General features: G+C 70.9%; 104 protein-coding genes and 2 riboswitches. Of the genes, 38 read left to right on the top strand and 66 right to left on the bottom strand.

All coding sequences use genetic code 11. The features are described from left to right. Window positions 1–237 precede the first annotated feature (237 nt). The 5 genes from ABZ444_RS29920 to ABZ444_RS29900 form a co-directional block, all read right to left on the bottom strand. Window positions 238–636, bottom strand: a complete 399-nt coding sequence (locus ABZ444_RS29920; protein ID WP_358003810.1) for a DUF1992 domain-containing protein — start codon at window positions 634–636, stop codon at window positions 238–240. A 16-nt stretch (window positions 637–652) separates the two neighbouring features. Continuing rightward, entirely contained in the window at window positions 653–1552 is a 900-nt protein-coding gene (folP, locus tag ABZ444_RS29915; protein ID WP_358003807.1) for a dihydropteroate synthase, read from the bottom strand. A gap of 69 nt (window positions 1553–1621) precedes the next feature. After that, entirely contained in the window at window positions 1622–2086 is a 465-nt protein-coding gene (locus ABZ444_RS29910) for an ATP-binding protein (protein ID WP_358003804.1), read from the bottom strand. Between the two features lie 97 nt (window positions 2087–2183). After that, a complete protein-coding gene (locus ABZ444_RS29905) occupies window positions 2184–3233 on the bottom strand; it encodes an NAD-dependent epimerase/dehydratase family protein (protein ID WP_358003801.1) in 1050 nt (349 codons plus the stop codon). Between the two features lie 41 nt (window positions 3234–3274). Beyond that, a complete protein-coding gene (locus ABZ444_RS29900; protein ID WP_358003798.1) occupies window positions 3275–4456 on the bottom strand; it encodes a zinc-dependent alcohol dehydrogenase in 1182 nt (393 codons plus the stop codon). A 165-nt stretch (window positions 4457–4621) separates the two neighbouring features. Between ABZ444_RS29900 and ABZ444_RS29895 the strand changes: the two genes are divergently transcribed. Further along, window positions 4622–6001, top strand: coding sequence for a carbohydrate-binding protein (locus ABZ444_RS29895; protein ID WP_358003795.1), 1380 nt, complete (start codon window positions 4622–4624; stop codon window positions 5999–6001). Between the two features lie 111 nt (window positions 6002–6112). Here the strand turns inward: ABZ444_RS29895 and ispG are convergent, their stop codons facing one another. Next, the gene (ispG, locus tag ABZ444_RS29890) at window positions 6113–7216 is read right to left on the bottom strand and encodes a flavodoxin-dependent (E)-4-hydroxy-3-methylbut-2-enyl-diphosphate synthase (RefSeq protein WP_358003792.1); all 1104 of its coding nucleotides are present in this window, start codon (window positions 7214–7216) and stop codon (window positions 6113–6115) included. Beyond that, a complete protein-coding gene (locus ABZ444_RS29885; RefSeq protein WP_358003789.1) occupies window positions 7204–8952 on the bottom strand; it encodes a 1-deoxy-D-xylulose-5-phosphate synthase in 1749 nt (582 codons plus the stop codon). The genes ispG and ABZ444_RS29885 overlap by 13 nt, the downstream gene beginning before the upstream one ends. A gap of 128 nt (window positions 8953–9080) precedes the next feature. Between ABZ444_RS29885 and ABZ444_RS29880 the strand changes: the two genes are divergently transcribed. The 5 genes from ABZ444_RS29880 to ABZ444_RS29860 are packed head-to-tail and all read left to right on the top strand — an operon-like array spanning window position 9081 to window position 16123. Then, window positions 9081–10124, top strand: a complete 1044-nt coding sequence (locus ABZ444_RS29880; protein ID WP_357975182.1) for a polyprenyl synthetase family protein — start codon at window positions 9081–9083, stop codon at window positions 10122–10124. 11 nt (window positions 10125–10135) lie between these two features. Further along, window positions 10136–11077, top strand: a complete 942-nt coding sequence (locus ABZ444_RS29875; RefSeq protein ID WP_358003786.1) for a 4-hydroxy-3-methylbut-2-enyl diphosphate reductase — start codon at window positions 10136–10138, stop codon at window positions 11075–11077. A gap of 27 nt (window positions 11078–11104) precedes the next feature. After that, complete coding sequence (locus ABZ444_RS29870; RefSeq protein ID WP_358003783.1) at window positions 11105–12514, top strand: family 2B encapsulin nanocompartment shell protein; 1410 nt, start codon at window positions 11105–11107, stop codon at window positions 12512–12514. A gap of 43 nt (window positions 12515–12557) precedes the next feature. Further along, the gene (locus tag ABZ444_RS29865; protein WP_358003780.1) at window positions 12558–13928 is read left to right on the top strand and encodes a family 2B encapsulin nanocompartment shell protein; all 1371 of its coding nucleotides are present in this window, start codon (window positions 12558–12560) and stop codon (window positions 13926–13928) included. Next, the gene (locus tag ABZ444_RS29860) at window positions 13928–16123 is read left to right on the top strand and encodes a terpene synthase family protein (protein WP_358003777.1); all 2196 of its coding nucleotides are present in this window, start codon (window positions 13928–13930) and stop codon (window positions 16121–16123) included. Before ABZ444_RS29865 ends, ABZ444_RS29860 begins: the two co-directional genes overlap by 1 nt. On the opposite strand, the gene ABZ444_RS29855 is transcribed toward ABZ444_RS29860, so the two are convergent. Together ABZ444_RS29855 and ABZ444_RS29850 are read right to left on the bottom strand one after the other, a co-directional pair. Beyond that, complete coding sequence (locus tag ABZ444_RS29855; RefSeq protein ID WP_358003774.1) at window positions 16090–16437, bottom strand: STAS domain-containing protein; 348 nt, start codon at window positions 16435–16437, stop codon at window positions 16090–16092. The two genes, ABZ444_RS29860 and ABZ444_RS29855, sit on opposite strands and share 34 nt — an antisense overlap. A 411-nt stretch (window positions 16438–16848) precedes the next feature. Further along, window positions 16849–17115, bottom strand: a complete 267-nt coding sequence (locus tag ABZ444_RS29850; RefSeq protein ID WP_352322994.1) for a hypothetical protein — start codon at window positions 17113–17115, stop codon at window positions 16849–16851. Between the two features lie 379 nt (window positions 17116–17494). On the opposite strand from ABZ444_RS29850, the gene ABZ444_RS29845 reads away from it, so the two are divergent. Next, window positions 17495–18001, top strand: a complete 507-nt coding sequence (locus tag ABZ444_RS29845) for a C40 family peptidase (protein WP_358003771.1) — start codon at window positions 17495–17497, stop codon at window positions 17999–18001. Window positions 18002–18309: 308 nt separating this feature from the next. Here ABZ444_RS29845 and ABZ444_RS29840 read toward each other — a convergent pair whose 3' ends face one another. From ABZ444_RS29840 to ABZ444_RS29830, 3 genes are all read right to left on the bottom strand, one after another. After that, window positions 18310–18576 (bottom strand): hypothetical protein, encoded by a 267-nt coding sequence (locus ABZ444_RS29840; RefSeq protein WP_352322992.1) that lies wholly within the window; start codon window positions 18574–18576, stop codon window positions 18310–18312. A gap of 754 nt (window positions 18577–19330) precedes the next feature. Then, entirely contained in the window at window positions 19331–19771 is a 441-nt protein-coding gene (locus tag ABZ444_RS29835) for a MarR family winged helix-turn-helix transcriptional regulator (RefSeq protein WP_358003769.1), read from the bottom strand. A gap of 107 nt (window positions 19772–19878) precedes the next feature. Beyond that, complete coding sequence (locus ABZ444_RS29830) at window positions 19879–20496, bottom strand: DJ-1/PfpI family protein (RefSeq protein WP_358003766.1); 618 nt, start codon at window positions 20494–20496, stop codon at window positions 19879–19881. 61 nt (window positions 20497–20557) lie between these two features. Here ABZ444_RS29830 and ABZ444_RS29825 point away from each other — a divergent pair, with 61 nt between their 5' ends. After that, on the top strand, window positions 20558–21904 hold the full coding sequence (locus ABZ444_RS29825) for an NERD domain-containing protein kinase family protein (protein WP_358003763.1): 1347 nt from the start codon (window positions 20558–20560) through the stop codon (window positions 21902–21904). An 8-nt stretch (window positions 21905–21912) separates the two neighbouring features. On the opposite strand, the gene ABZ444_RS29820 is transcribed toward ABZ444_RS29825, so the two are convergent. Beyond that, entirely contained in the window at window positions 21913–24594 is a 2682-nt protein-coding gene (locus tag ABZ444_RS29820; RefSeq protein WP_358003760.1) for a BTAD domain-containing putative transcriptional regulator, read from the bottom strand. Between the two features lie 115 nt (window positions 24595–24709). On the opposite strand from ABZ444_RS29820, the gene ABZ444_RS29815 reads away from it, so the two are divergent. Next, complete coding sequence (locus ABZ444_RS29815) at window positions 24710–25618, top strand: M23 family metallopeptidase (protein WP_358003758.1); 909 nt, start codon at window positions 24710–24712, stop codon at window positions 25616–25618. Window positions 25619–25624: 6 nt separating this feature from the next. Here ABZ444_RS29815 and ABZ444_RS29810 read toward each other — a convergent pair whose 3' ends face one another. Next, window positions 25625–26428 carry an FKBP-type peptidyl-prolyl cis-trans isomerase gene (locus ABZ444_RS29810; protein ID WP_358003755.1) on the bottom strand — a complete coding sequence of 268 codons (804 nt, stop codon included), beginning with the start codon at window positions 26426–26428 and terminating at the stop codon, window positions 25625–25627. A 107-nt stretch (window positions 26429–26535) separates the two neighbouring features. On the opposite strand from ABZ444_RS29810, the gene ABZ444_RS29805 reads away from it, so the two are divergent. After that, window positions 26536–27582 (top strand): DUF2293 domain-containing protein, encoded by a 1047-nt coding sequence (locus ABZ444_RS29805; RefSeq protein ID WP_358003752.1) that lies wholly within the window; start codon window positions 26536–26538, stop codon window positions 27580–27582. Between the two features lie 32 nt (window positions 27583–27614). After that, window positions 27615–27989 (top strand): MmcQ/YjbR family DNA-binding protein, encoded by a 375-nt coding sequence (locus ABZ444_RS29800; protein WP_358003749.1) that lies wholly within the window; start codon window positions 27615–27617, stop codon window positions 27987–27989. Here the strand turns inward: ABZ444_RS29800 and ABZ444_RS29795 are convergent. The 8 genes from ABZ444_RS29795 to ABZ444_RS29760 form a co-directional block, all read right to left on the bottom strand. Continuing rightward, window positions 27969–28577 carry a LysE family translocator gene (locus ABZ444_RS29795; RefSeq protein ID WP_358003746.1) on the bottom strand — a complete coding sequence of 203 codons (609 nt, stop codon included), beginning with the start codon at window positions 28575–28577 and terminating at the stop codon, window positions 27969–27971. The genes ABZ444_RS29800 and ABZ444_RS29795 overlap by 21 nt on opposite strands. Before the next feature lie 217 nt (window positions 28578–28794). Continuing rightward, window positions 28795–29991: a serine hydrolase domain-containing protein gene (locus ABZ444_RS29790; RefSeq protein WP_358003743.1), complete on the bottom strand. Its 1197-nt coding sequence runs from the start codon at window positions 29989–29991 to the stop codon at window positions 28795–28797. A gap of 122 nt (window positions 29992–30113) precedes the next feature. Further along, on the bottom strand, window positions 30114–31310 hold the full coding sequence (gene kynU, locus ABZ444_RS29785; RefSeq protein WP_358003740.1) for a kynureninase: 1197 nt from the start codon (window positions 31308–31310) through the stop codon (window positions 30114–30116). A gap of 12 nt (window positions 31311–31322) precedes the next feature. Further along, complete coding sequence (locus tag ABZ444_RS29780) at window positions 31323–32417, bottom strand: ABC transporter substrate-binding protein (RefSeq protein ID WP_358003737.1); 1095 nt, start codon at window positions 32415–32417, stop codon at window positions 31323–31325. A gap of 65 nt (window positions 32418–32482) precedes the next feature. After that, the gene (locus ABZ444_RS29775; protein ID WP_358003734.1) at window positions 32483–33007 is read right to left on the bottom strand and encodes a 3-hydroxyanthranilate 3,4-dioxygenase; all 525 of its coding nucleotides are present in this window, start codon (window positions 33005–33007) and stop codon (window positions 32483–32485) included. Continuing rightward, window positions 33004–33429, bottom strand: a complete 426-nt coding sequence (locus tag ABZ444_RS29770) for a RidA family protein (protein WP_358003731.1) — start codon at window positions 33427–33429, stop codon at window positions 33004–33006. Before ABZ444_RS29770 ends, ABZ444_RS29775 begins: the two co-directional genes overlap by 4 nt. After that, complete coding sequence (locus tag ABZ444_RS29765; RefSeq protein WP_358003728.1) at window positions 33426–34223, bottom strand: fumarylacetoacetate hydrolase family protein; 798 nt, start codon at window positions 34221–34223, stop codon at window positions 33426–33428. Before ABZ444_RS29765 ends, ABZ444_RS29770 begins: the two co-directional genes overlap by 4 nt. Further along, window positions 34216–35625 (bottom strand): aldehyde dehydrogenase family protein, encoded by a 1410-nt coding sequence (locus ABZ444_RS29760; protein ID WP_358003725.1) that lies wholly within the window; start codon window positions 35623–35625, stop codon window positions 34216–34218. The genes ABZ444_RS29765 and ABZ444_RS29760 overlap by 8 nt, the downstream gene beginning before the upstream one ends. A gap of 259 nt (window positions 35626–35884) precedes the next feature. Between ABZ444_RS29760 and ABZ444_RS29755 the strand changes: the two genes are divergently transcribed. The 3 genes from ABZ444_RS29755 to ABZ444_RS29745 all read left to right on the top strand — a co-directional run bounded on the left by ABZ444_RS29755 (window position 35885) and on the right by ABZ444_RS29745 (window position 37653). Beyond that, window positions 35885–36367 (top strand): VanZ family protein, encoded by a 483-nt coding sequence (locus ABZ444_RS29755; RefSeq protein ID WP_358003722.1) that lies wholly within the window; start codon window positions 35885–35887, stop codon window positions 36365–36367. 152 nt (window positions 36368–36519) lie between these two features. Beyond that, complete coding sequence (locus ABZ444_RS29750; protein ID WP_357975250.1) at window positions 36520–37272, top strand: GntR family transcriptional regulator; 753 nt, start codon at window positions 36520–36522, stop codon at window positions 37270–37272. Window positions 37273–37410: 138 nt separating this feature from the next. Next, on the top strand, window positions 37411–37653 hold the full coding sequence (locus tag ABZ444_RS29745) for a hypothetical protein (RefSeq protein WP_358003719.1): 243 nt from the start codon (window positions 37411–37413) through the stop codon (window positions 37651–37653). A gap of 157 nt (window positions 37654–37810) precedes the next feature. Here ABZ444_RS29745 and ABZ444_RS29740 read toward each other — a convergent pair whose 3' ends face one another. Continuing rightward, a complete protein-coding gene (locus ABZ444_RS29740) occupies window positions 37811–38854 on the bottom strand; it encodes a hypothetical protein (RefSeq protein ID WP_358003716.1) in 1044 nt (347 codons plus the stop codon). Between the two features lie 147 nt (window positions 38855–39001). On the opposite strand from ABZ444_RS29740, the gene ABZ444_RS29735 reads away from it, so the two are divergent. Then, window positions 39002–39523, top strand: a complete 522-nt coding sequence (locus tag ABZ444_RS29735; RefSeq protein ID WP_358003713.1) for a gamma carbonic anhydrase family protein — start codon at window positions 39002–39004, stop codon at window positions 39521–39523. Here the strand turns inward: ABZ444_RS29735 and ABZ444_RS29730 are convergent. Beyond that, on the bottom strand, window positions 39495–40373 hold the full coding sequence (locus ABZ444_RS29730) for a hypothetical protein (protein WP_358003710.1): 879 nt from the start codon (window positions 40371–40373) through the stop codon (window positions 39495–39497). The genes ABZ444_RS29735 and ABZ444_RS29730 overlap by 29 nt on opposite strands. A gap of 74 nt (window positions 40374–40447) precedes the next feature. Between ABZ444_RS29730 and ABZ444_RS29725 the strand changes: the two genes are divergently transcribed. Beyond that, entirely contained in the window at window positions 40448–41776 is a 1329-nt protein-coding gene (locus tag ABZ444_RS29725) for a hypothetical protein (protein ID WP_358003816.1), read from the top strand. A 214-nt stretch (window positions 41777–41990) separates the two neighbouring features. Next, window positions 41991–42152, top strand: a complete 162-nt coding sequence (locus ABZ444_RS29720) for a hypothetical protein (protein ID WP_020540796.1) — start codon at window positions 41991–41993, stop codon at window positions 42150–42152. A gap of 119 nt (window positions 42153–42271) precedes the next feature. Here the strand turns inward: ABZ444_RS29720 and ABZ444_RS29715 are convergent, their stop codons facing one another. From ABZ444_RS29715 to ABZ444_RS29685, 7 genes are all read right to left on the bottom strand, one after another. Then, window positions 42272–42553 (bottom strand): metal-sensitive transcriptional regulator, encoded by a 282-nt coding sequence (locus tag ABZ444_RS29715; RefSeq protein WP_352327377.1) that lies wholly within the window; start codon window positions 42551–42553, stop codon window positions 42272–42274. 29 nt (window positions 42554–42582) lie between these two features. Continuing rightward, complete coding sequence (locus ABZ444_RS29710) at window positions 42583–43650, bottom strand: glycosyltransferase (protein WP_358003707.1); 1068 nt, start codon at window positions 43648–43650, stop codon at window positions 42583–42585. Continuing rightward, the gene (locus ABZ444_RS29705) at window positions 43647–44441 is read right to left on the bottom strand and encodes a hypothetical protein (RefSeq protein ID WP_358003704.1); all 795 of its coding nucleotides are present in this window, start codon (window positions 44439–44441) and stop codon (window positions 43647–43649) included. The genes ABZ444_RS29710 and ABZ444_RS29705 overlap by 4 nt, the downstream gene beginning before the upstream one ends. 147 nt (window positions 44442–44588) lie before the next feature. After that, on the bottom strand, window positions 44589–46688 hold the full coding sequence (locus ABZ444_RS29700) for a (Fe-S)-binding protein (protein WP_358003701.1): 2100 nt from the start codon (window positions 46686–46688) through the stop codon (window positions 44589–44591). Between the two features lie 126 nt (window positions 46689–46814). After that, window positions 46815–47399, bottom strand: a complete 585-nt coding sequence (locus ABZ444_RS29695; protein ID WP_358003698.1) for a TetR family transcriptional regulator — start codon at window positions 47397–47399, stop codon at window positions 46815–46817. Window positions 47400–47415: 16 nt separating this feature from the next. Then, window positions 47416–48186 (bottom strand): class I SAM-dependent methyltransferase, encoded by a 771-nt coding sequence (locus ABZ444_RS29690; RefSeq protein WP_358003695.1) that lies wholly within the window; start codon window positions 48184–48186, stop codon window positions 47416–47418. Beyond that, entirely contained in the window at window positions 48183–48992 is an 810-nt protein-coding gene (locus tag ABZ444_RS29685) for a sugar phosphate isomerase/epimerase (protein ID WP_357975281.1), read from the bottom strand. Before ABZ444_RS29685 ends, ABZ444_RS29690 begins: the two co-directional genes overlap by 4 nt. Window positions 48993–49106: 114 nt before the next feature. On the opposite strand from ABZ444_RS29685, the gene ABZ444_RS29680 reads away from it, so the two are divergent. The 5 genes from ABZ444_RS29680 to disA all read left to right on the top strand — a co-directional run bounded on the left by ABZ444_RS29680 (window position 49107) and on the right by disA (window position 53413). Beyond that, window positions 49107–49805 (top strand): class I SAM-dependent methyltransferase, encoded by a 699-nt coding sequence (locus ABZ444_RS29680; protein WP_357975284.1) that lies wholly within the window; start codon window positions 49107–49109, stop codon window positions 49803–49805. Window positions 49806–50172: 367 nt separating this feature from the next. Next, window positions 50173–50547, top strand: a complete 375-nt coding sequence (locus ABZ444_RS29675; protein WP_358003693.1) for a MerR family transcriptional regulator — start codon at window positions 50173–50175, stop codon at window positions 50545–50547. Beyond that, on the top strand, window positions 50544–50852 hold the full coding sequence (gene trxA / locus ABZ444_RS29670) for a thioredoxin (RefSeq protein ID WP_352325882.1): 309 nt from the start codon (window positions 50544–50546) through the stop codon (window positions 50850–50852). The genes ABZ444_RS29675 and trxA overlap by 4 nt, the downstream gene beginning before the upstream one ends. Before the next feature lie 37 nt (window positions 50853–50889). After that, window positions 50890–52296, top strand: coding sequence for a DNA repair protein RadA (gene radA / locus ABZ444_RS29665; RefSeq protein ID WP_358003689.1), 1407 nt, complete (start codon window positions 50890–50892; stop codon window positions 52294–52296). A gap of 40 nt (window positions 52297–52336) precedes the next feature. Beyond that, entirely contained in the window at window positions 52337–53413 is a 1077-nt protein-coding gene (gene disA, locus ABZ444_RS29660; protein ID WP_357975295.1) for a DNA integrity scanning diadenylate cyclase DisA, read from the top strand. Window positions 53414–53427: 14 nt separating this feature from the next. On the opposite strand, the gene ABZ444_RS29655 is transcribed toward disA, so the two are convergent. Then, complete coding sequence (locus ABZ444_RS29655; RefSeq protein WP_358003686.1) at window positions 53428–54099, bottom strand: hypothetical protein; 672 nt, start codon at window positions 54097–54099, stop codon at window positions 53428–53430. Between the two features lie 78 nt (window positions 54100–54177). Between ABZ444_RS29655 and ABZ444_RS29650 the strand changes: the two genes are divergently transcribed. Continuing rightward, the gene (locus tag ABZ444_RS29650) at window positions 54178–55053 is read left to right on the top strand and encodes an A/G-specific adenine glycosylase (protein ID WP_358003683.1); all 876 of its coding nucleotides are present in this window, start codon (window positions 54178–54180) and stop codon (window positions 55051–55053) included. Window positions 55054–55069: 16 nt separating this feature from the next. Here ABZ444_RS29650 and ABZ444_RS29645 read toward each other — a convergent pair whose 3' ends face one another. Further along, the gene (locus ABZ444_RS29645) at window positions 55070–55486 is read right to left on the bottom strand and encodes a cupin (protein ID WP_358003680.1); all 417 of its coding nucleotides are present in this window, start codon (window positions 55484–55486) and stop codon (window positions 55070–55072) included. Between the two features lie 59 nt (window positions 55487–55545). Further along, the gene (locus ABZ444_RS29640; protein ID WP_358003677.1) at window positions 55546–55923 is read right to left on the bottom strand and encodes a cupin; all 378 of its coding nucleotides are present in this window, start codon (window positions 55921–55923) and stop codon (window positions 55546–55548) included. 59 nt (window positions 55924–55982) lie between these two features. On the opposite strand from ABZ444_RS29640, the gene ABZ444_RS29635 reads away from it, so the two are divergent. Continuing rightward, window positions 55983–56453, top strand: a complete 471-nt coding sequence (locus ABZ444_RS29635) for a MarR family winged helix-turn-helix transcriptional regulator (RefSeq protein ID WP_358003674.1) — start codon at window positions 55983–55985, stop codon at window positions 56451–56453. A 13-nt stretch (window positions 56454–56466) separates the two neighbouring features. Here ABZ444_RS29635 and ABZ444_RS29630 read toward each other — a convergent pair whose 3' ends face one another. From ABZ444_RS29630 to ABZ444_RS29605, 6 genes are all read right to left on the bottom strand, one after another. Then, window positions 56467–57405 (bottom strand): TIM barrel protein, encoded by a 939-nt coding sequence (locus ABZ444_RS29630; protein ID WP_352358596.1) that lies wholly within the window; start codon window positions 57403–57405, stop codon window positions 56467–56469. A 593-nt stretch (window positions 57406–57998) separates the two neighbouring features. After that, entirely contained in the window at window positions 57999–60500 is a 2502-nt protein-coding gene (locus tag ABZ444_RS29625) for an ATP-dependent Clp protease ATP-binding subunit (RefSeq protein ID WP_358003670.1), read from the bottom strand. 1083 nt (window positions 60501–61583) lie between these two features. After that, window positions 61584–61916, bottom strand: a complete 333-nt coding sequence (locus tag ABZ444_RS29620; RefSeq protein ID WP_125641669.1) for an Lsr2 family protein — start codon at window positions 61914–61916, stop codon at window positions 61584–61586. A gap of 525 nt (window positions 61917–62441) precedes the next feature. Next, window positions 62442–62930, bottom strand: a complete 489-nt coding sequence (locus ABZ444_RS29615; protein ID WP_358003667.1) for an RDD family protein — start codon at window positions 62928–62930, stop codon at window positions 62442–62444. Between the two features lie 109 nt (window positions 62931–63039). Beyond that, a complete protein-coding gene (locus ABZ444_RS29610; RefSeq protein WP_358003664.1) occupies window positions 63040–64629 on the bottom strand; it encodes an RDD family protein in 1590 nt (529 codons plus the stop codon). A gap of 85 nt (window positions 64630–64714) precedes the next feature. Beyond that, window positions 64715–65284, bottom strand: coding sequence for an amino-acid N-acetyltransferase (locus ABZ444_RS29605; protein ID WP_358003662.1), 570 nt, complete (start codon window positions 65282–65284; stop codon window positions 64715–64717). Between the two features lie 287 nt (window positions 65285–65571). Beyond that, a riboswitch (cyclic di-AMP (ydaO/yuaA leader) is annotated at window positions 65572–65723 on the top strand. A gap of 6 nt (window positions 65724–65729) precedes the next feature. Here ABZ444_RS29605 and ABZ444_RS29600 point away from each other — a divergent pair. Further along, window positions 65730–66773, top strand: a complete 1044-nt coding sequence (locus ABZ444_RS29600) for an NlpC/P60 family protein (protein ID WP_358003659.1) — start codon at window positions 65730–65732, stop codon at window positions 66771–66773. 26 nt (window positions 66774–66799) lie between these two features. On the opposite strand, the gene ABZ444_RS29595 is transcribed toward ABZ444_RS29600, so the two are convergent. Further along, window positions 66800–67012, bottom strand: a complete 213-nt coding sequence (locus ABZ444_RS29595) for a LuxR C-terminal-related transcriptional regulator (RefSeq protein ID WP_132597751.1) — start codon at window positions 67010–67012, stop codon at window positions 66800–66802. A 230-nt stretch (window positions 67013–67242) separates the two neighbouring features. Between ABZ444_RS29595 and ABZ444_RS29590 the strand changes: the two genes are divergently transcribed. Beyond that, a complete protein-coding gene (locus ABZ444_RS29590) occupies window positions 67243–68394 on the top strand; it encodes a cytochrome P450 (RefSeq protein WP_358003656.1) in 1152 nt (383 codons plus the stop codon). On the opposite strand, the gene ABZ444_RS29585 is transcribed toward ABZ444_RS29590, so the two are convergent. Next, window positions 68384–68782 (bottom strand): helix-turn-helix domain-containing protein, encoded by a 399-nt coding sequence (locus tag ABZ444_RS29585; RefSeq protein ID WP_358003653.1) that lies wholly within the window; start codon window positions 68780–68782, stop codon window positions 68384–68386. The genes ABZ444_RS29590 and ABZ444_RS29585 overlap by 11 nt on opposite strands. An 80-nt stretch (window positions 68783–68862) precedes the next feature. Between ABZ444_RS29585 and ABZ444_RS29580 the strand changes: the two genes are divergently transcribed. Beyond that, a complete protein-coding gene (locus tag ABZ444_RS29580) occupies window positions 68863–69792 on the top strand; it encodes an NADP-dependent oxidoreductase (protein WP_358003650.1) in 930 nt (309 codons plus the stop codon). A gap of 47 nt (window positions 69793–69839) precedes the next feature. On the opposite strand, the gene lysX is transcribed toward ABZ444_RS29580, so the two are convergent. Continuing rightward, window positions 69840–71321: a bifunctional lysylphosphatidylglycerol synthetase/lysine--tRNA ligase LysX gene (gene lysX / locus ABZ444_RS29575; RefSeq protein ID WP_358003647.1), complete on the bottom strand. Its 1482-nt coding sequence runs from the start codon at window positions 71319–71321 to the stop codon at window positions 69840–69842. 148 nt (window positions 71322–71469) lie between these two features. Here lysX and ABZ444_RS29570 point away from each other — a divergent pair, with 148 nt between their 5' ends. Next, window positions 71470–71946, top strand: a complete 477-nt coding sequence (locus tag ABZ444_RS29570) for a hypothetical protein (protein ID WP_358003644.1) — start codon at window positions 71470–71472, stop codon at window positions 71944–71946. Window positions 71947–72011: 65 nt separating this feature from the next. Here the strand turns inward: ABZ444_RS29570 and ABZ444_RS29565 are convergent, their stop codons facing one another. The 5 genes from ABZ444_RS29565 to ABZ444_RS29545 form a co-directional block, all read right to left on the bottom strand. Further along, the gene (locus ABZ444_RS29565) at window positions 72012–72794 is read right to left on the bottom strand and encodes a type III pantothenate kinase (RefSeq protein ID WP_352318636.1); all 783 of its coding nucleotides are present in this window, start codon (window positions 72792–72794) and stop codon (window positions 72012–72014) included. 3 nt (window positions 72795–72797) lie between these two features. Continuing rightward, entirely contained in the window at window positions 72798–75323 is a 2526-nt protein-coding gene (locus ABZ444_RS29560) for an L-aspartate oxidase (RefSeq protein ID WP_358003641.1), read from the bottom strand. Between the two features lie 84 nt (window positions 75324–75407). Then, window positions 75408–76241, bottom strand: a complete 834-nt coding sequence (panC, locus tag ABZ444_RS29555; protein WP_358003639.1) for a pantoate--beta-alanine ligase — start codon at window positions 76239–76241, stop codon at window positions 75408–75410. Window positions 76242–76263: 22 nt separating this feature from the next. Continuing rightward, the gene (locus ABZ444_RS29550) at window positions 76264–77154 is read right to left on the bottom strand and encodes a DUF2520 domain-containing protein (RefSeq protein ID WP_358003636.1); all 891 of its coding nucleotides are present in this window, start codon (window positions 77152–77154) and stop codon (window positions 76264–76266) included. 334 nt (window positions 77155–77488) lie between these two features. After that, window positions 77489–77713: a chaplin family protein gene (locus ABZ444_RS29545; protein WP_352358570.1), complete on the bottom strand. Its 225-nt coding sequence runs from the start codon at window positions 77711–77713 to the stop codon at window positions 77489–77491. Between the two features lie 194 nt (window positions 77714–77907). Here ABZ444_RS29545 and ABZ444_RS29540 point away from each other — a divergent pair, with 194 nt between their 5' ends. Next, complete coding sequence (locus tag ABZ444_RS29540) at window positions 77908–78870, top strand: SAM-dependent methyltransferase (RefSeq protein WP_358003632.1); 963 nt, start codon at window positions 77908–77910, stop codon at window positions 78868–78870. Here ABZ444_RS29540 and ABZ444_RS29535 read toward each other — a convergent pair. Further along, window positions 78854–80053, bottom strand: a complete 1200-nt coding sequence (locus ABZ444_RS29535; protein WP_358003629.1) for a cytochrome P450 — start codon at window positions 80051–80053, stop codon at window positions 78854–78856. The genes ABZ444_RS29540 and ABZ444_RS29535 overlap by 17 nt on opposite strands. 75 nt (window positions 80054–80128) lie before the next feature. After that, a riboswitch (SAM riboswitch) is annotated at window positions 80129–80244 on the top strand. Between the two features lie 46 nt (window positions 80245–80290). Between ABZ444_RS29535 and ABZ444_RS29530 the strand changes: the two genes are divergently transcribed. After that, window positions 80291–81586, top strand: coding sequence for an aminotransferase class V-fold PLP-dependent enzyme (locus ABZ444_RS29530; protein ID WP_358003626.1), 1296 nt, complete (start codon window positions 80291–80293; stop codon window positions 81584–81586). A 2-nt stretch (window positions 81587–81588) separates the two neighbouring features. Here the strand turns inward: ABZ444_RS29530 and ABZ444_RS29525 are convergent, their stop codons facing one another. Beyond that, the gene (locus tag ABZ444_RS29525; RefSeq protein ID WP_358003623.1) at window positions 81589–82272 is read right to left on the bottom strand and encodes a DoxX family protein; all 684 of its coding nucleotides are present in this window, start codon (window positions 82270–82272) and stop codon (window positions 81589–81591) included. A gap of 123 nt (window positions 82273–82395) precedes the next feature. Between ABZ444_RS29525 and ABZ444_RS29520 the strand changes: the two genes are divergently transcribed. Next, window positions 82396–83541: an NADH-quinone oxidoreductase subunit D gene (locus ABZ444_RS29520; RefSeq protein ID WP_358003620.1), complete on the top strand. Its 1146-nt coding sequence runs from the start codon at window positions 82396–82398 to the stop codon at window positions 83539–83541. After that, on the top strand, window positions 83538–84605 hold the full coding sequence (locus ABZ444_RS29515; RefSeq protein WP_358003617.1) for an acyltransferase: 1068 nt from the start codon (window positions 83538–83540) through the stop codon (window positions 84603–84605). The genes ABZ444_RS29520 and ABZ444_RS29515 overlap by 4 nt, the downstream gene beginning before the upstream one ends. Here the strand turns inward: ABZ444_RS29515 and ABZ444_RS29510 are convergent. The 11 genes from ABZ444_RS29510 to dacB form a co-directional block, all read right to left on the bottom strand. Beyond that, on the bottom strand, window positions 84602–85057 hold the full coding sequence (locus ABZ444_RS29510) for a DUF3180 domain-containing protein (RefSeq protein ID WP_358003614.1): 456 nt from the start codon (window positions 85055–85057) through the stop codon (window positions 84602–84604). The genes ABZ444_RS29515 and ABZ444_RS29510 overlap by 4 nt on opposite strands. Further along, complete coding sequence (gene folK / locus ABZ444_RS29505) at window positions 85054–85557, bottom strand: 2-amino-4-hydroxy-6-hydroxymethyldihydropteridine diphosphokinase (protein ID WP_358003611.1); 504 nt, start codon at window positions 85555–85557, stop codon at window positions 85054–85056. The genes ABZ444_RS29510 and folK overlap by 4 nt, the downstream gene beginning before the upstream one ends. Continuing rightward, complete coding sequence (gene folB / locus ABZ444_RS29500) at window positions 85554–85919, bottom strand: dihydroneopterin aldolase (RefSeq protein WP_352358554.1); 366 nt, start codon at window positions 85917–85919, stop codon at window positions 85554–85556. The genes folK and folB overlap by 4 nt, the downstream gene beginning before the upstream one ends. Continuing rightward, window positions 85909–86355, bottom strand: coding sequence for a nuclear transport factor 2 family protein (locus ABZ444_RS29495; RefSeq protein ID WP_358003608.1), 447 nt, complete (start codon window positions 86353–86355; stop codon window positions 85909–85911). The genes folB and ABZ444_RS29495 overlap by 11 nt, the downstream gene beginning before the upstream one ends. Continuing rightward, the gene (gene folP / locus ABZ444_RS29490; RefSeq protein WP_358003813.1) at window positions 86352–87158 is read right to left on the bottom strand and encodes a dihydropteroate synthase; all 807 of its coding nucleotides are present in this window, start codon (window positions 87156–87158) and stop codon (window positions 86352–86354) included. The genes ABZ444_RS29495 and folP (ABZ444_RS29490) overlap by 4 nt, the downstream gene beginning before the upstream one ends. 117 nt (window positions 87159–87275) lie before the next feature. Then, window positions 87276–87854 (bottom strand): GTP cyclohydrolase I FolE, encoded by a 579-nt coding sequence (folE, locus tag ABZ444_RS29485; RefSeq protein WP_352318609.1) that lies wholly within the window; start codon window positions 87852–87854, stop codon window positions 87276–87278. Next, the gene (gene ftsH / locus ABZ444_RS29480; RefSeq protein ID WP_358003605.1) at window positions 87851–89845 is read right to left on the bottom strand and encodes an ATP-dependent zinc metalloprotease FtsH; all 1995 of its coding nucleotides are present in this window, start codon (window positions 89843–89845) and stop codon (window positions 87851–87853) included. Before ftsH ends, folE begins: the two co-directional genes overlap by 4 nt. 238 nt (window positions 89846–90083) lie before the next feature. Next, on the bottom strand, window positions 90084–90635 hold the full coding sequence (gene hpt / locus ABZ444_RS29475; protein WP_357702217.1) for a hypoxanthine phosphoribosyltransferase: 552 nt from the start codon (window positions 90633–90635) through the stop codon (window positions 90084–90086). A 10-nt stretch (window positions 90636–90645) separates the two neighbouring features. Next, window positions 90646–91650: a tRNA lysidine(34) synthetase TilS gene (tilS, locus tag ABZ444_RS29470; protein WP_358003602.1), complete on the bottom strand. Its 1005-nt coding sequence runs from the start codon at window positions 91648–91650 to the stop codon at window positions 90646–90648. Window positions 91651–91709: 59 nt separating this feature from the next. Next, window positions 91710–92786, bottom strand: a complete 1077-nt coding sequence (locus ABZ444_RS29465) for a zinc-dependent metalloprotease (protein ID WP_352358545.1) — start codon at window positions 92784–92786, stop codon at window positions 91710–91712. A gap of 47 nt (window positions 92787–92833) precedes the next feature. Next, window positions 92834–94249: a D-alanyl-D-alanine carboxypeptidase/D-alanyl-D-alanine-endopeptidase gene (gene dacB, locus ABZ444_RS29460; protein WP_358003598.1), complete on the bottom strand. Its 1416-nt coding sequence runs from the start codon at window positions 94247–94249 to the stop codon at window positions 92834–92836. Between the two features lie 86 nt (window positions 94250–94335). On the opposite strand from dacB, the gene ABZ444_RS29455 reads away from it, so the two are divergent. Continuing rightward, window positions 94336–94827: an inorganic diphosphatase gene (locus tag ABZ444_RS29455; RefSeq protein ID WP_352318598.1), complete on the top strand. Its 492-nt coding sequence runs from the start codon at window positions 94336–94338 to the stop codon at window positions 94825–94827. Window positions 94828–94830: 3 nt separating this feature from the next. Here ABZ444_RS29455 and ABZ444_RS29450 read toward each other — a convergent pair whose 3' ends face one another. From ABZ444_RS29450 to ABZ444_RS29430, 5 genes are all read right to left on the bottom strand, one after another. Continuing rightward, window positions 94831–95952 carry a C40 family peptidase gene (locus ABZ444_RS29450; RefSeq protein ID WP_358003596.1) on the bottom strand — a complete coding sequence of 374 codons (1122 nt, stop codon included), beginning with the start codon at window positions 95950–95952 and terminating at the stop codon, window positions 94831–94833. A 68-nt stretch (window positions 95953–96020) separates the two neighbouring features. After that, the gene (locus tag ABZ444_RS29445) at window positions 96021–96803 is read right to left on the bottom strand and encodes a hypothetical protein (protein ID WP_358003593.1); all 783 of its coding nucleotides are present in this window, start codon (window positions 96801–96803) and stop codon (window positions 96021–96023) included. 7 nt (window positions 96804–96810) lie between these two features. Further along, on the bottom strand, window positions 96811–98280 hold the full coding sequence (locus ABZ444_RS29440) for a hypothetical protein (protein ID WP_358003590.1): 1470 nt from the start codon (window positions 98278–98280) through the stop codon (window positions 96811–96813). 104 nt (window positions 98281–98384) lie between these two features. Further along, a complete protein-coding gene (locus ABZ444_RS29435) occupies window positions 98385–99185 on the bottom strand; it encodes a hypothetical protein (protein ID WP_358003587.1) in 801 nt (266 codons plus the stop codon). Window positions 99186–99249: 64 nt separating this feature from the next. Further along, window positions 99250–100860 carry an ATP-binding cassette domain-containing protein gene (locus ABZ444_RS29430; protein ID WP_357975405.1) on the bottom strand — a complete coding sequence of 537 codons (1611 nt, stop codon included), beginning with the start codon at window positions 100858–100860 and terminating at the stop codon, window positions 99250–99252. 128 nt (window positions 100861–100988) lie between these two features. On the opposite strand from ABZ444_RS29430, the gene ABZ444_RS29425 reads away from it, so the two are divergent. The 5 genes from ABZ444_RS29425 to ABZ444_RS29405 all read left to right on the top strand — a co-directional run bounded on the left by ABZ444_RS29425 (window position 100989) and on the right by ABZ444_RS29405 (window position 105229). Beyond that, window positions 100989–102158 carry a DUF4185 domain-containing protein gene (locus tag ABZ444_RS29425; protein ID WP_358003584.1) on the top strand — a complete coding sequence of 390 codons (1170 nt, stop codon included), beginning with the start codon at window positions 100989–100991 and terminating at the stop codon, window positions 102156–102158. After that, entirely contained in the window at window positions 102155–103165 is a 1011-nt protein-coding gene (locus ABZ444_RS29420; RefSeq protein WP_358003581.1) for a DUF4432 family protein, read from the top strand. Before ABZ444_RS29425 ends, ABZ444_RS29420 begins: the two co-directional genes overlap by 4 nt. Then, complete coding sequence (locus ABZ444_RS29415; RefSeq protein ID WP_358003578.1) at window positions 103162–103932, top strand: glucose 1-dehydrogenase; 771 nt, start codon at window positions 103162–103164, stop codon at window positions 103930–103932. Before ABZ444_RS29420 ends, ABZ444_RS29415 begins: the two co-directional genes overlap by 4 nt. 179 nt (window positions 103933–104111) lie before the next feature. Then, entirely contained in the window at window positions 104112–104531 is a 420-nt protein-coding gene (locus tag ABZ444_RS29410) for a peptidase inhibitor family I36 protein (RefSeq protein WP_358003575.1), read from the top strand. Further along, on the top strand, window positions 104522–105229 hold the full coding sequence (locus ABZ444_RS29405; protein WP_358003572.1) for a hypothetical protein: 708 nt from the start codon (window positions 104522–104524) through the stop codon (window positions 105227–105229). Before ABZ444_RS29410 ends, ABZ444_RS29405 begins: the two co-directional genes overlap by 10 nt. The last annotated feature ends 28 nt before the right edge of the window (window positions 105230–105257 follow it).

Here is a 105257-nt window from a genome sequence, read left to right as displayed (position 1 = left end):
CCACGGCTACCTCCCAGGTTCCAGAGGCAGCCAGCTTTCCGGGTTCACCAGCCGAGATCAATTACCGGGTCAACGTTCAGAGACGGGCCACTAGCTCACCGAGCCGGCTAGGGGCTCCGGGGCCCCCGGCCTCCAGCCGAGGGGCCCGCCTGACCCGGGCCCCTCGTCCGGCGAAGGGGCCCGGGCCGGAACCCGGGCCCCTTCCGCATCGGCCCGCGCCGCTCGTCCGGGCGCCGCTCAGCGGCTCTCGCGCCACTCCGACACGACGTGATCGACGTCGAAGGGCATCAGGTTGAGCGGCGGCCCCGGCAGGCCCTTCCTGATCGCCTCGCGGATCTTGTCGTTGACCTCTTCGAGGATCTGCCGCACCTCGGTCTCGGACCGGGCCCCGCGGGCCTGCCGCAGCGCCTCCTCGGCCTCCTTGCGCAGCGCCAGCGTCGGGGGCAGCGGCATGGACAGCCCCTCGCTCTCCAGCTTCTGCTTGATCCACCACATCTCGTCGTGCGGCCGGTCGAGGCCGGGCAGCGGCTTGCCCGCGCCCGGCAGGTCGTCGAACTCCCCACGCTCGGCCGCCTCGCGGATCTGCCGGTCGATCCAGCTCTCGAACGGCATGCCCGCCGGCTTGCGGTCGGTCACGGACGCGGCTCCTCTCTCACGCCAGGTTGTGGCTCGGCGCGACCGGCCCACGCCAGCCGAGCACGGCCTCGGTCATGCGCACGGACGCGACCGTCGCGGCCACGTCGTGCACCCGCAGGATCCGGGCGCCCTTGAGGATGGAGACGACGTTCGCGGCGATCGTCCCCTCCTTGCGCTCCCCCTGCGGGCGGTCGATGGTCTCGCCGATGAAGTCCTTGTTCGACAGCGCGACCAGGGTGGGATAGCCGATCGCGGTGATCTCCTCCAGCCTCCGGGTCAGCTCCAGGGAGTGGAAGGTGTTCTTGTTCAGGTCGTGGCCCGGGTCGATGATGATCCGGTCTGGGGCGATGCCGGCCTTGAGCGCGAAGGAGACCCGCTCGCGCAGGAAACCGGCGACCTCGGCGACGACGTCGTCGTAGCTCGGGCGGAAGACCCGCCGGCCGGGGCCGCCGAGGCTGTGGGTGACGACCACGCTGGCGCCGGTCTCGGCCGCGACCTCGGCCAGGCCGGGCTCGCGCAGGCCGTTGGTGTCGTTGATGACGTCGGCGCCGGCCTCTACGGCCGCCCTGGCGACCTCGGGGCGGTGGGTGTCGACCGAGATGACGGCGTCGGTCGCGGCCCTGACCTCGGCGATCACCGGGACCACCCGCTCGATCTCCTCCTCGACGCCGATCGCGGCCTGGGCGGCGCTGAAGGCGAACCCGCCGATGTCCACCCAGTCGGCGCCCTCCTCGACGGCCCGCACGCAGGCCGCGACCGCGTGGTCGAGCTCGTACGTGCGCCCCTGGTCGTGGAAGGAGTTGGGAGTCCTGTTGACGATGGCCATGATGGCGATCTGGCGTTCGAAATCGAACTCCCGCCGCCCGATGCGGCGGACCGGAGAGATGATCTCGGGGGGATTGTTTCCGCCGCTCACGTAGTGGCCCCTTCCGTCTCCTGCCGAGCCTACCCGGGGCCGTGGCAGGGCGGTCGGGCGCCCGCGCGCTCACACCTGGAAGTGCCCGGACGGCCCGCCGCCGCCGGTGACCCGGATCCGCTTCATGGAGCTCGGGGAGACGGACGGGTGCGGCAGGCGCATGGTGAGCCGGACCGTGGTGCCCTCGGGACCGGTGCGGAAGTCCACGACGTCGCACAACCGCTGGATCAGGTAGATGCCGCGACCGGTGTAGGAGAGGCTGGCCGGCCGGACGGCGCCGTCGAGGTACGCCTGCGGGATGCCCGTCCCCTGGTCGGTCGTCTCCGAGCGGATGACGCCGTCGACCGTCCACAACGTCAGATGCCCGCGCCCGCCCGCGTGCTCCACGGCGTTGACCACGCTCTCGTGCACGGCGAGCACGAAGTCGTCGAGCCGGCCGTCGCGCAGCCCGCAGCTCTCCGCCTGCTCGGCGACCGCGCGGCGCAGCTTGGTGACGTCGTGGAGGGTGAACACCTGGGTCAGCAGAAGGGCCATGGCGCTCCTTCGTGTCGTCACGACACGCAGGCCACGCCTCTGGACCTTGCGTAGAGAACCGTCCCCTTCCCCGGCCGGGCGGCCTTACACCTCCGGATCAGGGGTGGGCGCCGACCCCTGTGGCCAGCTCCTTGACCCGGCCCAGCGGGCCGCCGTCGGGGGCGAGCGGCGGGGTCTCCATGCCGGCGCCGTCGTGCAGGCCGTCCAGCAGCTCGCGCATGGCGTCCCACGAGGAGTACCGCGGCCGCCAGCCCAGGACGTCCCTGGCCTTGTCGGTCTTCATGACGGGGATGCGCAGGGCCAGTTCGAGCAGTCCGGGCGAGGCCGGCACCAGCCGCAGGTGCCAGCCGGCCGACATCAGCGTCCTGGCCAGCCAGGGCGTGACCGGCATCGTCCGCGTGCCGAGGAGTTTGGCCAGGTCGGCGGGGTCGAGCACGGGTTCGGCGGCCAGGTTGAAGGCTCCCGACACCGTCCTGGTCACCGCCAGCCGGTACGCCTCGGCCGCGTCGTCGGCGTGCAGCACCTGAAGCCGCAGTCCGGGCACGTCGGGCACGAACGGGATGCGGCCGGGCCGGATCAGCCGGCGCGGCAGGAACGGCCCGGCGAACAGGCGGCGCTGCTCGGTGGCCGCCGCCCGCTGGAAGATGAACCCCGGCCGCATCCGCACCACGCGGATCGCCGGGTGGTCGTGCTCGAAGACGTCGAGCACCCGCTCGACGTAAGCCTTCTCCCGGCCGTACGCGGCGCCCGGCCAGCCGTGCGTGGGCCAGCTCTCGTCCACCGGCCGGTCCTTGGGTCCCGGCGAGTACGCGCCGACCGAGGACGCGTGGACCAGCGCGGGCACCCCGGCCTCGGCCACCGCGCGGAACACCCGCATGCTGCCCAGCACGTTCGCCCGCCAGGTCACGGCCGGGTCCCTGGTGGGCTGGAACAGCCACGCGAGGTGCACGACGGCGTCGGCGCCCTCGAAGATGCGGGACAGGTCGCCGGTGGCGACGTCGGCCTGCCGCCACTCGGTGCGGTCGATGCGCCACCCCGGCAGCCGGCGGGCCACGCCCACGATCGACGTCACGCTGTCATCCGCGGCGAGCGCGCGTACGACGCTCGTGCCGACATTGCCGGTAGCCCCGACCACCACGACTCTCATGCCCGCACCGCTGCCCGCGCTCCGGAGGGTGAAACCCCTGGTCAGGGCTGTAGCACGATCTTGATCGCGCCGTTCGCCTTCTTCTGGAACATCTCGTACGCCTGCGGCGCCTCCTCCAGCCGCATGCGGTGGGTGGTGAGGTCCATGACGCCGAGCGGGTCGGAGTCGTCGGTGACCAGCGGCATGAGCCGGTTGATCCACCGCCGCACGTGGGCCTGGCCCATCCGCAGCGTGATGCCCTTGTCGAACATGCGCAGCATCGGCATCGGGTCGGTCATGCCGCCGTAGACGCCGATGACGGAGATCACGCCGCCCCGGCGGACGGTGTCGATGGCCTGGTTGAGCGCGGCGAGCCGGTCGACGCCCGCGTGGGACATCAGCGGCGCGGCCACCGCGTCGGGCAGCAGCCCGGTGAGCGTCTGGGCGATCTTGGCGGCCGGCGAGCCGTGCGCCTCCATGCCGACGGCGTCGATCACCGAGTCGGTGCCGCGGCCCGAGGTGAGCTCGCGGATCGCCCCGGGCACGTCGGAGGTCTCGCTGCCGTCCACGACCTCGATGCCGTGGCGGCGGGCCATCTCCAGGCGTTCGGTGACGCCGTCCACGCCGATCACGCGGTGGCCGAGGTGGCGGGCGATGCGGGCGCACATCTGGCCGATGGGGCCGAGGCCGAAGACGGTGACGCTGCCGCCGTCCGGGATCTCGGCATGGTCGACGGCCTGCCAGGCGGTCGGCAGCACGTCGGACAGGAACAGGAAACGCTCGTCCGGCGGGCCCTCGGGCACCTTGATCGGGCCGAACTGGGCCTCGGGCACGCGCAGGTACTCGGCCTGGCCGCCGGGCACCTGGCCGTACAGCCTGGTGTAGCCGAACAGCGCGGCGCCCATGCCCTGCTCCTTCACCTGCGTGGTCTCGCACTGCGCGTACAGCTCCAGGCCGCACATGTGGCAGTGTCCGCAGGAGATGTTGAACGGGATGACGACGCGGTCGCCGGGCCTGATGTCGGTGACGGCGGCCCCGACGGCCTCGACGACGCCCATGGGCTCGTGGCCCAGGATGTCGCCCTCGGCCATGAAGGGCCCGAGCACCTCGTACAGGTGCAGGTCCGAGCCGCAGATGCCGGAGCTGGTCACCCTGATCACCGCGTCGTTGGGCTCCTTGATGGCCGGGTCGGGGACCTCCTCGACCCGTACGTCGCGCTTGCCGTGCCAGGTGACGGCCTTCATGACGCCTCCAGATGGGATTCGGACGGCACAAATCCCGCATACCCCCACATAGAACTCCAAACGGTTTGCCCCATAACACCGTGATAGGGGTGTTTTGAGACGACCACTCCTCGTATTCGGGCTCGTACCGTGCAGACACCCCCCTGTACGCGAGGAGACGTGCACATGCTCCCCAGGAAGACCGTGACGGCGGGCATCGCGATCGCCGTCACCATGATCAGCGTCCCGGCCCTGGCCTTCGCGGCGAAGGGCGCCACGGCCCAGGACGAGACCCCCTACTCCATCGCCCGCACCAATGCCGAAGCCGTCGCCGACCCCCCTCAGGGCCTGGTCGACGCCATGAGCCGGGACCTCGGCATCACCGGCCAGCAGGCCGAGGCCCGCCTGGTCAACGAGGCCGCCGCGGCCGGCCTCGAACCCACCCTGCGCGCCCAGTTAGGCGCCTCCTACGCCGGCTCCTGGGTGACCGGCCCCACCTCCACGCCGATCACCGCCACCACCGACCCGGCGCAGGTGGCCGCCATCGCCAAGGCCGGTGTGCAGGCCCGCGTGGTCGCCCGCTCGCTGAGCAGCCTCGACCAGGTCAAGGCCAGGCTCGACGCCGCGTCGGCCAAGGCCCCGAAGACCGCCCCCGTCTGGTACGTGGACGTCGTCAGCAACGCCGTCGTCGTCCTCAGCTCCAGCCCCGCCAAGGCCGCCGCCTGGGTGAAGGCCAGCGGCGCGGACACCTCCGCCGTCCAGGTCGTGCGCTCGGCCGAGAAGCCCACGCTGTTCTACGACGTCCGCGGCGGCGACGCCTACTACATCGGCTCCGGCACCCGCTGCTCCGTCGGCTTCTCGGTGACCAAGGCCGGCTCGCAGGGCGGCTTCGTCAGCGCCGGCCACTGCGGCAACGCCGGGTCCAGCACGTCCGGCTCCAACCGGGTCGCCATGGGCACGTTCCGCGGCTCGTCCTTCCCGGGCAACGACTACTCCTGGGTCGAGGTCAACGGCCAGTGGACCCCGACCGGCGTGGTGTACGGCTACAGCGCCGGCATCCTGCCCGTACGCGGCTCGACCGTGGCCCAGGTGGGCTCGGCCGTCTGCCGCGCCGGATCGACCACCGGTTACCACTGCGGCTCGGTCCAGCAGCTCAACGCCAGCGTCACCTACCAGGAGGGCACCGTCTCCGGCGTGACGCGGACCAACGTCTGCGCCGAGCCCGGCGACTCCGGCGGCTCGTTCATCTCCGGCGACCAGGCCCAGGGCGTGACGTCGGGCGGCTCGGGCAACTGCAGCTCCGGCGGCACGACGTACTTCCAGCCGGTCAACGAGATCCTGTCCACCTACGGCCTGACCCTCGCCACTCAGGGCGGCGGCCCCGGCCCGACCAGCACGCCGACGGTCACCACGACCGTCCCGGGCGGCACGTGGGCCGCGGGCACGACGTACACGGCCGGCTCCACGGTGACGTACGGCGGCTCGACCTACCGCTGCCTCCAGGGGCACACCGCCCAGTCCGGCTGGGAGCCGCCGAACGTGCCGGCTCTCTGGCAGCGCGTCTGACCCCCTAGACGTCCAGGGCGGAGATACCCCCTCACGACCTGGACCGCGCGGCCGGGCGATGTCCCGCTCCTCCGTCAGGGACATCGTCCGGCCAATGCGTTCCCGTGCCCGTCAGGACGTGTCCCCGGCCAGCCGCAGGGCCTCCTCGACCAGCGTCTCCACGATCCGCGACTCGGGGACGGTGCGGACCACCTCGCCCCTGACGAAGATCTGCCCCTTGCCGTTGCCCGAGGCCACCCCCAGGTCCGCCTCCCTGGCCTCGCCCGGCCCGTTGACCACGCAGCCCATCACCGCCACCCGCAGCGGGTGGGGGAACCCGTCGAGCGCCGCGGTCACCCGTTCGGCCAGCCCGTACACATCCACCTGGGCCCGCCCGCACGACGGGCAGGAGACGATCTCCAGCCTCCGCCGCCGCAGCCCCAGCGACTCCAGGATCCCGATCCCGACCTTGACCTCCTCCACCGGAGGCGCCGACAGCGAGACGCGGATCGTGTCGCCGATGCCCTCGTCGAGCAGGATCCCGAACGCGACCGCCGACTTGATCGTGCCCTGCATGAGCGGCCCGGCCTCGGTGACGCCGAGGTGCAGCGGGTAGTCGCAACTACGGGCCAGCATCCGGTAGGCCGCCGTCATCACCTGCGGGTCGTGGTGCTTGACGGAGAGCTTGATGTCGCGGAAGCCGTGCTCCTCGAACAACGAGCACTCCCACAGCGCCGACTCCACCAGCGCGCCCGGCGTGGCCCTGCCGTGCTTGGCCAGCAGCCGGGGGTCGAGCGAGCCGGCGTTGACCCCGATGCGGATGGACACGCCCGCACCGGACGCGGCCCGCGCGATCTCACCCACCTTGTCGTCGAACTTCTTGATGTTCCCGGGATTGACCCGGACCGCCGCGCACCCCGCCTCGATGGCGGCGAAGACGTAGCGCGGCTGGAAGTGGATGTCGGCGACGACCGGGATCTGCGACTTCCGCGCGATCTCCGGCAGCGCGTCGGCGTCGTCCTGGGTCGGCACCGCGACGCGGACGATCTGGCAGCCCGCCGCCGTCAGCTCGGCGATCTGCTGCAACGTGGCGTCGACGTCGGCCGTCACCGTCGTCGTCATCGACTGCACCGAGACGGGCGCGTCGCCCCCCACCGGCACGGACCCCACCATGACCTGCCTGGACGCCCTGCGCGCCCGATGTCGCACCGGCAGTCCGAGATCTACAGCGGCCACCTGTCCAGCTCCCTTCGAACGGTGTGCGCGATGCCCTGGCCGGTGAGCCCGGCCTCGGCGAGCAACCCGGCCCGGCTCCCGTGCGCGACGAACTCGCGCGGCAGGCCGAGGTTGACGATGTGCTGCCGCGGCCCGCACTCCTGCCGGAGCAGGGCGCCGGCCCCGCAGGCGGCCAGGCCGTCCTCGACGGTCACCACCAGCCGGGCGGCACCGGCCGGCCCGCGCAGACCGGCCGGGACCGGGATCACCCAGCGGGGATCGACCACCGTCACGCCGACCCCGGCGGCCGACAACATGGCCGCCGCGCCCAGGCACGGCCCGGCCATCGGCCCGACCGCCACCAGCAGCACGTCGGGGCCGCCCGCGAAGAGCACGTCGGCGTCGCCGACCCGCCCCACGCGCGGGAGCTCGGGACCGGCGACCGCCTTGGGGAAGCGCAGCGCGGTCGGCCCGGGGTGCTCGACCGCCTCCTCCAGCAGCTCGCACAGCCGGCGGGCGTCGCGCGGCGCGGCCACCCGCATGCCGGGCACCATGGCCAGCGCCGCCAGGTCCCACATGCCGTGGTGGCTGGGCCCGTCGGGGCCGGTGAGGCCGGCCCGGTCGAGCACGAGCGTCACCGGCAGCCGGTGCAGGGCGACGTCCATCAGCACCTGGTCGAGGGCGCGCCCCAGGAACGTCGCGTAGACCGCGACCACGGGGTGCAGGCCCGCCATGGCCAGGCCCGCCGCCGAGGCCAGGGCCTGCTGCTCGGCGATGCCGACGTCGAACATGCGGCCCGGGAAACGCCGCCCGAAGCGGGCCAGCCCCGTCGGCCCCGGCATCGCGGCGGTGACGGCCACCAGGTCGTCGCGGCGCTCGCCGAGCACGCACAGGTGGCGGGCGAACGCGTCGGTCCAGGTGGCGGGCCCGGCGGCGAGGGGGCGGCCGGTGGCCGGGTCGGTGGCCGGGATCGCGTGCAGGTGCTCGTCGTGGTCGCGCTCGGCCGGGTCGTAGCCGCGGCCCTTGCGGGTGACGCAGTGGACCACGACGGGGACGCGCAGCTCGCGGGCGGCGCGCAGGGCCGCTTCGAGCGCGGCGATGTCGTGGCCGTCGACCGGGCCCAGGTAGCGCAGGCCGAGCTGCTCGAAGACGGTCACGTCGGCGGCCGTGCGCAGCCGGGCGAGGTGGTCGGCGATGCCGCCGTGGGTGGGGGCGTAGGAGCGGCCGTTGTCGTTGAGCACGACGACGACGGGCCGGTGGCGGGCGGCGCCCAGGTTGTTGAGCGCCTCCCAGGCCATCCCGCCGGTGAGCGCGCCGTCGCCGACCACGGCGACCACCGCCCGGTCCGCGTCGCCGGTCAGCAGGCGCGCCTTGGCCAGGCCGTCGGCGTAGGCGAGCGCGGTGGAGGCGTGGGAGTTGTCGACGTGGTCGTGCACGGACTCCTCCCGGCTCGGGTAGCCGCTGAGGCCGCCGCGGCAGCGCAGGGCGTCGAAGGAGTCGCGCCGCCCGGTGAGGATCTTGTGGACGTACGTCTGGTGCCCGGTGTCGAAGACGATGGCGTCGCCGGGCGAGTCGAACACGCGGTGGAGGGCGATCGTGAGCTCGACGACGCCGAGGTTGGAGCCGAGGTGCCCGCCGCGGGCGCTCACCTTCTCGACCAGGAAGTCGCGGATCTCGCGGGCGAGGCCGGGCAGCAGCTCGGCGGGCAGGGCGCGCAGGTCCTGGGGAGTGGAAACGGACGGCAACAGGGTCGTCATGACATCCCCTGACGGTGTTGCGGTGAGCCAAAAGAATAGTTGAAAGGCCCAAGACACTTTACACGCTCTGTATTCAAGTAGTAACTATTGGTAGTGCGTCCCGACCAGAAGGAGCCGAGCGGATGCCGGTGAGCTTCACTCAGCACTACCTCGGATCGCGGATCGAGCGACGCCTCGCCGACTTCCTCGAGACGTGGCAGGCGCCCGTCTCCGATCCCGACGTGCAGACGGCCTACCGGTTGCTGACCGAGTTCATCCTCGGCGGCGGCAAACGCATCCGCCCGCTGCTGTGCTACTGGGGCTGGCGGGGCGCGGGCGGCGCCGACTGCGACGAGATCGTCAGCGCCGCGGCGGCCCTGGAGCTGTGCCACGCCGGGCTGCTCATCCACGACGACATCATGGACGGCAGCGAGCTGCGCCGGGGCCGGGCGACCATCCACCGCAACCTCGCCGACCTCCACGACGGCCCCTCCGCGGAGGCGTTCGGACACGCGGGCGGCATCCTGCTCGGCACGCTCAGCCTGGCCTGGTCCGACACCCTGCTGTCGTCGTGCGGCGTCGAGCCCGTCCGCCTGCGCGCCGCCCACCACCTCTTCGACGCCATGCGCACCGAGGTCATCAGCGGCCAGTACCTCGACATCCTCGCCCAGCTCCGCGCCGGCGCGAGCGTGACGGAGGCGCTCACGGTGATCCGCTACAAGACGGCCAAGTACACCGTCGAGCGGCCGTTGCAGATCGGCGGCGCCCTGGCCGGCGCCTCACCCGAGCTGCTCGACGCCTTCTCCCGGTTCGGCGTGCCGCTCGGCGAGGCGTTCCAGCTGCGCGACGACGTGCTGGGCACGTTCGGCTCGGCGGCCGAGACCGGCAAGTCGGCGCTCGACGACCTGCGCGAGGGCAAGCACACGGTGATGATCGCGCACGCCATGGCGCACGCCTCGCCCGCGCAGCTGGGCCATCTGCGCGCCTGGCACGGCAACCCGGCTCTCACCGAGGAGCAGGCCGCCGGGCTGCGCACCATCCTCATCGACACCGGCGCGCTCGACCAGGTCGAGTCGATGATCGACGAACGCGTGGGCGAGGCCACGGCCGCCCTGGCACGGGCGCCGATCGGGCCCGAGGCCGGCAGTGCGCTGTCCGTCCTGGCCGACCAGCTCGCGCACCGTACCAAGTAGGGGGCTCTCCGATGGGACGCGTACTGCTCGCGGCCCCGCGCGGTTACTGCGCGGGCGTCGAACGGGCCATCTTCTCCGTGGAGGAGGCGCTGCGGCGCTTCGGGCCACCGGTCTACGTGCGCAAGCAGATCGTGCACAACACGTTCGTGGTGGCCGACCTCACCGAGCGCGGGGCGGTCTTCGTCGACGAGCTCGACGAGGTGCCGGACGGCGCGCTGGTGATCTTCTCCGCCCACGGCGTCTCCCCCGCCGTCCGGCAGGAGGCCGGGGGCCGCGGCCTGCGCACGATCGACGCCACCTGCCCCCTGGTCACCAAGGTGCACAAGGAGGCGGTGCGGCTGGCCGAGGCCGGCCACGAGATCGTGCTCATCGGCCACGCCGAGCACGAGGAGGTCGAGGGCACCCTCGGCGAGGCGCCCGGCCGCATCCACGTCGTCGATCCGGCCAGGCCCCACGAGGTCACCGCGAGCGGCGCGGCGCACATGACCTGGCTGTCGCAGACCACCCTCTCGGTCGACGAGACCATGGGCGCCGTCGCGGAGCTGCGCGACCGTTTCCCCCAGCTGGCCGACCCGCCGAGCGACGACATCTGTTACGCCAGCCAGAACCGCCAGGAGGCGATCACCCGCATCGCCCCCCGCTGCGACCTGGTCATCGTCGTCGGCTCGGCCAACTCCTCCAACTCCCGGCGGCTGGTCGAGGTCGCGCTGCACGCCGGCGCCCCCGCCGCCCACCTGGTCGACCGCGCCGCCGACGCCGACCCGCGATGGCTCGGCGGCGTGGGGACGGTCGGGGTCAGCTCCGGCGCGTCCGTTCCCGACGTGCTGGTCGACGACCTGCTCGGCTGGCTCGCCGGCCACGGCTACACCGACGTGGAGCCCGTGACCGTGACCGAGGAGACGCTCACCTTCTCCCTCCCCCTGGAACTCCGTTCCTCCCGCAACCCCGGCTAGACCCCACACCGAGATTGGCGGTGCACCATGACAGAAACCACCGACTCCAGCGCGCCCTTGAACGGCAACGGGCAGCTCAGCCTCAGTACCGAGGCCGCCAAACAGCTCGCGACCACCACCAAGACGCCTCCGCAGATGCAGGAGATCACCTCCAGGTGGCTGCTGCGGCTGCTGCCGTGGGTGCAGTGCTCGGGTGGCGTGTTCCGGGTCAACAGGCGCCTGACGTACACGCTCGGCGACGGGCGCATCACCTTCTCCACGACCGGCTCCGACGTGCGGGTCATCCCGGCCGAACTGACCGAGCTGCCCATGCTGCGCGGCTTCGACGACATGGACGTGCTCGAAGCGCTGGCCGACCGCTTCCAGCAGCGCGAGGTCGAGCCGGGCGAGGCCATCGTCAGGGAGGACGACCCGGCCGACCAGCTCGTGCTGATCGCCCACGGCCGGGTCGGCAAGGTCGGGCAGGGCGCCTACGGCGACGAGCAGAACCTCGGCGTCCTGGCCGACGGCGACCACCTCGGCGAGCAGGCGCTGACCGGCGGCGGCACGTACGACTTCACCGCCACGGCCAAGACCCACACCACCGTGCTCACCCTGTCCAGGCAGACCTTCGAGCAGCTCGCCGAGCAGTCCCCGGCGCTGCGCGAGCACCTCCAGAACTGGCGCGCCTCCGGCGACCACGCCCAGAACGCCTACGGCGAGGCCGCGATCGACATGTCCTCCGGCCACTCCGGCGAGGTCGCGCTGCCCGGCACGTTCGTGGACTACGAGCAGTCCCCCCGCGAGTACGAGCTGAGCGTCGCCCAGACGGTCCTGCGGGTGCACAGCCGGGTCTCCGACCTGTACAACCAGCCGATGAGCCAGCTCGACCAGCAGCTCCGCCTCACGATCGAGGCCCTGCGCGAGCGCCAGGAGCACGAGCTGATCAACAACCGGGAGTTCGGCCTGCTGCACAACGCCGACTTCAGCCAGCGCATCCGCACCCGTTCCGGCCCGCCCACGCCCGACGACCTCGACGACCTGCTGGCCGTGGTCTGGAAGGAGCCGGCCTTCTTCCTCGCGCACCCGCAGGCCATCGCCGCGTTCGGCAGGGAGTGCAGCAAGCGCGGCCTCTACCCGCAGGCCAGCGAGGTCAACGGCCACCGCATCCCGGCCTGGCGGGGCGTGCCGATCTTCCCGTGCAGCAAGATCCCGGTCACCGGCAAGCGCACCACGTCGCTCCTGCTGATGCGGACGGGCCAGGAGAACCAGGGCGTCGTCGGCCTGCACCAGACCGGCATCCCCGACGAGTACCAGCCGAGCCTGTCGGTGCGCTTCATGAACATCAACGAGAAGGCGATCATCTCCTACCTGGTCAGCGCCTACTACTCGGCCGCCGTCCTGGTGCCCGACGCGCTCGGCGTCCTGGAGGACGTCGAGCTCGGCAGGAACGGCTAGCAGCCCCTTCGTCCGTCCGGTCCAAGAATTGGTGGTGTTTGTGTTGACGGAGTCGGATCAGCGGCTGAGCCTGGATACCGCCGCGGCGCGGAAGCTCGCCACGACGACCAAGACGCCTCCGCAGATGCAGGAGATCTCCTCCCGCTGGTTGCTGCGGATGCTTCCGTGGGTGGACACCGCCGGCACCTATCGGGTGAACCGGCGGCTCACCTACATGGTCGGCGGTGGCCGGGTGAGCTTCTCGCGTACCGGCGCCCGGGTGCGGGTGGTGCCGCCGAGCCTGACCGAGCTGCCGCCGCTCCACGGGCTCGACGACGACCGCCTGCTCGACACCCTCGCGGGGCTGTTCGAGCAGCGGGAGTACGCCCGCGGCGACACGATCGCGCGGGCCGGACGGCCGGCTGACGAGATCATCCTGGTCGCCGACGGCCGGGTCACCCGGTTCCAGCCGGGCGACTACGGCAACCGCCTGGTGCTCGGCACCCTCGGCGAGGGCGACCACGCCGGGACCGAACCGCCGGGTGAGCGGGCCGTACGGCACGACACGCTGGAGGCCGACACCAGGTGCACGGTGCTGGCCCTGCCGTGGGAGGAGCTGCACGCGCTGGCCGAGAGCACGCCCGCCCTGCGCGACCGGCTCGAACGCCACCGCGCCCGGCGGGCGGCCCCCCAGACCAAGCACGGCGAGGCGGCCATCGAGCTGTCGGCCGGCCACCGGGGCGAGCACACGCTGCCGGGCACGTTCGTCGACTACGACCCGGGCCCGCGCGAGTACGAGCTGAGCGTGTCCCAGACCGTGCTTCGCGTGCACACCCGGGTCGCGGACCTGTTCGGCGACCCGATGGACCAGACCGAGCAGCAGCTCAGCCTCACCGTCCAGGCGGTGCGCGAGTCGCAGGAGCGCGAGCTGGTCAACAACCGCGACTTCGGCCTGCTGCACAACGTCGACCCGAGCCAGCGCATCCGCACGCTGACCGGGCCGCCCACCCCCGACGACCTGGACGACCTGGTCAGCCGGCGCAAGAAGTCGCGGTTCTTCCTGGCCCACCCGCGGGCCATCGCGGCCTTCGGCCGGCAGTGCAGCGCGAAGGGCGTCTATCCCGACACCGTCGAGATCGAGGGCGTGCCCGTGCAGTCGTGGCGGGGGGTGCCCATCCTGCCGTGCGACAAGATCCCGGTCAGCCGGGCGGGCACCACCTCGATCCTGTGCATGCGCACCGGCGAGAAGGACCAGGGCGTCGTGGGCCTGTTCCAGACCGGCGTGCCCGACGAGCGGGAGCCGGGGCTCAGCGTGAAGCTCACCGGCATCGACCGGAGGGCTGTCATGTCGTACCTGGTCAGCGCCTACTACTCGTGCGCGGTCCTGGTGCCTGACGCGCTCGGGGCGCTGGAGGACGTGGAGGTCGCGAGCTGATGGCGCAGCCGTTCGAACTGCCCGACTTCTACATGCCGTACCCGGCGCGGCTCAACCCGCATCTGGAGGAGGCCCGTACGCACGCCAAGCAGTGGGCGCGCGACATGGGCATGCTGGAGGGATCGGGCGTCTGGGAGGAGGCCGACCTCGACGGCCACGACTACTCCCTGATGTGCGCCTACACCCATCCCGACTGCGACGGCGCCGAGCTGTGCCTGATCACCGACTGGTACGTCTGGGTGTTCTTCTTCGACGACCACTTCCTTGAGGTCTTCAAGCGCTCCGGCGACATCCAGGGCGGCAAGCGGCACCTCGACCGGCTGCCCCGGTTCATGCCGATGGGCGCCGATCTGTCCATGCCCGAGCCGGCCAACCCGGTCGAGGCGGGCCTGGCCGACCTGTGGTCGCGTACGGTGCCGGGCATGTCGGCCGACTGGCGGCGGCGGTTCGCCGAGAGCACCCGCCACCTGCTCAACGAGTCGATCTGGGAGCTGTCCAACATCAACGAGGGCCGGATCGCCAACCCGGTCGAGTACATCGAGATGCGCCGCAAGGTGGGCGGCGCGCCCTGGTCGGCGGGGCTGGTCGAGCACGCGGTGGGGGCCGAGATCCCCGCGCGGCTGGCCGGCACCAGGCCGCTGCGGGTGCTGAAGGACAGCTTCTCCGACGCCGTGCACCTGCGCAACGACCTGTTCTCCTACGAGCGCGAGGTCAGGGACGAGGGCGAGCTGAGCAACGGCGTGCTGGTGCTGGAGACGTTCCTCGGGTGCACGACCCAGGAGGCCGCCGACGCCGTCAACGACCTGCTCACCTCGCGCATGCAGCAGTTCGAGCACACCGCGCTGGCCGAGCTGGGCCCGCTCTTCGCCGAGCACGCCGTCGATCCGCTGTCGGCGATGGACGTGCTGGCCTACGTCAAGGGGCTGCAGGACTGGCAGTCCGGCGGGCACGAGTGGCACCTGCGGTCGAGCCGCTACATGAACAAGGGCGCGAAGACGGCCCGGCCGCTCGGCGCGAAGTCGCTGATCGACGGCACGGGGGCCAAGCGCCTGCGCAACTTCGCCCACACCCGGCGGCAGCGCGTCGGCCCCTCGCAGATCCCCGAGCTGTACGTGCCCTTCGAGCTGCGCCTCTCCCCCCACCTCGACCGGGCCCGGCGCAACGCGGTGACCTGGTGCGCGTCCATGGGCCTGCTGGAGGCCCAGCCGGGCGTCGTGGGCTCGGCGGTCTGGGACGCCGACAAGCTGGCCGACTACGACCTGCCGTTGTGCGCGGCGGGCCTGCATCCCGACGCCACCCCCGAGGAACTGGACCTGGCCTCGTACTGGCTGTGCTGGGGCACCTACGGCGACGACTACTTCCCCGTCGTCTTCGGCCGGTCGGGCAACCTGGCGGCGGCCAAGGTCACGGTGTCCAGGCTCTCGGCGTTCATGCCGGTGGACGGCACGCCGGCGCCGCCGCCGGTGAGCGCGCTGGAACGCGGCCTGGCCGACCTGTGGGCGCGTACGGCGGGGCCGATGCCGGCCGGGGCCCGCGCGCAGCTGCGGCGGTCGGTCGTGACGATGTGCGAGGGCTGGCTCTGGGAGCTGGGCAACGAGGCGGCCGGGCACATCCCCGACCCGGTGGACTACCTGGAGATGCGCCGGCTCACCTTCGGCTCGGAGCTGACGATGAGCCTGTGCCGGCTGCGGCACGCGTACGCGCTGCCCGAGGCGCTGTACGAGAGCGGCCCGATGCGGGCCCTGGAGAACGCGGTCATGGACTGCGGGATGTTGATGAACGACATCTTCTCGTACCAGAAGGAGATCGAGTTCGAGGGCGAGCTGCACAACTGCCTTCTGGTGGTCCAGAACTTCTTCGACTGCGACTACCCGGCCGCGCTGGGCATCGTCAACGACCTGCTGACCTCGCGGATGAGGCAGTTCCAGCACATCGCCGCGCACGAGCTGCCGGTCCTGTGCGACGACCTCGGGCTCGACTGCGCGGCGAGGCAGGCGCTCGACGCGTTCCTGGCCGACTGCCGCCACTGGCTGACCGGCATTCTCAACTGGCACCGCGGCTGTCTCCGCTACGACGAGCCGTCCCTGCGCCGGCACCACCGGCCGCCGGCCTTCCGGCTGTCCGGCCCCCACGGGCTCGGCACGTCGGCGGCGACCCTGGTCTACAGCGGCACGTCGTACGGGCGCGGGGCGTAGAACCAGCCCATCATGCGCAGCAGACGTCGCAGGTGCGGCGTGACGTTGCGCAGCCGGATCCACCGTTCGTCCGGGGGCAGCGCGGGCATCGCCAGCACCCGCAGCCCGGACAGGTCGACGAAGGTCAGCTCGCCGGTGTCGACCACGATGTACGTGCTGCCCCCGCGTGAGTCGGACAGCGTGCTGGCGAGCGCGGGGCTGTTGGTGACGTCGACCTCGCCGGACAGGGCGACGGCCGGGGCTCCGGGAGCGACCCGCAGCGTGATGCTCAGCTGCCCGTCCTGATAGAGCAGCCGCTCTTCGAGACCGTTCACGACGTGCGCACCCCCCAACAGCTATGGACAGGGGGTTGCCGGTGGGATGACCGTCAAGTTCCCCCCGGCCGTGGTGGCCGCCCTGAGGAGGTCGCGGTTCCTTCGCCGCGCTGACGATTAACCCGAAACCAGGCTACACGAAGTATGTTTCGCTATGTGATGTTCAGGAGAAAATGACCGATTTGCAGCCCAATAATGAAGAGTTGCACCGGTCCTCGCAGACGCACGAAGCCGGCCCAGCACGCAGGGCTGGGCCGGCTTCGGACCGTCCTCGCGGCGGGGCCCGCACGCGTCCCGCCGCGGCCGATCCGGGGGCGTTCGGCAAGGTGCCGCCACGAGAGGTCGTGGCTGCCGGAACGCCTTCAGGTCAGCCTGACGGGCGCGCGGACGGGCCGCCGCCGATCAGCGGTCTCAGTTGTTGTCGCCGTAGTTGCTCTGGGCGTCCAGGACGTTGAGCTCGATGTCCTGGAGGTGCAGGGCGGTGAGGACGTCGATGTACTTGACGGAGTCGTTGAGGACGTCGTTGGCCAGCGTCAGGTCGTCCAGGATGGACAGCTGGCTCAGGATGGCCTTGCCCCCGTTGTAGGCGTTGGGACCGACGTCGGCCGAGGCGCTCGTGGCCGTGAACCCGAACAGCGCGCCGGCGATGGCTGCACCGGTGAGAATGCGACGCATCATTTTTACTTCCCTTTCATCGGAATCGGCGCAGCGGTGCGCGTCATCATTTATTTCCCGCCTCCCGAGTGGCAGGATTTTCGCGAATAACGATCTCGTGGGACTGCGGTGGGCCGCAAGGAAAATATGCTAAGGCAAAGTCAAGTACCCGCACTTATTCCTTGGCCGTCGATCGGGCGAAAGTCATCCCGAAATGCCCCGAAATAATGTGACTCGTCGGGCAGGGCAGGTTGTTTTATCCCCATACTCCCGGAGCAGGTAATCGGGAGAAGTCGCTTGAAACGCCGTGCCATAACGACGGCCCGGCCGGTCACGCGGGGGTGCCGAATATGCCATGAACGGACTACTGCGATTGTTGGCAACAGCATTGGCGCACACCATTGTGTGCGTTTCCCATTCGATTCCCGCGCAGGGCGCCGTAGGCTGCCATCCGCACGGGTGCCGGGCGCAGGCTCCGGCCGTCCGGTCGGCGGCGGGCTCGATCGCGCTGCGGGCGGCGATAGAGATGATCGGCGTCCCGTACTCGTGGGGCGGTGGCGGTCCGGGCGGCCCCGGCTTCGGTATCGGCAAAGGGGCCAGGACCTGGGGATTCGACTGCTCGGGCCTCACCGAGTACGCGTGGGCGCGGGCCGGCGTGGCCATCGGGACGACGACGTACGAGCAGTGGCGGTCCGGGATCCGGATACCGCGGGAGGAGATCCAGCCCGGGGACCTGGTGTTCTACGACAGCGACGTCGACACCCCCGGTCCCGAGCACGTGGCGCTCGCGGTGGACGGCACGCAGATCGTGCACGCGCCCTTCAGCGGCGAGTCCGTACGGCTCGACGCGCTGGAAAGGCCGCGTTTCCTGGGCGTCGTACGCCCGAGCCCGGGCCGTTCCGACGCCTAGGCCGGGCCCGCCGGGCCGAATTCGCCAGGTCGGGCCCGCCGGGCCGAGTTCGCCGGCTCGGTCCGGGCGCGAAGCCGGGTGCGCTTACGCGTGAGCCCCGCGGCCCAGGTCGTCCTGCAGTGATCGACCTGGGCCGCGAGGCGTTCAGAGCTCGGTGCGCACCAAGCCCGTGCCGTGGCCTCGCGAAATGCCACGGCCCGTACTTTCGGTCCACCTCAAGGCACCAGGAAGGCGACCTTGGCCGGGCGGCTCCGCGATATTTCCCACGGGTCGCCGATCGTCTTCCTGCCTACGCCACGCGAGGAGGCTCAGTTGTTGTCGCCGTACTTGTCCTGGTTGTTGAGGACGTTGGCCTCGATGTCGTTCAGGTGCAGCAGGGTGAGGATGTCGATGTACTTGATGGAGTCGTTGGCGACATCGTTCAGCGCCGTCAGGTCGTCGAGGATGCTCAGCTGGCTCAGGATGCTCTGCCCGTTGTTGTACGGGTTGGGGCCGACGTCCGCGGACGCGGCGGAGGCGGAGAAGCCGAGAGCGGTGACCGCGATAGCTGCACCGGCCAGAATGCGACGGATCATGTTTGCTTTCCTCCATGGATCGGCGCTGAATTTGTGCGCCATGGTCGTTTGTGCAGGGCTGTGAGGTGCCGCAAATAACCATCGCGGCAGGCAGCGAAAATCGCAACTCGGAATGCCCTAACGAAGGTCAAGGGGACGCCTCGATTTCTTGGCACTCGGTTTCCGCGCTCATCGACGGGGCACTGCATATATCCCGGTCGGGCTGCCCGGCGAACGGGATTCTTTTGGCCTTCCGGCGGCGATGTTGGGGCGTTCGTGCACTGCCGTTCAGGCAACGATCACCCGAAACTTGAGGAACGACCTACGCCGCCGGGCCCGAATTCGGCGAATTTGGAGACCAGGTGAGTGGTTATCCAGGTGATCGCCTCGGGGGCCTGTTCCGCTATTACCGGACGGCGGTCGAGCCGGATGTCCCGTCCCTGGCCGGACGGCAATGGAGGCGGAGGCGCAGGTCGTCATGTCGGCGCTGCCCGCGTTCAATCCCGCTGACCTGCAAGAACGCCCCCGAACCAAAACCGCCCCCTCCCGCCGAAGGACCGGGAGGGGGCGGGACGCGACGGGGCGGATGGAGGGCCGGACAGCGCCGAGCAGCGGGGGCGGGGTCAAGGGGATCGGGCGATCCAGTGCGGGGTCAGGCGGTAGGCGGTCCAGGGCGGGGGCAGGGGTCCAGGGCCGGGTGATCAGGCGGTCCGAGGCGGGGGCAGAGGTCCAGGGCCGGGCGATCAGGTGGTTCAGGGCGGGGTGGTCAGGTGGTTCAGGGCGGGGTGGTCAGGTGGTCGAGGGTGGTGGTCAGGCGGTGGAGGGCGGTCAGGGATTCGCGGGCGGCGTCGAGGCCGAGCGCGTCCACCAGGCGGTCGGCGAAGTCGCGGTGGCCCGGGACGATCCTGGCGATCGCCGCGCGGCCCGCCTCCGTCGGCTGGAGGAGCTTGGCGCGGCGGTGGGCCGGGTTGGGCCGGTATTCGGCCAGGCCCCTCTCCACCAGCAGGTCCGCGATCCGCTGCACCCCCTGACGGGTCATGCCCATCACCCGGGCGATCCCCGCCACGGGCAGCGGCTCCTCCAGGACGGCGCCCAGCACCTGCCACCAGGCCGCCGTCATGCCCGCCGGCTTGGCCAGCTCCTCCGCCACGTGCAGGAACTGGCCGTTGAGCCGGAACGACGCCAGAGCCAGACCGGACAGCAGCTCGGCCGCCACGCTCCCACCGCCGCCACCACTCCCGCCAGTGCTCCCACCACCGCTCCCGGCGACGCTCGCGTCGCGCCGGGAAGGGCGGTCTTCCGGGTCGGGGCTGCCGCCGGGGGTCATGCGGCCATCAGCACCTCGAACGCCGAGGCGTCGCTCTTGCCGAACAGGCGGTACCAGGCGTCGAGGACGTCGGGCCGGCAGACGTCGAGCCGGCGGAAGATCTCCCGGGCGAAGGCGACGGGCTCGGTGGGGCCGGCGGTGACGAGGTCGCCGTCGAGCACGGCGTCCGTCTCCTGGTAGCGCCCGGCTCCGGCGTAGCCCTGCTGTGCCCCCAGATACGGCAGCGCCGCGCTGGTGTGGCCGCGGTCGTCGAGCAGGCCCTCGCGGGCGAGGCCGGCCGTGGCGCCGCAGATGGCCGCCACCGGCACCCCCGCCGCCAGGAACTCACGCGCCTTGCGGGCGAACGGCGCCAGCTCGTCACCGGCGTCCCACAGGTCGGCCCCCGGCAGGATGAGCAGCGAGCTGCCCTCGGGCGTGAGCCGGTCGAGCGCCAGACCGGGGGTGACCCGCAGGCCGCCCATGCTGACGACGGGCTCGCCGGTCAGGCCGACGTTGACGACCTCGTACGCCCCCGGCTCGCGCTGGAAGCGCTCGCTGCGCAGATGGGCGGTCGCGTGCCCGGTCTCCCAGTCGGCGAAGGTGTCGTAGACGGCGTGGTGAATGATTCCCTTCATGACAATATACTGTCATTTCGACAGCATGTTGTCAATAGAGAACCGTGGGAGGATAGGCGCCATGGCACAGATCGTCGGCGGAGGACGGCCGGTCAACGACGCCGAACGGCGCGTGATCTCCTACTTGCGCGACCACGCCCCCGCCGACTGGCTGCTGCTGCACAACGTCGAGGTCCCACGCGGCGACGACGTCTTCGAGGTCGACCTGCTCGTGCTGACCGCCCACTCGCTCGTGGTCGTCGACGTCAAGGGCACCCGCGGCCGCATCGAGGTGTCCGGCACCCGCTGGTACCCGCCGCGCAGGGAGGCGTTCGGCTCTCCGGTGACCAAGCTGCGGGGCACGGCCAAGGCGCTCAAGGGCCTGCTGGTGTCCAGGGCCACCCAGCTCGAACGCGTCTACGTCGACAGCCTGGTCGTGCTCACCTCGCCCGACGCCGAGCTGGTCGACCAGGCCGGCCGCGACGCCCCCCACGTCACCGACCTGCCCGGTCTGGTGGCCACGCTGGGCGACGTCTCGCGGGTCAGGCGGGGGTGCAGCCCCGACGTGCGGCCCTATCTGACGGCGGTGCTCGACGCGCTCAACCACACCGTGCGCCGCAGCACCGCGCCGCCCAGGTTCGGCAACTGGGAGGTCGAGGAGCAGCTCGGCGGCGACGCCAAGGTCACCGAATACCGCGCGTTCAACGCCACGCTGCCGGGCAGCGAGACCGTGCTGCTGCGGGTCTACCAGGCCGACCCGCTGGCCGACCACGAGGCGCGGGCCGCCGAGCGCCAGCGCATCGCCAACGCCTACCAGTCGCTCGCCCGCATCCCGCCTCATCCGTGCGTCGTGCGCTCGCGCGACTTCTTCGCCATCGACGACGAGAGCCGGTTCGTGCTGGTGCTCGACGACGTCCACGGGGAGGCGCTGCACCTGTCGCTGGGCAAGGGCGCCAGGCTGGGCGTGATCCAGGACCTGCTGCGCGGGCTCGCGCACGCGCACGCCAACGGCGTCGTCCACCGGGCGCTCACCCCCGGGTGCGTGCTGGTCACCGACGACGGGCACGCGGTGCTGACCGGTTTCGACTACGCCAAGCCGGGGCCGCGCAACTACACGGTCGCCCACGAGCTGGGCAACGTGCTCGACGCCCATTACGTGGCGCCCGAGTGCCAGGAGCGTCCCGACCGGATGACCACCGCGTCCGACGTCTACGCGGCGGGGGCCATCGCCTACCAGCTGCTCACCGGGCAGCTCCCGACCAGCGCCGACGCCCACGGTCCCGACGTCCCCGACGTGGTGCGCCGGATGCTCGACCACGCCCCGGCCAAGCGGCCGAGCGCCGCCGAGGCGCTCGACGAGCTGCAGGGCGTGCCGTTGCAGCAGTCGCGGCTGCGGCGCCTGGTCCGCCGCCTGGTCTCCGGCCCGTGACGTCTCCCTCAGGCCGGCAGGCTGCGGCGCAGGGCGCTGGCGTGCCTGAGGTAGTCGAGGGCCAGGCCGGTGCGCCCGGCCGAGCGGTGCAGCTCGCCGAGTAGCTGGGTGGCCGACGCCTCGCCGCTGCGGTCGCCGAGCTCCTGGAAGACCTCCAGCGAGCGTTCGAGGCCGGTCGAGGCGCGGGTCAGGTCGCCGCGCGCCGCCTGGAGGCCCGCGAGGCTCTGCAGCGCGTACGCCCCGCAGTGGCGGTCGCCGAGCGACTCGAAGATCTCCAGGGCATGCCGGTGGAACGACATCGCCTGGTGCAGCCGGCCCATCTGGAGGCACACGCAGCCCTCGCGGTGGGCGTCCCCGAGCTCCTGGGCCAGCCGCATGGCCTCGGCGAGCGACTCCGCCGCCCGGACGAGGTCGCCCGAGGTCAGGCAGGCCCGGCCGATGGCCTGCCGGGCGAACGCCTCGCCGTGCCTGTCCTCCGAGGCCACGAACATGGCCAGCGCCCGGCGCAGGTGCCCGAGCGACTGGAGGTGCCGGCCGCGGAACTGGCTCACGGCGCCGAGCCCGCAGACCGAGGTCGCTTCGGCCCTGACGTCTCCTATTTCGTGAAATATCTGGCGGGAGAGGGTGAAGCCCTCGGCGGACTCCTCGTACCGGTCCTGGTAGAGGCTGACCTGGGCCAGGCCCCTGAGCATGGCGGCCTCGCCGTACCGGTCGCCGGCGGCGCGGGCGGCGGCCAGGGCGGCGGTGTGCGTACGGCGCCAGGTGCCGAGGTGGCAGTGCAGGTCGAGGTAGGGCACCATGGCGGCGGCCAGGCCCCAGGCCGACTCGGCCAGCCCCAGTTCGGCCGCCAGGTCCACGGCTCCGGCCAGCGCCTCGTGCTCCGACTCGAACCAGGTGATCGGGTCGGCGGTGAGCCGGTCGAGCGTGCGCGCGGGCAGCCGCCACCTGGCCGCCCTGGCCGCGGTGAGGCTGAAGACGGTGGTGGGCAGGCCGGCCATGGCGTGCTCGGTGGTGGCCGTCCAGGCCGCCAGCACCCGGGCCAGCGCGCCGCGGTCGGGGCCGCGTTCGCGGGCGTGCCTGCCGACGAGGTCGGGCACGCGGTAGCGCGGCTGGCCCACGTCGTCGGTGCCGACCGGGTCCAGCAGGTGGGCGTCCACGAGCAGGTCGGTGACGTCGTGCGCGCCGTGCCGGCCGAGGACCGCGTCCACCACCCAGCCCGGCTGCGCCCCGGCGGCGGGCCCGAGGACGCCGAGCGTGCTCAGGGTACGGGCGGCCTCCGCCGGCAGCCTGCGGTACCCGGCGTCGAGACAGGCCCGCACCTCCTTCAGCTCGGCCAGCCAGTCCTCCGCAAGCCGCTCGCGCAGCACCGACAGCGACCAGCCGGGCCGGCCGGCCAACCGGGCTCCGGCGGCCCTGACCGCCAGGGGCGACCCGCCGCAGAGCGTGACGACGGCCAGGGCGTCGACCGGTTCGCGGGCCACCCGCCCGGCTCCGGCGATACCGCCGAGCAGCGCCAGCGACTCCTCCGGCGACAGCTCGCCGAGCTCGACGCGCAGCGCGCCGGGCAGCTCGGTGATCCGCCGTCTGCTGGTCACGATCACGGCGCTGTCGTTGCCGGGGAGCAGCGGGCGTACCTGGGCGGCGTCGCGGGCGTCGTCCAGCAGGACCAGCATCGGGCGTTCGGCCAGCAGCGACCGCAGCAGCGCCGACCGCTCGCCGGGCGTCGGCGGCGCGCCGGTCACGCCGAGCGCCCGCAGCGCCTCGGCCAGCAGCTCGCCCGGCGCCCGGCCGCCCAGCTCCAGGTAGAGCTGCCCGGCGGGGAAGGCCGGGCGCAGGCGGTGGGCGGCGTGCACGGCCAGGGCCGACTTCCCCACGCCGGGCGGGCCCGAGATCACCGCGACCGAGAACGTCCCGCCCAGCGCGGCCAGGGGGGCGGCCCGGCCGATGAAGTCCGGCAGATCGGGCGGTAGCTGCCGGGGCACGGCCGGCGCCGCCCGGCCCTCGTCGGCCAGGATCAGCTCGTACGCCCCGCGCAGCTCGGCCCCCGGCTCGACGCCGAGCTCGTCCACGAGCTGGTCGCGGACCGCCGCGTACGTGCGCAGCGCCTCTGCCTTGCGGCCCCCGCGGTGCAGGGCGAGCAGCAGCCGGCCCCAGAGGTCCTCCCGGTAGGGATGCTCGACCAGCAGGCCGCGCAGCTCGTCGGCGGCGCCGTCGTGGTCGCCGGCCTTCAGGCGCCGCTCGATCAGCGACTCGGCGGCCCGCAGCCGCAGCCGGTGGAGGTGCTCGATCCGGCGGTCCCAGACCGGGCTGCCCGGCAGGTCGCTCAGCGGCGCGCCGCGCCAGAGCGCGAGGGCCTCACTGTACTCGCCGCGGCGCGCCAGCTCCTCGAACAGGCGCAGGTCGAGCGCGCCGTCGGCGACGTCGATCGTGTAGCCGGCCCCGGCGGCGCGCAGGCCGACCGGGCCGAGCTGGGACCGCAGCGAGCTGACGTAGGTGCGCACGTTGGCCAGCGCCGAACGCGGCGGGCGCCCCGGCCAGAGCACCTCGGCGAGCCGGTCGGCGCCGACCACCTGCCCCGCCTCCAGCAGCAACGTGGCCAGCAGCATGCGGGGTTTGCCGCCGGAGATCCGTAGGGGGCGGCCGGCGGAGCGGATCTCCAGCGGGCCGAGGACGTGGAAGGTGACCGTCATGACAGCATCAGCCCCTTTACGGGAGACCTGACAGCTCTTTGTATCGGTTCTGGATGATTCTTGTGCGGCCAATGCGGACTCTGGTGTCACAGATCCCACTGGAAAGGATCACCCCATGAAGCTCAGCCGATCAATGGTCGCCGGCCTCGCATTGTTACTCGGCCTCGGCACGACGACCCCCGCCTTCGCCGACCCGGAACCGGAGTCCGCGCAGGCGCAGCTCCTCGCGACGAACTTCCAGATGCCGTTCCCCTGCGGCCAGACCTGGACCGGCAACTCCAGCGCGAGCAGCGCCCACCAGTCGTGGGAGATCGACTTCAACAGGGGCAGCACCGCCGACGCCGACCTCGGCGACCCGGTCGTGGCCGCCGCCTCGGGAACGGTGGTGATCTCGGCGCACCAGGGCTCGACCAACGGCTACGGCAACCTCGTCAAGATCGACCACGGCGGCGGCTGGTCCACCTACTACGCCCACCTGAACACCCGGCTGGTCAGCGCCGGCCAGTCCGTCTCGCAGGGCCAGCAGATCGGCACGGTCGGCAACACCAGCAAGCCGGGCAACAACATCAGCCCCCATCTGCACTACGAGGTGCGCCTGGGCACCAGCTACCCGTCGAACATCCAGAAGGCCGTCTTCAACGGCGTCACCTTCGGCTATCCGGTCCAGACGCTGAGCTCGAGGAACTGCGGCGGGTCCAGCAACCCGTACACGCCGCAGGAGGCCTGCGGCGCCGGTTACGACGTGATCGACTCGGCCGGGCTCGGCACCGACGGGACCGTCTACCTGCTCTACAACAACTCCAACGGCAACAACTGCGTGGTCACCATGAAGGCGAAGTCGCTCGGCACGGCGACCGCGACGACCGCCTACCTGGAGGTGCAGGGCAGTACGAGAAAGACGGACTCCGGCAATTACGGCTACTACGCCGGTCCGGTCTACGCCGCCGCCGCGAACACGTGCGTCAAGTGGGGCGGCAAGGCCGGCGCCTCGGCCTACGACAGCCCGTTCGAGCACTGCGGCTGAGGCGGCTCAGGCAGGCGTGATCGTGTCGAGGACGTCGATCACGTACAGCATGGGCCTGTCCCCCGGGGACCCCACGGCCAGGCGGCTGCCGACCTGGCTGCCGACCAGCGCCTCCAGCCAGTCGGGCGGCACCGAGCCGGGCCTGAGCGTGAAGGCGCTGGGACCGCCCTTCCGGTAGGACGAGTCCACCACCGAGCGGGTTGGCCAGGACGCGGCCACGTACTGGACGACCACCTTGGAACCCGCCGTGACGTCCCGCCCCGAACCGTCGATGAGGGTCCGGGGCGGGGAATCCGGCCGCAGGTCGGACGGGATCGCCGGCAGGGCCCGCCCGACGAGCCGCGCGTCGGGCGGGTAGCCGCCGAGGATGTCGAAGACCACCACCAGCGTGTCGGCCGGCGAGACGCCGGTCAGCGGCACGTTCGGGCCCAGGGCCTCGGAGGCCGGGCTGACCAGCATCACCCGGCTGCCGGCCGGCCTGCCGATGAGCGAGGCCCGCCAGGTCTCGGAGACCTGCCTGCCGTCGAAGACGACCGTGGTGGGCTGGTTGCCGTCGTAGGTGCTGAGATACGGCTTGTTTCCTGACCATCGCCGGATGTCCACGTCGGCGAGCACGACGTCCCCCGGGACCGTACGCCGGCCGTTGCCCATGGAGAGCACCGTGATCCGCGGCGTGCGCCCCGGCTTCCCCCGAGGTATGGCGACGACGGGCTTGCTGCCGAACGCGCCCGTCACGACGGGCTGCGAGCCGTCCTCGGCGACGCCACACGAGGTGGCCAGCATGAGTACGGCAGGCCAGAGCAGGCGCACGATTTCCCCCAAGATGCCAGATCCGAAGGGGTTACTTGCCGCAATAGCCAAAAGGAAAGCTGCGGGTCTCGCCATCTCACGACAAAGGGCGCGGGAGACTGGACCGCGTGAGCAAGCCCAACCTGGCCCGCAGGGTCGCAGAAGCAGCCGAGATCGCGTTGACCAACCGCCACTACGTGACGTTCATCGACGTCGTGACGGGGTTGCGCTGGCTGCGGTCCCGGCACGTGGACCTCTGGCGGCAGGGCCGCGCCGGCACGCTGGCCGAGCTGGCCGCGGTCGACGAGGAGCGGTTGCTCGTCACGGCCGGGCTGCTGCGGGAATGGGCGCTGGCCAAGGGGCTCAGGCCGGTCGAGACGCCGTACGTGGCCGGCACCCGCGACCGGCGCGACCTGCGCTTCACCTCCGGCCACGGGCAGGACGCCTTCCGCGTCCACTGGCTCTCGCCCGATCTGAGCGAGGCCCGGGTGCGGCGGCTCACCGAGCGGCAGAGCAAGGCCCCCGACCTGGTGGCCGTGGCCTCCGAGGACCCGTGGACGTGCGCGTCCTGCGGCGACACCGGGCCGTACCTGATCATGGAGGACGACCGGCCCCACTGCCTGAGCTGTGCCGACCTGGATCACCTGGTGTTCCTGCCGGCGGGGAACGCGGCGCTCAGCCGGCGGGCCAAGCAGGAGAGCGGGCTGTCGGCGGTGGTCGTCCGGTACAACCGGCGGCGCAAGGTCTACCAGCGCCAGGGCGTCCTGGTCGAGGAGGGCGCGCTGGCCGCGGCCGAGGAGCGCTGCCTGGCCGACGAGGAGGCGCGGCTGCGCCGCCGCGAGCGCGACCAGGTGCGCAGGGCCGAGCAGGACGTCGCCTTCCAGGCGGCGATGGCGGCCGAGATCGCCCGGCTGTTCCCGGGCTGCCCGGCCGAGCGGGCCCGCGAGATCGCCGAGCACGCCGGCCGGCGCGGCAGCGGCCGGGTGGGCAGGACGGCGGCGGCCAGGGCGCTCGACGAGAACGCCATCACGCTGGCGGTGATCGCGTCGGTCCGGCATCTCGACACCGACTACGACCGCCTGCTCATGTCCGGCGTCCCCCGGATGGAGGCCCGGGACCGGATCAGGGACGCCATCGAGGCCCGGCTCACGGAGTTCCGGCGACCGCCCCGATGACCGCGCGGGCCCGCCTTCGGTACCGTCCATACATGGACGACTGGCACACCGTACGTGCGGAACTGCGGGCCTTCGCGCTGGGGCTGCCCGAGACCCACGAGGACCATCCGTGGGGCGAGACGGTCATCAAGGTCAACAAGAAGGTCTTCCTGTTCCTCGGCCTGGAGGAGCAGACGGAGAAGTGGGCCCCGACGTTCGGCGTGAAGCTGCTGTCGGAGGCGCACGGCCACGCGCTGACCGTCGAGGGCGCGGCCCCCAGCGGGTACGGCCTGGGCAAGGCCGGCTGGGTGACCGTGCCGTTCCTGTCGGCGCTGCCCGAGACCGACGTGCTGCTCGACTGGGTCGAGGAGAGCTACCGGACCATCGCCCCGAAGCGGGCGGTCAAGCTACTGGACGGCCAGCCGTAGCGCGAAGGCGACCAGCAGCACGCCGGTCACCCGCTCGACCCTGGCCCGCACCCGTGGCCTGCGCAGCAGCGCGCTCACCCGGTCGATGATCACGTTGTAGAGGCTGAACCAGAGCACGTAGAGCACGGCGATGATCCCCGACAGCAGCAGGGCCCGTCCCAGGGTGTCGCCGTGGCCGGGCAGGAACTGCGGCAGCCAGGTCACGAAGAGCAGCAGCACCTTGGGGTTGAGCAGGTTCGACAGCAGCCCTCTGCGCACGTGCACGAGCGGCGAGCCGGTCGGGGGCGCGGCGGCCTCCACGACCTTGGCCCGGTTCCGGCTCGACAGCAGGGCGTGCACCCCGAGCCAGAGCAGATAGCAGATGCCGAGGGCGCGCACCACGGTGAAGGCGGTGGGCGAGGCGACCAGCAGCGCCGACAGGCCGACCGCGGCGGCGCCGGCGTGCACGGACAGGCCCAGCAGGCCGCCGAGCATGGTCAGCAGGCCGGCCACGCGGCCGTGGGCGAGGGAGTTGCGCATGATCAGCGCGGCGTCGGGGCCGGGGATCATGATCATGATGAGCGTCGTGACCGCGAAGGTCAGCAGCATGGCGGGGGTCTCCCGGAGCCGGGGGCGCGCTCCGCCCGACCCGCCGGATGTGCGGAGGTCGCACGGTCACGCGGGCGAACATCGTCAGTGCCTTGTGGGCACCGGCCATGATATCGGGATCAGTTTGCCGAAACATGCCAGGGAAGGTGATAAGGGACCTCTGTGACGAAAGCCACCGTGAGGTCCCTGGCCCATTTGGCGAAGCCCCCTGCAACCTCTATTCGGCGAAGGCCGCCAGCGCGATGCCGAGGCCGCGTTCGTTCTGGCCCTGGGCCTTGGCGTCGGTGGAGTTGAGCGAGTAGACCACGACGCGGCTCAGGTCCTGGGTGGCGCCGATGCCGGTGGAGCTGCCGTAGCGGGCGCCGGTCTTGCCGTACGCGACGATGCCGCCGGGCAGCGTCAGCTCGGTCAGGCCCGAGGTGTAGTGGGCCGGCTCGTCGTCGGTGCCGAACATGGTCACCTTCGGCACGGTGAACATCAGCTTCAACTGCTCGGCGGGCACGAGTTCGCCGCCGAACAGCCCCTTGGTGAACCTCTCCAGGTCGGCGGCGGTGGCGATGAGGTCGCCCGAGGCCCAGGTGGAGGTGACCTCCATCTCGGTGACGTCCACGACGTACGCGGACCCGTAGGGGAAGGAGTCGGGGAAGCCCTTGGGGACGACCTGGTAGCCCCGGTTGTGCCGGCCGTGGATCTTGACGGACCGGCCGGGGAAGTAGCTCTGGTTCATACCGAGCGGGCGCAGGATCCGGGCGCCGACCTCCCGCTCGTACGACCTGCCGGTGACCTTCTCGATCACCAGGCCCTCGACGAAGGTGTTGATGTTGAGGTAGTGCTGCTCGGTCCCGGGGGTGAACTCGATCGGGTTGAGCACGGCCTGGCGAACGTACTCCCGCGGGGTGATCGTCTTGAGGCGGTCGGCGTAGACCCGCTCGAAGCCGCCCTCCGACTTCGGCGCGGGCAGGCCGCTGGTGTGGTTGAGCACGTGAGCCAGCTTGACCGGCGGGTAGTCGGCGGGCAGCAGCCCCGGCAGGTAGTCCTGGACCGTGCGGTCGAGGGAGACCTTGCCCTCGGCCACCAGCTGGAGCACGACCGCCGTGGTCAGCACCTTGGTCACGCTGCCCGCCCGGAACCTGGCCCCCTCCCTGGCCGGGTGCTTCCCGCGCAGATCGGTCACGCCCGAGACGCCGTGCCAGGAGCCGGCCGAGCCGCTGATCCTGACCTCGGCCGCGGTGGCGTCGGCCGCGGGCAGCCCGGCGATGCTCTTGCGCAGCGCGGTCTCGTTGATCGGCGGCACCTGGACGGCGGCGGCGCTGTGGGAGCCCACCTGCGCATGGGCGAGGGCGGGGGCGCTGACGGACAGGGCGGACAGGGCGGACAGGGCGAGGACGGCGGCGGCGAGACGGGTGCGCTTCATGGGGATCTCTCCAGGTCACATCGGCTTTCGATGGGACAATCCTGGCCAGAGACCCCCAGGCGGCGGATCGCCGACGACGGCGATCTTCCGGCTCGCTCTCAGGAGGGAGGGGGCTCGCCCGATCAGGTGACCGCGAGCCGCCGGGCGTACCGTTCGTCCCGCCACAGCTCCTTGTCCAGCACCTCCAGCAGCGTGGCGGCCGCGTCGTGGACGTCGGTGTAGCCGACGTAGAGCGGCGCGAAGCCGAACCTCAGGACGTCCGGCGCGCGGAAGTCGCCGTGCACCCCCCGGTCGATGAGGGCCCGCATGACCGGGTAGCCGTCCGGGTGGTGGAAGCAGACCTGGCTGCCGCGCGCGTCCGGCTCGGCGGGCGAGACCAGCTTGAGCGCGTCGCCGACCAGGTCGACGAAGAGCGAGGTCAGGGCGACGCTCTTGGCCCGCAGCTGCGCCATCGGCACCCGCTCCCAGATGTCCAGCGCCGCCTCCAGCGCGGCAAACGACACCACGTGCGGCGTGCTCACCGCGAAGCGCCGGATGCCCTCGGCCGGGCGGTAGCCGGTCTCGAAGGCGAACGGCTCGGCGTGGCCGTGCCAGCCGGACAGCACGTTCTCGGCGGTGGCGTGGTGGCGCGGGTTGACGTAGAGGAAGGCGGGCGCGCCGGGTCCGGCGTTGAGGTACTTGTACGTGCACCCGACCGCGAAGTCGGCCTGCGACACGTCCACCTCCATGGCGCCCACGCTGTGGCACACGTCCCAGACCATGAGCGCCCCGGCCGCCTGGACCTGGGCGGTCACCGAGGGCACGTGCCGCCGGGCGCCGGTGCGGTAGTCCACCTCCGACAGCAGCACCACGGCCGCGTCGCCGAACCGGCCCTCGGCGTGGTCGCGCACCTCGTAGTCGCCGAGCAGCCGGGCCAGACCCTGGGCGATGTAGTGGTCGGTGGGGAAGTTCCGCGGGTCGGAGACGATCACCTTGCGGCCGGGGCGCAGCCGTACGGCGGCGGCCAGCGCCTGGTAGGCGGCGATCGTGGTGGTGTTGCCCACGACGACCTGGCCGGGGCCGGCCCCGATCAGCGGCGCGAGCCGGTCGCCGGCGGTCAGGGGCTGGTCGTACCAGCCGGCCGCGTTCCAGCCGCCGACCAGCCGGCCGCCCCACTCGTCCTCGACCGTGCGGCGCACCCGTTCCGCGGCGCGGCGGGGCATCGCGCCGAGCGAGTTGCCCACGAGGTAGACGACCCCCTCGGGCAGGACGAACTCGTCCTTGAACGACCGCAGCGGATCGTCGGCGTCGAGGGCGAGGCAGGCATCGCGGTCCAGCACCGGTCGTGCTCCTTACGAGGGGGAGATGGTGGCGATTATCCGGTTTACACCATTTTGGTACTCGCGGACGTACCAGTTCTGCACCGGATTGTGGGCCGAGTCCAGGCGGAGCGGCCCCCGTGGGCCGTCCAGGTCTCCCACACCCGCCAGCGCCCTCGTCAGGTCGCCGCCCGCGGCCGCCGCCCGGTCGATCAGCCGCATCGCGTCCCAGCTCTGCAGCGCGACCGCGGACGGGTTCCGCCCGGTACGCGCCCGCCACCCCGCCACGAACGCGGCGTTGTCCGGGTTCTGCAGCGCGGGCGACCAGAGCCCGACGCTGACCATGCCCTCGGCGTCCCGGCCGACCGCGCGCAGGACGTCCTCGTCGGCCAGGTTCTGGCAGGCCAGCAGCTTGATCCTGGCATCGTAACCGAACCGCTTGAACGCCTTGACGAACGCGACCGCCTCCCCACCCGCGTAGAAGGCGTACAGAAGCCGCGCCTCGCGCGGTATGCGCGCCAGGTACGGCTCCAGGTCGGCCTGCCCCCCGAACGGCGTCAGGATGCGCTTGAGCGGCCCGGCGCCGTATCCCTCGGCGAAGCCGGTCAGGGTCTCGGTGCCCGCGGAGTAGTCGGAGGCCATGAGCACCACGTCCTGGCCGGCGTAGTGCTCGGCGGCGTACCGGCCGGCCGCGTAGCCGTGGGCGCGGTTGGTGTAGGACACCCGGAAGACGCCGGGCCCGCCGAGCTGGTCGGCGCCCGCGTTCGCGATCACCACCGGGGTGCCGGCCGCCTCCTTGACCACCGAGACGGCGACCGGCGAGGCGAGCAGGCCGGTGAGCACGTCGGCCCCGCCGTCGATCAGCTTCCTGGCCTGCTCCGCGCCGATCTCCGGGCTGCTGGCGTCGTCGGCCACGACCAGCCGGGCCGGCCGGCCGCCGAGCAGGCCATGGTGGTCGTCCAGGTAGAGCCGCATGGCGGTCTCCATGTCGTCGCCGAGGGTGGCGTACACGCCGGTCTGCGAGATGATCGCGCCGACCCGTACGGGCTCGTCCTCGGCGGCGAGGGGCACCGAGCCGCCGCATCCGGCGACCATCAGCGCGACCAGCCCCAGCACGGCAACGCGCATGGGAGCCCCCTTCAGCCCTCACCTGACGCCCCGGGCACCTGCGGCGCGCGGACGTCGGTGGCCATCTAGCCCTTGTAGCCCTTGCCGGGGTGCAGCGCGCCGCACCGGTCACACGTGCGGGCCTTCTCGTCGCCGTAGAACGCCTCGAAGACCGGCGGCAGGTCCTTGACGATGTCGCGCACCTGGAGCTCGACCTCGTGGACCTTGGCGCCGCACTCCCCGCAGTACCACTGGAACCTCTCCAGCTCGCCCTCGGGCCGGATGCGCTCCACCACCAGCCCGACGGACCCGGCCTCCGGGCGCTGCGGCGAGTGCGGCATGCGCGCCGGCAGCAGCCACATCTGCCCCTCGCGGACGTGCACGGTCTCGGGGCCGTTCTCGGTCACCACGTTGACGTGCATGTTGCCGCGCACCTGGTAGAACAGCTCCTCGTACGGATCGACGTGGAAGTCGGTCCTGGAGTTGGGCCCGCCGACCACCATCACGATGAAGTCGTCGGCCCCCTCGAAGACCACCTTGTTGCCGACCGGCGGCTTGAGCAGGTGGGCGTGCTCGTCGATCCACTTGGTGAAGTCAATGGGGGGAATCATGGTCGCTCCTGTGGATGGTAGGCGACGGCCTGCATCTCGATGAGCAGGTGCGGGTGCGGGAGCTGGTGCACCGCCACCGTGGTCCTGGTCGGACCCTCCTCGTCGAAGAATTCGGCGTACACCTCGTTGTAGCCCTTGAAGTCGTTCATGTTTACCAGGTACGTGGTGATCTGTACGAGGTCCGCGAGCGAGCCTCCGGCGGCCATGAGCAGGTCGCCGATGTTCTCGATGACCGCCCGCGTCTGGGCGCGGATGTCCAGGTCGGTGACGCCGAACCGGTCGGCGCGGGCGCCCGCGAAGGTGCCGTCGGGCCTGCGGGAGCTGGTGCCGGAGACGTACAGGAAGTCGCCCGCGCGCTTGACGTGCGGGAACCGTCCCCGGGGCACGGCCTTGCCGGGGACGCGGACGGCCTCGCGGCTCACGGGCCGAACACCGCCCGCACCGATCCGAGGCCCTCGATCCTGGCCTCGAACACGTTCCCGGCCTCGACCGGCACGACCGGGCCGAGCGCGCCGGTCAGGACGACGTCCCCGGCGCGCAGCGGGCGGTCGGTGGCGGCCAGCGCGCCGGCCAGCCAGAGGGCGGCGTTCAGCGGGTTGCCCATGCACGCGGCTCCGGACCCGGTCGAGACCTCCTCGCCGTCGCGGGTCATGGTCATCGCCGCCGCACCGAGGTCGAGCTCGGTCAGCAGCTTCGGCGTGGCGCCCAGGACGTACGCGCCGGAGGAGGCGTTGTCGGCGACCGTGTCGGCGATCGTGATGTCCCAGTCGGCGATGCGCGAGTCGGCGATCTCGATGGCGGGCAGCGCGAACTCCACCGCCCTGATCACGTCCACCAGCGTGACCGGCCCCTCGGTCAGGTCCTTGCCGAACACGAGCGCGACCTCGGCCTCGGCGCGCGGCTGCAGGAACCGCTCCACCCTGATGGGCCGGCCGTCGAGCTCGGCCATGTCGGCGAAGAGCATGCCGTGGTCGGGCTGGTCGATGCCGAACTTCCGCTGCAGCAGCGGGTTGGTGGCGCCGATCTTCCGGCCGACCGGCCGCCGGCCCTCCGCCAGCGCCCGCCGGGTGTTGATGTCCTGCACCGCGTAGGCGTCGGCCACCGTGGTGATGAGATCCCTGAGCGGCGCGCAGGGTTTGCCGGTACGCGCGGCCTCGACGAGCCGCTCGGCGGCCTGCCCCCGGGTGTCGACGGCCAAGGACCATTCGTCATGCATCGGGTTGCTCCAGTTTGATGGTGATCGTGGTGGGCTCGGAGTAGAAGTCGAGCGACTGCGTGCCGCCCTCCCTGCCGATGCCCGACAGCTTCACGCCGCCGAACGGGGTGCGCAGGTCGCGCAGGTACCAGGTGTTGACCCAGACCAGCCCCGCCTCCAGGCGCTGGGCCACGCGATGGGCGCGGTCGAGGTTGGTGGTCCAGAGGGTGGCGGCCAGGCCGTACTCGCTGCTGTTGGCCAGGTCGATCGCCTCGGCCTCGCTGTCGAAGGGAGCCACGTGGCACACGGGACCGAAGATCTCCTCTCGATTGAAACGGGACCACTCCGACAACCCTGTCATTACCGTCGGTTCCACGAAATATCCGGAATCGCGGTGATCGCCGAACGTCGGGACGCCGCCTCCCGTGAGCACCTTGGCCCCCTCCGAGCGGGCCAGGGCGTAGTAGGACAGCACCTTCTCCCGATGCCCGGCCGAGATCATCGGCTGCGGCTCGACCTCCTGGGCGCGGGACGCCAGCCGGCCGCAGAAGTCCTCGAAGATCGGCCGCTCGACGTAGAGCCGCTCGGTGCACAGGCACACCTGGCCGCCGTTGGTGAACACCGACTTCACCGTCCCCTCGACGGCCCGGCCCAGGTCGCAGTCCTCGAAGACCAGGCCGGCGTTCTTTCCGCCCAGCTCGAACGAGATCGGCTTGACCCGGTCGGCGGCCGTCTTCATGATCTGCGTCCCGGTCGCGGTCGAGCCGGTGAACGTCACGCCGTCCACACCCGGGTGCTCGACGAGGAGCTGGCCCGCCGGGCCGTGCCCGAAGATGATGTTGACCACGCCCGGGGGCAGGCCGGCGTCGGCGCAGATCTCGGCGAAGACCGCGGCCGAGCCGGGCGTGTGCTCCGACGGCTTGACGACCACGGTGTTGCCGGCGACGAGGGCGGGCGCCAGCTTCCACGTCATGAGCAGGAACGGCAGGTTCCACGGCACGATCACGGCGACCACGCCGAGCGGCCTGCGCACGGTGTAGCTGAGCACGCCGGCGAGGTGGAAGGCGTCGTCGGGGCGCTGGGAGGCGATCTCGGCGAACGCGCGGAAGTTCGCGATGCCGCGCGGCACGTCGAGCGTGCGGGTCTGGCCGAGCGGCTTGCCGGTGTCGGCGATCTCGGCCGTGACCAGGTCGTCGAAGCGCACCTCGATGCCCTCGGCGAGGCGGCGCAGCCATCCGGCCCGCTCGGCCACCGGCAGCCCCGCCCAGTCGCGCGCCGCCTCCCTGGCCGCGCGCACCGCCCGGTCGACCACCTCCGGGTCGGCCTCGTGCACCTGCCTGATCACCGCGCCCGTCACCGGGTCGTGGACCGGGAACGCATTGCCCGCCGCCACCGGCAGCCCGCCGATGAAATGGGTCAGCACAGCAGCCTCCTCTAGCCTCACTCCCGGTATAGATCGTCGGGCGACGGTCAGACAACAGTCCGGCGGGGGCGGGAACCGCGCGGGCCCGTCATGCCTCGGTGGCGCCGGTGACACTGAGCCACCCCTCAGCCGGACCCCTGGCGGACCTGTCCATACAGACATCTTCCGGTACCCCTCGGCCGCCCGGGATGATGACCGAATGGCGCGCACATGGGAATTGTGGGGAAATATCATTATTGCTGGGGTTTTTGCGCTTCCAGTGGCCCTACTGGCGATCATCCTGCTCGCCCGCCACCGCGCCCGCGCCGGGCATCCGGCGCCGCTGCGCACCTCGCTCGCCGACGTCGGCATCGTCGTCGGGACCGCGCCATGGGTGTGGATGATCCTCACGCCGTCCGCCGGCCGGGCGGGGGTCGGCCTCGTCCCGTTCATGGACCTCGCCGATCTCGCCGGGGCCTCGTGGGAGACGGTGACGGTGCAGGTCGGGGGCAATCTGCTGGTGTTCGCCGCGCTGGGCGCGCTGCTGCCCGTACGGACCGCCGCGATGGCCTCCTACGGCCGTGTTGCGGCCGTCGCGGCGGCCTTTTCGGTCACGGTCGAGTTCCTCCAGTACGCCCTGAGACTGGGCCGGTTCTCCTCCGTGGACGACGTGATCATGAACACCGCGGGCGCGGCGCTCGCCGCCTTGGTTACTCGCCGCTGGTGGGCCCCGCGAATAGCGGCCGGGACCGTTCCACGATAACGGTCTGCGTAAACGTCCTCGAATTCATCACACAGGCACGATCAGCTCAAAAGAAGCTCGGGACCAACCTGTGTATCTGTGCGATCGTGGACAAGACGGGGCAAGTTCTCTGGAGACGCCACAACCTGGTTGGTGACAGAGGGTGATCGAACGTGTCTGAATCCCCGGTACCCCACGAGCCCCCTATTTATCGCCGCATCGCCGACGGCCTCCGCGCCCGGATCCTGTCCGGCGAACTGCGCGACGGGGACCGCCTACCGGGCGAGAACGCGCTCATGGCCGACTACGCAATCGCACGAGCCACCGCCAGGCAGGCGCTTGCCGTACTGATCAACGAAGGGCTGGCGGTGCCCAAACGAGGTTCGGGGGTCTACGTGCGCCTGTTCAAACCGATCCGCAGACACGGCTCACGCCGCCTGTCACGAGAGCAGTGGGGTCAGGGGCGTGCCATCTGGGACGCCGACACCCGGGGCCGCCCCTTCACCGTGGACCAGGTGGAGGTGGTGCTGGAGCGCGCCCCGGAGGAGGTGGCGGACGTCCTGGACAGCGGCGAGGTATGGGTGCGTCGGCGCCGCTACTCCGTGGACGGCCGGCCCGTGCAACTGGCGACCTCCTCCTTCCCCGCCCGCCTGGTCCAGGGCAGCGCCATCACCCTGCCCGACACCGGGCCGGGCGGCGTCTACGCCAGGCTCGGCGACCTGGGCCTGCCCCCGGCCCACTTCACCGAGGAGGTGCGGGCCCGCATGCCCGGCCCCCGCGAGACCGGGCTGCTCGACCTGCCCGGCGGCACCCCCGTCATCGTCATCGCCCGCACCGCGTACACGGCGGGCGGCAGGCCCGTCGAGCTCAACGAGATGGTCCTGGACTCGGCGGCGTACGTACTCCAGTACGACTTCGATGCCTAGTTCAACCCGATCTGTCAAGCGATAGGTTGACCTGTCCGTCACGATCATTGATTTCTCTAGAGAGGTCCCTCATCTTCTAAGGAGATGGAACCGTTCAGGAGATGGAACCTTCGCCTGGGGCCCGGGAGAGGTGCGCGGATGTCCGTTGACCGGCATCTTGCCGAGATCGCCCGGGAGTACCCCAGGTGGACCATCTGGCGGAGCGACGCGGGCCGCTGGTGGGCCACGCGGCACCATCCGCTCGACGCGGCGCAGCGCGAGGCCGGATGTGCGATGACCATCGACGCGGACGACCCGGACGGCCTGCGCGGCCAGCTCCGGGACCAGGAGGAACGGACCGGCCGGCAACCCCGCTGGTGGGCCGGCCCCGCTCCTCCCTGACGCGGGCCGTGGAGCGTTCCGCGGCTCGCACGCGAGCAGCCCGGTGCCGGGTCCAGCGTCTCGGCGGCCCCGGCACCGGGCCCCCAACGGGGCCACGAACGCGGAAGTCTCCGACCCTATCGGGGGCGGGGGCTTCCGCTCCCCGCCCCTTCACCCTCTAGGTGTGGTACTCGCCCAGCCGCAGGATGTGCACGTCGGTGTCGTCGGAGACGCTCTCCCTCGGCCTCTCCTCGTCCTCCTCGACGATGACCCGCACGTCGTCCTGCACGGGATGCTGCACGGGATGCTGCGGGGCCGGCGCCGCCTCGATGGCGGGCTCCGGCGCGGGCGCCGGGACGGCCACCGGCTGCTGAGCGGCCACCGGCGCGGGCGGCAGCGCCGACTCCGGCACGAGCTGCCCGGCCGCCGCCTCGGTGCGCATGAGGTCGCCGAGCACCGAGCCGATCTCGGTCAGCCGCCGCACGACCTCGGTGTGGGTGTTGGTCAGGTACTCCACCCGGCGCCCGGCGTGCTCGTCGAGCGAGGCCGTGCGCTGCCGCGCCGCCGCCAGCATCGACTCGGCCTCCGCGTGCGCCCCCGCCACCAGCTGCTCGGCCTGCGCGTGGGCGGCCGCCATCATGCGCTCCGCCTCGGCCTGCGCCCCGCCGACCACCCGCTCGGCCTCGGCGTGCGCGTCGCGCAGCAGGCCCTCGGCCTCGCTGCGGGCCGATCCGAGCTGCTCCTCGGCGTCCGCGCCCGCCTGGGCCAGCATGCGCTCGGCCGCCTGCGTGGCCTCGGCCACCCGCCGCTCGGCCTCCGCCTGCGCCGAGGTCAGCATCTTGTCGGACGTCTCGCGCGACGTCGTCACCAGCCGCTCGGCCTCGGCCCTGGCGCTCTCCCGCACGGCGGTCGCCTCGGCCTCCGCGTCGGCGCGCTTGGCCGCGGCCTCCTCCTCGCCCAGCTTCAGGATCTGCGCGAGCCTCGGGCTGAGGTCCTCATAGCTCTGGGGCGCCTCGACCATCCGCCGCCTGGCCTCCGCCAGCTCGACCCGGCCCTGCTCCGCCTGGTCGATCGCCCGCGCCAGCCGCTCTTCCAGATCCCGGATCTGGTTCCGGGTACGGATCATGTAGTCGTGCACCTGACGGCGGTTGTAGCCGCGCATCACGACTTCGAAGGTGTCCTCTTGCATCAGATCGGGAATGCTCTCGTGCTGGTTTGTCATGGGGGTTACCTAAGGGTTTGCGTGAGGCGGGGGAAAACTGCGAGTTGTGAGGGTCTGACGACGAGACGTCAGGAAACGACTTTCCTGCCATCTGCCCACGTCCGCAACCGGAACGCCACACCTGAGGCGGGAATTACGATTGGACGAATGTACATAGCAGCGTTGGACGACGGGGCAGTGCCGGACATCCACCCGGAGGCGTACATCGCGCCCGGCGCCGTCGTGGTCGGGAGTGTGCGGGTGGGCCGGGCGTCCAGCATCTGGTACGGCTCCGTTCTCCGCGGGGACGACGAGCGGATCGAGATCGGCGAGGAGTGCAACGTACAGGATCTGTGCTGCCTGCACGCCGACGCGGGCCAGCCCGCGATCCTGGAGGACCGCGTCAGCCTGGGCCACAAGGCCATGGTCCACGGCGCGCACGTCGAGACCGGCGCGCTGGTCGGCATCGGCGCGATCGTGCTCGGCGGCGCCCGGGTGGGCACGGGCACTCTGGTCGCCGCGGGAGCGCTGGTGGGGCCGGGCAAGAAGATCCCGTCCGGGGTGCTGGTCGCCGGTGTGCCCGGCAGGATCGTGCGCGAGCTCACCGACGACGACCGGGCCTCCTTCGCCCGCACGCCGGACAACTACATGGCCAAGGCGGTCAGGCACCGGCAGGCGTCAGCAGTTTGATCAGGACCTGGTCCGACACCGAGGCGGTGTTGAGCGGGTCGGCGTACTCGGGCAGCTCGGGGCGCAGGAAGCGGACGAAGTCGACGGTCAGCTTGAGGTCGGGGACCCCCTTGATCTGCTTGGCGTTGGCCTTGGCGGCGTCCTTCTTGAGCGCGCCGTAGCTGTCCCAGTCGGTGTAGGCGGTGACACCCCATTGCAGCACCTCGGGGAGGTTCGAGGGCCAGCGTCTGGCGACCTTCCAGGCGCCGCCGTCCTCCTTGTAGAGCGCGACGGCGACCCGGCCCAGCCTGGCCAGGACGAGGTCCACCCAGCCGCTCTTGACCGCCAGCTCCAGCGGCTTGGAGCCGCCGTCCTGGGTGAACTTGGCCTCGACCTGCCCGGCCGCGTCGGCGGTGCCGGTGGTGACGGACATCCACGCGGGCTTGTCGTACGTGCCGGGCTGGCGGGCCATGAGCCCTCCGAGCGAGAACTTGCGCGCGGGCCTGCCGCCCTTCTTGCCGGCGACCTTGACCCGGGCGTGCATGACGATGTCCCCGGCCAGCTCCTGGTAGACGAAGGGGCCGCGGAAGCCGTCGTACCAGGTGGAGGTCTTCGGCTCCAGGTACAGGGCGCCCTTGGCGGTCTTGTTCACGTCGAGCTTGGCGATCCTGTCGACGTCCTTCTCGGTGTCGCTCAGCTTGCTCCACACGGCCAGCTCCGCGGCGTCGGCGAACTCGCTGGAGGCCGATCCGACCTCGCCGCCGGGCGTGGGCGCCTTGGCGTTCTGGACGGTGAGCACGCCGGGACCGGTGGGAGTGGGCGGCGCCGCGGCTGTCCCGCAGCCGCTCACCACACCCGCCACTGCCAACATCCCTGCCACCTTTGCCCTCATAGCGGACATTCTGCCGTGAAATGCCGACGGGTCGCGTCGGGCGGCCCAGTACGATGACGGCCGTGCGCCCCTGGGATGCGTTCACCTCGGCAGAGGCGGAGGTCCGCGCGATGGTCGCGGACCCGCGCTGGCAGGGCCTGTCCGTGCCCGACCGCGCGCACGTCCTGGCGGCCAGGGTCCTGGTGACCCAGGACGGCGACCGCTGGCTCTACGGCGCGTACGCGCGCTGGCACCTGCACGACCCCGGCGACGGCCGCTGGCACCCCGCGCCGCCGCCCAGGGGCGAACGGGCGCGCAAGGTGGGGCACGCCACGGCCGCGCTGCCGGACCAGGTGGTGCCCACCGGGCCCGACTTCGCCGCCGAGCCCGGCTCGACCCAGGCGTTCATCGGCCCCGACGTGCTTCCGGTGGTGACCGGGCAGATCGCGGAGATGGTCCGCGGCGCCGGGCGCAAGTCGGAGCTGGACTACCCGCTGACCGCCTTCGGGGAGATCTTCGCCGCCGACGTGCCGAGCACGGTCGCCGCCGTCTGGGGGACGATCATGTGGTGCGCGTACGCGCCGGCCTTCGACGGCAACGAGCGTTTGATCACCCTCTTCGGCGAGTACCTGCGCCGCTCGCTGCCCGGCGACGAATGGGTCCGCTGGCTACCCGCGCCGCCCCTGCTCGACCTGGTCACGCTGGTGTCCGAGCGCACCCGCGCCGGCCGTCCGCGGGCCGCGCTGCGGCTGGCCGCGCTGATCGCCGACACCGCCCAGGTGCTGCTGTCCGACATCCGGTTCAGGCCCCGGGCGCTGGCGCTGCTCACGATGGTGGAGCCGGTGCTGCGCCGGCCCGGCCGCGACGACGCCACGGCCGCGCGGGGCGACGACGCCGTGCGCCGGGCCTGGCTCGACCGCTGCCCGCCGCGGCTGGCCCTGTCCCTGCTGCCCGAGACAGATCCCGACGCGTACTTCGCCCACTCGGTGTACGACCTGGTCGAGGCGCTGGGCTTCGTGGCGGACGCGTCCGGGGCGGCGGCGGCGTACCTGGCCGACCTGTCGGACTCCAGGAGGATGTTGCCCGAGCGGCTGAACCACCGGTTGCGGCGGGCGTACGTGGAGTTGGAGCGTGCCGGGCTGACGGGCACGTCGGCGGCCGAGCGCACCGAGCCGGAGGGCTTCGCCGTGCGTCCGGGCGGGGAGCCCGCGCCGCAGGCGGCGGTGGTGACCCCGCCCGACCGGGAGAGCAAGGCGGCCGTGCTGGGCGCCGCGTACGCCACGTGCCTGGCGTGGGGCCGGCTGACCGGCGCCAAGGTGCCGCAGCACGGCCTCGCCGGCCAGAGCGCGCTGGTCCGTGAGCTGATCCACGAACGCGACGACCACCACATCGGTCACCCGTAACGCACTATTACCGTAATTTCACCCTTACTCCGCCTATATCCCTCTATCACTTCAGTCACCGGGCAATTCGCTGAATTGTGATCTCGACTTCGGGAAATGATCCCTGTGGGGCCCCCGTGACGCCGAAAGGAATGACTCCGATGGGCCATGTCGCGGGAAGGTCCCTCGCCGTAACCTCGTAGAGGGTGTGGGCTGCGGAAGGAAGGACGACGCGGTGGGGCACGACGACCTGGACTCTCGGGTCCACGACCGTGTCGCGTTGGACGAGATTGCGCTCTACGCCGAGGTGCTCACGGCCGTGGCTGTCAGCGAGCGGCGGCTGACCTTGGACGAACTCGACGACGCGCTCGGATTGCGGACTTCGGCGAGTCGCTGAAGACCATCGAAAATTACCTGTCCCGGGCTCCTGTGGGGTCCGGGACAGTGGTTCCCGGCTATTACAGGTAACTAGTCAATCGAGGGTGTGCCTCTCCTACGTATGGAGGAGGCGACCCCCTACGACTTGACCAGGCGGGCGATGGCGGCCGACGCCTCCTTCACCTTCGCCTCGGCCTCCGGGCCGCCCGTGTTGATCGCGTCGGCGACGCAGTGGGAGATGTGCTCCTCCAGCAGCCCGAGCGCCACGGCCTGAAGGGCCCGCGTGGCCGCGGAGACCTGGGTGAGCACGTCGATGCAGTAGGCATCGTCGTCGACCATGCGCTGCAGGCCCCTGATCTGGCCCTCGATTCGCCGGAGGCGCGTCAGATATGCCTGCTTGTCTCCGCTGTACCCATGCATGCTTCTACGGTACCCGTAACCCGTATGAGCTAGCGGAGATCTGACAGCAGCTTCTCCCACTGTTCGGCGACTTCCTCGGCCGAATGGCGTACGGCGGTGTCGAGGGCGCCCGCCGCGAGCGAGCGCCGGCGGCGTTCGTCGTCGATGAGCGCGAGCAGCGCGCCCGCGAAGTGCTGCGCCTCGCTCTCGCTCTCGGGCACCAGCACGCCGTTGTAGCCGGTCGCCACGAACTCCCTGGGGCCCCTGGCGCCCTCGAAGGCCACCACCGGCACCCCGCACCCCATGGCCTCCAGCACGGTCATGCCCAGGTCTTCGCTGCGGGAGGGGTTGGCCACGATCGACGCCTTGGCGAACTCCCCCGCCAGGTCGGGCGTGACGCCCATGAAGTAGACGTGGTTGTGCAGGTTGAGCTCGTTCACCAGCGACCGCAGCCGCCGTTCCTCGGGGCCGCCGCCGTAGAGCCGCAGCCGCCAGTCCGGGCGCTTGTCCGCCACGATCGCGAACGCCCTGATCAGCCGGTCGTACGCCTTGACCGACACCCACCGGCCCCCGGCCGCCACGATCCGGTTGTCCATCCGCGAACGCGGCCACGGGCCGCCCGGCAGCGCGTCCGGCACGGAGTGGACGGCGGACCCGTCGCCGAGCAGCCTGCCCCACTCCTCCCGGGCCGACTCCGTGGCCGTCACGACGGCGTCGAGGCGCGGGTAGAGCCGCTGCACCGGCCCGGGGACGGCGGGCCGCCCCCACTCCCTGGCGATCTTGAGGGTTTCACGTGGAGCATGCCGCGCCACCTGGACGCCGATGCCCGGCCTGGTGGTGATCAGCACGTCGGACCTGAGCCCGCGCAGCAGCCGCCAGAGCGCCATCTCGGTGCGCATCTGGCCGCGCGGCAGCAGGTGGCGCACCCCTGGACGGGCGTCGACCAGGCTGCGCATGGCCACCTTGGAGCCGATGGGGAAGAACGGCTTCTCCTTCTGCCGCCTGACGCTGATGACCTCGACCTCGTGCCGCTCGGACAGGGCGGTGGCGAGGTTGAGCGTCGCGCGCACGTCGCCGCGCATCCCGTACGCCGAGGCGAGGACCAGGCTGACCTTCATCCGCCCACCTCGATGCGCAGCTCGTCGTCGGCGGTGTAACAGGGCCGGACGGGCACGCCGTCGATCTCGGCCGAGGGATAGTGCAGCCGTCTTCGTTTGCCGTCGACGTCGTCGAGCCAGGCGCCCAGCCGCAGCGGCGTGGGCACGCCCTCGACCTCCAGCGCGGGCTCCCAGGTGCCGGCCGTGTCGGGGTCGGCCTCGACCACGTTCACCAGCGACACCGCCGCGTGGAAGCGCACCCCCTGGACGGTGGCGTTGGCCGACACCCGTTCCCTGGTCGGCCTGCGGTCGAGGGTCAGCGTGGCCTCGCGGCGCGCGTCGTCGTCCTCCAGCCCGGTGTACGCCAGCAGCCCCGTCACCTCGAACCGGCCCTCCCTGAACCAGATCGCCCGCACCTCGGCCACCGGCGCGGCGTCGGCTATCTTCAGGGCCAGAAACCCGTTCCGCGTCCGGTACGACCGGTAGGCCAGCGTCCGCCGGCACAGCGCGTACGCGTCGAGGTGGTCGAGCGAGAACCCCGGGTCGACGCTGCGCAGCCTGCTGCGGCTGCCCTCGTGCCGCAGGTAGGCGTCCCAGCGGCCGGCGGTCAGCTCCAGCGGCGCCAGCGCGACGGCCAGCGTGGCCTCCCGCGTCCGGCTCCCCGTACGGCCCAGGCGCACGTCGCGCTCGACCCCCGTGGCGCGATGGCGCAGCACGAGCTCGGTGCCGTCACGCAGGGGCTCATCGATGGCGAGTCGCAGGGAGAGCACGTCGGCCAGGGTGACTTCGGCGTCCGTGACCACGACGCGCATCACTAGCCCCCTCCCCGTCGAATAAGGCCATGCGACGTTGAGGTTACCGTGATTTTCCCGTTATGTGGATGGGAGATTTCCATCGAGGGGGCCCGTGACGTGCGGAACTCCTCTACAGAGCCTGTAGAGGAGTCCGACTTTTCGTGGTCAGGAAGCGCCCTTGACCGATTTGATCAACAGCTGCGCGACGTCCACGACTTCCAGCGATTCCTTGGCCTCGCCGTTGTTCTTCTTCTCGTTGATCGCGTCACCGAGCATCACCATGCAGAACGGGCACGCGGTCGAGACGGTGTCGGGGTTCGTGGTGAGCGCCTCGTCGACCCGCTCGGTGTTGATGCGCTTGCCGATGCGCTCCTCCATCCACATGCGCGCGCCGCCCGCGCCGCAGCAGAAGCCGCGGTCCTTGTGGCGGTGCATCTCCTGGGTCTGCACGCCGGGCACCTTCGACATGATGTCGCGGGGCTGGGAGTAGACCTTGTTGTGGCGGCCGAGGAAGCACGGGTCGTGGTAGGTGATCTTCTCCTCGATCGGCGTGACCGGGGTGAGCAGGCCCTCGTCCACCAGCTTCGACAGCAGCTGCGTGTGGTGCACGACCTCGTAGGTGCCGCCGAGCTGCGGGTATTCGTTGGCCAGGGTGTTGAAGCAGTGGGGGCAGGTCGCGACGATCTTCTTGACGCCGGCCTCGTTCAGCGTCTCGATGTTCTGCTGGGCGAGCATGTTGAACAGGTACTCCATGCCCAGGCGGCGGGCCGGGTCACCGGTGCACGCCTCCATCGGGCCGAGCACCGCGAACTTCACGCCCGCGATGTGCAGCAGCTCGGCGACCGCCTTGGTGGTCTTCTTCGCGCGGTCCTCCAGGGCGCCCGCGCAGCCCACCCAGAACAGGTACTCGGCGTCCTCGGGCATCTTCTCCTCGACCAGCTCGACCTCGAAGTCGAGCTCCTCGATCCAGTCGGCCCGCTTCATCTCGGACATGCCCCACGGGTTGCCCTTGTTCTCCAGGTTCTTCACCATCACCCCCGCCTCGGACGGGAACGACGACTCCACCATGACCTGGTAGCGGCGCATGTCGAGGATGTGGTCGATGTGCTCGATGTCCACCGGGCACTGCTCGACGCAGGCGCCGCAGTTGGTGCACGACCACAGCACGTCGGGGTGGATGACGCCGTCCTCGCCGACGAGCGGCTTCTCCAGCAGCGCGAGCACGTCGGTGTCGGCGTGCTCGGTGCTCGCGGCCATCAGGTACGGGGCCACCTTGAAGGCGTGGTCGCGCTGGTCGAGGATGAGCATCTTCGGCGAGAGCGGCTTGTCGGTGTTCCAGGCCGGACACTGCGACTGGCAGCGGCCGCACTCGGTGCAGGAGTAGAAGTCGAGGAAGCCCTTCCAGGTGGTGTCGCCGATCTTGCCGCGGCCCAGGCGCTCGGCGTCGAGCTCCTCGTCCTCGAAGTCGACGAGCTTGCCGTCGACGCGCAGCTCGGACGCGGCGCCGAGCCCGTCGGGACGCCGGGAGAAGAGCACGTTGAGCGGCGCGGTGAAGATGTGCAGGTGCTTGGAGTTCACCACGATGACCAGGAACACCAGCATGAAGCCGATGTGCAGGAGCAGCGCGATCTCCTCCAGCAGCGGGCCGGCCGGCAGCACGTCGCCGAGCGCCAGCGAGACGAACGCGCCGGAGGAGTACGGGAAGTTGCCGTTGGCCGCCGAGGCGCCGCGGGCCAGGAACAGCGTCCAGATGATGTTGAAGATCATGAACAGGACGAGCCACGCGCCGCCGAGGTGCGAGCCGGAGAAACGCGACTTGCGGCCCAGCGTCTTGGGCGAGTTCTTGACCCGGATGATCGCGAAGGCGACCAGGCCGAGCAGACACGCGACGGCGATGAAGTCCTGGAGGAAGCCGAGCACGCCCCAGGTGCCGATGAGCGGGATGTGGAAGTCGGGCTCGCCGGTGATCGCGCCCTGGATGATCGCGCCGTACGCCTCGATGTAGACGGTCAGCAGGATGAAGAACGCCCACATGACGAAGAAGTGGGCCGTGCCGGACGGCGTCCACTTCAGCAGCTTCTTCTGGCCGAAGACCTCGACGAGCTGGGCCTTGAGCTCGGCGGCGGCGTGCTCCTTGGCGTACTCGACGCGTTCGGGCGCGGGCGGCCCGGAGGTCGCCAGCCTGAACAGGAACAACACCCTGCGGCCGGCGACGGCCACCGCCAGGACGGTCATGACCAGCCCGATGATCGCTACCCAGAGCACGGGGTCCTCCCACAGACGACGATGGCTGCCAGCATACGGACACGTGTTTCCAGGAAGCTTACCGGCCAGTAACTTCCCGGGATGACATCCATACCCTATGGTCAGTGCCCTATACAGAACAATGCTCTACGCCGTGAAGTACCTCTGTATGGTCGGGGCGATCAGCTCGACCAGTTCCTCCGGATCGGCGCTGGCCAGCGGCTCCAATTGGATCACGTAGCGGCCCATGATCACGCCGTACATCTGGCCAAAAGCCGCCTCGATCCGTAGGTGCGGAACACCAAGGCGGTCGGCCACCTGGAAGAGCAGCGCGTTGGTGATGAACTCGCGGAACATCGCCGCGGCCTGCTCGTTCGTGAGCGCCGAGCGCATCAGGGCGATCATCGGCTCGCGGGTCCCCGGCTCGGCGGTCACCCGCAGGATCATCCGTACCAGCCGCTCGCCGATCTCCTCGCGCGGGCCGTCCAGCAACAGCGGGACGACCTCGTCGGGGGTGATCGGCAGCTGCATGGCCGCCGCGAACATGCCCTCCTTGGTCTCGAAGTAGTGGTGGACCAGAGCCGGGTCGACCTTGGCCTCCCGCGCGATCCCGCGCACCGTGGCCTTGTCGAAGCCCTTCTCGGCGAACACCCGCCGCGCCGCCGTCAGGATCTCGCCGCGCGTGTCGGCCGACCCGGGCCTGCGGCCGGGCCGGCGTCGTACGTTGCTCATGGCCGCGCCCCGCCGGTCACCGGCCCACCGCCAGGTACACCCGCATCGGCACCGACAGCACGCCCTCGGGGAAGGCCTTCCTGAGCTCCCCGCGCTGCCGCCCGACCAGCTCGTCGGCCGCGTCCGGCGACAGCGCCGCCATGTACGAGTGGGAGCGCAGGTCGAGCAGGAAGTCCTCGATGCCGACCAGCCTCGTCCACGGGATCCAGCGCTCCTGGACCACCTCGAAGGCCGCGGCGATCGGCGGCACCGACCACTCCTCGACCGCCGGCCCCCAGTAGGTGGGCACCGCCTCGGCCAGCCGCGCCTCGTAGGCGGCCAGCCACTCGGCCTGCGCCGCGTGGTGGAGGTTCCAGCAGCCCACGATCGCGCCCCCGGGCCGCAGCACCCGCCTGGCCTCGGCGATCGAGACGACAGGATCGAGCCAGTGCCACGACTGGGCGTACGTCACCAGGTCGGCCACCCCGTCGGCCATCGGCAGCGCGTTGCCGTCGGCGATCACCGCGGCGACCGCCGGCGGCTCGCCGTCGATCCGCTTGACCAGCCGGGCCAGCATCTCCGCACCCGGATCGACCGCGATCACCTGGGAGCCGCGGGCCCGCAGCGCGTGCGTCAGGATGCCCGTGCCCGCGCCCACGTCGATCGTGGTGGCGCCGTCGAGCTCGATCCCGGTCACCTCGGAGAGCACGCGGTACATCTCGTCGGGATAGGTCGGGCGGCCCGCGTCGTAGGCGTCGGCCACGCTGTCGAAGACTCGGGCGAGGTCTCTGGTCGGCCCCACGTTCATCGGGACGCCGCCAGGTGCAGCCGGGCGAAGGCCAGCGCCTCGGTCAGGTCGTCGACGCGCTCGGTGCGGCTGGCCGCCTTGCGGGTGTTGATCTCCAGCACCACCAGGCCGCCGTAGCCCGAGTTCGCCAGGCGTTCCAGCATCTGGGCGCACGGCTGGTTGCCCCTGCCGGGGACCAGGTGCTCGTCCTTGTTGGTCACGCCCATGCCGTCGGCCAGGTGGAGGTGGGCGAGCCGGTCGCCGAGCTTGGTGGCCATCTCCATGGCGTCGGAGCCGGACACCGCGGTGTGCGACAGGTCGAGGGTGACCTGCGGGAAGTCGTAGTCGATCGGGTTCCAGTCGGGCGAGTACGGCACCACGTCGTTGCCCCTGGCGCGCAGCGGGAACATGTTCTCGACCGCGAACGTGACATCGGTCTCGTCACGCATGCGGGCCAGGCCGTTCTCGAAGTCGCGGGCGTAGTCGCGCTGCCAGCGGAACGGCGGGTGCACCACGACGGTCGAGGCCCCGAGGCGCTCAGCGGCCTTCTGCGCCCTGACCAGCTTGGCCCAGGGGTCTCTGCCCCACACCCGCTGCGTCACGAGCAGGCAGGGCGCGTGGATCGCCAGGACGGGCACCTGATAATGCTCCGACAGCCGCTCGATCACGTCGATGTCCTGGCTCACCGGATCGGCGCCGACCATGATCTCGACACCGTCGTAGCCCAGGCGCGCGGCCAGTTCGAACGCGTCGGGAGTGCGTTCTGGATATACCGAGGCGGTGGACAATGCGATCTTCGCATTGGGCACGCGGATGACATCAGCCACGTTGCCAGCCTAAGCCGGAGAAGCGCCTCTGGCGCGTGAGCCCCACCAGATAGCCCTACCCAACCCCCCATCCCATCCCAAAGACACTCCCCGAACCCCACTACGGTTGGGGCCATGCCACGGATAGCCAGAGGCGCGATCCCCAGCCCGAACATCTGGAACGCTCCCCAGGTCTACGAGCTGGAGAACCGCGCCGTGGACCCTCAGGGCGCGGCCGACGCCGCGATGCGCGAGCTGCGCCCCTGGGCCGGCGCGACCGTGCTCGACATCGGCTGCGGCACCGGCTTCCACCTGCCCGTCCTGGCCGCCGACGCGGCCGCCGTGATCGGCGTCGAGCCCCACGGCGACCTGGCCGGCCTGGCCCGCCGCCGCTGCGCGAACCTGCCCAACGTCTCGGTGCACGCCGCCACCGCCCAGGACCTCCCGCTGCCCGACGCGAGCGTCGACGTGGCCATGGCCCGCTGGGCCTACTTCTTCGGCCCCGGCTGCGAGCCCGGCCTGCGCGAGCTGTCCCGCGTCGTCCGCCGCGGCGGCGCCGCGTTCGTCATCGACCTCGACGCCACCCGCGGCTCGTTCGGCCGCTGGTTCTCCCGCACGGTGCCGACGTACTCGGCGCGCGAGGTGGAGGCGTTCTGGGACCGCCAGGGCTGGCAGCGGCGGCCGCTCGACCTGACGATGGCCTTCGAGCGCCGGGCCGACCTGGAGGCCGTGCTGCGCATCGAGTTCGCCCCCGAGGTGGCCGAGCAGGCCGTCGCGGAGACCCCTGGCCTGGAGATCTTCTACCCGAACGTGCTGCGCTGGCGCTACTTCTGAACTCATGGCCTCACTTCGTTCGGCGGGCTCGGTCGCCATATGCCGCCCCCTTCCCCCGCTCTGGTCGCTGCGCTCCCGCCGCTCCTCCAGGCGCCGGCACTTCTGAGCTCATGGCCTCACTTCGTTCGGCGGGCTCGGTCGCCATACGCCGCCACCTTCCCCCGCTCTGGTCGCTCCGCTCCCGCCGCTCCTCCAGGCGACGGCACTCCCTCGCGCGTCTAACGGCCTCACTCCGTTCGGCGGGCTCGGTCGCCATACGCCGCCACCTTCCCCCGCTCTGGTCGCTCCGCTCCCGCCGCTCCTCCAGGCGACGGCACTCCCTCGCGGGCTTGACCTTGACGTCGGTGTCAACGTTTACCGTGGTGGCATGCGCATAGGGGAGCTGGCGGAACGCACCGGGGTGAGCACCCGTTCACTCCGCTACTACGAGCAGCACGGCCTGCTCTCGGCCAGACGCGGCCCCAACGGCTACCGCGAGTACACCGAGGAGGACGTCAAGCTGGTGTCCGAGATCCGGTCGCTGCTCTCGGTCGGCTTCACGCTGGAGGACACCCGTCCCTTCGTCGACTGCCTGCGCTCGGGCCACAGCTCGGGCGGCTCCTGTTCGGAGTCCGTCGAGGTCTACCAGCGCAAGATCATGCAGATCGACGAGGAGATCCGGGTGCTGCTCGGCCGCCGCGCCGAGGTCGCCGCCCAGCTCGCCCAGTCGTGTCCTGGCTGTTTCGTAAGGGGAGACAAATGATCACGCTGACCACCGACAACTTCGAGGAGCAGGTGCTCAAGAGCGACAAGCCGGTGCTGGTCGACTTCTGGGCCGAGTGGTGCCCGCCGTGCCGCATGGTGGCCCCCGTCCTGGACGAGATCGAGGCCGAGCACGGCCTGGCCATCGGCAAGCTCAACACCGACGAGAACCCCGAGATCATGTCCCGCTACGGCGTGATGGGCCTGCCCACGCTGCTGCTGTTCGAGAACGGCGAGCCCGTCAGGCAGATCGTCGGCGCCCGGCCCAAGCGCCTGCTGGTGCAGGAACTGGGCCTCACGCGCTAGTCGAGGATTGTCGGCACGGGCCGCTAGCCTGCTCGACATGGCCAAGACAGCGCAGAAGCCCGGTTACCGCTGTGCCGAGTGCGGCTGGCGCACCGGCAAGTGGGTCGGCAGGTGCGGCGAGTGCCAGGCGTGGGGCACTGTCGACGAGGAGGGCGCGCGCGCCGGGGTCAACGTCGTCCAGGGCGGCGCGACCACCGGGCCCGCGCTGCCCATCGGCCAGGTCAAGGCCGAGGTGGCCGCGGCCCGCACCACCGGGGTGAGCGAGCTCGACCGGGTGCTCGGCGGCGGCCTGGTGCCCGGCGCGGTGGTGCTGCTGGCCGGCGAGCCCGGCATCGGCAAGTCCACGCTGCTGCTGGAGGCCGCGGCCCGCATCGCCGAGCGCACCACCGTCCTCTACGTGACGGGCGAGGAGTCGGCGGCCCAGGTGCGCCTGCGGGCCGACCGCATCGGTGCCATCCAGGACAATCTCTACCTCGCCGCCGAGACCGAGCTGTCTGCGCTGATCACCCACGTCGACAAGGTCGAGCCCGGTCTGCTGGTGGTCGACTCGGTCCAGACGGTCGGCTCGGCCCAGGCCACCGGCGTGCCGGGCGGCGTGACCCAGGTGCGCGAGGTGGCGGCCAACCTGGTGCGCATGGCCAAGGAGCGCAACCTCGCCACGGTCCTCGTGGGCCACGTCACCAAAGACGGCTCGATCGCCGGCCCCCGCACCCTCGAACACCTGGTCGACGTCGTGCTCAACTTCGAGGGCGACCGCCACTCCAGGCTGCGCATGGTCCGCGCGATCAAGAACAGGTTCGGCCCCACCGACGAGGTCGGCTGCTTCGACCTGCACGAGCGCGGCATCGAGGGCATCACCGACCCGAGCGGGCTGTTCGTCTCGCGGCGCAGCGAGCCGGTCGCCGGCACCTGCGTCACCGTCACCGTCGAGGGCACCCGCCCGCTGCCCGCCGAGGTGCAGGCGCTCGTGGCCCGCACCGAGGCCCAGCAGCCGCGGCGCACGTCCTCCGGGCTCGACACCTACCGCGTCCAGATGATCCTCGCCGTGCTGGAGCGCCGGCTCAACGCCCGGCTCGGCGGCTGCGACGTGTTCACCGCCACCGTGGGCGGCATCAAGCTGGCCGATCCGGCCGTCGACCTGGCGGTCATGCTCGCCGTCGCGAGCGCCGCGGGCGACAAGCCGCTGCCGCCCGGTCTGGTGGCCCTCGGCGAAGTGGGCCTGGCGGGCGAGTTGCGCCCGGTCAAAGACGTGCGCAGGCGCCTGACGGAGGCGTCCAGGCTGGGTTTCAAGCGGGCGCTCGTGCCCGCCGGATCCCTGGAGACGGGCGCCGGGAAGCGCAACGGGCAGCGGGCTCTGGTGCCCGTCGGGCCCGTCGCGTTCGCCCCCGGCTTCGAGGTCGTCCAGGCCGAGAACGTCTGGGACGCACTCACGCACGTCACATAGCACGGCTAAGCTGGGCGTGACCAATCGACACGGGGGTCAGGTGGACAGGAGTCTGGACGACCGCCGTCGCGACGCTTTGGCCGCTGTGGCGCCGGGCACTCCGCTGCGCGACGGCCTGGAGCGCATCCTGCGCGGGCAGACCGGCGGCCTGATCGTGCTCGGCCACAACAGGACCGTCGAAGAGGTCTGCAGCGGCGGCTTCGAGCTCGACGTCGAGTTCTCGGCCACCCGCCTGCGCGAGCTGGCCAAGATGGACGGCGCGATCGTGGTGAGCAACGACCAGAAGATCGTGCGCGCGGCCGTGCACCTCGTCCCCGACCCCGCGATCCCCACCGACGAGTCGGGCACCCGCCACCGCACCGCCCAGCGCGTGGCCAGGCAGACGGGCCTGCCCATCATCGCGATCAGCAAGTCCATGCGGATCATCGCCCTCTACCTCGACGGCATCCGCTACGTGCTGGAGGAGTCCGCGGCCATCCTGTCCAAGGCCAACCAGGCCCTGGCCACCCTTGAGCGCTACAAGCACCGGCTCGACGAGGTCTCCGGCACCCTGTCGGCGTTGGAGATCGAAGACCTCGTCACCGTGCGCGACGTGTCGGCGGTGGCCCAGCGCCTGGAGATGGTCCGGCGCATCTCCGACGAGATCAAGGGCTACGTGGTCGAGCTCGGCACCGACGGGCGGCTGCTGTCGCTGCAGCTCGACGAGCTGGTGGCGGGCGTCGACTCCGAGCGCGAGCTGGTCGTGCGCGACTACCTGCCGGCCCCCGCGGGCCGCCGCCAGAAGCGCCTGGTCGAGGCCCTGCACGACCTCGACCACCTGTCCGGCGCCGAGCTGCTCGACCTGTCGGCCGTGGCGCACGTGCTGGGCCACGGCGGCGCCGAGCGGCTCGACAGCCCGGTGAGCCCGCGCGGCTTCCGCCTGCTGGCCAAGGTGCCCCGGCTGCCCGCCACGGTGGTCGACCGCCTGGTCAACCACTTCGGCGGCCTGCAGAAGCTGCTGGCGGCCAGCATCGACGACCTCCAGGAGGTGGGCGGCGTCGGGGAGTCGCGCGCCCGCAGCGTCCGCGAGGGCCTGTCCCGCCTGGCGGAGTCGTCGATCCTCGAACGTTACGTCTGAGCCGGCCGCGCCGCTCACCGCAGGTGGAAGACGCCCTTGCCGCTGCGGAGCGCGCCCATGCGGGCGGTGGCCACGTACGTGCCGGGCAGGGCGGAGGCCGGGGTCGAGCGGCAGTCGGTGCTCGACCTGCGCCGGTCCCACTCCAGGGAGCGCACGTACGGGATCCCGCGCTGCAGCTCCCTGACCTCGGTGTCCACCCCGCTGACGCAGTCGGCGGTGGACCAGATGCGGTCGGCGCCCGAGGTGATGCGGATCTCCATGGCCCGCGGTCCGACGTCGGCCGTGCACATCACCGGCCCGGTGTTGACCAGCGTGACGATGAAGCTCGGCCGCGACGCGCCGGTGTAGATCGGCTCCTTGCCGCCCTGGAGGCTCAGCACCAGGCTGTCCTGCGGGCACGGCTCCCCCGGCCGCCTGGGCTTGGCGGCCGGGCTCTCCTTGGGCGCGGGGGTGGGCGAGGGGCTGGCCGTCCCCATGGCGAGCGTGCGCAGGCCCGCGAGCAGCGGATCTGTGGCGGGCGTCGCGCTCGGTGAGCTCTGCGCGCTGGACGAGCGTTCCGGCCCGGAGCCCCCGCTGGAGCACGCCCACGCCACCACGGCCACCACGACGAGCACGGCCACCAGCACGCTCATGCGACGCCGCCAGTAGACGTCACCGCCGTCGCCACCCATCGAATCCGGATCCATAGGCACAGCATGGTAATTGATCGGCTACCAACAGTGACGACACGCCGAACGAGCCCGTCTGCGAATACGCTTGACCGCGTGGTTGAGCCGAACCTCCTGCACGCCCCCGTTCTGGAGTGGTACGAGGACAACGCCCGAGACCTCCCCTGGCGCGCCGACGACGCGACCCCGTGGGGAGTGCTGGTCAGCGAGATCATGCTGCAGCAGACCCCGGTCGTCCGCGTCCTGCCGGTGTGGCTGGAGTGGATGGCCCGCTGGCCCACTCCCAAGTCGCTGGCCGCCGAGCCGCCGGGCGAGGCCGTACGGCATTGGGGCCGGCTCGGTTATCCGCGCCGGGCGCTGCGCCTGCACGCCTGCGCCCGCGCCATCGCCGACGAGCACGGCGGCGAGGTGCCCGCCGACCACGCGACGCTGCTGGCCCTGCCGGGCATCGGGGAGTACACCGCCGCCGCGGTCGCCAGCTTCGCGTACGGCGGCCGGCACGCCGTCCTGGACACCAACGTGCGGCGGGTGTTCGCGCGGGCCGTACGGGCCGAGGAGTACCCTCCCACGGCCACCTCTGCGGCCGAGCGGCGGCTGGCCGAGGCGCTGCTGCCCGAGCTCGGCGCGGCCCGCTGGGGCGTGGCCGTGATGGAGCTCGGCGCGCTGATCTGCACGGCCCGCGCGCCGCGCTGCGCCGACTGCCCGATCGCCGACCTGTGCGCGTGGCGGCTGGCGGGCAAACCACCCCACACCGGTCCCGCCCGCAAGGGCCAGACGTACGCCGGCACCGACCGCCAGTGCCGCGGCCGCCTGCTCGCGGTGCTCCGCGCGGCCCACGGCCCGGTGCCGAAGGCGGCCCTCGACGTGGTGTGGGACGACCCGACCCAGCGCGAACGCGCCCTCGACGGCCTGGTCGCCGACGGCCTGGCCGAGGTGCTCGACGACGGCACGTACCGGCTGCCCCACTCCTGAGCCGGCCGGGCCGCCGCTAGGCCATCCACGGGGGCACGGTGCGGTCGGTGCCCTTCGGCGCCAGGTCGCAGGCGTCGGGCGCGGACTCGCCGCCGGGGTTGTAGACCTCGACCCCCGGGGGCGCGACCACGATCGAGACGAACCCGTGCTCGGGGTCGGCGAACATCTGCCGGCTCACGTCGGCCGGCAGGACCATGGTGTCGCCCGCCCCGACCTCGAACCGCTCGCCGCCCAGCTCGACGACCGCGCCGCCGGCCAGCCAGGTCCACACCAGCTCGCGGTCGGCGGCGTGCACCGGGCCCTCCATGCCGGGGTTGGCGTCCACCCGCCACATGACCTGCCCGGCCCGGCCCTGGGTGGGCGAGGCGAGCGTGGTCATCAGGGCGTTGGGCGTACGGACCGCACGCGCGTCGGCGGACATGACGACAGGCATCACACAAGCTCCCTCTTCTCGGCTGGGCACGGCCCCGCGCCGCGCCCGTTCCTGAACGATCACGCGATCCACGGCGGCGTGCCGACGTCGGTGCCGTCGGGCATGAGGGCCCTGGCGCCGCCGGCGGCGGTGACGACGGCCGTGAAGCCGGCGTGCTCGTCGGCCAGCACCCTGCGCAGGACATGAGCGGGCATGACGACGGTGTCGCCCGCGCCCACCGCGAACCGTTCGTCGCCCAGCTCGACGGTGGCACCGCCGGCGAGCCAGCTCCACACCTGCTCGGTGTCGATGTCGTGCTGGGGCCCCGCCACGCCCGGCTTCGCGTCGACCCGCCAGAGCGAGCACGAGGCACCGCCCTGCGTCGGCGAGGCGAAGGTGGTCATGACCCCGCTCGGCGTCTCGGAACGCCGGGAATCCGCGTCACGAATGACAGACACGTTCGAACCCCTTAAGATAGGTAACTACGTTGTCTATATAGTTAACCAGGTTGTCTATCTTGTCAAGCGACACCCCAGGCTTCGAACTGCCTCTGCGACTTCTGCTGGCCTTCCGCACGCTCATCGACGAGCTGCACGCCGAGCTGGCCCGCCAGGGCCACCCGGAACTCCGCCCGAACCACGGGTTCGTCATGCAGGCGATCGGCACACGCGGCACGACCGCCGTCGACCTGGGCCGCACCCTGGGCGTCTCGAAGCAGGCCGCGGGCAAGACGATCGAGACCCTGGAACGCGCCGGCTACGTCGAGCGCACCAGGGACGACTTCGACACCCGGCGCAAGATCGTGCGCCTCACCCCCCTCGGCGTCGACGCACTCGACCGGTCAGCCCGCATCTTCGACGACCTGCGCGCCCGATGGGCCGCGGAGCTGGGCGAGGACCGCCTGCGGGCCCTGGAGTCGGACCTGCGCAGGATGACGCCGGCGAACATGTGGCGGCTGGACACGCCAGGCTGGTTCGCCGGCCTCTGAGGGGATCAGCTGATCAGGCGGCCAGCTGCAGGCCGAGACTGGTCAGGTTCGTACGGGCCCAGGCCAGCTCCTCGGCCAGCAGCGACACCAGCGCGCCCGGCCCCTTCGCGCGCCCCGGCACGAACAGGTTGTGCGTCTCGACCTCGATGTGCGCGCTCCCGCTGACCGCGCCCGACAACATCGCGGTCAGCGTGTCGTGCAGCACCGCGCCGGTGCTCGGCGTCTCGCCCGTGTGGTTGTGCACGTGGCCCAGCTTGACGACGGGCGCACCGGCCTCCGCCAGGCCCTTCAGCGCCGCGCCGGGCTCCTCGGCCCCGCAGGCGAGGTGACAGGCGTCCAGGCACACGCCCAGGTGCTCGGAGTCGATGCCGCCCACCCGCACCAGCGCCTGCTCGGTCGTCTCCAGGACGCACCCCGGCCACGGCTCGAAGCCGACCCTGATGGTCTTCCCGGTCACGCTGTAGATGCCGCGCAGCTCGCGGGCCAGCCGCTCCAGACGGCGCGTGGCGATGGCGTGCAGGTCGGCGGGCCAGTCGCGGCGCCAGCCGATCGGGATCGTCGAGATGCTGCCGAACCGTACGTCGTCGGGCAGCAGGAAGGCCAGGATCTTGGCCAGGGCCATGGTGTAGCGGTAGCGCTCCGGCTTGGCCCAGTCGGGGCCGGGCACCTCCTGGTTGCGCCCACCGGTGCCGTTGAGGCTGACGACCTCCAGGCCGCGCTCCTCCAGGGAGCGGCGCAGCCGTACGAGCTCGATGCGGTCGGCCGTGAGATGGTCGGCGACGCCGGGCGACAACCACAGCCCGATGCCCATCCGTTCCACACCCAGCCTCTTGCGCACCGGCACCGCGTAGCGGGTCAGGTGCGCAATTAGGTTCTCCAGGTCCTCGGCAGGGTGGATACCTGCGTTGTAGGCGAGGTGAACGAGCGTTCCGTCGTTGTGACGCAGGCGCATCGGTTCCTCCACGGCTTGCTTGAGTGTTCCCGTCGCCCGCCTCAGACGCGCGAACCCTGTGTGAGCATGCCTGCTTCCGGGTGGCGCACGCGTCCGCCCTGAGTTGATTGCTTACTACTCCCCAGGGAGCAGCTCCGACTCTAGGAACACGCTCTTGCGGATCACTTGGATGAGACTTGGCGATGCTCTACGCAGTGTAGTACTACTACCGGTGGCGGCGTACCCACCCATCCAACAATTACGCAACAACCCACCTTCAGGCCCCTTGGAGCCAGGGCCGACGCGGACCTCCGCCCTCGAACGCTGGTCAGGATGGCCCACGGAGCCGAGATACGTGCGGCGTGACGGCGGCCGGCCACGTCCGGACTCAGCTCCCGCCCCCCAGGCCCTCAGCCACGTACGGCCCCGCCGCAATGAACCCAATGCCCGAAGCCGGCAATGGCGCCGCAGAGCACCAGCACCTGGAGAAGGGCGGTGCCGGGGAGAGCCAAGTCCAGCACCTGAAGTGCGGAGGATGCCCTCAGGCGGGCGGAGGGATTGGCCGTGGAATGCGAAAACCCCCGCCGGGGCGGGGGTTTTCGGTGGTTGGTCGGTCAGTGCTGGATCGGCGCGGCGATCGCCTCCGCCGAGTCCGGGACCGCCGTGGCGGACTCGCCCTTGAAGAGGAACTTGGCGTTGTCGCCTTCGCCCTCGATCGTCACCTTCACGACCTGCCCCGGACGGAGCTCGCCGTAGAGGATCTTCTCGGACAGGGAGTCCTCCAGCTCGCGCTGGATCGTACGACGCAGCGGCCGGGCGCCCATGACCGGGTCGTAACCGCGGTCGGCGAGCAGCTGCTTGGCCTCCGGCGAGACCTCGAGACCCATGTCGCGGTCCTTCAGCCTGGCGTCGACCTGGGCGAGCATCAGATCGACGATCTTGATGATCTCGTTCGGCGTCAGCTGGTGGAAGACCACGATGTCGTCGACACGGTTGAGGAACTCGGGCCGGAAGTGCTGCTTGAGCTCCTCCTGGACCTTCGCCTTCATCCGCTCGTAGTTGGACTCGGTGTCGTTGGACTTCGCGAACCCGACCCCGATGCCCTTGGAGATGTCACGGGTGCCGAGGTTGGTGGTCATGATGATGACCGTGTTCTTGAAGTCGACCACGCGGCCCTGGGCGTCGGTCAGGCGACCGTCCTCCAGGATCTGCAGCAGCGAGTTGAAGATGTCGGGGTGGGCCTTCTCGATCTCGTCGAACAGGACCACGGAGAACGGCTTGCGCCGCACCTTCTCGGTGAGCTGGCCGCCCTCCTCGTAGCCGACGTAGCCGGGAGGCGAGCCGAACAGCCTGGAGACGGTGTGCTTCTCCATGAACTCCGACATGTCCAGACTGATCAGAGCGTCTTCGTCGCCGAAGAGGAACTCCGCCAGAGCCTTGGACAGCTCGGTCTTACCGACACCGGACGGGCCCGCGAAGATGAACGAGCCGCCGGGACGGCGCGGGTCCTTCAGACCGGCGCGGGTACGCCGGATGGACCGCGACAGACCCTTGATGGCGTCGTCCTGGCCGATGATCCGCTTGTGGAGCTCGTCCTCCATGCGGAGCAGGCGCTGGGACTCCTCCTCGGTCAGCTTGAAGACCGGGATGCCGGTGGCGGTCGCCAGGACCTCGGCGATGAGCTCCTGGGTGACCTCGGCCACGACGTCCATGTCGCCGGCCTTCCACTCCTTCTCCCGCCGCTCGCGCTTGAGCTGCAGCTGCTTCTCCTGGTCGCGGAGCGCAGCGGCCTTCTCGAAGTCCTGCGCGTCGATCGCGGACTCCTTGTCGCGACGGACGTTGGCGATCTTCTCGTCGTACTCGCGCAGGTCCGGCGGAGCGGTCATCCGACGGATGCGCATCCGGGAACCGGCCTCGTCGATGAGGTCGATCGCCTTGTCGGGCAGGTAGCGGTCGCTGATGTAGCGGTCGGCCAGCTGCGCGGCGGCCACCAGGGCGTCGTCGGTGATGGAGACGCGGTGGTGGGCCTCGTAGCGGTCGCGCAGACCCTTGAGGATCTCGATCGTGTGGCTGAGAGAGGGCTCGGCCACCTGGATCGGCTGGAAGCGGCGCTCCAGCGCGGCGTCCTTCTCAAGGTACTTGCGGTACTCGTCGAGGGTGGTGGCGCCGATCGTCTGCAGCTCGCCACGGGCCAGCATCGGCTTGAGGATGCTGGCGGCGTCGATCGCGCCCTCGGCGGCGCCCGCGCCCACGAGCGTGTGCAGCTCGTCGATGAACAGGATGATGTCGCCGCGCGTGCGGATCTCCTTGAGCACCTTCTTCAGGCGCTCTTCGAAGTCACCGCGGTAGCGGGAGCCGGCGACCAGGGCGCCGAGGTCAAGCGTGTAGAGCTGCTTGTCCTTCAGCGTCTCGGGCACCTCGCCCCTGACGATCTTCTGCGACAGGCCCTCGACGACGGCGGTCTTGCCGACGCCGGGCTCGCCGATCAGAACCGGGTTGTTCTTGGTCCTCCGGGAGAGGACCTGCATGACCCGCTCGATCTCCTTCTCACGGCCGATGACCGGGTCGAGCTTGCCCTCGCGGGCCGCCTGGGTCAGGTTGCGGCCGAACTGGTCGAGCACCAGGGACGTGGACGGCGCCGACTCCTGGGGACCGCCCGCGGCGGCCGGCTCCTTGCCCTGGTAACCGTGGAGCAACTGGATGACCTGCTGCCGGACACGGTTGAGATCAGCTCCAAGCTTGACCAGCACCTGGGCGGCCACACCCTCACCCTCGCGGATGAGCCCGAGCAGGATGTGCTCGGTGCCGATGTAGTTGTGACCCAGCTGCAAAGCCTCACGGAGCGACAGCTCGAGGACCTTCTTGGCCCGCGGGGTGAACGGAATGTGCCCCGACGGAGCCGACTGGCCCTGGCCGATGATCTCCTCGACCTGCTGGCGCACACCCTCAAGGCTGATGCCGAGGCTCTCCAGAGCCTTGGCGGCTACGCCCTCACCTTCATGGATCAAACCAAGAAGAATGTGCTCAGTGCCGATGTAGTTGTGGTTGAGCATCCTGGCCTCTTCTTGGGCCAAGACGACAACACGCCTCGCTCGGTCGGTGAACCTCTCGAACATCTCGTCGCTCCTCACAGAGCGGTCAGTCAGGCCGGTAAATCCGGTCCCGTCATCCCGCATGCTAGCCCTGGCTCGGCGAACCGTGCCCACTGCCGCTGACACGCTCTATAGCAGAGACGTTCCCCGAGAGCAGGGCGTTCACCCTCTATCCAACTACTGTTCGGGGGTGACGTGTTCCCGATACGCCGCAAGCGAACGATGTTTAGGCGCTTCCCGGAAGCGCCTGGAATTCGACGCCCGCGGCCCAGGGCGGACCAACACGGATCGGCCGTCGGACGCCGGGGCGAAGCCGGCCTTGGGGTGCCTGCCGGCCACGCATCTCCGATGCCCGCGCCCGTATCTGTTACGTAATCATCGTATGTGCTGCTCCAAACCGCGGCCAAGCGCGGACGCTACGCCCTGAGCACAACTCGGCACGCAACGCACGTCGCGCCTATTCCCCATCGGGTCAGCCGGGTTACCGATCGCCGGTGCGCACGAGGGTCCCGCGAGGGGACAATGTGCGGCACACGGGAGAGGCCGCCGGTTTTCCATCGCGCCCCACCAGCCGCACGCCCGCGTTTTGCCGGTCATCCGCGGCCCTGCCCGCCGAGTAGCCCCGAGGGAAGCCCGAACAAGCCGCAACAAGCCCGGAGAACCCCGCGCAAGACCGTAAGAAGGGTGAAGTGGCCGGTGCCGGGAAGAGGGCTTGCGACGGCGCTTCGGGAAGGGCCGTCTGCCCGATTGTGTGGCGGAGCGTCACCGCTTTGCGCGTACGCCGCAGGCTCGGGAAGGGGAACAGTGCGGCGGGTGACGGCATTGGCCCGTTCCGGCCGGAGGTGACGACGAAGACGGGAGCGAGCCCGGCGGCCCGGGAATGACACGGACGCCGGCCGCAAAGCCCGGCACGTTCCACTCCCCCGCGGTGCCTTGTACGGCGGCACAGGTGAGCAATACGCCCACATTTGGGCGAATTAGAAGATCAACAAGTGGTCGGGGGATTCACGAACTCCCCACAAAAACGATCATGCGCTTATGGCGCTCGCCGGGGTCCTAGGCGAACGGCATAAGCGCATGGTCAGGAGATGGCTCTCTCGACGAGGCTCAGTGAGCCGCTTCGTACTTCTCCACGACGGTGGAGGCGATCCTGCCGCGCTCGCTGACCGGCAGACCGTGAGCCTTGGCCCACTGCCGGATCTCCGAGCTCTTCTCGCGGCTCATCGCACGGTTGCCGCCGCGACCACGGCGACGGGCGGACACGGCTCCTGCCCTGCGGGCGTGCTGCACGAAAGGCGTGAGTGCGTCCCTCAGCTTCTTGGCGTTAACGTCGCTGAGGTCAATCTCATAGGAGGAGCCGTCAATAGCGAAGCTGACCGTCTCATTGGCCTCGCCCCCATCGAGGTCATCGATGAGAATCTCCTGGATCTGCTTGGCCATCTACGCAATCCTTTCCCGGAGCATTGTTTCATTCGCTCGCCCAAACATATACCCGGAAAGGCGCGGAGACAATTCAGCGCTACGGGGATTCGGCTGACTGGCAGATCAGTTCTGGTTCTCGGCCTGATCCTGGTGGTTTGCCCGTCGCCCGGCGGCCTCCGATCGCAGCAACTTCACCGCACCAAAGATGAAGGCACCGCCGACCACGACCGGGGGGATGAGCGCTGACAATACGTCTGTTACGGCTTCCATTCGTCCTCGCCTCCAGGGCTAGCAGGGTTTCGGGGGCGCTAAATACGCATCCCGGCGCGACCTGCGGGACCTGCGGGAGCACGCCGGACGCTCATGACGCCTAGGTGACAACTCACCCGGAACCGACCATAGCCACACACAGTCGCCCTCAGGGAGCAGGGGCACCGACATCCGGCAACCCGGACGTCCCATAGCCTAATGCCAGTCTCTCCAGGCTCCTTACCGGATCAAGGGAAAATTTTGCGAAAAGGCATCTTCCCAGGTGCGGATGCCTCAACGAAGATCTTTTACCACCCGTGTTCCGGCCAGCCTGTCATGCGGCCCGCGCTCCAACGGCTTGTCGATCAGGATGAGCAGCCCGACGCCGAACAGCAGCATTCCGGCCAGCAGATTGACCACCGGAATGCCCATCAGCATGACAGGCCCGGGATAGACCAGGGATCGTTTCAGCAGGGCGCCACGTGGAAGGTCGTCCGGCGCCAGGCGAATCTTCATGATCGCCTGGCCGAAGGTCCGTCGGCGCAGGCAATGGGCCCGCCAGTCATAGGCCGCATAACACAGACCGGCCAGGAACCAGGCCAAGAGCCCGGGGAGCCGCCCGCCGAACGCCTCCGCCATCCCGACAGTCCGGAAGGCGCCCCACAGCGCGATGAACAGAATGTAATAGAAGACCCCGAAGACCAGCGCCTCAATGAAGCGGGCGGCGAGGCGTTCCCACCATTCCGCGGGCACGAGGCCCGGCCACGACGGTGTCCCGGCCATATCCCACCTCACGGGGTCGGCGGTCGTACCCCCCATTTTGGTACGCCCCGCACACACAAAACAGAGGCCGGCGGGAAGCCGGCCCCTGTTTTACGCTGCTGACGCGGGATTACTTGATCTTCACGACCACCGTGCCCGCGAACTTGTCCGCGAACGTCTGCTGCAGCGGCTTGTCCCACAGCTGCGAGGCGCCGTTGACCGCGACGCACGCCCAGGCGAGCAGCGGGCCGAGGAACGGGATCACGCTCAGGATGTAGCCGCCCCAGGTGACGCCGGCGCGCTTGATCGCCAGGTCGGAGCCGAGCCCGCCCGGAGGCAGGGCCTGCCCCACCGGGACGACCTTGATCCCCATGACCATCTTGCCGACCGTCTGGCCGTTCATCTTCGTCAGGAAGAACTCGTAGCAGACCCAGACGGCGGTCGTGACGATCGCCGACAGGATGCCGATGACGAAGCCCGACAGGATGCCGGAGGTCGAGCCGGTCGCCGAGTCGTAACCGATCGCGAACAGGCCCAGGATGAGGCTGACCACGAAGTTCACGACGCCGAGGATGACGCCGTCGATGATCCTCGCGACCAGACGCTGCCACCACTCCGCCAGGGGGGCCGGAGCGCCCGGAGGCTGCACGCCGACGGGCTGACCGAAGGGCTGGCCGTAGCCGGGCTGGCCGTAGGGCTGCGACTGCTGCTGCTGGCCGTAGGCCTGGCCGTACTGCTGCTGATCGCCGTACTGCTGCTGGGCGTAACCCTGTTGCTGGTCGCCGTACTGCTGCTGGGCGTAGCCGCCCTGCTGGCCGTACTGGGCGTCCTGGCCGTAGCCCTGCTGCTGGCCGTAGTCGGGCTGCGACTGCTGGCCGTAGCCCTGCTGGCCGTACTGGGCCTCCTGGCCGTAACCCTGCTGGGCCTGCTGGCCGTAGCCGGGCTGGGCGTACTGCTGGCCCGAGGACTGCGGCTGCTGGCCGTAACCCTGCTGGCCCGACGCGGCCTGCTGGCCGTACTGGGCGTCCTGGCCGTAGCCCTGCTGCTGGCCGTAGTCGGGTTGCGACTGCGGCTGCTGGCCGTACTGCGGCTGCTGGCCGTAACCCTGCTGGCCCGACGCGGCCTGCTGGCCGTACTGGGCCTCCTGGCCGTAGCCGGGCTGGGTGTACTGCTGGCCCGAGGACTGCGGCTGCTGGCCGTAGCCCTGCTGACCCGAGGCGGCCTGCTGGCCGTAACCCTGCTGACCGTAGTCGGGCTGCGCCTGCTGGCCGTAGCCCTGCTGACCGTAGCCCTGCTGGCCGGAGGACTGCGGCTGCTGGCCGTAACCCTGCTGGCCCGACGCGGCCTGCTGGCCGTACTGGGCCTCCTGGCCGTAGCCGGGCTGCGTGTACTGCTGGTCCGAGGACTGCGGCTGCTGGCCGTAGCCCTGCTGCTGGCCGTAGCCCTGCTGACCCGAGGCGGCCTGCTGGCCGTACTGGGGCTGCTGGCCGTAGCCCTGCTGCTGGCCGTACGGCTGCTGTTGCTGGCCGTACTGCTGTTGCTGGCCATAGCCCTGTTGCTGCTGCTGACCGTATGGGGGCTGGCCGAAGGCGTCGTCCGCCCGGTAGCCGACCACAGTCACGTCCGGGTCGGGCTCACCGGGCCGACGGCCGTGGTGCTGCCCGTACTCGGGGTTCTCGCCGGAATCGTCCTGTGGGTACGGCGGCTGTCCGGTGCTCACCGTGTCACCTCGCTTCGAGTGCGCATGTGGCACGTGTCAGGACACATGCCTGTGCTGCCCAACGTATCGACATAGGTATCAACAATCACCTTTCCAAGTGGTCAAGGTCCGCGTCACCCGATGTCAGATGCAGCAGCATGCGGGTGTTGCCAAGGGTGTTCGGTTTGACGTGTTCCAGATCAAGGAACTCCGCCACACCCTCGTCGTACGAGGCCAGCAACTCGGCGTAGACCTCGGGTGAGACCGGTGTGCCCTGGATGGGGCGGAAACCGTGCCTCGCGAAGAAGTCGACCTCAAAAGTCAGACAGAATACACGCCGCAGCCCCAGATCCTTCGCCTGCCGGACGAGTGCCGAGACGATCCGCCGCCCGACCCCCAACCCCCGGCACGCGGGATCGACGGCCACCGTACGGACCTCGGCGAGGTCCTCCCAGAGCACGTGGAGCGCGCCGCAGCCGACGACCTCCCCGCTCTGCTCGGCCACCCAGAACTCCTGGACGTCCTCGTACAGCGTGACCGTGGCCTTCTCCAGGAGCCGCGGCCCCGCGCCCGCGTAGGTGTCCACGAGACGCCTGATCGCACGCACGTCGGGCGTGCGCGCACGCCTGACCACGACCGCGGTCTCGGGGACTGCCACTTCGGCCACCTGCTCCATGGCTCTCCAGGGTACAGATCTCATTACGGCTCGGCCCTAAATCCCACGTCTCGGGCATCTCATCACATCCCGTGGTCAGGTGAACACGGGCCGACTTGGAGCTTTCCTCCAGACCTCAGCACCCCGAATGCTGGACAAAAGGTGCAGAAGCCAGCTTCCGTACGGCTACCCACGAGATCACCTTGTGACCCTTCAGTTGTGAAACCTCTACAGACTCGGCAGTTCCGGTTGAGCGTGAACCCGGAGTGCATTAGTGTCCAGCGACGATGTTCTCCGCGTAATGCGCGCGGAAAGACACGCCCAATTCCCGCAAGGGAAGCCGGGGAACCAACGGTGGCGAGCACCTCGCGCCACCACTTGGGGTGAATCCGACCATCTCGGTAGGGCTGCTCCGGCCCGAACCCGTCAGCTAACCCGGCCGGCGTCGATGAGAGGAGCTCGGTTGGTGAAGCGGACGCTCGACCGCTCGGGGAAGTCGGGGGGCAGGCACGCCCGCCCCCAGGAGCAGGCCAGGCGCACACGCCGCCTCGGCGTCATCGGCGTCACCATCGCCGCGATGCTGTTCGCCGTCCCCGTCGGTTCCGCCGCCGCCGACCCGAAGCCGTCGCTCTCCGAGCTCGCCGACCAGGTGGAGAAGCTGCACGAAGAGATCGAGACGCTCGCCGAGCAGTACAACGAGCAGCGCGACCGGCTGAAGGCCGCGCAGAAGGCCAACGACTCCGCCCAGAAGATCCTGGCCACCAGCGAGTCCGACCTGGCCGCCAGGCGCGCCAGGGCCTCGCTGCTCGCCCAGAACGCCTACATCACCGGCGGCCTGGACAAGGCCCTGGCCTTCGCCCAGTCCGGCGACCCCGAGACCTTCCTCGACCGGGCCGCGACCACGTACGCGCTCGAACAGCAGCAGGGCGAGGAGGTCAACCAGCTCGCCAAGGCCATGGAGGCCGCCGAGCGGGCCAGGGCCGGCGCCAAGACCCGCATCGCCGAGGTCCAGCAGATCGTCACCGATCTGGAGGGCAAGCGCTCGAAGATCACCAAGCTGGTCACCAAGGTCGAGAGCAACCTCTACCGGCGGGCCGTCGGCGAGGCGGGCCGTCCCGGCACCCGCGCCGTACGCGTCAACCTGCCGGTCATCGGCGACGGCAAGGCCGCCCAGGCCGCCAAGTGGGCCCTCACCCAGCAGCTCAAGCCGTACGTGTGGGGCGCGGAGGGGCCGCGCTCCTACGACTGCTCCGGCCTGGTGATGGCCGCCTACCAGCGCGTGGGCATCTCGCTCCCCCACTACACCGGCAACCAGTGGACGGCCGGCACCCACATCAGCCGCGACCAGCTGCGCCCCGGCGACCTGGTGTTCTTCTACAGCGACCTGCACCACGTCGGCATCTACATCGGCGGCGGCATGATGGTCCACGCCCCGCAGACGGGTGACGTCGTGCGGGTCGCCTCGATAGACAGGCGGCCGTTCGCCGGCGGCGTGCGCATCGCGGACTGACCGGCGCGCCTCTTCGCCGAGCGCCGCTAGATGAGCTGGCGGCGCGCCGCCCACGCCACGGCCTCGATCGCCGTGGCCACGCCGATGCGGTCGCAGATGCCCCTCAGCCTGCGCCGTACGGTCCGTCCGCTGATATCCAGCCGCCTGCCGACCCGATCGACGGTCACCCCCCTGGCCAGCTCGGCCAGTAACGCCAAATCCGCGTGGCTCAGCTCAACGCCTTCTGTGAGCACATCCACCGGGAGCCCTCCCCCCAACAGCAGAACTCGGACCTTTCAGGCGAAGCAAAGCCGCTCGTCTCGGTGAAGGTAAACGCATCGCGGAAAGGTCGTCAAGCGCGACAATCGGCGCCCTTGACCAGTGCTATTGACATGATCGCTTATATGTGACGTACTCCGCATATGTTGGCACGCCGTGGTCCGCTATGAACGGTCCAAACGATCAATTCGGCGGCCCGGTTCCGCCCCCGATGAGCGCCACCGACCTGCTGGGTTTTGATCCCTCGGATCCGCAATTTGTGCGCGATCCGTACGTCCGATATCGCGAGCTGCGAGCCGCCGGGCCGATCTTCGCAACGCGCGGCGGGCTGCTCGTCGTGACCACGTACGAGTTGTGCGCGGCCGTGCTGCGCGACCCCGCGTTCGGTCACGGAACGTCCGCGCCCGCGCAGGAAGAGCCAGGTCAGCCCGGCAGGTCGTTCCTGCTCATGGACCCGCCCGATCACACCCGGTTGCGTGCTCTGGTCAGCCGCGCGTTCACGCCGCGCATGGTGGCCCGGCTCAGGCCGCGGATCGAGGTGATCACCGCCGACCTGATCGGGCGGCTGCCGGAGGAGGCGGAGCTGATTTCCGGTTTCGCCCACCCGCTGCCGGTGATGGTGATCAGCGAGATGCTCGGGGTGCCGCCGGAGGACCACGACCGCTTCCGCGGATGGAGCGAGGCCCTTGCCCGCGGACTTGACCCGATGCTGACAGACGCCCTCATGTCGGAAACGGAGCGTTCCAGGAACGAGTTCCGCGACTACTTCCGCCGCCTGATCGCGCAGCGGCGCGAGCGTCCCGGCGAGGACCTCCTGAGCTCCCTCGCACACGTCGAGGAGCTCACCGAGGCCGAGTTGCTGGCGACCTGCGTGCTGCTGCTCGTGGCCGGCCACGAGACCACCGTCAACCTCATCGCAAACGGCGTGCTGAACCTGCTGCGGCACGGCCTGCTGCACCTCGCCGCCGAACGGCCGAGGGAGGTGGTCGAGGAGGTGCTGCGCTTCGATCCGCCGGTCCAGCTCACCTCCAGGATCGCGCTGGAGGACCGGGAACTGGGCGGGACGCCGGTGCCCGCCGGCTCGGCCGTGCTCGTGCCGATCGGCGCGGCCAATCGCGACCCGGCCGCGTTCACCGATCCCGACCGGTTCGACCCCGGCCGCGAGCCCGGCCGGCATCTCGCCTTCGGGCTCGGCCTGCACTTCTGCCTGGGGGCGACGCTGGCCAGGATGGAGGGCGAGATCGCGCTGTCGGCGCTGGCCGCGGCGGCGCCGAAGATGGAGTCCGCCGATCCGGAGCCGCCGTACAAGGAGAACGTGGTGCTGCGCGGGCTGGCCCGGCTGCCGGTGCGGCTCAGGCGGTAGCGTCGTAGCGCTCCCTGGCGGCCTCGACGTCCTCGATGTGCTCCTCGGCCCACGCCTTGATGGCGGTGACCAGCGGCATCAGGCTCTGGCCCAGCGGGGTGAGCGCGTAGTCGACGCGCACCGGCACCTGCGGCGTGACCCGGCGCGCCACCAGGCCGTCGCGCTCCAGGCCGCGCAGGGTCTGGGTGAGCATCTTCTGGCTGACCCCCGCGATGTGCCTGGCCAGGTCGCTGTAGCGGCGCTCGCCGGAGGCCAGCGCGCTGAGCACCAGCGTGACCCATTTGTCACTGAGCCGGTCGAGCAGCTTGCGGGAAGGACATTCGGCGAAGTAGGCGTCGAAGGCGAGCCTCGCCTGGTCACGCCGCTGCGCCGCCGTCGTGGTCGTCACCGTCTCGCTCCTCGCTGTGTGTTACGCACTTCCAGGTGCCTACTTACCGAAAGAGAGTAACTCTTCCTAGGGTCGCGGGCATGACGAACATGCGTGCACTCATCGGCGGCTCCGGCGCTCCCCGGCTGGTGTCCGCGCCGCTGCCGACGGCGGGGCCCGGCCAGGTGCGGGTCAAGGTGGCCGCGGCCGGGGTCAACCCCTTCGACCTGGCCGTGGCGTCCGGGGCGCTGGCCTCGTACGGGCTGGCCAGGAAGCTGGACTCGTACGGGATCGGCTTCGACGCCGCGGGGACCGTGGACCAGGTGGGCCCGGGGACCTCCTTCACCGTGGGAGAGGAGGTCGTGGGGCTCTGCGCGCGGCTGGAGCTGCCGTACAAGGCGCAGGCCGAGTACGTCGTGCTGGACGCCCCGGCGGTGGCCCGCGCCCCGCGCGACGTGAGCCCCGTCCACGCGGCCACGCTGCCGCTGAACGGGCTCACCGCCTGGCAGGCGCTCGACCGGACCGGCGTCGGGCCGGGCGGCACGCTGCTGGTCACGGGGGCGGCGGGGGCCGTCGGGGGCTACCTGGTGGAGCTGGCCGCCGTGCGCGGCGTCAGGGTGGTGGCCGCCGCCGGCGCCGCGGACGAGGAGCTGGTACGCGGCTTCGGGGCGGAATGGTTCGTCCCCCGCGAGGAGGACCTGGCCGAGGCCGTACGGGCGCGGGTGCCCGGCGGTGTGGACGCCGTCGTGGACGCGGCCGTGCTGGGCCTGCCCGCGCTCGACGCCGTACGGGACGGCGGGGCGTTCGTGGCGCTCTCGTCGGGGGTCGCGCCGGTGGCGCTGCGCGGGACGGACGTGGCCACCGTCCTGTTCCGCTCGGACGCCCGGCAGCTCGCGGAGCTGGTGCGCCTGGTCGAGGCCGGACGGCTGACGTTGCGGGTGGCCGGAACCTATCCGCTGGACAAGGCCGCCGACGCGCACGCCCGCCTGGCGGAGGGCGGCCTGCGCGGACGGCTCGTGCTGGTGCCCTGACCGCCCGGACCGGCGCCCCGCAGCTGCGCGGGGCACCGGACGGCGGCTCAGTGGGTGGGCTTGACCAGCGGGAACAGGATGGTCTCGCGGATGTTCTTGCCGGTGAAGGCCATGATCATCCGGTCGATGCCGGCGCCCATGCCACCCGTGGGCGGCATCGCGTACTCAAGGGCCTGCAGGAAGTCCTCGTCGAGCTGCATCGCCTCGAGGTCGCCGCCCGCGGCCAGCAACGACTGCTCCACCAGCCGGTGGCGCTGGTCGATCGGGTCGTTGAGCTCGGAGTAGCCGGTGCCGAGCTCGGTGCCGAACCCGATCAGGTCCCACTTCTCGGTCAGCAGCGGGTTGTCGCGGTGGAGGCGGGCCAGCGGCGAGGTCTCCAGCGGATAGTCCATGACGAACGTCGGCTGCACGAGCGTGTGCTCGACCAGCGCCTCGAAGAGCTCCTGGACGAGCTTGCCCGACCCCCACTTGACGTCCCAGTGGACCTCGCGGCGGTCGGCGATCTTCCGCAGCTCCTCAAGGGTGGTCTCGGTGGTGATCTCCTCGCCCACGGCGTCGGACACCAGGTCGTAGAGCCGGATCCGCGGCCACTTCTCCAGGCCGAGGTCGATCTCGACGCCGTCGTGCACGACGACGGTGGTGTCCAGAGCGGCCACGACGGCCTTCTGGTACATGCGCTGCGTCAGGTCGGCGATGTCGTTGTAGTCGAGATAGGTGCCGTAGGCCTCGAGCATGGTGAACTCGGGGTTGTGCGTGGAGTCGGCGCCCTCGTTGCGGAAGTTGCGGTTGATCTCGAAGACCTTCTCGACGCCGCCGACCACCAGCCGCTTGAGGTAGAGCTCGATCGCGATGCGGAGGTAGAGCTCCATGTCGTAGGCGTTGATGTGGGTCTTGAACGGCCGGGCCGTCGCGCCGCCGTGGATGGGCTGCAACATCGGGGTCTCGACCTCGAGGTAGCCCTCCTCGTGCCAGAAGTCGCGCACCGCGCGCACGGTCGCGCTGCGCACCCGCGCCATCTTCCTGGCCTCGTCGTTGACGATGAGGTCGACGTAGCGCTGGCGCACCCGCGCCTCGGGGTCGGTGAGGCCGACGTGCTTCTCCGGCAGCGGGCGCAGGCACTTGGCGGTGATCTGCCAGCTGTCGGCCAGGATCGACAGCTCGCCGCGGCGCGAGGTGATGACCTCACCGGTCACGCCGACGTGGTCGCCCAGGTCGACGTCGCGCTTCCAGGCCGCCAGCGACTCCTCGCCGACCTTGTCGAGCGAGATCATGACCTGCAGGTCGGCGCCGCCGTCGCGGAGTGTGGCGAAGCAGAGCTTCCCGCCCACGCGGTTGAGCATGACGCGGCCCGCGACCCCGACCGTCTCACCGGTGGCGGTGTCGGGCTCCAGGCCCTGGTGTTTCTCCCTGACCTCGGCGTTGGTCGCCGTGCGTGGGAAGCTCACCGGGTAAGGGTCGACGCCCTCGCTGCGGAGGCGGTCGAGCTTTTCCCTCCGGATGCGCATCTGCTCTGGAAGTTCCTCGCTCACAACAACAAAGCGTAGGGGATACGGCGAACTGCAAGCGCTCGTGACGGTTCCCTGCAGGGGCGCTGCAAGGACCCTTTTGTACCAATGACTCACGAGCTCCGGGGGGAGCCGGCAAGGAGCCGGCCCGAGGGGAGCTCCGGGAGAGATCATGATGAAGAAGATCGCGACGGGCATCCTCGCCATCGCCGCCACCAGCGCCGTGGCCCTGTCGCTTCCTTCGGCCGCCAGCGCCACCACCGCCGACTTCGACGACTACTCCGACTACTGGGGCCCGGTGTACGCCAAGCACCACCTGGCCAAGGCCCAGGGTCACGTCAGCGTCGAGTGGGACGAGGAGGACTCCAACGAGGTCCACGTCACCGGCCGGCTGTACGACCTGGACAACCGCGACTACGACGAGGGCGGGAAGTGCGCGTACGTGAAGTTCCAGGCCGAGGACTCCGACGGCGACTGGTCCACGGTCTACGCCAAGAAGTACTGCGGCTTCCCCGGCTACAAGAAGTTCCACTTCGAGGAGAACGACGTCTTCACCCTGCGGGCCAAGGTCTGCCAGGTTCCCGAGCAGGGCATCTTCGCCACCAAGTGCGGCCCCTGGAGCGAGCTCTACAGCGCCGAGAACGAGTGACCCTCTCCGGCGAAACCACGACCGACAGGCGGCCCCCTTCCCGAGTGGGGGCCGCTTGTCACGTTCTAAGCGGTATTGCGGTGATAAATCAGGCGCAAGCCGATGAGGGTCAGCCACGGCTCGTGCACGTCGATCGAGCGCGACTCGCCGACCACCAGCGCCGCGTGGCCGCCGGTCGCCACGACGGTCACCTCGTCGGGGTCGTCGGCCAGCTCGGCGGCCATGCGCTCGACGATGCCGTCGACCTGGCCGGCGAAGCCGTAGATGATGCCGGCCTGCAGCGCCTCGACCGTGTTCTTGGCGATCACCGAGCGCGGCCTGACCAGCTCGACCTTGTGCAACTGGGCGCCGGCGGCGGCCAGGGCGTCGACCGAGATCTCGATGCCGGGAGCGGTGACCGCCCCGACGTACTCACCCTTGGCCGACACCGCGTCGAACGAGGTGGCGGTGCCGAAGTCGACGATGATGCACGGGCCGCCGTACTGGTCGATGGCGGCCAGGGCGTTCACGATGCGGTCGCTGCCCACCTCTTTGGGGTTGTCCATGCGCACCGGCACGCCCGTGCGCACGCCGGGCTCCACGATCACGGCGGTGACGTCGCCGTAGTAGCGGCGGCACATCTCCCGCATCTCGTTGAGCACGCTCGGCACGGTCGAGCAGATGGCGATGCCGCTGATGTCGGCGCCCTTGAGCAGGGGTGACTGGGCCAGCAGCCCCTGGAGCACGACGGCGATCTCGTCGGCGGTGCGGCGGGCGTCGGTGGCCAGCCTCCAGTGCTCGATGACGTCCTCGCCCTCGAACAGCCCCAGCACCGTGTGCGTGTTGCCGACGTCGATCGTGAGCAGCATCAATTACTCCCGCAAATCCAGTGCGATGTCCAGGGCCGGCGCCGAGTGGGTGAGCGCTCCCGCCGCAAGGTAGTCAACGCCAGTTTCAGCCACATCACGAGCCGATTCCAAGGTCAATCCCCCACTCGCTTCAAGCGCAACCCTGTTTTTCGCCCGACTTTTCACGATTTGTACGGCATGTACGGTGTCCTCGACCGTGAAGTTGTCCAGCAGGATCTCCTCGGCGCCCTCGTCCAGCAGGGGCTCCAGCTGGTCGAGCCGGTCGATCTCCACCTCGATCGGCAACTCGGGATAGCGCTCCCGCACCGCGCGGTACGCCTCGGCCACGCCGCCGGCCGCCACCACGTGGTTGTCCTTGATCAGGGCCGCGTCCGACAGCGACATGCGGTGGTTGACGCCGCCGCCGCAGCGCACGGCGTACTTCTCCAGGGACCGCAGACCCGGCAGGGTCTTGCGGCTGTCGCGCACCCGCGCCCGCGTGCCCTCGATCGCGGCCACCCATTTGGCGGTCAGCGTGGCCACCCCGGACAGGTGCGTGAGCAGGTTGAGCGCGGTGCGCTCGGCGGTCAGCACGGCCCGCGTCGGGCCCTCGACCGTCATCAGCACGTCGCCGGCCGCCACCCGCTCGCCGTCCTTGGCCCGCCGCTCGGTGCGGCCGGCCCCCAGCCGGAGGAAGACCGCCTCGGCCACGGCCAGCCCGGCCACCACGCCGTCCTTGCGGGCCACCACGTCGGCGGCCGAACGCTGCTCGGCCGGGATCGTGGCCAGGCTGGTCACGTCGCCCGCCTCCTGCAGGTCCTCTTCCAGCGCGCGGTCTATCAGCGCGTCGACCTCGGCCGGGTCGAGCCCGGCGGCGGCCAGCTCCTGCGCCAGACGCGGCGGCATCGCCTCGCCGTGCGGGGTGTACGTCATGCGAAGGCCCTCCTCGGTCAGGGTCACGTCCAGGTGGCCCAGCCACTCATTGTCGTCCCGGCTCTCGTGGTCCTCGCGCCAGTGGGAGCCGCGCGTCTCCAGCCTGGCCGCCGCCACGCCGGTCAGGACGGCGGCGACGGTGAGCAGGTTGCTCGCCTCCCACGACTCGGTGCAGGCGGGCACCTCGACCGGCGTCCAGAGCGCGTCGCGCAGCGCCTTCGACGTGGCCTGCAGCGACGCGCGGCTGCGCAGCACCCCGGCGCCGGCGCTCATGTGCGCCTGGAGCCTGGCCCGGACCCTGGGGTCCACCAGGCCCGTCGCGGCCCGCCCCGGAACCGGCTCGCCCGGCTCGGGACGCGTCCGGTGGATGTCCTCGGCGATGCGCTCGGCGAAGACCAGGCCCTCAAGGAGCGAGTTGGAGGCCAGCCTGTTGGCGCCGTGGACGCCGGTGCAGGCCACCTCGCCGCAGGCGTAGAGACCCTCGATCGAGGTACGGCCGGACAGGTCGGCACGGACGCCGCCGCTGGCGTAGTGGGCGGCCGGGGAGACGGGGATCGGCTCGGTGGCCGGGTCGATGCCGTGCTCGCGGCAGACGGCGTAAATGGTGGGGAAGCGGCTCTCCCACATGTCCCTGCCGAAGTGGCGGCCGTCGAGGAAGACGTGGTCGCGGCCGGTCTCGCGCATGGTCGTGGTGATCGCCTTGGCCACGACGTCGCGCGGGGCCAGGTCGGCCAGCTCGTGCACGCCCTGCATGAACCGGTTGCCCTCGTGGTCGACGAGGAAGGCGCCCTCGCCCCTGACCGCCTCGGAGATCAGCGGCTGCTGGCCGGTCGAGCCCTCCCCCAGCCACAACACGGTCGGGTGGAACTGCACGAATTCGAGGTCGCGCACGACCGCCCCCGCCCTGAGCGCGAGCGCCACGCCGTCGCCGGTGGACACGACCGGGTTGGTGGTCGCGGCGTACACCTGGCCCATGCCGCCGGTGGCCAGCACCACCGCCCGCGCCAGGACCGCGCCGACGCCGTCACGCGCGCCCTCGCCCATGACGTGCAGGGTCACCCCCCTGGCCCGGCCGCGGGCGTCCTTGAGCAGGTCGAGCACGAGCGCGTGCTCGATCACCTCGATCGACCCGGCGCGGACCGCCTCGACCAGCGCCCGCTGCACCTCGGCACCCGTGGCGTCGCCGCCGGCGTGCACGATCCGGTGGCGCCGGTGGCCACCTTCCCTGGTGAGCTGGAGCTCGCCGTCGGGGGTGCGGTCGAACCGGGCGCCGCGCTCGATGAGCCGCCGCAGCGCGCCCGGCCCCTCGGTCACCAGGGTCCGTACGGCCTTGGTGTCGCACAGCCCGACCCCGGCGAGCAACGTGTCGCTCAGGTGCTCGCCGGGGGTGTCGCGCGGGTCGAGCACGGCGGCGATGCCTCCCTGGGCCCACTTGGTGGACCCGGCGGACAACACGTCCTTGGTGACGACCAGGACCTTGGCCGCGGGATCCAGCTCGGCGTGGCGCAGCGCCACGGTCAGCCCCGCGACGCCGGAGCCGACGACGACCACGTCCGCCTCGACGGTCCAGCCGGGTTCGGGGGCCGTCAGACGCGGGGGAATCGCCGGTGCACTCATGGGGGTCTCCTCACTGAGGCGATTTCGTCACTATGACGATAACGCCTGCCGCAGCGTGGACATGCCCCGGGGGCACCGTACGGATCAGGGACGAAGGCTCAGGACGACGTTGTCGATCAGCCGGGTGCCGCCCACCCGGGCCGCCACGGCGAGCACGGCCGAGCCCTCGTAGGAGTCGTCGACCTCCTTGAACGTGGCCGGATCGACCAGCGCCAGGTAGTCGAGGTCGAGATCGGCGCCGGCCTCGGCGAGCACCGCGCGGGCGGTGGACCGGATCGCGCCGGCGGTGAGCTCGGCCGCGCCCGCCCGCAGGGCGCGGGACAGGGCCAGCGCGACCGTGCGGTCGTCGGCCGACAGGTAGCGGTTGCGGCTGGACAGGGCCAGGCCGTCGGGCTCGCGCACGGTGGGCGCCCCGACGATCTCGATGGACAGGTCGAGGTCGGCCACCATGCGGCGGATGACGGCGAGCTGCTGGGCGTCCTTCTGGCCGAAGATCGCCACGTCGGGGCGCACCAGGTTGAACAGCTTGAGCACCACCGTCAGCACGCCGTCGAAGTGGCCCGGTCTGGAGGCGCCCTCGACGATCGTGCCCATGTCGCCCGCGCAGACGCTCACCTGGCGGTCGGGGCGGTACATGTCCTCGGGCGAGGGCGCGAACACGACGTGGACGTCCTCCTCCCGGCACACGTCGAGGTCGGCGTCGAACGTCCGGGGATAGCGGGAAAAATCCTCGTTAGGACCGAATTGCAGCGGGTTGACGAAGATGCTGACCACGACCTGGTCGGCGCGCACGCGGGCGGCCCTGATCAGCGACCGGTGGCCCTCGTGCAGCGCGCCCATGGTCGGGACCAGCGCCACCCGGCCCGTGCCACGGGCCTTCGCCAGGTCGTCCCGGTTGCCGGCCACGATCAGATCCATTGCTGCCCTCCACACCCGACGGTCAGGTCCATATATTGCCCCCAAGCGCGTCGAGCAGCCGCTCCGCCTCCTCCGGTTTGAGCAGCCCCGCGGCCAGCGCCCGGTCGGCGGTGAGCCGGGCCAGCGCGATGTAGGCGTCGGCGGCCTCCGGAGCGGCCAGGATCAGCGCGTCGACGTGTTTGCGCACCGTGCCGGCGTCGCCGCGGACGACCGGCCCGGTCAGCCCGGCGATGCCCAGCCGCAGCACGTTGTCGAGGGCCGCGCCGAGCAGCGGGCCCAGCATCCGGCCCGGGTGCTCGACGCCGATGCGCCCGAGCAGCTCCTCGGACTCGGCGATGAGCGTGACCATGTGGTTGGCGGCGTTGGCCAGGGCCGCGTGGTAGAGCGCGCGGTCGCTCTCGGCGATCCAGACCGGCTCGCCGCCCATCTCGATCACCAGCGCCTCGGCGACCGGCCGCAGCATGTCGGGCGCGGTGACGCCGAACGAGATGCCGGTGATCTTGTTGAGGTCGTCGTCGCGGCCGGTGAAGGTCATGACCGGGTGGAGCGCGAGCGGCAGGGCGCCCACCCCGGCGGCGGGATCGAGCACCGACAGGCCGTACGCGCCGCTGGTGTGGACGAGCAGCTTGCCCTGGAGGTCGGCGCCCGTACGGGCCAGGCCGGCCACCAGGTCGGGCAGCGCGTCGTCGGGGACGGTCAGCAGGATGAGCTGGGCGGCGGCCACCACCTCGTCGGGCCGCGTCAGCTCCACCCCGAGCCGGTCGGCGGCCCACCGCCGCGATCTGTCGGAGACCCCGCTCGCGGCCACGATCCGGTGGCCCGCCTGCGCCAGCGCGGCGCCGAGCGCCGAGCCGACCTTGCCCGCGCCGAGCACGCCGACGGTCAGCCGTGCCGGGCGATCACCTGCGTCCATGACGTCTCACCCCTGTCGACCGTGATGGCACTGCCGACCAGCGTAACCGGCGGGCGGCGCCGCGCATGTCGCGGGCCGACGAACGAGATCCGGCATGTCCGCCGCTTTACCGCCCGTTGAGTTAATGACAAATGCGACAGGGGCATACGAATCGTGCACCCCCTGTCGAAAGAGATGAGGAGAGGGGTCCACGCACGACGACGAGCGCCGGGTCCTGACAACCCGACGCCCGCCTGGATGCGACCTCTTGGAGGTGCACTGACCGGTCATCCGCCGACTGACCGGCCGGGATCAGAGCCCGGACCGCGCGCGAGCGGTCCGGGCTCTCCCTGCCTCAGCGGCTGTAGACCGCGGTGTTGGGGCTCCCCTGGCAGCCGTTGATCGGCACGGCCTGGATGCCGATGTTGTTGCCGCAGACGGGCACGACGGCGGTGATGGGGAGGTGGATCGGGCTGCCGCTCAGGATGCCGTTGTTGCCGTGGGTGACGTCGTCGGCGTACGCGGGGGCCGCCAGCGCCAGCAGGGCAATGGCACCTGCCATGACCAGAGTCTTCTTCACGGGGGGCTCCTCTCAGTATGCGGCCGTGGCGGCCGCAATGCTTTGGTGGAGCGATCCGGCTCGCCGCTTACCGCGGATGGGCGAAACGCAGTCGCTCGGTGACAGTACGTAAACGTTAGCGCAATGTAGCGACCAAGTGTAGTCAATCAATGACTTAGCGTGTTGATGGCTGGAGTCATGAGATAGTCAGCGTCATGTGGCTCACCTGGCGCGCCGCGACCGAGCGCGCGCTCTACGGCGAGGAGGGTTTCTACCTCCGCGAACGCCCCTCGGGCCACTTCCGCACCTCGGTCGGGGCCTCGTCCGTGTTCGCCGAGGCGGTCCTGGCCCTGCTGGCGGAGGTCGACTCCGACCTCGGCCGCCCCGAGTGGCTCGACCTGGTCGACATCGGCTCCGGTGAGGGCATGCTGGTCCGCCGCGTCCTCGACATGGCCGAGCCCGCTCTGCGCGACCGGCTCCGGGTCACGTGCGTCGACCTGTCACCCAGGCCCCCGGGGCTGCCCGACGAGGTCGAGTGGCGCCGCTGCCTGCCGTCCAGCATCGCCGGCCTGGCCGTCGCCAACGAGTGGCTCGACAACATCCCGCTCGACGTGGCCGAGCAGACCTCCGGCGGCCCGCGTCTGGTCATGGTCAACACCCGGACCGGGGAGGAGCGTCTCGGCGGCCCGCTGCGGCCCGCCGACCGCGAATGGCTCGACCGCTGGTGGCCGCTGCCGCACGTGGGCACCCGCGCCGAGATCGGCCGTCCCCGTGACGACGCCTGGGCCTCCGTTCTGGTACGCCTCGCCCGCGGCCGGGCGATAGCCGTGGATTATGCACACCCTGTGGATAACCGACCGCTCTGTGGCACGCTGACCGGTTACCGCGACGGCGCGGTCGTCGCCCCCGTCCCCGACGGGACCTGCGACATCACCGCCCACGTCGCCCTCGACGCATGCGCCGAGGCCGGGCGGCGGGCCGGCGCGATATCCACAACCTTGTCCACACAGCGTGACATGTTGCGGGCGCTGGGCCTCACCGGCGCCCGGCCGCCGGTCGACCTCGCCCGCACCGATCCGCGCGCCTACGTGCGCGCGTTGTCGAGGGCGTCGGAGGAGGCCGAGCTGATCGATCCGGCCGGGCTCGGCGGGTTCGGCTGGCTCAGCCAGAGCCGGTGACGTCGAGGTCGAGCGAGCGCAGGCCGCGGATGACGAAGCCCGGCTTGTAGACCGGCTCCGCCCGCAGCTCCATCGTCCCGACCCGGTCCAGCAGCGCGGTGAACGACTCCGTCAGCTCGATCCTGGCCAGCGGCGCGCCCAGGCAGAAGTGGATGCCGGCGCCGAAGGAGATGTGCGGGTTGTCCGGACGGCCCAGGTCGAGCCGGTCCGGGTCCTCGAACACCTCGGGGTCCCTGTTGGCCGAGCCGAACAGGCAGGCGACCTCCGAGCCGCGCGGGATCCGCACGCCGTGCACATCGATGTCCTCCAGCACCCAGCGCTCGAAGAGCTGCAGCGGGGTGTCGTAGCGCAGCAGCTCCTCGATGGCGGTCGGCAGCAGCGAACGGTCGGCGCGCAGCCGGGCCAGCTCGCCGGGGTTCTTCAGCAGGGCCCGCCAGCCGTTGCCGGTGACGTTGACCGTGGCCTCGTGGCCCGCGTTGAGCAGCAGCACGCAGGTGCCGGCCAGCTCGTCGAGGGTCAGCTCGGGGATCGCGGCCAGGGCGCTGACCAGGTCCTCGCCGGGGTTCGCGAGCCGGTCGCGGGCCAGGTCCTTGAGGTAGGACTCGAACTCCTCGGCCGCGCGCACCGCCTGGTGCTGGGTCTCCAGGCTGGGGTTGAGCTCGTACATGCCGCACATGTCGGCCGACCACGGGCGCAGCAGGTGGCGGTCCTGCTCGGGGACGCCGAGCATCTCGGCGATGACCGTGACCGGCAGCGGCTCGGCGACCTCGGCGATCAGGTCGCCGCCGCCCTTCTCGACGTAGGCGTCGATCAGGCTCTCGGCGATGGCCCGGACGCGCGGGCGCAGCGACTCGACCATGCGCGGCGTGAACGCCTTGGACACCAGCCGGCGCAGCCTCGTGTGGTCCGGCGGCTCGACCTCCAGCATGCCGTTCCTGCTGACCCGCCAGAAGGGCTCCTGGAACTCCGGCTGGGGCTGCCGGCCGAACTCCTCGTGCGTGGCGACGTGGGTGTAGTCGCGGCCCAGCCGCCGGTCCCGGAGCAGCGCGTTCACGTCCGCGTGCCGGGAGATCAGCCACTGGTTGGACGGCTCGAAGTAGCGGACGGGCGCCTCGCGCCTCAGCTCGTCGTACGCCGGATAGGGGTCGACGACGAAATCCGGATTCCAGGGATCAAAGCGCACTATTTCATCTTATGAGACGGGTTGACCTGCCGAGCTTGCGAATCATGCCCGGGTGTCGGTTATAGTGCCGTCGTAGGTCATGAGTGCCAGCGACAAGCCCCGGCTAGCTGGCCGGCAACCCTCGCGTCCGCGGCGGGGTGCCCCGGGTGAAGACCTGGTCCGTCACGAGGTGTGGCGGGCAAGCGCGGGCTCCATGGCTGCTTCCAGGGGTCCGACCGACCCGTGAGGAGCTGTGCCGTGTCCACTCTGACGATCTTCACCTCTGTTCCCGCCCAGGCCGCCGCCGAGGCCACCGCCCCTGCCGCCGCCTACGGACGGTTGATCCCCGCCGTGCTCGGCGCCGACCTCGAAGTGCCGGTCAAGGGCGGCCGGCTGGTGAGCTACGCCAACCTCGACTACGCGGCCAGCGCCCCCTGTCTCGAGCCGGTCAGCGCCGCCGTCGCCGCCGCGCTCCCGGCCTACTCCAGCGTCCACCGCGGCGCGGGCTACGCCTCCCAGCTCACCACCGCCCGCTACGAGCAGGCCCGGCACACGGTCCGGGCCTTCGTCGGCGCCCGCCCGGACGACTCCGTCATCTTCACCCGCAACACCACCGACGCCACCAACCTGCTGGCCGGCTGCCTGCCCGAGGGCACGACCGTCGTCGTCTTCGACTCCGAGCACCACGCCTCGCTGCTGCCCTGGGAGCGGTCCGTACGCCTGGCGCCGCCCGCCTTCCCCGGCGAGGCCGTCCGCGCCGCCGACGAGGCGCTGGCCGGGATCGAGGGCCCCAAGCTGCTCGTGGTCACCGCCGCCTCCAACGTCACCGGCGAGCTGTGGCCCATCGCCGCCCTCGCCCACATCGCCCACCGGCACGGCGCCCGGATCCTGGTGGACGCCGCCCAGCTCGTCCCGCACCGCAGGCTCAACCTGACCGCGCTCGACCTGGACTACGTGGCCTTCTCCGGCCACAAGCTGTACGCGCCCTTCGGCGCCGGCGTGCTGGTCGGACGCCGTGACTGGCTGGCGGCGGGCGAGCCGTACCTGAAGGGCGGCGGCGCGGTGCGCTCGGTGGGCGAGACCACCGAGTGGCACGACGACCCCGAGCCCCGCCACGAGGCCGGCACCCCCAACGTGCTCGGCGCCATCGCCCTGGCCGCCGCCTGCGACGCGCTCACCGCCACGGGGTGGACGGAGCTGGTGCGCGAGGAGGAGCGCCTGATCGCCCGGCTGCGTACCGGTCTGGCCTCGATCGCGGGGGTGCGCGAGCTGTCGTTGTGGGGCGCGGACCACCCGCGGGTGGGGATCGTGTCGTTCGTCGTGGACGGCTACTCGGCCCGGGAGGTGGCCGAGGCGCTGTCCGGCGAGTACGGCATCGGCGTGCGTGACGGGAAGTTCTGCGCGCACCCGTTCGTCCGGCACCTGCTGGGCACCTCCGATGGAGGTTGCGAGGACGGCACCGCCTCGGCGGTCCGCGCCTCCATCGGCATCGGCAGCACGCAGGAGCACGTCGACCGCCTGATCGAGGCCCTGCGCGACCTGGTCAGCCGCTGAGCTCAGCGGTTGGGCGGCTTCTGCTGGTGCGGCTCGTCGGACACCAGGGCGTCGATGTCCCTCATGTCCTCGTCGTTGAGATGCCCGGGACGCGGCGCGTTGGGCTGCCTCGGCACGTTGGGCTGCTCGGCCTCGCCCTCGGGCCGGGCCGGCGTCGTCGGGCCGCCCTCTGGCCTGACCTGCGTGGCCGGTCCCTCGGTGACGACCGTCGTCGGCTCGGCGCGGCGGGCCGGCCGGTGCGCGGCGAGGTCGTCCTCGGCGATCTGGCGTTCCCTGCGGCGGCGGTACGTCGAATGGAAGATGCCGTCGAGGCCGATGCGGCCGCCGCCCAGCGCGGCGAGCATCAAGGACAGCGCACCGAGCGCGCCCGGCAGCTCCCATCCCCCGGTCTGCGCCAACACCCCGTGTCCGGCGTGCACGAAGACGATCGCGCCGATCATGTCGATGAGCAGCAGCAACGCCACCGGCCGGACCAGCAGGCCGAGGATCAGCAGCGCGCCGCCGACCAGCTCCACGATGGCGGCGAAGCCGGCCGACAACTCGGGCATGGGCACGCCCATCTCCCGGAACTGCCCCGCCGCGGCACCGAGCCCGCCCTGCCACTTCTGCCAGCCGTGCGCCACGAAGATCACCCCGAGTACCACCCGGGAGATCAGGGCCGCCACATCAAACAGGACTCTCTTCACAGTGCTTTCTCCCCCCGTTCCCGGTATTGATCCCCATGTCTGGCTTCGGGATGCGTTGCCATACGATTCCTTGACCATCCCCCACGCTGGATCACCCCGTGGGACGGTGGCAGCATGGGCCCTATGACGGAACGCGTGGTCGGGATCGGCGCCGGCGCGAAGGAGCTGGCGACCGAGGACATGATCCTCAACATCGGCCCCCAGCATCCCTCCACGCACGGCGTGCTCAGGCTCCGGCTCACCCTCGACGGCGAGCGCATCGAGACGGCCGAGCCGATCATCGGCTACATGCACAGGGGCGCGGAGAAACTGTTCGAGGTCCGCGACTACCGCCAGATCATCATGCTCGCCAACCGGCACGACTGGCTGTCGGGGTTCGCCAACGAACTGGGCGTCGTGCTGGCCGCCGAACGGCTGCTCGGCATGGAGACGCCGGTCAGGGCCGTGTGGGCGCGTACGCTGCTGGCCGAGCTCAACCGGGTGCTCAACCACCTGATGTTCCTCGGCTCCTACCCCCTCGAACTGGGCGCGATCACCCCCGTCTTCTACGCCTTCAACGAGCGCGAACGCATCCAGGCCGTCATGGAGGAGATCTCCGGCGGGCGCATGCACTACATGTTCAACCGGGTCGGCGGCCTCAAGGAGGACCTGCCGCTCGGCTGGCTCGACCGGGTCGCCGAGGCCGTCGCCGAGACCCGCCGCCGGGTGCCCGACATCGAGGGCCTCATCCTGAACAACGAGATCTTCCTGGCCCGCACCAAGGGCGTCGGCGTGCTGTCCCGCGAGCAGATCCTCCAGTACGGCGTCAGCGGGCCCATCGCGCGCGCCTCCGGCGTGGACCTCGACCTGCGGCGCGACGACCCGTACCTGGCCTACGGGGAGCTGCCGGTCACGGTCGTCACCCGGCGCGACGGCGACTGCCATGCCCGGTTCGAGGTGTTGTTCGAGCAGCTCAAGGTCTCGCTCGACCTGGCCGACGCGTGCGTCGCCCGGCTGCGTGAGCTGCCTCCCGGGCCGGTCAACCAGCGCCTGCCGAAGGTGCTCAAGGTGCCCGAGGGCCACACGTACGCGTGGACCGAGAACCCGCTCGGCATCAACGGCTACTACCTGGTCTCCAAGGGCGACAAGACGCCGTGGCGGCTCAAGCTGCGCTCGGCGTCGTTCGGCAACGTCCAGGCGCTGCGCGAGCTGCTGCCCGGGAACCTGGTGGCCGACATGATCGCCATTCTGGGCTCGATGTTCTTCGTCGTGGGTGACATCGACAAGTGAGCACTCCCGAACGCGACAAGTACGTCGACTGGCTGCGCGCCCTCAGCCTCATCGTCGTGGTGGTCTGGCACTGGGCGTTCACGATCCTGGAGTGGAAGCCCAGCGGGCCCGAGCCCACCAGCCCGCTCGGCTTCACCTCCGGGTTGTGGATCCTGACCTGGCTGCTCCAGGTGCTGCCGCTGTTCTTCTACGTCGGCGGCCACGTGCACCTGCTGTCCTGGAACCGGGCCCAGGCGCGCGGCGTCGGCATCGGGTCGTTCGTCTGGCGGCGCATCCGCGCGCTGTCCCTGCCCGCGCTGTTCCTGTGCGGCGTGTGGATCTCCGTCGGGGCGATCGTCACCTGGGCGTCCCACGTGGAGTGGATGTGGCGGGTGGTGCTGCTCGTGCTCAGCCCGCTGTGGTTCCTCGGCGTCTACCTGGTGCTGATCGCGCTGCTGCCGGTGGCGCTGTGGCTGCACAGGCGCTACGACGTGCTGGCCCTCATCTGGCTGGGCGGCTCGGCCCTGGTCGTCGACGTCGTGCGGTTCCGCTACGGCTACGAGTGGGCCGGCTGGCTCAACATGATCATCGTCTGGGGTCTGGCCCACCAGGCGGGCTTCTTCTACGACCGGATCGTCGTCCTGCCCCGGCGGTACGACGTCGGCATCCTGTGGACCGGCCTGTTCGCCCTGATCGGCCTGGTCTACTCGGGCATCTATCCGGGCTCGATGGTGGGCGTGCCGGGCGACAAGTGGTCGAACATGGCGCCGCCCACGTTCGTCATCGTCGCCCTGCTGATCTTCCAGATCGGCCTGGTCGAGGTGCTGCGCCCGGCCATGGAACGCGTGCTCGAACGCCCCCGCTGGGCCCGTGCCAACTCCTTCATCAACCGCTACGCCCTGCCGCTGTTCCTCTTCCACACGACCGGCATGGCGATCGCCTTAGGGCTGTCGTGGTGGTTGTTCGGCAACCTCGGCACGAAGATCCCGCCCGACCTGAAGTGGTGGCTGGAACGGCCGATCGCCATCGTCGGGCCGCTGATCTGCACGCTGCCGGTCATCTACCTCTTCGGCCGCCGCCGTTAGTCGGGTTTGCGCTCGTCGGAGTCCTTCGGGATCCGGCAGCAGTGTTCGAGGTACAGGGCCGCGCAGACGAGCACCACGCAGGCCACGAACGACCCGGCCGCCACGAAGAACTCCGAGCGCGGCGTCTCCCGGTCGAAGATCTGCAGCGTGTACGCGGCGAACCCGGCGAACATCCCCGCGAACACCGCCCCCGCGTACGCCGACGCCTTGGCCAGCGCCGCCAGCCGGGCCACCGCCAGCGGCTCGACCGGCTTGGTGTCGGGTTTCCTGGCGATCCTGGCCTTGGTCACCCATCCGCTGTAACCCTCGCCGAGGGCGAGCAGCAGCACGGTCGGGATGGCCGTCCAGGGGATGATGGGCAGGTCGGAGTAGAAGTGCCGGACCGCCGCCCAGACGACCAGGGCGACGACGAGCAGGAGAGCGGCCAGCCGGCCGGGATGCGTCGGCTTCAATCGGGCCTCTGCAGCTTCAGGTCGTCACGCAGGCGCACACCGTGCCGGTCGAGCTCGGCGAGCAGGTCGGCCACCCGGCCCCTGCCCGGCACCGTGGCCTCGGGGTCGATCACCGACCAGGGCACCAGCACGAACGCCCGCTCGTGGGCCCGGGGATGCGGCAACGTCAGCTCGGGGTCGTCGGACACGGTCTCGCCCACGACGATCAGGTCGACGTCGAGCGTACGCGGCCCCCACCGCTCCGCACGCACCCGGCCGAAGGCGTTCTCCACGCCCAGCGCCCGCTCCAGCAACGTACGCGGCGGCAGGGCGGTCTCGGCGACGACGACCGCGTTGAGGTACGGCTCCTGGCCTCCCGGCCCCCCGACCGGGTCGGTCTCGTAGACCGGGGACGCCTTGACGAACTCCAGGCCCGGGGCGTCGAACAACGTGTCGATGGCTCCCTGCAACGTCTGGAACCGCTCGCCCAGGTTGCTGCCGAGAGCGAGGACGGCCTTCATGCGCGGCTCCGCTCGATCGTCACGATCACATCGTCGAACGGCAGCGGGATCGGCGCCGCCGGTTTGTGCACGCTCACCTCGACCTTGTGCACCAGCTCACTGGCCAGGCAGACGTCGGCCAGCCGCTGGGCCAGCGTCTCGATCAGCTCGACCGGCTCGCCCTCGACCACCTCGACCAGCGCCTGCGCCAGCTCGCCGTAGTGGACGGTCTTGGTGAGGTCGTCGCCGGCCGCCGCCGGGGCGGTGTCGAGGAACAACGTCGCGTCGATCACGAACTCCTGGCCGAGCTCCCGCTCGGCGGGCAGCACGCCGTGCCTGCCCCTGGCCCGCAGGCCCTTGAGAGCGATGCGGTCAGACCTCAAGCTCGCCCTCCTCGTCCTCGTCGTCGTCTCCCTGGAGCACCGGGGAGCCGTGGTGCATCCACAACCGCCAGCCCTGCGGGGTGCGGATGTAGACGTTGCTCGCCACCACCTTGCCCGCGGCGAAGCTGGACTCACCCTCCTCGCCCGCCGTCAGGATGTTCTCCACGCAGGTGAGCACGGCCACGTCGCCCAGCACGGTGGTGTTGACGTCGGTCAGCACGAACTGGATGTAGGTGGTGTTGGCCATGATCAGCGCCCACGACCGCAGCACCTCCGACCGGCCGGTCAGCAACGTCCAGCCCGGATGGACGCAGCTCACCTGGTCGTCGGCGGTGTCCTCGGCCCAGATCTCGGTCATCTTGTCGAGATCGGCACTCTCGATCGCGGTGTAGAACTCCTCGTTGACCGTCTCTATCGCGGCAGTGTCGACGCTCATGTGCCTGCTCCGGCTCTCTTCCATGCGGCCGCCACGCGCACGGCATCGGCATTGGGACCTACCTCGTGCACGCGCACGCACCAGGCCCCCGCCTGAGCCGCCAGCGCGGTGACCGCCAGCGTTGCGTCGTCGCTCCTGCTGAACGGGCGGGGCGCGCCGTCGGGGCCGGCCAGCAGCCGCCCGAGGAACCGCTTGCGCGAGGCCCCGATCAAGAGCGGGAAGCCCAGCTCGGCGAGCTGCGGGATGCCGGCCAGCAACGCCCAGTTGTGTTCGGCGTTCTTGGCGAAGCCGAGGCCGGGGTCGAGCACGATCTGCTCGGGGGACACCCCCTCGGCCAGCACGAGATCGACCCGCTTGCTGAGCTCCTCGCGCACCTCTGTCACGACGTCGGCGTAGACGGCGCGGCTGTCCATGTCATGGCTGTGGCCGCGCCAGTGCATCACCACGTAGGGCGCTCCCGTCGCGGCGACCACGCGCGGCATCTCGGGGTCGGCCAGGCCGCCGCTGACGTCGTTGACGAGCCTGGCGCCCGCCTCGACCGCGGCCCTGGCCACCTCGGCACGCATCGTGTCGACGCTGACGGCCACGCCCTCGGCGTCGAGCGCCCGGATCACCGGGACGACCCTGGCCAGCTCCTCCTCCAGCGGCACCCGCGCGGCGCCGGGACGGGTGGACTCACCGCCCACGTCGACGATGTCGGCCCCCTCCCGCACCAGGTCGAGCCCGTGCCGGACGGCGGCCTCCGCGTCGAACCACAGGCCGCCGTCGGAGAAGGAGTCGGGGGTCACGTTGACCACGCCCATGACGAGGCACCGCTCCGTACCACCCGGCACGTTGATGGGCACGCTAGTCATGGGGCAAGCCTAGGCGTTCCCCCACACCTGCCGACATCTCGGGTCCCCAGTTGTGGATAACGATCGTCACCTGCCGAGAATCAGCGCCATCGCCTCGGAGCGGGTCTTGTCGCTGGTACGGAAGTCGCCGCGGACCGCCGACGTGACCGTCTTGGCCCCCGGCTTGCGCACGCCGCGCATCGTCATGCACAGGTGTTCGGCCTCGACCACCACGATGACCCCGCGCGGCTCCAGCACCCGCATGAGAGCGTCGGCGATCTGCGACGTCATGCGCTCCTGCACCTGCGGACGGCGGGCGAAGACGTCGACCAGCCGGGCCAGCTTCGACAGCCCGGTCACCTGGCCACGCTCGTTGGGGATGTAGCCCACGTGGGCCACGCCGTGGAACGGGACCAGATGGTGCTCGCAGGTCGAGTAGACCTCGATGTCCCTGACCAGCACCATCTCGTCGTGGTCGACGTCGAAGACCTTGTTGAGCACGTCCTCGGGGGTCTGGCCGAGCCCGGAGAACTGCTCGGCCATCGCGCGGGCGACCCTGGCGGGCGTCTCGAGCAGGCCGTCGCGGTCGGGATCCTCGCCGATGCCGTAGAGGATCTCGCGTACGGCCTTCTCGATCCGCCCCAGGTCCACCTCGTGCTGGGTCACGCACTGTCTCCGGACTGGAAGGCGTCCTGGTGGCCGGAGGTGAGCGAGCCGTTGGCCGACTGCTCCTTCGGGGTCAGGATCGGCGGGCGGTCGGAGGGCAGCCGCTTGCCGTAGCCCGCGTAGGAGGGCCGGTGCTCCTTGACGACCACCGGGGCGAAGATCTGCAGGACCTGCTCGCGGGAGAGGGTCTCCTTCTCCATGAGCTCCAGCACCAGGTTGTCGAGCACGTCGCGGTATTCGACCAGGATGTCCCAGGCCTGGTCGTGCGCCGTCTCGATCATCCGGCGGACCTCCTCGTCGATGGAGGAGGCGATCTTCTCGGAGTAGTCGCGCTCGTGGCCCATCTCGCGGCCGAGGAAGACCTCGGCCTGGCCGGTGCCGAACTTACGGGCGCCGAGCTGCTCGCTCATGCCGTACTCGGTCACCATGCGGCGGGCGACCGCCGTGGCCTTCTCGATGTCGTTGGAGGCGCCGGTGGTGGGCTCGTGGAAGACGAGCTCCTCCGCCGCGCGGCCGCCGAGCAGCATCGCGAGCTGGTCCATCATCTCGGACCTGGTGGCCAGGAACTTGTCCTCCATGGGCAGCGTCATCGTGTAACCGAGCGCGCGACCGCGGGACAGGATGGTGATCTTGTGGACCGGGTCGGAGTTGGGCAGCGCGTGCGCCACCAACGCGTGACCGCCTTCGTGGTAGGCGATCATCTTCTTCTCCTTGTTGGACATGACCCGCGACTTGCGCTCGGGCCCTGCCATGACACGGTCGATCGACTCCTCGAGGACCTCCATCGTGATCAGCTTCTGGTCGGCCCGCGCGGTGAGCAGGGCCGCCTCGTTGATCACGTTGGCCAGGTCGGCGCCGGTGAACCCGGGGGTGCGGCGCGCGATGACGTCGAGGTCGACGTCGGGCGCGAACGGCTTGCCGCGACCGTGGACCTTGAGGATGCCCTTGCGGCCCTCCAGGTCGGGACGGTCGACCGTGACCTGCCGGTCGAACCGGCCCGGACGCAGCAGCGCCGGGTCGAGGATGTCGGGCCGGTTGGTCGCGGCGATGAGGATCACGCCGCCCTTGACGTCGAAGCCGTCCATCTCGACGAGCAGCTGGTTGAGGGTCTGCTCGCGCTCGTCGTGACCGCCGCCCAGGCCGGCGCCGCGGTGGCGGCCGACGGCGTCGATCTCGTCGATGAAGATGATCGCGGGAGCGTTGGCCTTGGCCTGCTCGAACAGGTCGCGCACGCGGGAGGCGCCGACGCCGACGAACATCTCGACGAAGTCGGAGCCGGAGATCGAGTAGAAGGGCACGCCCGCCTCGCCCGCGACCGCGCGGGCCAGCAGGGTCTTGCCGGTGCCGGGCGGGCCGTAGAGCAGCACGCCCTTGGGGATCTTCGCGCCGATCGCCTGGAACTTGGCCGGGGCCTGCAGGAACTCCTTGATCTCCTGGAGCTCCTCGATGGCCTCGTCGGCGCCCGCGACGTCGGCGAACGTGGTCTTGGGGGTGTCTTTGGTGATGAGCTTGGCCTTCGACTTGCCGAAGTTCATCACCCGGGAGCCGCCGCCCTGCATCTGGTTCATGATGAACAGGAAGATCAGCACGATGATGACGATCGGCAGGAAGCTCACCAGGATGCTGAGCAGGAAGTTCTCCTGGGGCACCTCGGTGGTGAAGCTCTTCGTCTTGTTGGCGTCGACCTGGGCCTGCAGCTCGTCGGTCAGCTTCGCGCCGTAGCCGCTGACCCAGTTGGCCTGGATCAGCTTCGCCGGGGCGTCACCCGGCCGCACGACGATCGGCTTGATGAGGGTGAGCTCGACCCGATTGTCCTTGTCGACGACCTTGGCGCTGGTGAAATTGCCGGCGCGAATCTGCTGGAGGACCGTGGACGTGTCGGCCTGCTTGAAATTGCCCCCGCCGCTCCAGAGCTGGGTGACGAGCAGGAGCAGCACGACGATGCCCAGGATCCACAGCAGTGGCCCACGTGTAAATCGCTTGAGATCCATCCGATGCGGAACCCCTTGCGGGCCCGTCCCTTCCTGACCATGGCCTGGAACCCCGGGCTGGCCCGGGGCCGCGGCATCCGACACCGCGACTTCTGACTACCCGAAGGGGACTTGCGGTCACCCTTCCGGAGTCTGAAGGTACACCGGCATGGCGCACGGAGGGACCCGCCCGCTACACCGGTCTTGCCCTATCAACGTACGTCACGTTGCGCGATGTTCCCGGCCATGGCCGGGATTACTACTTATAAACGTGCGGCGCGAGCGTTCCGATGAACGGCAAATTGCGGTAGCGCTCCGCGTAGTCGAGCCCGTAGCCGATGACGAACTCGTTGGGAATGTCGAAGCCGACGTATTTCACGTCCATCGGCACCTTCACCGCGTCGGGCTTGCGCAGCGCGGCGCAGATCTCCAACGACGCCGGATTGCGCGACTTCAGGTTTTCCAGCAGCCAGTGGAGGGTCAGGCCCGAGTCGATGATGTCCTCGACGATCAGGACGTGGCGGTTCAAGATGTCGGTGTCGAGGTCCTTCAGCACCCGCACGACGCCGGAGGACTTGGTGCCCGCGCCGTAGGACGACACCGCCATCCAGTCCATCTGCACCGGCACGTGCAGGGCTCTGGCCAGGTCGGCCATCACCATGACCGCGCCCTTCAGCACGCCCACGAGCAGGACGTCCTTGCCCGCGTAGTCCTCGTCGATGCGCCCGGCAAGCTCTTTGATCTTGGCCTGGAGATCGTCCTCGGGGATGAGGACCTTCTCGAGGTCTTTGCCCATGTCGGCAGCGTCCACCTGTGGTTCCTTAAACGATGGGACTGATGGCGAGTATCAGGGTGCCATACCGCCGAACTGCGGACAGACCTCCGGGTAGATCCACCGCCTTCTGCCCGTGCCATTGGGTGACCAGCCGATCGACCGCCAGCACGTGGGTGGCGGAAAGCGCGCCGGACGGCGTGCCCGCCGCGATGGCCGCGCGCCGCAGCACCCTGCGGCGCACCGCGTCGGGCAGTTTCTCCAACTCGGGTACGGAGAGGATGACGGACTCTCCGATATCGCTAAGAGCGCAATTCGGGAACGCCGATTCGGCCCACTGGTCGAGGGCGTCGGCGTCCTCCCGCGCCATTCCGGCGGTTCGCGCGAGCGCCTCGGTCACCCCCGGGCCGAGTTCCTCGTCGAGCATCGGCAGGATCCGCTTCCTGACGCGGACGCGGGTGTAGCGCGGGTCGTCGTTGTGCGGGTCGTCCCAGGGGACGAGGGACATGGCCGCGCAGGCGGCGACCGTCGTGGCCCGGGACAGGTCGAGGAAGGGCCGGCGGTAGCGGCCCGCACGGGCGGCCATGCCGGAGATCGAGCGCAGCCCGCTCCCCCTGGCCAGGCCCAGCAGGACGGTCTCGGCCTGGTCGTCGCGGGTGTGGCCGAGCAGGACGGCGGCGGCCCGCAGGCGGTCGGCCGCCTCGGCCAGCGCGGTGTACCTGGCCTCGCGGGCGGCGGCCTCGGGACCGCCGTCGGTGCCGACGGTGACGGTGAGCACCTCGGCCGGGGCCAGGCCGAGGCCGGCGGCGATGCCGGCGACCTGCCGGGCGCGGTCGGCCGAGCCCGGCTGGAGCTGGTGGTCCACCGTGACCAGGCCCGCGCGCAGGCCGGCGCGGGGGGCGACGAAGGCCAGCGCCGCGGCCAGGGCCAGCGAGTCGGCGCCGCCGCTGCACGCGGCCAGCACCAGCGCGCCGGTGCCGGCGAGGTCGGTCAGCGCCTCGCGGACGGCCCGGCGCACGTCGGCGACGGCTGGACGGGGACCCACAGGAGCCATTGTCCCGGCCGCCGGAACCGGCCGCACGCCACGCGCCCGGGTTCCTCGGGACGGGAAGGTCAGGCGGGCAGGGCAGGGGTGCCGATGACGCGGTGGATCCAGGCGTCGGGGTCGGCGATCTCGGGGGTCGTGGGCAGGGTCTCCGGGGAGGTCCAGACCTTGTTGAAGCCGTCCATGCCGACCCGGTCGACCACCTTGCGGACGAACGCGGAGCCCTCGGCGTACTGCTTCATCTTGACCTCGATGCCCAGCAGGCGCCGCACCGTGCGGTCGAGCCGGGAGCCGCCCTCGCGGCGCTGGGCGAACTTGGCGCGGATCTCCGAGACCGACGGGACCACCGAGGGGCCCACGGCGTCCATGACGAAGTCGCCATGGCCCTCCACCAGGGTCATCACGGCCGTCAGGCGGTCGAGGATCTCCTTCTGGGCGGGCGACTGGATGGCGTCGATCAGGTTGCCCTCGCCGCCCCTGACCACGTCGGCCACCGTGTCGGCGGCGTTGCGCAGGCGGTCGAGGAGCGTGGGGAGGTCGAGGTCGGAGGCGAGGAGGAACTCGGTCATCTGCGACCTGACGTACTCGCGCAGCCAGGTCACGCCGGTGAACTGCACGCGGTGGGTCTCCTCGTGGAGGCACACCCACAGGCGGAAGTCGCGGGGCACGACGTTCATCTCGCGCTCGGCGTGGACGATGTTGGGCGCCACGAGCGTCAGGCGGCCGGTCGCCTCCTGGCCGGTCGGGTCGGGCGGCAGGAACAGCTCGTACTGGCCGAGCACCCGGGAGGCGAGGAAGGCGAGGACGGCCCCGACCTCGACGCCGGTGATGCGCGAGCCCACCGCGGTGACGATGGCGGGCGGCGGGTTGTCTCCGCCGCCCATGCGCTGGGTCAGCGGTTCGAGGACCACGCGGAAGCCCTCGACGTTGGCCTTGATCCAGCCCGGCCGGTCGACGATGGTCGCGGGCTGCGGCGCGGTCTCGGTGTGGATCTTCGTGAACTCGCGCACGTGGCCCTCGGCCTCACGTGACAGCGTGCGGAGCTCGGCGACGGCCTGCCTGGCCTCCTCCTTGCTCACCTGAGGACCGGGGCGCACCAGGCGCGTGCCGGTCGTGACGGCCAGATCCCAGTCGATCACCTGCATGACGTCCACCGTACGTTGTTCTCGTCACGCCTGCGAAGAAGCGGCGGTCAGGATCGCGCGACGATCGCGGCGAGCTTGTCGAGCACGGGCTCGGCGTTCACCGGCACGTCGTCGGCCAGGAAGGCGAAGGTGACCAGCCGGCCGTCTTTGGTGGTGGCCAGGCCGGCCAGGGTGTTGACGTTGTTGAGCGTGCCGGTCTTGGCTCGTACGAGGCCGACCTGGCCCTTGCTGTCGGCGCGGGTGAAGCGCCTGCCGTTGCCCAGCGTGCCGGAGAAGCCGGCGATCGGCATGCCCGAGTCGACGGCCCGCAGCTCGGGATGCCCGGCCGAGCCGGCGATGGCGATGATCCTGGCCATGGCGTCGGCGCTGACCCGGTTGCGGATGGACAGGCCGCTGCCGTCGGCGACGCTGACGCCCTTGGTCACGCCGAGCCGCCGCATGACCCCGATCACCGCCTCGGCGGCCCCGGCGTACGACGCCTCCTTGCCCTCCTTGATGGCGACGTGCCTGGCCAGGGCCTCGGCCATGTCGTTGTCGCTGTGGGTCAGGGTGTGCTCGACCAGGGCGTACAAGGGGGCGGAGTCGACCTTGCCCAGCTCGGCGGCGCCCGCCGCGGCCCGTTCCTGGCGGATGTCCTTGGAGACGGTGACGCCGTACCTGGGCAGCAGGCGGGCGAAGGCGGCTGCGGCGGTCGCGGCCGGGTCGGACACGCGGGGCCGGGCGCCGGGCCGCTGGCGTCCCTCGTCCATGGCCAGGGCGTGGACGGGGGCCGCCTCGCCGTCGGGCACGTAGTTGGGCTTCCAGCCGGGCGCGATGGCCGGCCCGGTGAACAGGCTGTCGTCGTAGGAGAGCGTGACCTTCCTGACGCCCTTGGCCTTCAGCGCGGCGGCGGTCCTGGAGGCCAGGGTGGCGAGCGAGGCCTGCCTGGGGTAGCCGGGCCTGGCCGACGGCCCGGCGAGCAGCGGGTCGCCGCCGCCCACCAGGACGATCGCGCCGGGCGCGCGGCCCTGGACGACGCGGGTGGAGAAGCGGGTGTCGGGGCCCAGCGAGGCGAGCGCCGCCGTGGTTGTGACGATCTTGTTCGTGGAGGCCGGGGTGATGCCAGTGTCGGGGTTGGAGGCGAAGATCCGGCCGCCGGTGGCGGCGTCGAGCACGACCGCGCCCACCCGGCCGCCGAGTGCTTTGTCACCCAGCGCGTCGGTGAGCTGGCGGGTCAAAGTACTCTTAGTCGGGAGAGGTCCGTCTCCTGACGTCGCCGAAAGCTGGGCCAGCACAGGCCCCGAGGTGACCACGGGGGCGGGGGGGATTCCCCGGGGAGACGCCGTCGGCCCGATCGGTGACGGCTGCCTCGTCAGCGCGCTCAGGTTGAAGTCGCTGGTCATGGCGTAGACGCCGATGACGATCGTGACGATCTGGAGCACGGCGAGAGTGGCCAGCATCATCGAACGCTCGTGCCGCGCCACGTCGCCTGACCTCTCTCCTGGTGTTCGCCTACGAGACATTAACGCCCAGCCGGGACTTCCCGGGGGCCTTGAGCGGAGGAACCGCGGTGGAGTTCGACGTTGTCGTTGAGATTCCCAAGGGGCAACGGAACAAGTACGAAGTGGACCACGAGACCGGAAAGATCAGGCTTGACCGGCTCCTGTTCACCTCCACGCAGTACCCCGCCGACTACGGCTTCATCGAGAACACCCTCGGCGAGGACGGTGACCCGCTCGACGCGCTGGTGCTGCTCCAGGAGCCGACGTTCCCGGGGTGCTACATCACCTGCCGCGCGGTCGGCATGTTCCGGATGACCGACGAGAAGGGCGGCGACGACAAGGTCCTGTGCGTGCCCTCGACCGACCCCCGGATGCACCACATCCAGGACATCCACCACGTGTCGGAGTTCGACCGGCTGGAGATCCAGCACTTCTTCGAGGTCTACAAGGACCTTGAGCCCGGCAAGTCCGTCGAGGGCGCCAACTGGGTCGGGCGCATCGAGGCCGAGGCCGAGATCGAGCGCTCGTTCCACCGGGCCAAGGACGCGGGTCACCACTGATCCTCACCGGGGCCTGGTGGCGCCCACCAGGTCCCCTCTCCAGATCGGGGCGACCCGCACCACGTCGCCGGTCTGGGGGGCGTGCACCATCTGGCCCTGGCCGACGTAGATGCCCACGTGGTGGATCGTGCCGGGGTCGTCGGTGATGCGGCCGAAGAACAGCAGGTCGCCGCGGCGGAGCTGGTCCAGCGGCACGTGCGGGCCGGAGGTCCACTGGGTTCCGGTCCAGTGGTCCAGGCGCACGCCCACCTGTTCCCAGGCGCGCATGACCAGGCCGGAGCAGTCGTAGGTGTCGGGGCCCGCGGCGGCCCACACGTACGGCTTGCCGAGCTGGGTCAGCGCCCAGTTGGCGGCCAGGTTGCCGCCCGCCGACCCCGCCGCCAGGCCGGCCACCGACAGGGCCAGGGTCCGCCGTCTGGCCAGCAGCTCGGCGTGGCTGCGGGCGGCGTTCACCCGGTGCTGGAGCTGCCGCCGCTCCACCCGGAGGGTGCGCGTCTCGCGACGCTGCCGGGCCACGGCCGCCTCCGCGGCCAGCTTCGCCCGCCGGGCGCGCTCCGAGGCGGCCTGCCGGGCGTCGTAGGCGTTCCGCGCCTGCGTCCGGAGGATGGCGGCGACCTCCTGGGCGTCGCTCATCCTGCGCAGGATCTGGGCCCGCTCGTCGCCGAGCTGGCCGAGCACGCTCGCCCGGTGCAGGAAGCCGTCGACGCCGCCCTCGTCGATGAGCATGCCGACGATCGGGTCCATCGCCGTCATCCCGCCGTAGCTCTGCGCCGCGAGCAGCGCGACGGCCTGCCGGGCGCGCTCGGCCTCGGCGTCGGCCGCCGCCTGACGCGCCTGGGCCTGTGCGTACGACTGCTCGGCCTGCCGGGCCCGGACCAGCTCGCCGTTGTACGCCTCCACCTGCCGTTCCACGGCCGCCGCCAGCTCGTCGAGCCTGGACTGGGCCGCGGCCAGCCCGGCGCTGGCCACCCCCAGCTCTTTCGAGCGGACGCGGGCGGCCTCGCGCGCCTTCTTCACGTCCTTGGCCGACGGCATGGGGTCGGCCAGCACCGGCGGGCCCGAAGTGAGCGGGCACAGAGCGGCCAGCAGGACGCACGCCAGGAGCCCAGCCCGAAATACGCGCATAGGTCCCCCCGGAAACAGATGGTTACTCTATGCACACAGTTCCCACCGCTTTCCTGCACGTAACGTCATCACCGCAGGCGGAAGAGCCGTTCTATCCAAGGACGGATCCCGATGACCACCGGCCGGGCGGCCCGCGGGTAGGTGAAGACGGGGGTCTGGACGCCGTACGCGGCGTGCAGCTCGGCGGCCTTGCACCAGTCGGCGGTCACGCGGGCCGCGGCCCACGCCGCCGCGATGGCCGGTCTGGCCTCCGGGTGGCGGTCGTAGGTCTGGAAGAGGGTCATCGCGGCGTCGGCGGCGGCGTGACCGTCGCCCGGGTAGGCGGTGCCCGCCAGGTAGGGGGCGGTGACCCGGCCGCCGTGGCAGGTGTCGAGCACCCAGGTCCAGTTGGCCGTCACCAGCCCGAGCACGGGCTCGGGGACGTCGGCGGCGGCGCCGTACATGCGTTCCTGGCGGGGGCCGGTCAGGCGGCGGGCGTCCCACAACCAGTCGAGCTCGTCCGGTTGCGGGCCGCCGGCCAGCCAGGACAGCACCGCCAGACCGCGCGCGGTGCGCAGGCGGCACAGGTCGAGCACGTGGCGCAGCATGCGGGGGCCGCGGTCGAGCCAGGTCGGCCAGTCGACGCGGTGACCCCTCGGCACCAGCTCGGCCACCCGCCCCGGGACGGGCAGCGGGCAGACCCGGCGCCCCAGGTGCGCATCCTGACGCACCTGGAACGCCTCCACGGCGCGCGGGTCCCGCCGCGGCTCCGGAACCTCCACGGCCCCCTCGGCGCGCGGGTCCCGGCGCGGCTCCGGAACCTCCACGGCCCGCTCGGGGTGCCGGTCGTGGTGCGGCTCCCACGCCTCCATGGCGTGCTCAGCCGCTCTCGACGGGGGTGACGGGCTGCTCGGTGGGGGTGTGCGTGGGGGCGGGCGTGGCCGTCTCCGAGGGCGTGGTGGTGGGCACGGGCGTCTCGGTGGGCGTCGGGGCGGGGGTGGGGGTCGGCACCGGCGGGGTCCGGGTGGGCGGGCGCGTGCCCGGGTCGCCGTGCGGCGGGTGACCCGGCTCACCGTGCGGCGGGTGACCCGGACGGCCGGTGCGGCCGGGCTGACCGGGCTGGCCGTACGTCGGGTCGCCGGGGTTCTCGCCCGGCGGTTCGACCTGCGGCGGGCCGTCGGGCGTCGGCTGCGGCTCGCCGGGCGCGGACTCGGCGGGCGGCGCGGTCGCGTACGTGGGCAGCAGCACGGCCAGCGGCACCGGCGTCGTCGAGCCGAGCATGCCGAACGGCTCGGGAGCGGCGCTGTCGAGGATGGGCTCTACGGTCAACTGGGCGTCCTGCGGGTCGGGTTGCCAGGGCAGTCTGATGCCGGGCGGCTCGCCGGTGGCGGGGAACGCGGCCGTCGCCACCCCGGCGAGACCGCCGTTGTCCTTGCCGAACTGGTTGAAGATCACTGCTATCGCCACCACGGTCGCGACCGCCGCCAGCGCGCCCGCCACCGCCTGAGGCCACCTTCGAGCCGCCGTCTGCGTGGGAACGGGAAATCCGGCGGCGTCCAGGGAGGCCGTGCGCCGGGCGACGTAGCGGCGGTAGGGCAGCAGTTCGGGGTCGGCGAAGCAGCTCATGACCCTGATGCGCAGCGCCTCGGGGAGCGCGGCGGCGGGCAGCAGGCCGAAGACCTTGGCGGCCGAGGCCTGGCGGGCGCGGTGGGGGGCGCAGACCTCGCAGCGGGCGACGTGCCCGACCAGGTGCTCGCGCATCTCCCTGGTGAGGTCGCCGGTGAAGCCGGCCAGGATCCGGGCCCGGCGCGGGCAGTCGTAGGGGCCCTTGCGCGCCAGGATCTCGGCGGTGACGGCGTCGGTGAGATGATCGCGCGCCTGCTCCCTGGCCTGCTCGACCTGGCGCGGCGGGATCGCGAGCACCTGGGACAGCTCGGCGGTGTCCAGCGCGTGCCTGGTCGCCAGCTCCAGCACCTCGCGGTCGGCGACGGGCAGGCTCACGACGGCGTTCCAGGCCATGAGCCGCAGGTCGGCGTCGGCCGGGTCGTCGAGCGGCGGGGCCTCGGCCAGGGCCTCGTCGGCGCCGGGCGGCGCGGCCATCCGGCGGCGCAGGCATTCCTGCCTGGCCAGGGCGAGCAGCCAGACCCGGAACCTGTCGGGCTGGGACAGCGCGCCCGCGTGCGCCTCGGCGGCGATCAGCGTGTCGCGCAGGGCCACCTGGGCGCTGTCGATGTCGAGGAGGAGGGACCAGCAGTAGCGGTAGACACTCTCCGCGTGCGTGTCGTAGAGCGCGGCGAGGGCTCCCGGGTCGCGGGTGCGGAGTGCCTCCACCAGGACGCGGTCATTCATGTGACCGAAGGTAATGGATCGGTAACTAGTAGTTCTACCGGTTCCGCCGCTTGTCTACCGCGACCCCGCCAATTTCCCAACCTATTTGTTCGGACTAATACCGATTATTGCTTTACCTGCCCCATGGCTTCGCTCCCACGGTCCACCGCGAAGGGCTCGGAGGTGGGCTTGACCGTGTGCACCGGGAGCGCGCCGCCCATCGCCAGGTCCTCGTAGGGACGGCCGGTCGAGCCCCAGGTCCGGGCGGTGACGTCGGTCTTGACGACCTTGCTGCCCTTGGGCAGTCCGGCCACGGTGAGGATGAACCTGGGCGGGCTGCCGGCCTTCACGTCGTCCACGAACGTGCTGCCGCCGCCGAGCAGTTTGCCCGCCGCGTCACGCAGCAACGCGTTCACCACCAGGCTGCTCGCCGGCAATTGATACGGATTCCCGACATAGCCGGTAATAAGGTAAGAGCCGTCTTTTTGGCGCATTGTCTGGACGCGCGTGATCGGGAACGACTGGAACGACGACGGGATGCGCGCGGCGGACCGCCACTGCGCCGGACGGTACTGGATGGTCACCTTCACCGGCTTCTCGGCGGCGGACGCCTGGCCGGTGAAGGCCAGGGAGCCGCCCGGCGGCACGGCGTCGAGCGGCTGGTCCATGCGCACCACCTCGGTGCCGGCGGCGTCGCGGCCCACGATGGTGGCCACCACGTGCTCGCCGAAGTGCCACGGGTTGGCGTTGCTGAGCACGCCCGCCCAGTTGACGGCGTAACCGTCGGTGGACTTGGCGATGTTCGAGACCTGCTCCTTGAGAACGAGCGGCTTGAGCGATTGGGCTGGCTGGTCCTCACTTGAACAACCGGCGAGGCAGATCGCCCCGAGTGCGAGGAGGCTGACGGTTCGGCTACGCGGGATCACTTTGCCGTGATAACCCGTGCATGGGCACGGCTGGCAGATGACACGCGCCGGGCGTACCAACTCTTTAACGCCTCCGGACGACCCTCGTCTCGTCCCACACCGGCTCGGACGACTCATAGACGGTGCCGTCGGAGCCGAAGACCAGGAAACGGTCGAAGTCGGCGGCGAACCAGCGGTCGTGGGTGACCGCCATGACCGTGCCGTCGAACGCGTCGAGGCCCACCTGGAGCGCCTCGGCGCTGGCCAGGTCGAGGTTGTCGGTCGGCTCGTCGAGCAGGAGCAGCGTGGCGCCCGACAGCTCCAGCAGCAGGATCTGCAGCCGCGCCTGCTGGCCTCCGGACAGCGTGTCGAACCGCTGCTCGGCGATCAGCCCGGCCAGCTCGTAGCGGGCCAGCGTCTTCATGGCCTCGTTCTTGAGCTTGGCGTGCTCGCTCATCACGATCTCGACCGGGGTGCGGCCGAGCAGGTCGGGCCTGGAGTGGGTCTGGGCGAAGTGCCCCGGGACGACCCGGGCGCCGAGCCTGGCCACGCCGGTGTGCGCGACGGGCTCGCCGGCCACCAGGCGCAGGAAGTGGGACTTGCCCGAGCCGTTGGAGCCGAGGACGGCGACCCGCTCGCCGTACCAGATCTCCAGGTCGAACGGGCGCATCAGGCCGGTCAGCTCAAGGCCCTCGCAGATGACCGCGCGCTTGCCGGTGCGGCCGCCGCGCAGGCGCATCTTGATGTTCTGGTCGGCGGGGGCCTGCTCGGGCGGGCCCGCCTCGACGAACCTGCGCAGCCGGGTCTGGGCCGCGTGGTAGGGGGCGGCCATGCCGTCGTTGTACCTGGCCTTGTTCTTCAGCATGTTGACCAGGGCCTTGAGCTTGGCGTGCTCTTCGTCCCAGCGCCTGCGCAGCTCGTCGAGCCGCTCGTTGCGGGCCTTGCGGGCCTCGGCGTAACCGGCGAAGCCGCCGCCGTGGATCCAGATGTTGCCCGACTCGACCGTGACGATGCGGTCGGCGGCGTTGGCGAGGAGCTGGCGGTCGTGGCTGACCAGCAGCACCGTCTTGGACGTCTCGCGGAGCTGCTGCTCCAGCCACTCCTTGCCGGGCACGTCGAGGTAGTTGTCGGGCTCGTCGAGCAGCAGGGTCTGGTCGGGGCCGCGCAGCAGCGCCTCCAGGACGAGCCGCTTCTGCTCGCCGCCGGACAGGGTGGCCACGTCGCGGTACTTCACCCGGTCGAACGGGACGCCGAGGGCCGAGACCGTGCAGGTGTCCCAGAGCACCTCGATCTCGTAGCCGCCGGCGTCGGTGTAGTCGCTGATGGCCTGCGCGTAGCGCATCTGCGCCTTCTCGTCGTCGCGCTCCATCATCACCAGCTCGGCCGCGTCGAGCCGCTCGGCCGCCTGCCGCACGGCCGGCGGGGCGACGCCGAGCAGCAGGTCGCGGACGTTGCTCCCGTCGCGCACGTTGCCGATGAACTGCCGCATCACGCCCAGCCCGCCGGAGCTGGTCACGCTGCCCTCGACGGGCTCCAGGTCGCCCGCGACCAGGCGCATGAGCGTGGTCTTGCCCGCTCCGTTGGGCCCGACGAGCGCGGCCTTGACACCGTCGCCGATCCGGAAGGAGACGTCGTTGAGCAGGGGCCTGCCGTCGGGCAGCACGTACGTCAGATGTCCTACTTCAACGTGGCCCATCCGGGCAGGTTACCGGCCGCGCTCGACCACCGGCACCCGGTTTTCGGCCGGTGATCCGGGGGCCCTGGACAGCAAGTGATCTAATGACTAGAACTGTACGGGACTCCCCCAGCCCCTAGGAACCGGTGATGACGCGATTCCGCTCCTCCCTCGTCCCCCTCGCCGTCGCCTTGCTCGGCCTGGTCGCCGTCCCGCAGCAGGCGTGGGCCGCGCCGCCCAAGCCCGTGCCTCCCTCGGCCGCCGTGACGCGGGAACCGTCCGGGCCGGTCTCGGCGTGCGCGCCCACCGTGCGCGGCGCGTCCGTGGACGCCCGGCTGACCAGCCTGTTCACCTCGTACGGCAACGACAACAGCCGTCTGGACGACTGGACGGGAGCCGACGGCACCTACTCGCTCCGGCTGCCCAACGGCCGTGAGCTGTGGGTGTTCTCCGACACCTTCCTCGGCCAGGTCAACGCCGACGGCTCCCGGCCGCCCGTCGTCGAGGAGGGCGGCAGCACCGTCTTCCTGAACAACTCCTTCGCCGTAGAGCGGAACGGGCGGCTGTCCACCGTCCACGACGGCACGGCCGCGAAGCCCGAAGCCGTGATGCCGCCGCGCGACGACAAGCACTGGTTCTGGGCCGGGGACGCCACGCTGGCGGGCGGCCTGGTCGAGGTCACCTACCAGGAGTACGAGCGGTTCGGCTCCGGCGCGTGGGACTGGCGCTGGCACCGCAACGTGGTGGCCAGGTTCGCGCCCGGCCGGCTCGACCAGCCGATCAGCGTGCACGACCTGCCCTCGGGCCACGGCGTCTCCTGGGCCTCCGGCCTGCTCAAGGACGGCGGCTACACCTACGTGTACGGCGTCGAGGACCTCGGCTCGGCCAAGTACATGCACCTCGCCCGGGTAAGGGGCCAGAGCCTGCTGGGCACGTGGGAGTTCCGCACGGCCGACGGCTCGTGGTCACCGGACGAGACCGACTCGGCCCGGATCATGGGCGGAGTGGCGAACGAGTACAGCGTCACCCGGGTCGGATCCGGATATGTCCTGATCACGCATGACACCACCGAGGTGCTCAGCCCCAACATCGTGGCCTACTCCTCCTGCTCGCCCACCGGCCCCTTCACCGGCAAGCAGCACGTCTACACCACCCCCGAGACCAGCGGGAACGTCTTCACCTACAACGCCCACGCCCATCCCGACGTCGCCGGGAACGGCCTGGTGGTCTCCTACAACGTCAACAGCTTCGTCAACACCGACCACTACCGGGACGTGTCCATCTACCGGCCCAGGTTCCTGGATGTGACGTTCGGGTGAGGCGCAACTGGGCGGCGCGCCTTCGGCACCTCACCCTCGACGGGCTGCGGGCGGTCACGCTGGAGAACGAACGGCTGCGCGTGACCGTCCTGCCGGACAAGGGCGGCGACGTGGTGGAGTTCCTCCACAAACCCACCGACACCGACTTCGTCTGGCTCTCCCCGCAGGGCCTGCGCGACCCGCGCGACCACCGTCACGGCGCGGCCGACGACGTCGCCCAGTTCGTCGACCACTACGAGGGCGGCTGGCAGGAGGTCTTCCCCAACGGTGGCGCGCCGAGCGAGTACCGGGGCGCGCGCCTGGCCCAGCACGGCGAGGTCGCCGGGCTGCCGTGGTCGTGCGAGGTGGTGGCCGACTGCGCGGAGGAGGTCGCGGTGCGGCTCGCCGTGCGGACGCGGCGGCTGCCGTACCGGGTGGAGAAGGTGTTCCGGCTCCGGTCGGGGACCGCCGCGCTGGAGGTCGAGGGGCGGGTGACCAACGAGGCGGACCTCGCGCTGCACGCGATGTGGGGCCAGCACATCGTCTTCGGGGCGCCGTTCCTGCGGGCGGGCGCGCGGATCCGGCTGCCCGAAGGCGTGCGGGTGATCCCGCACGCGGCGCCGATCGGCCCGGCCGGGCGCCGGGTGCGGGCCGGCGGCCCGTGGCGGTGGCCGGTGGTGCCCGCCGACGGGGGCGGGGAGACGGACCTGAGTGTGGTGCCGGAGCGGGGCGGGCCGAGCGACATCGTCTACCTCACGGGTTTCCCGGAGGGTTGGTACGAAATTTCAGGGGATATCGGTATCCGGGTGGAGTGGGATGCGACGCTCCTCCCCTACCTGTGGATGTGGCAGGAGCTCGGCGCGTCCACCGGCTATCCCTGGTGGGGGCGGGCCTGCACGCTGGGGCTCGAACCGTTCGCCGGCATGCCGACCGACGGTCTGGCCGCCGCCGTGGCCAACGGGAGCGCCCTGTCGCTCGGACCGCAGGAGACCAAGGTGTCGAGATGGCGCGCGGAGGTGCTGGCGTGAGTGAGTTTTCCGGCAAGGTGGCGCTGGTCACCGGCGGGTCGATGGGCATCGGGCGGGCGGTGGTCGACCGGCTGGCCGACGGCGGCGCGAACGTGGTGTTCTGCGGCGTGGACGAGGCCGCGGCGCTCGACAGCGAGCACGTCACCGGCGTCGTCGCCGACGTGCGCCGGGCCGGCGACCTGCGCGACCTCGTGGACCTGGCCGTGACCAGGTACGGCGGCCTCGACGTCGTCGTCACCTGCGCCGGCGTCCAGCGGTACGGCACGGTGGAGGACACCCCGGAGGAGGTGTGGGACGAGGTCATGGACGTCAACCTCAAGGGCGTCTACCTCACCTGCAAGGCCGCCGTGCCGAGGCTCAGGGAACGCGGCGGCGGCTCGATCGTGGTCATGTCGTCGGTGCAGGCGTTCTCGTCGCAGGCGCAGGTGGCCGCCTACACCGCGAGCAAGGCCGCCCTGAACGGCCTGACCAGGGCCATGGCGCTCGACCACGCGGCCGACGGCATCCGGGTCAACGTGGTCTGCCCCGGCTCGGTGGACACCCCCATGCTGCGCTGGGCGGCCGACCTGTGGCGGGGCGACCTGTCGCAGGAGGAGCAGGTCGAGCAGTGGGGGAAGGCCCATCCGCTGGGCCGCGTGGGCCGTCCTGAGGAGGTGGCCGAGCTGGTGGCGTTCCTGGCGGGGCCGCGTTCGTCGTTCATCACCGGGGCCGAGCACCGTGTGGACGGCGGCCTCCTGGCCCGGAACCCGGCCGCGCTCCCCGACTAGGTCGAGTAAGTCCCCAGTCGCCTCCCGATCCTGGCAATCGTTGCGTCAATGCGGCGAAGTACCAGGTGGTGAGCCTGGTAACCAAGTTCTCTGCGTGTATTCAGAGGGTGGGTCCCGAGCCCCCTCACCACACGCTTGGTACGGGTTCCAGAAACGACTCACCGATCTAGGAGAGACCTGTGAGGCTCACCAAGAAGGCCGTCGGCTTCATCGCCGCGGCCGCGCTGTTCACCGTGGTCGTCCCGGCTGCCGCGGCGGCGGCCAGCCCACGCTCGACGTGCTACGGCGGCCGCGTCTGCCTGTACGCCGGTTTCGACTACAACCGCGGCCAGAGCGACCACTGGCGCGACTTCACGGCCGACGACTCCGACCTGGCCGACAACAACTGGCTGAACTGGGACTTCAGCAACACCTGGCACAGCATGGACAACGAGACCAGCTCCGTCAGGAACCGGGTCGGCTGCAGCGCCACCCTCTGGCAGCACGCCGACTACACCGGTGCCCACAGCACCTTCACCCACAACTCCAACGACGGTTACCTGTCGAACAACGCCATCGGCAACAACCGCACCAGCTCGATCGACATCTGGTGCCGCTGAGAAATAACGGGAGTGCCGGTTTCCGGGCTTGGCCGCCGGAAACCGGCTGTCGCGGCCTCCTCGCGGGCGCGCTGCTGCTGTCCGTCGCGGCCTGCGCCGCCGGCGAGCCCGTACGCGAACGGCCCCCGGCGGGCGTGACCTCGGTGTCGCAGCTCGTGTTGCCGTTCGACGCCTACAAGCCGACTCCCGAGCAGCGGGCCGTCCTGGGCAATGCCCACAACCACCTGGTCGCGCGGTGCATGAGCCGCCGCGGCCTCACCGTCACCCCACCCGCGGAGGACGCCGCCGAGCTGGCGGCGATCGACCCGGGCAACTCCCGCCGCTACGGCGTCGTGGACACCTCGGCCGCCCAGCGGTACGGCTACCACCTGGCCAGGCCCCCGTCCCCGGACACCACCGGCTCCTGGGTCAACAAACTGCCCAAGCACACCCGCCACCGCCTGTACGGCACCGCCGCCGACCGCGGCTGCCTCGACCGCGCCTCCGCGGAGCTGGAGGGCGGCACCCGCCAGGCGGACTGGCCCTGGCTGGGCCTGCAGGACTCGCTCACCCTGGAACAGGCCGCCAAGCACGGCGGCGTGGCCGCGGCGACCAGGCGCTGGCAGTCGTGCATGACCCAGGCGGGACACCCCTACCCGGACCCGGAGTCGGCGATCGCCGACACCCCCAGGAACCAGGAGCCGCGGGCCTGCTCGTAGGCCTGCGTGCGCTCGGGGTCGTAGGAGG

The organism is Nonomuraea sp. NPDC005730, from assembly GCF_040630865.1.
Taxonomy (GTDB): Bacteria; Actinomycetota; Actinomycetes; order Streptosporangiales; family Streptosporangiaceae; genus Nonomuraea.
The sequence above is the reverse complement of the archived record's forward strand: the minus strand, read 5'-3'. Positions and strand labels throughout refer to the sequence as shown.

Excerpts from the sequence above, each read along its gene's own strand:
- ABZ444_RS29910 (WP_358003804.1), bottom strand. The coding sequence starts at position 2,086 with ATGGCCCTTCTGCTGACCCAGGTGTTCACCCTCCACGACGTCACCAAG.
- ABZ444_RS29905 (WP_358003801.1), bottom strand. The coding sequence starts at position 3,233 with ATGAGAGTCGTGGTGGTCGGGGCTACCGGCAATGTCGGCACGAGCGTC.
- ABZ444_RS29900 (WP_358003798.1), bottom strand. The coding sequence starts at position 4,456 with ATGAAGGCCGTCACCTGGCACGGCAAGCGCGACGTACGGGTCGAGGAG.
- ABZ444_RS29895 (WP_358003795.1), top strand. The coding sequence starts at position 4,622 with ATGCTCCCCAGGAAGACCGTGACGGCGGGCATCGCGATCGCCGTCACC.
- ABZ444_RS29885 (WP_358003789.1), bottom strand. The coding sequence starts at position 8,952 with ATGACGACCCTGTTGCCGTCCGTTTCCACTCCCCAGGACCTGCGCGCC.
- ABZ444_RS29875 (WP_358003786.1), top strand. The coding sequence starts at position 10,136 with ATGGGACGCGTACTGCTCGCGGCCCCGCGCGGTTACTGCGCGGGCGTC.
- ABZ444_RS29870 (WP_358003783.1), top strand. The coding sequence starts at position 11,105 with ATGACAGAAACCACCGACTCCAGCGCGCCCTTGAACGGCAACGGGCAG.
- ABZ444_RS29860 (WP_358003777.1), top strand. The coding sequence starts at position 13,928 with ATGGCGCAGCCGTTCGAACTGCCCGACTTCTACATGCCGTACCCGGCG.
- ABZ444_RS29850 (WP_352322994.1), bottom strand. The coding sequence starts at position 17,115 with ATGATGCGTCGCATTCTCACCGGTGCAGCCATCGCCGGCGCGCTGTTC.
- ABZ444_RS29840 (WP_352322992.1), bottom strand. The coding sequence starts at position 18,576 with ATGATCCGTCGCATTCTGGCCGGTGCAGCTATCGCGGTCACCGCTCTC.
- ABZ444_RS29830 (WP_358003766.1), bottom strand. The coding sequence starts at position 20,496 with ATGAAGGGAATCATTCACCACGCCGTCTACGACACCTTCGCCGACTGG.
- ABZ444_RS29825 (WP_358003763.1), top strand. The coding sequence starts at position 20,558 with ATGGCACAGATCGTCGGCGGAGGACGGCCGGTCAACGACGCCGAACGG.
- ABZ444_RS29820 (WP_358003760.1), bottom strand. The coding sequence starts at position 24,594 with ATGACGGTCACCTTCCACGTCCTCGGCCCGCTGGAGATCCGCTCCGCC.
- ABZ444_RS29815 (WP_358003758.1), top strand. The coding sequence starts at position 24,710 with ATGAAGCTCAGCCGATCAATGGTCGCCGGCCTCGCATTGTTACTCGGC.
- ABZ444_RS29800 (WP_358003749.1), top strand. The coding sequence starts at position 27,615 with ATGGACGACTGGCACACCGTACGTGCGGAACTGCGGGCCTTCGCGCTG.
- ABZ444_RS29795 (WP_358003746.1), bottom strand. The coding sequence starts at position 28,577 with ATGCTGCTGACCTTCGCGGTCACGACGCTCATCATGATCATGATCCCC.
- ABZ444_RS29790 (WP_358003743.1), bottom strand. The coding sequence starts at position 29,991 with ATGAAGCGCACCCGTCTCGCCGCCGCCGTCCTCGCCCTGTCCGCCCTG.
- ABZ444_RS29780 (WP_358003737.1), bottom strand. The coding sequence starts at position 32,417 with ATGCGCGTTGCCGTGCTGGGGCTGGTCGCGCTGATGGTCGCCGGATGC.
- ABZ444_RS29775 (WP_358003734.1), bottom strand. The coding sequence starts at position 33,007 with ATGATTCCCCCCATTGACTTCACCAAGTGGATCGACGAGCACGCCCAC.
- ABZ444_RS29765 (WP_358003728.1), bottom strand. The coding sequence starts at position 34,223 with ATGCATGACGAATGGTCCTTGGCCGTCGACACCCGGGGGCAGGCCGCC.
- ABZ444_RS29745 (WP_358003719.1), top strand. The coding sequence starts at position 37,411 with ATGTCCGTTGACCGGCATCTTGCCGAGATCGCCCGGGAGTACCCCAGG.
- ABZ444_RS29740 (WP_358003716.1), bottom strand. The coding sequence starts at position 38,854 with ATGACAAACCAGCACGAGAGCATTCCCGATCTGATGCAAGAGGACACC.
- ABZ444_RS29735 (WP_358003713.1), top strand. The coding sequence starts at position 39,002 with ATGTACATAGCAGCGTTGGACGACGGGGCAGTGCCGGACATCCACCCG.
- ABZ444_RS29730 (WP_358003710.1), bottom strand. The coding sequence starts at position 40,373 with ATGTTGGCAGTGGCGGGTGTGGTGAGCGGCTGCGGGACAGCCGCGGCG.
- ABZ444_RS29725 (WP_358003816.1), top strand. The coding sequence starts at position 40,448 with ATGACGGCCGTGCGCCCCTGGGATGCGTTCACCTCGGCAGAGGCGGAG.
- ABZ444_RS29715 (WP_352327377.1), bottom strand. The coding sequence starts at position 42,553 with ATGCATGGGTACAGCGGAGACAAGCAGGCATATCTGACGCGCCTCCGG.
- ABZ444_RS29710 (WP_358003707.1), bottom strand. The coding sequence starts at position 43,650 with ATGAAGGTCAGCCTGGTCCTCGCCTCGGCGTACGGGATGCGCGGCGAC.
- ABZ444_RS29705 (WP_358003704.1), bottom strand. The coding sequence starts at position 44,441 with ATGCGCGTCGTGGTCACGGACGCCGAAGTCACCCTGGCCGACGTGCTC.
- ABZ444_RS29695 (WP_358003698.1), bottom strand. The coding sequence starts at position 47,399 with ATGAGCAACGTACGACGCCGGCCCGGCCGCAGGCCCGGGTCGGCCGAC.
- ABZ444_RS29690 (WP_358003695.1), bottom strand. The coding sequence starts at position 48,186 with ATGAACGTGGGGCCGACCAGAGACCTCGCCCGAGTCTTCGACAGCGTG.
- ABZ444_RS29680 (WP_357975284.1), top strand. The coding sequence starts at position 49,107 with ATGCCACGGATAGCCAGAGGCGCGATCCCCAGCCCGAACATCTGGAAC.
- ABZ444_RS29675 (WP_358003693.1), top strand. The coding sequence starts at position 50,173 with ATGCGCATAGGGGAGCTGGCGGAACGCACCGGGGTGAGCACCCGTTCA.
- trxA (WP_352325882.1), top strand. The coding sequence starts at position 50,544 with ATGATCACGCTGACCACCGACAACTTCGAGGAGCAGGTGCTCAAGAGC.
- radA (WP_358003689.1), top strand. The coding sequence starts at position 50,890 with ATGGCCAAGACAGCGCAGAAGCCCGGTTACCGCTGTGCCGAGTGCGGC.
- ABZ444_RS29655 (WP_358003686.1), bottom strand. The coding sequence starts at position 54,099 with ATGGATCCGGATTCGATGGGTGGCGACGGCGGTGACGTCTACTGGCGG.
- ABZ444_RS29645 (WP_358003680.1), bottom strand. The coding sequence starts at position 55,486 with ATGCCTGTCGTCATGTCCGCCGACGCGCGTGCGGTCCGTACGCCCAAC.
- ABZ444_RS29630 (WP_352358596.1), bottom strand. The coding sequence starts at position 57,405 with ATGCGCCTGCGTCACAACGACGGAACGCTCGTTCACCTCGCCTACAAC.
- ABZ444_RS29625 (WP_358003670.1), bottom strand. The coding sequence starts at position 60,500 with ATGTTCGAGAGGTTCACCGACCGAGCGAGGCGTGTTGTCGTCTTGGCC.
- ABZ444_RS29620 (WP_125641669.1), bottom strand. The coding sequence starts at position 61,916 with ATGGCCAAGCAGATCCAGGAGATTCTCATCGATGACCTCGATGGGGGC.
- ABZ444_RS29615 (WP_358003667.1), bottom strand. The coding sequence starts at position 62,930 with ATGGCCGGGACACCGTCGTGGCCGGGCCTCGTGCCCGCGGAATGGTGG.
- ABZ444_RS29605 (WP_358003662.1), bottom strand. The coding sequence starts at position 65,284 with ATGGAGCAGGTGGCCGAAGTGGCAGTCCCCGAGACCGCGGTCGTGGTC.
- ABZ444_RS29590 (WP_358003656.1), top strand. The coding sequence starts at position 67,243 with ATGAGCGCCACCGACCTGCTGGGTTTTGATCCCTCGGATCCGCAATTT.
- ABZ444_RS29580 (WP_358003650.1), top strand. The coding sequence starts at position 68,863 with ATGACGAACATGCGTGCACTCATCGGCGGCTCCGGCGCTCCCCGGCTG.
- ABZ444_RS29570 (WP_358003644.1), top strand. The coding sequence starts at position 71,470 with ATGATGAAGAAGATCGCGACGGGCATCCTCGCCATCGCCGCCACCAGC.
- ABZ444_RS29565 (WP_352318636.1), bottom strand. The coding sequence starts at position 72,794 with ATGCTGCTCACGATCGACGTCGGCAACACGCACACGGTGCTGGGGCTG.
- ABZ444_RS29560 (WP_358003641.1), bottom strand. The coding sequence starts at position 75,323 with ATGAGTGCACCGGCGATTCCCCCGCGTCTGACGGCCCCCGAACCCGGC.
- panC (WP_358003639.1), bottom strand. The coding sequence starts at position 76,241 with ATGGATCTGATCGTGGCCGGCAACCGGGACGACCTGGCGAAGGCCCGT.
- ABZ444_RS29550 (WP_358003636.1), bottom strand. The coding sequence starts at position 77,154 with ATGGACGCAGGTGATCGCCCGGCACGGCTGACCGTCGGCGTGCTCGGC.
- ABZ444_RS29540 (WP_358003632.1), top strand. The coding sequence starts at position 77,908 with ATGTGGCTCACCTGGCGCGCCGCGACCGAGCGCGCGCTCTACGGCGAG.
- ABZ444_RS29520 (WP_358003620.1), top strand. The coding sequence starts at position 82,396 with ATGACGGAACGCGTGGTCGGGATCGGCGCCGGCGCGAAGGAGCTGGCG.
- folK (WP_358003611.1), bottom strand. The coding sequence starts at position 85,557 with ATGAAGGCCGTCCTCGCTCTCGGCAGCAACCTGGGCGAGCGGTTCCAG.
- ABZ444_RS29495 (WP_358003608.1), bottom strand. The coding sequence starts at position 86,355 with ATGAGCGTCGACACTGCCGCGATAGAGACGGTCAACGAGGAGTTCTAC.
- folP (WP_358003813.1), bottom strand. The coding sequence starts at position 87,158 with ATGGGCGTGGTCAACGTGACCCCCGACTCCTTCTCCGACGGCGGCCTG.
- ftsH (WP_358003605.1), bottom strand. The coding sequence starts at position 89,845 with ATGGATCTCAAGCGATTTACACGTGGGCCACTGCTGTGGATCCTGGGC.
- tilS (WP_358003602.1), bottom strand. The coding sequence starts at position 91,650 with ATGGCTCCTGTGGGTCCCCGTCCAGCCGTCGCCGACGTGCGCCGGGCC.
- ABZ444_RS29465 (WP_352358545.1), bottom strand. The coding sequence starts at position 92,786 with ATGCAGGTGATCGACTGGGATCTGGCCGTCACGACCGGCACGCGCCTG.
- ABZ444_RS29450 (WP_358003596.1), bottom strand. The coding sequence starts at position 95,952 with ATGCGCGTATTTCGGGCTGGGCTCCTGGCGTGCGTCCTGCTGGCCGCT.
- ABZ444_RS29445 (WP_358003593.1), bottom strand. The coding sequence starts at position 96,803 with ATGGAGGCGTGGGAGCCGCACCACGACCGGCACCCCGAGCGGGCCGTG.
- ABZ444_RS29440 (WP_358003590.1), bottom strand. The coding sequence starts at position 98,280 with ATGAATGACCGCGTCCTGGTGGAGGCACTCCGCACCCGCGACCCGGGA.
- ABZ444_RS29430 (WP_357975405.1), bottom strand. The coding sequence starts at position 100,860 with ATGGGCCACGTTGAAGTAGGACATCTGACGTACGTGCTGCCCGACGGC.
- ABZ444_RS29425 (WP_358003584.1), top strand. The coding sequence starts at position 100,989 with ATGACGCGATTCCGCTCCTCCCTCGTCCCCCTCGCCGTCGCCTTGCTC.